Source organism: Pseudomonas sp. GW821-FHT11D10 (assembly GCF_058808435.1).
In genome coordinates this window covers 230,687-342,016 of record NZ_JBXARR010000002.1, presented here as the reverse complement: position 1 = coordinate 342,016, position 111,330 = coordinate 230,687, and the positions used below count along the sequence as shown (strand labels likewise).

Below are 111,330 nucleotides of genomic sequence, written 5' to 3'. Positions count from 1 at the left end.
CGGAGATCGGCGAGCGTGGCGGCTGAGGGCGGCCGTTCACGTTTTCCTGGTCGATCAGGTAGAACTCGAGTTCGAACGCGGCGCAGATGGTCAGGCCGAGCTCGTCAAACTTTGCAACAACTTGACGGAGCACTTCGCGCGGGTCGGCGAAGAAAGGGTCACCTTCGAGTTCGTGCATGGTCATCAACAGTTGCGCGGTCGGGCGCTTCTGCCATGGCTCGTTGCACAGGGTATCGGGGATTGGATAGCAGATACGGTCGGCGTCGCCGATGTCCAGGCCCAGGCCGGTGCTTTCCACCGTCGAACCATTGATATCCAGAGCAAATAGAGAGGCCGGCAGGTTGATGCCTTTCTCGTAAACCTTGTGGAGGCTGGTGCGTTCGATGCGCTTGCCGCGCACCACACCATTCATATCCGCAATCAGAAGGTCAACGTACAGAACCTCAGGATGTTCCTTAAGGAACGCGTTCGCTTCGTTAAGCTGAACGGCACGCGGGGGTACCGACATGATGCAACACCTTTGTTGTTAAAAATATCAATCATTGATCTTTTCTGGTTTCAGTCAACCCGAACGGCCTGCCGAAGTCAAGCGAGGCCTTTTCTGCCCTGAAAAAGCGCCACGAGGGCATTTATGGGGCACTTTGGGGCATTTTTTTATCCGTGAAGGACGCGCCACCCGCAGGCTTGAGCAGGCCGTGTTGTATTTTTTACGGGGGTGTTGTGTAAAAAAATGAACAAGGCTAAGCTCGGATCAAACCCATAACAGCAATAATACCGGGGTGCTTCATGTCTCGCCTGCCGTTAATCGGCGTCACCGACTGCTCTTTGCAGTCCGGTCTGCATGCTTATCACATCAGTGGCGACACGTCCGTCCGCAGCGCGGCCAGCAAGGCCTGCAACGTGCCAGCGATCTCCCTGCCCATGGCAGATCGAGCGGCAGCGTCCGATATTCTGGACGTGTGCGAGGGCATCCTCTTTAACGGTTCTCCTTTCAATATAGATCTCTTTCCCGCTCCCGGCCTGCACCGCGTTCGTCGCCGTGCCCGTGATTCTGCACGCCCGGGATGTGCACAGGAAATGCAACGCCAGCGTAAAGGGCAGGTAAGCTCCTCCTTCATTGTCTATGCGCGGTGCCGGGCGTAAGCCGGCACTGCGCGCAAGCAAGGCCCTTTAACGCGACGCCCCGTGCGTCAAACTTGCCTGACATGTGTCAGGAGACTCAGCCCAGAGGCATTTATGAGTAACAACCTCGACCAGCTCACCGATTGGTTGAAAGACCACAAGATCACAGAAGTCGAATGCATGATCGGCGACTTGACCGGCATCACCCGGGGCAAGATCTCGCCGACCAACAAGTTCATCGCCGAAAAAGGCATGCGCCTGCCAGAGAGCGTTCTGTTGCAGACCGTGACCGGCGACTACGTCGAAGACGACATCTATTACGAACTGCTCGACCCGGCCGACATCGACATGATCTGCCGCCCCGACCAGAACGCCGTGTACCTGGTGCCATGGGCCATCGAGCCGACCGCCCAGGTGATCCACGACACCTACGACAAGCAAGGCAACCCGATCGAGCTGTCGCCGCGCAACGTCCTCAAGAAAGTCCTGAAACTCTATGCCGACAAGGGCTGGCAGCCGATCGTGGCGCCGGAAATGGAGTTCTACCTGACCAAGCGCAGCGACGACCCCGACTATCCGTTGCAGCCGCCAGTCGGCCGTTCCGGGCGTCCGGAAATCGGTCGCCAGTCGTTCTCCATCGAGGCGGCGAACGAATTCGATCCGCTGTTCGAAGACGTCTACGACTGGTGCGAATTGCAGGAGCTGGACCTCGACACGCTGATCCACGAGGACGGCACGGCGCAGATGGAAATCAACTTCCGTCACGGCGATGCCCTGTCGCTGGCCGACCAGATTCTGGTGTTCAAGCGCACCATGCGCGAAGCCGCCCTCAAGCACAACGTGGCCGCGACCTTCATGGCCAAGCCGATGACCGGCGAGCCGGGCAGTGCAATGCACCTGCACCAGAGCATCATCGACATCGAGACCGGCAAGAACGTGTTCTCGAATGAAGACGGGACCATGAGCCAGCTGTTCCTGCACCACATCGGTGGCCTGCAGAAACTGATCCCGGAATTGCTGCCGCTGTTCGCACCGAACGTCAACTCGTTCCGCCGCTTCCTGCCGGACACCTCGGCGCCGGTGAACGTGGAGTGGGGCGAAGAAAACCGCACCGTGGGCCTGCGCGTTCCGGATGCCGGCCCGCAGAACCGTCGGGTGGAAAACCGCCTGCCGGGCGCCGACGCCAACCCGTACCTGGCGATTGCCGCGAGCCTGCTCTGCGGCTACATCGGCATGGTCGAAGGCATCAACCCGAGCGCGCCGGTCGTGGGCCGTGGTTACGAGCGCCGCAACCTGCGCCTGCCGCTGACCATCGAGGACGCCCTGGAGCGCATGGAAAACAGCGCGACCATCGAAAAATACCTGGGCAAGACCTTCATCACCGGCTACGTCGCGGTCAAGCGGGCCGAGCATGAAAACTTCAAGCGCGTGATCAGTTCCTGGGAGCGTGAGTACCTGCTCTTCGCCGTCTGATACGCCGGGCGCGGTGGTCAGCCGCCGCGCCTTCACCGATAACAAGGAGAATTGGCATGACCAGCAACAACCCGCAAACCCGTGAGTGGCAAGCCCTCAGCAGCGATCACCACCTGGCCCCGTTCAGTGACTTCAAGCAGCTGAAAGAAAAGGGTCCACGGATCATCACCAACGCCAAGGGCGTGTACCTGTGGGACAGCGAGGGCAACAAGATCCTCGATGGCATGGCGGGTCTGTGGTGTGTGGCGATCGGTTATGGGCGCGATGAGCTGGCCGATGCGGCCGCCAAACAAATGCGCGAACTGCCTTACTACAACCTGTTCTTCCAGACCGCACACCCGCCGGCGCTGGAACTGGCCAAGGCGATCGCCGACGTGGCGCCGCAAGGCATGAACCACGTGTTCTTCACCGGCTCCGGCTCCGAAGGCAACGACACCATGCTGCGCATGGTTCGCCACTACTGGGCGATCAAGGGCCAGCCGAACAAGAAAGTCATCATCAGCCGCAAGAACGGCTACCACGGTTCCACCGTGGCCGGCGCAAGCCTGGGCGGCATGACCTACATGCACGAACAGGGCGACCTGCCGATTCCGGGCATCGTCCACATCGCCCAACCGTACTGGTTCGCCGAAGGCGGCGACATGACCCCGGAAGAGTTCGGGATCTGGGCGGCCAATCAGCTGGAAGAAAAGATTCTGGAAGTCGGCGTGGACAACGTCGGTGCCTTTATTGCCGAGCCGATCCAGGGCGCCGGCGGCGTGATCATTCCGCCAGACACCTACTGGCCGCGCATCAAGGAAATCCTTGCCAAGTACGACATCCTGTTCGTGGCCGATGAAGTGATCTGCGGTTTCGGCCGTACCGGCCAATGGTTCGGCAGCGATTTCTACGACCTCAAGCCACACATGATGACCATCGCCAAAGGCCTGACGTCCGGCTACATCCCGATGGGTGGCCTGATCGTGCGTGACGAAGTGGTGGCGGTGCTCAACGAGGGCGGCGATTTCAACCACGGCTTCACCTACTCCGGTCACCCGGTGGCGGCGGCGGTGGGTCTGGAAAACATCCGGATTCTGCGCGAAGAGAAAATCATCGAACGCGCCCATGAAGAAACGGCACCGTATTTGCAGAAACGTCTGCGCGAACTGAACGATCACCCGTTGGTGGGTGAAGTGCGCGGAGTCGGTCTGCTGGGGGCCATCGAGCTGGTGCAGGACAAGGCCACTCGCAAGCGTTACGAAGGCAAGGGTGTGGGCATGATCTGCCGCCAGTTCTGCTTCGACAACGGGCTGATCATGCGTGCCGTGGGCGACACCATGATCATCGCGCCGCCGCTGGTGATCAGCAAGGCGGAGATCGACGAGCTGGTGACAAAGGCACGCAAGTGCCTGGACCTGACCCTGAGTGCGTTGCAGGGCTAAGTGCTAGGCTCTGAGCGATGGAGCTGTTGCGCTGTCGCTCGGAGCTGTCAGAAAGGCTGGTCTTTTCTTGAAAGACCGCCTCGGATCTTGCCAGACTAGCCGCGGTTCCAGTTGTCCGGGTTCGGCCGCTGAACAAAGTGGTTCAAAAAAGAAAAATTTGGAGCATTAACGCATGAAGGCATTAGGCAAAAAGCTCGCTGGCAAGACTCTGCTCGCCATGTCCCTGATGGGCGTGATGGCGGGTGCGGTTCAGGCGGACGACAAGGTGTTGCACGTTTACAACTGGTCCGACTACATCGCGCCGGACACGGTTGCCAATTTCGAAAAAGAGACGGGCATCAAGGTCGTCTATGACGTTTTCGACAGCAACGAAACCCTGGAAGCGAAGCTGCTGGCCGGCAAATCCGGTTACGACATCGTGGTGCCTTCCAACAACTTCCTGGCCAAGCAGATCAAGGCCGGCGTTTATCAGGAACTGGACAAGTCCAAGCTGACAAACTGGAAGAACCTCGACGAAGACCTGCTCAAGGCCGTTGGCGACGCCAGCGATGCGGGCAACAAGCACGCGTTCCCGTACATGTGGGGCTCGATCGGCATCGGCTACAACCCGGAGAAGGTCAAGGCTGCGCTGGGCGTCGACAAGATCGATTCCTGGGACATCGTGTTCAAGCCTGAAAACATCGAGAAGCTGAAAAGCTGCGGCGTGAGCTTCCTCGACGCGCCGACCGAAATGATTCCGGCGGCTTTGCACTATCTGGGCAAACCGACCAACAGCAAAGACAAGGCTGACCTGAAAGCCGCCGAGGACCTGTTCCTCAAAGTGCGTCCTTCGGTTGCCTACTTCCACTCCTCGAAGTACATCTCGGACCTGGCCAACGGCAACATCTGCGTGGCGGTCGGTTACTCGGGTGACCTGGAACAATCCAAGACCCGCGCCAAGGAAGCCGGTGACAAGGTCAAGCTGGCCTACACCATTCCGAAAGAAGGTGCCGGTACTTTCTACGACATGGTCGCCATTCCCAAGGATGCCGAAAACGTCGAAGCCGCCTATAAGTTCATGAACTACCTGCTCGAGCCGAAAGTGATGGCCGAAATCACCAACGCCGTGCGTTTCCCGAACGGCAACAAGGCGGCCACGCCGCTGGTGGACAAGGAAATCACCAGCGATCCGAGCATCTACCCTTCGGCTGAAGTGAAGAAGCAGCTCTATGCGATCAGCGATCTGGACGCGGCCACCCTGCGCCTGATCACTCGCAGCTGGACCAAGATCAAATCCGGTAAATAAGCCGGTTTGAAGCAGCCACCGCTGGCCGTCGCCTTCACCCGGGCGGTCAGCGGTGCAATTAAATGACAGAAAGTTTTGCTGGAACGGTTTTTCGAAGGTAAGTTGCGCGCCGGTTTTGTTGCCGGGCAACCGTGGCTGTCATGCAGCACGGGGCAACTTGGGCCCAACTAAATTAGAGGACCTCCACTTGCCTATTTTTTCTTCTTTGCGCAATGCCCTGCTGGCCGCTGCCGGCCTGACGTTCGCTGTCGGTGCCCAAGCCGCCGGTACTGTGCATATTTATAACTGGTCGGATTACATCGGCGAGACCACCCTGGCCGATTTCCAGAAAGACACCGGGATCAAACCGGTCTACGACGTGTTCGACTCCAACGAAACCCTGGAAGGCAAGCTGCTCGCCGGGCGTACCGGTTACGACGTGGTCGTGCCGTCGAACCACTTCCTCGGCAAGCAGATCAAGGCGGGCGCGTTCCAGAAGCTCGACAAGGCGCAGCTGCCGAACTATTCCAATCTCGATCCGGTGCTGCTCAAGCGCCTGGAACAGAACGATCCGGGCAACCTGTACGCCGTGCCCTATCTGTGGGGCACCAACGGCATCGGCTACAACGTCGATAAAGTGAAGGCCGTGCTCGGCGTCGACAAGATCGACTCCTGGAGCGTGCTGTTCGAGCCTGAGAACATCAAGAAGCTGCACAGCTGCGGCGTGGCGTTCCTCGATTCGGCCGATGAAATGATGCCGACCGTGCTCAACTACATGGGCCTGAACGCCAACAGCACCGATCCCAAGGATTACGAGAAGGCCACGGCCAAGTTGCTGGCGGTGCGTCCGTACGTGACCTACTTCCACTCCTCGAAATACATCGGTGACCTGGCCAACGGCGACATCTGCGTGGCCATCGGTTTCTCCGGCGACATCTTCCAGGCGAAGAACCGTGCCGAAGAAGCCAAGAAGGGCGTGAACATCGCCTACTCGATCCCGAAAGAGGGTGGCGCGCTGTGGTTCGACATGCTGGCGATTCCGAAGGACTCGGCCAACGTCAAAGAGGCCCACGCCTTCATCAACTATTTGCTGAAACCTGAGGTGATCGCCCAGGTCAGTGATTACGTCGGTTACGCCAACCCCAACCCGGGTTCGGACAAGCTGATGGAGCAGTCCATCCGCACCGACGAGTCGGTTTATCCACCGCAGGCCGTGCTCGACAAGACCTACGTGTCGATCGAGTTGCCGCCGAACATTCAGCGTTTGATGACCCGCAGCTGGACCAAGGTCAAGTCGGGTAAATAGCTTCAACGTACAAACTATCCTGGGTTCGTCTTGCGTGGGCGAACTGCACTCTTTTTTTCTGGGAGTTTTGTAAATGGCAGTTGCCTCCGGCGCCTATAAGAAAGCCCTCGAGGGCGACCAGACACCGAAACAGGTGCTGGTCAAAATCGACCGGGTCACGAAGAAGTTCGACGAGACGGTTGCCGTGGACGATGTGTCCCTGGAAATCAAGAAGGGCGAGATCTTCGCCCTGCTCGGCGGTTCGGGATCGGGCAAATCCACTCTGCTGCGGATGCTGGCAGGGTTCGAACGGCCCACGGAGGGGCGCATTTTCCTCGACGGCGTCGACATCACCGACATGCCGCCGTACGAGCGACCGATCAACATGATGTTCCAGTCCTACGCCCTGTTCCCGCACATGACCGTGGCGCAGAACATCGCGTTCGGTCTGCAACAGGACAAGATTCCCAAGGCCGAGATCGACGCCCGTGTGGCCGAGATGCTCAAGCTGGTGCAGATGAGCCAGTACGCCAAGCGCAAGCCGCACCAGTTGTCCGGCGGCCAGCGTCAGCGTGTGGCACTGGCGCGTTCGCTGGCCAAGCGGCCGAAACTGCTGCTGCTCGACGAGCCGATGGGCGCACTGGACAAAAAACTGCGTTCGCAAATGCAGCTTGAGCTGGTTGAGATCATCGAGCGCGTGGGCGTGACCTGCGTGATGGTGACCCACGACCAGGAAGAGGCCATGACCATGGCCGAGCGCATCGCGATCATGCACCTGGGCTGGATCGCCCAGATCGGCAGCCCGATCGACATCTACGAAACCCCGACCAGCCGTCTGGTCTGCGAATTCATCGGTAACGTGAACATCTTCGAAGGCGAAGTGATCGACGACGCCGAAGGCCACGCGACCATCACCTGCAAGGACCTCGACCGGCAGATCTACGTCGGCCACGGCATCAGCACCTCGGTGCAGGACAAGTCCGTGACCTACGCGATCCGTCCGGAAAAACTGCTGGTCACCGCCGATCAGCCGACCTGCGAATACAACTGGTCGAGCGGCAAGGTGCATGACATCGCCTACCTCGGCGGCCACTCGGTGTTCTACGTCGAATTGCCGAGCGGCAAGCTGGTGCAGTCGTTCGTGGCCAACGCCGAACGCCGTGGCGCACGTCCGACCTGGGGCGATCAGGTTTACGTGTGGTGGGAAGACGACAGCGGCGTGGTACTTCGCTCATGAACATGCGCAAATTCAAACGCCGGCTCAATCGAATAATTCCCGGTGGCCGACAGCTGGTCATCGGGGTTCCGTTCATCTGGCTGTTCCTGTTCTTCATGCTGCCGTTCTTCATCGTTTTGAAGATCAGCTTCGCCGAAGCGGACGTGGCCATCCCGCCGTACACCGAGATCTACACCTACGCCGAGCAGAAGCTGCAACTGCTGCTGAACCTGGGCAACTACGCGATGCTCGGCGACGACGAGCTGTACATCGCCGCCTACCTCGGCTCGCTGAAGATGGCGTTTTTCAGCACGCTGCTGTGCCTGTTGATCGGTTACCCGATGGCCTACGCCATCGCCAGCGCCCGCAAAGAGATGCAGACGGTGCTGGTGCTGCTGATCATGATGCCGACCTGGACCGCGATCCTGATCCGCGTCTATGCGTGGATGGGCATCCTCAGCAACAACGGCCTGCTCAACGGTTTCCTGATGAGCATGGGCTTGATCGACGAGCCGCTGCAGATCCTCAACACCAACCTCGCGGTGTACATCGGCGTCGTCTACTCGTACCTGCCGTTCATGATCCTGCCGCTGTACGCCAACCTGGTTAAGCACGACACCAGCCTGCTGGAGGCCGCGTCCGACCTGGGTTCGAGCACCTTCAACAGCTTCTGGAAAATCACCGTGCCGCTGTCCAAGAACGGCATCATCGCCGGTTGCATGCTGGTGTTCATCCCGGTGGTGGGCGAGTTCGTGATCCCGGAACTGCTTGGCGGTCCGGAAACCCTGATGATCGGTAAAGTGCTCTGGCAAGAGTTCTTCAACAACCGTGACTGGCCGGTGGCGTCTGCCCTGGCGGTGGTGATGCTGGCGATCCTGATCGTGCCGATCATCCTGTTCAACCGCAGTCAGGCCAAGGAAATGGAGGGTAAAGAATGAAGCGCTTCCGTTTCTCCAGCCTGATGCTGGTGCTCGGCCTGTTGTTCATCTACCTGCCGATGCTGATCCTGGTGATCTACTCGTTCAACGCATCCAAACTGGTAACGGTGTGGGGCGGCTGGTCGGTGAAGTGGTACGTCGGCCTGCTCGACAACTCGCAACTGATGGGCTCGGTGGTGCGCTCGCTGGAAATCGCCTGCTACACCGCGATTGCCGCTGTAGCGCTGGGTACGCTGGCAGCCTTCGTGCTGACCCGCATCACCCGCTTCAAGGGCCGCACGCTGTTTGGTGGCCTGGTCACCGCGCCGCTGGTCATGCCTGAGGTGATTACGGGTCTGTCGCTGTTGCTGCTGTTCGTGGCCATGGCGCAGATGATCGGCTGGCCACAGGAGCGGGGCATCGTCACCATCTGGATCGCGCACACCACGTTCTGTGCGGCGTATGTGGCGGTGGTGGTGTCGGCGCGTCTGCGTGAGCTGGACCTGTCGATCGAAGAGGCGGCGATGGACCTCGGTGCGCGTCCGTGGAAGGTGTTCTTCCTGATCACCATCCCGATGATCGCGCCGTCGCTGGCGGCGGGCGGCATGATGTCGTTCGCGCTGTCGCTGGATGACCTGGTATTGGCGAGCTTCGTGTCCGGACCGGGTTCGACGACCCTGCCGATGGAAGTGTTCTCGGCGGTGCGTCTGGGCGTGAAGCCTGAGATCAACGCCGTGGCCAGCCTGATTCTGCTGGCGGTGTCGCTGGTGACCTTCCTGGTCTGGTTCTTCAGCCGCCGTGCCGAAGAAGCCCGCAAGAAAGCGATTCAGCAGGCCATCGAAGAAGGCGCTGCGGATTCGTGGAAGCAACCGGATGTACGCCGGGCACCGACGCCGGAAGCGGCTTAAGTCTGCGGACACAAAAAACCTCGCGACCGGTAACGGCCGCGAGGTTTTTTTATGCCGGTCAGGAAACCCAGGGCGACTGGCGAATCACCTCGACGAAGTTCATCGGCTTGAACCCCGGCGCCTGATCCTTCAGCACATCGGTCTTCACATTGCCGAATGTGGTCTGCGGACGATGACGCAAGCCATCGGCGAACGCGCAGATGATGCACTCCTTGAAACCTTCGCCCCGTGGATGCGCATGCACCACCGCCTCGCGCTGCACCGTGGTGAACGCCGCGTAGTCCATGCCCAGCACGTCCATCTCGACGCCTGCGGTCACCAGCGCCACGGTCGGGCGCAGATGTTTCGGCACTCCCGGCGTGGTGTGCAGGGCGATCGACAGCCAGACCTGCTCGATGTCGTCATCGCTCAACCCGTATGGTTTGAGAAACGCGGCGGCTGCGTTGGCACCATCGACTTCGAAGCGCTCGTCATCGCTGCGGTGACCTTCGACCAGACCCAGGTCGTGGAACATCGCGCCGACGTACAGCAGCTCCGGATCGTAGGCCAGTTGCTGACGTTCGCCGCTCAAGGCGCCGAACAGAAATACCCGGCGCGAGTGGTGGTAAAGCAGGTCGGATTCGCTGTCGCGGATGTACTCGGTGGTGGCCCGGGCGAGGGCGCTGTCGGGGATCTGGATACCGGCGATGATCGTGGTCATGTTGAGCTTCCTCGTCGAAAACGCCGTCGCGGCGCTGATGGGGAAAGTCTGTTCCCGGGGGCAAAACCGGACAATCGATCCATGGCTGCGATCCTTGCCATTCCACCTGCAAATCGTGCCAGCTCGCTTCTGCCGCGAGGATTGGCTAGGGTTGGCGCTGATCCGCCATTCCCCGGGAGCCCATATCGCCATGAACAAAACCGTCGCCATCGTGGTGTTCCCTGGCGTGCAGGCGCTGGACGTCAGCGGGCCGATGGATGTGTTCGCCGAGGCCAACCGCTTCCTGGCGCCGGAGGATCATTACCGGCTTGAGGTGATCGGCGTCGAGCGCGGGCCAATGGCGTGCTCCAACGGGCTGACCCTGAGTGCGCATCGGCATTTCAGCGAAGCGTCGCAGGTTTACGATTTGCTGCTGGTGGCGGGTGGGCCGCAGTTGCCGTTTCTGGATTTCGGCAGCCCGTTCGATGCCTGGCTGCGCGAGGCCTGTGGGCGGGCGCGGCGATTCGGTTCGATCTGCAACGGCGCATTCATGCTCGCCCGTGCAGGATTGCTGGACGGGCGCACGGTCACCACCCACTGGAACGACGCTGAGGCGCTGGCGCAGTTGTGCCCGTCGAGCCGGGTCGAGGCCGATCGGTTGTACGTCGAGGATGGCCAGCTCTACACCTCGGCAGGGGTGACGGCGGGGATCGATCTGTCGCTGTACCTGTTGGCGCGTGATCACGGGGCCGAGGTGGCGCTGAGCGTGGCCAAGCGGCTGGTGGTGTTCACCCAGCGTTCGGGCGGGCAGTCGCAGTTCAGCCCGTTCCTCACGCCCCACGCCGAACCGAGGTCGGCGGTGGCGATGGTGCAGCTGTATGTGCTGGCCAACCTCACGGGCGACCTGACCATCGCCGACCTGGCGAATGCCGCGAACATGAGTGCGCGGAATTTCTCTCGGGTGTTTGCTCGCGAAGCGAAAGTCACCCCGGCGGAATTCGTCGAACGGGCGCGGGTGGATGCGGCGCGGGTGATGCTCGAAAGCACCACGGCGCCGCTGAAGACGGTGGCGTATCAATGCGGGTTTCGTGATGCGCAACATATGCGCAGTGTGTTCAACCGACGGCTGGGGGTGACGCCGCAGCAGTTCCGGCTGAATTTTGCAGCGATGGTTTGAGCGGCGCCTATTGAGCCGCTCGCGCCGGCAACAGCTTCAGCGTACTCCGCGTATTCGCCGTCACCTCTTCCTCACTGAAATGCGCCTGCACATACATCCCGTCCACATACGCTTCCGCCTGATCGTCATAGTGGCTGTCGAACGGCACGCCGCTCTGGCCGACCGGGTTGATCGTCAGGCTGTGAGCCGGGTCAGCGAAGTCCACCAGCCGCCGCGTCGACGGGCCGTAGGTCACCGGCCACGGTGCCGGTCCGATCTTCGCCGAGAGGTTATTCGGCACTTCATGGGAGCCCGGTGCTGCGAAGGGGCCGACGTTGAAAATGCGATCCAGCGGTTTCTGCTGACCCAGCGGATGACCATGGGTCAGGGTGTGGGCCTTGCCCCATTGCCAGCCGGAAGCGTCGTCGCCGAGGGTCGACTTCAGGTGCGCCATGCTGGCTTGCCACGCAGCGCGCACGGTGTCGACGCGGGTCTCCTTGTTCGGCGTGCTGCGGTTGTCCCACCACGGTGAATCGGCATTCGCCGCGAGCCGGGGCAGGGCCGAATCGATCACCCGGGTCGACAGCAGGGTTTCGAAGAAATCATTGCCCAGCTCATCGCGCATCGCCGCGTCGGCGAGGTTGAACAGGAACTGGTTGAACACCGTTGCACTGACCGAATCCAGCGGATAGTCGCCTTGCCATTGGGCCAATTGTTCGATCAGCTTCTGCTCGGCAGGATTTCCCGCCACCTCGCGCAGCACCGGTAGCAACGGCGCCAACAGACGCGGGCCATAACCGGTGGCGGTGCCCAGTTGCAGCTTCTGGTTGGCCTCGTTGTCCCACTTCACGTTCTTGTCGGCGAGCTGGCGGTTGAGCTGCTGGCCACGGTCGGCGAGGTTGTAGTAACCGGGGATCTCCATGCCGGTCGGTGACACGGGCTGGAAGTTGGCCGAGACGATATAGCCCCGCGCCGGGTTCTCTTCCTGCGGGTTGGCGCTGAACGGGAAGTAGCCGTCCTTGTCCGCCTGATTGCTGCTGCCGTCGAGAATGAAACCGGGCTTCACCCCGGCCGGACGCTTGGGCAACAGCGCCGAGGCCCACCAGGCGATATCGCCCTTGGCGTTGGCGTAGACGATGTTCAGCCCCGGTGCCTGCACCTTGGCCGCAGCGGCGCGAGCCTTGGCCAGGGTGTCGGCGCGGTTGAGCTGGTAGAAACCTTCGAGGATCGGGTTCGGCGTTTCGAGAAATGCCCACCACATCGCGATCGGGGTTTTCCCGGCGGCGCTGCCAAGGGCGTCGTTGACGATCGGGCCGTGGGGCGACTGACGCAGGGTGATGGTTACCGATGTCTGGCCTTTCACGGCGATCTGCTGCTCGGTCTTGACCATGTCGGTCCACTGGCCGCGATACCAGACCTGATCCGGGTTATCCGGATTGACCTTTTCGGCGATCAGATCCAGGTCATCGTTCTGGAACATGGTCAGGCTCCAGCCGAAATCCAGGTTGTGGCCGAGAAACGCGAACGGCACCAGCGCCTGATGATGGCCGTAGAGTTCAAAACCCGGCGCCGACAGCTGCGCCTCGTACCACACCGACGGCACCGAAAAACGAATGTGCGGATCGCCCGCCAGCAAGGGCTTGGCGCTCTTGCTGTGGCTGCCGGCAATCACCCAGGCGTTGCTGCCTTCGAACTGTGGCAGGCCGTTGTCGATCAGCGCCTGTTCGCTGAGGCGGGCGAGGGCGTTCAGGTCTTTCCAGTCTTCGGCGGCGAGTGCCGGTGCGGTGCCGGCGTGACCTTTGGCGAGCACGCCCTTGGGCTGCCAGTCGAGGTCGAAGACATTGAGGTAGTCGGCGCCCAGTTGATCGCGCACGTAGGTCAGCAGCGGTTCGGTGCGAAACGCGGCGGCAAAGCTGTAGGCCATGTAGCCGGCGACGCTGATGCTGTCCTCGGCGGTGAACGGCCGCTTGGGGATGCCCAGCACGTCGAACTCGACAGGGGCGGCGTGCGAGTCCTGATATTGATTGATGCCGTCCAGATAGGCTTGCAGGGCCTTCCACGCCGGTGACTGCTTGTCGAGGCCGGCCACGTAACTGGCGGCACGCTCGCGAATGCGCAGGCTGCGGAACAACTTGTCGGTGTCGAGCAGTTTCGGCCCGAGCACTTCGGCCAGTTCGCCCCGGGCGAGACGGCGCATGGCTTCCATCTGAAACAGGCGATCCTGGGCGTGCACATAGCCGAGGGCGCGGTAGAGGTCGGTCTCGTTTTCAGCGCGGATGTGCGGCACGCCGCGCTCGTCGTAACGCACGGTCACCGAACCTTGCAGGTTGCGCAGCTCCACCTGGCCCTGACGCGTCGGTTGCTTGCTGTAGACATACCACCCGCCGGCGGCGAGCAGGACAACGATGAGCAAGGCAAGAACGGTGAAGACGCGTTTCATGGTGACTCCTTGTGCATTCGGGGTTGCCGCCCGTGCGGGCTGCAAACAATTAGCACACGCCTCGTGTGCTGCGCATCGCCGTCCTTGAAATGTCCGGAATGCCTTACTTCGTCTCCGCCGGCCACGGGCAGTAGCAACCCACCGCCAACGTATGAGTCGCATTGACCGGACGATCATCACTCAACGCTTGCAGGATCGGTTCGATAAAACTGTTGCTGGAGTTGCACGTCAGGCCTTCGCTGTACGGGCCGAAGTACGCCAGTCTGCCGCTGCGGTCCCAGATCGCCACGGCCGGGCTGGCGGGAATCTGTTCGGAGCCGGGCAGCACCGCGATGGTTTTGAGATTGCTGAGGGTGGCGGGCAACTGGCCGTGGCTGCCGGCCTTCTGCACCGCGAAGAACTCCACGCCCTTGGGGCCGAACTGTTCGACCATCTCGGTCAGGTGCTGTTGATTGCCGACGTTGCATGGGCAGGCCGGGTCCCAGAAGTGCACCAGACGGATGTTGCCGGGGCCGGCGAGGTCGTCGGGCAGGCGCAACGGGTCGCCGGAAAATACCGCGGTGTGTTCGCTGAAAGCCCGCAGGTAGCGGCCCTGAAACCAGTCGTACGCGGCCCACAGCACGCCGGCACACACGATGGCGAGCAGGCTGGCAAACAGTGCGGTGCGGTAGGGCGAACGCATGGTTTTGATTCCTCGAAGGCCGGCTAGCTTGCCATGCTTGCCGCGACAGATGAATATCGCAGGCCGATAAAGTCCGTTTACCGTTCTGGAATTGCCCATGTCTGTTGCCTTCGATCCCGATCATCTGCGTGCTAGCCTCAAGCCTCTGGCCGAGTGGCAGCCGTTGTCCGAGGAGGCGAAGGCGTATCAGCGGTTCTACAAGACCGACTTTCCGGAGCGTGATGTCTGGCGTGGCATGGGCCGGTTCGACATCAATGGCTATCAACTGGTCAGCCATTGCTGGTGGCCGGCGGAAACGGCCAAGGCCACGCTGTTTCTGGTGCACGGTTTTTATGACCACACCGGGCTTTACCGGCATGTGATCGAGTGGGCGCTGGATCAGGGTTTTGCGGTGATCGCCTGCGATCTGCCGGGGCATGGTCTGTCCAGCGGCGAGCGCGCCAGCATCCGCGACTTCTCCGAGTATCAGGATGCGCTGCAAGGCCTGTTCGCCGAGGCGCGCTCGATTGCCCTGCCGCAGCCGTGGCACCTGTGTGGGCAAAGTACCGGCGGCGCGATCATTGTCGATCATGTGCTCAATCATGGTGAAAACAGCCCGGCGCAGGGGCAGTTGATTCTGCTGGCGCCGCTGGTGCGTCCGCGTGCCTGGGGCTGGTCGCAGTTGAGTTATTACCTGCTGCGGCCTTTTGTCAGGGGGATCGCCCGGCGTTTCAGCGAGAACTCCAACGACCCGGATTTCCTGCCGTTCCTGCAGGCCGATCCGTTGCAGCCAAAACGCTTGCCGACCGCGTGGGTCGGGGCATTGTCACGCTGGATCAACCGGGTTGAATACGCGAAGAAAAGTCCGCGCCGGCCACTGATCGTTCAGGGCCAGGCGGACATGACCGTGGACTGGCAGCACAATCTGCAAGTGATGAAGTGGAAGTTCGACCGGCCGCAGATTCTGTTGCTGGCCGAGGCGCGGCATCACCTGGCCAACGAGACGGCAGAAATGCGCGAGGAGTATTTCGAGTTCTTGAGCAAGCGGATCAAGGGCCGCAACCCCTAGATCACTGACTGAGGTTCGAGGTGCTCTGGCCGACGGCCAGCCCGGCGCGAATCGCCGCCAGCGCGGCCTGATAGTAGGCCTTGCCTTCGGTGGATTCGGCAAAGGTCGCGAACTCTTCCAGTTCTTCATCCGACAGGTCGCGATAGACGTACAGCAGCGTGTTGTTCAGGTCGGCGCCGATCTGATCCATCAGGCGCTGGCGCTGACCGTTCAACATGCCCTGGGCCTGACCGCCGCCGAGCAGGCCGGGGATCATCGAACTCAGGCTGTCCGCCGCCACGCCGGCAATCGCCAGGCTGACTTCGGCACCGGCTTCACGGGCGGGCAGGGCCTGGGCGAGGTGGCCGATGATCAGCAAACGACTGTCGCTGGCCGGCATCTTCGGCAGGCCCTTGGCGTTTTTTGCCAATTGATCGCGGCGGGTCGCCAGCAGTTCGGCGGCGACGATCTTCTTGCCCAGCGGTGACTGAAAGAACGACAGGGCCGGTTTCGGATCGGCGAGGTTCTTGCGCAGTTGCGCTTCGGCGCGTTGATCCACGGCCTGGGGGGCGAAGCGCTGATTGCTGTTGCTCACCAGCGCCTGAAACACCGCAGGCGGCAGGCTGTTCTGGTAACGCTGCTGCGCGGCACTCAGGGCGTCGTTGAAATGCGCGCGTTGTTCTGGCCAGCCGGCGACCTTGTACAACTGGTCGTGGCCGTCCGCCCAGGCGGGCAAAACGCAGAACATCAACAGTGAAAAAAGCAAACGGCGCATAAGGACTCCTGTCGGCAGCCGACTATTCTCCGTGCGGTGCCAGTACTTGTCGAGAATTCGTATCAAGCCGCCGCGTGGCTCTGTCGGATTTCTTGCCGCAGGCATACTATGCGCGCCATGCAAATATCCTCTGATCACCCGCTGCTGTTACGTATCGTCGACGACCTGGCCGAGCGCGGCTGGTCGCAGCAGAACATTTTCCTGCCTGCGGATTTGACCCGCGCACTGGCGGCCGAGTGCCGCAAACGTGACGCCGAAGGTGAACTGGCGCCGGCGGGGGTCGGACGTGGCCCGTTTTCGGAGATCCGCGAGGGGATTCGTGGCGACCATATCCAATGGATCGACCCCGGTCAGGCCGAGGCCAGCGACCGCTACCTGAACCTGATGGACAGCCTGCGCGAGGCGCTCAATCGCGGGTTGTTTCTGGGGCTGGAAGACTTCGAGTGCCACTTCGCCCTGTACCCGCCGGGTGCTTTCTATCGCAAGCATGTCGACCGTTTCCGCGACGATGACCGGCGCATGGTTTCGGCGGTGATCTACCTCAATGACGGCTGGCTGCCGGAGGATGGCGGGCAACTGCGCATGTACCTGGAGAATGACCGCGTACATGACGTGCAGCCTGCGGGCGGTTGTCTGGTGGTGTTTCTCTCCGGCGAAGTCCCTCATGAAGTGTTGCCAGCCAGCCGCGAGCGGCTGTCGCTGACAGGCTGGTTCCGCCGCCGTGGCAACGAGCCGTTCTGAGATGCACAGGATTCTGGTCAGTCGCTGCCTGTTGGGCCACCGCGTGCGTTATGACGGTGGGGCCAGCGGGCCGTTCGATCTGCTGGAGCAGTGGATTGCCGAAGGTCGGGTAGTGCCGCTGTGCCCGGAAGTCGCCGGTGGTTTGCCGACGCCACGGGCAGCGGCAGAGATTCCGGGCGGGCAGGGCAGCGAAGTGCTGGAGGGACTCGCCTCGGTGATCACCACAGAGGGCGAAGACGTCAGTGCGCAGTTTCTGGATGGCGCGCGGCAGGCGCTGGCGCTGGTGCAGAAACACAGGATTCGGGTGGCGGTGCTCAAGGCCAACAGTCCTTCGTGCGGGAATCTGTTGACCTATGACGGCACGTTCAGTGGGGTGAAGGTGAGTGGCGAGGGCGTTACCGCCGCGTTGCTGAAGCGCCATGGGGTGCAGGTCTTCAGCGAACTCGAACTGCCGCAAGCCGCACAGGCCCTCAGCTTGCTCGACTAGTCACGCTCACTTCAGTTTTCCGTAGCCGGCACACTCAACCACTTCTTCGACAACGCCTCCAGCCGCCCATCCGCCCTGATCCGCTGCAAGGCATTCTCCAGACTCGCGTGAAACGCCGGGTTTCCCTTCTGAAACGGAATCGCCAGATCCACTGGCGGCCCGACCTTCGGTTTCTCTTCCGTCAGTGCCTGCACCAGCACCAACGGCCGGGGTTGCTCGTCCTTTTTCGCCAGCAATTGTGCATTGACCTGCGTGTAAGGTTCGCTGACGTCGAAACGATCCTTGAGCTCGGGTGTCAGTGCTATGTGGTTGAGCGCGACGTCGTACTTGCCGCTTTCAACGCCCTGGAGCAGATCGGCTTCGTCGGTGACGATGAAGTCCGCGCGCACATCCAGTTCGTTGGCCAGCAGTTGCCCAAGCTCGACCTCGAACCCCGTGAGCGTGTCGCCGTCCTTGAAATTGAAGGGCGGTGTATTAGCCTCAAGGGCTATGCGCAACTCGCCACGGTCGTTGACGTCATCAATCAGTTCGGCGTGAGCCAGAGGGCTCAGAAGGGGTAGCAGGCAGATCAGGCCAGGCAGAAAACGCATGGTCACTCCTTTGAAATCGATATCGGCCTGTTTTCCAGGCTCGCTTTGCTATGGTTGTCGAGTGCCTTCGACAACGAATGGTCATGAAGTTGTCATGACCGTGCGGATTTTACGGAAAAACTGGAGAAGAAAATGAAAAGCTTTATGTCACGTGCAGCGTTGGCCGGTGTGCTGATGGGTGTTTCGGTACTGGCCAGTGCGGCCACGCCGGCACCGAAGGGCGCCGAAGTGTTCATCGTTTCTCCCGAGGACGGAGCAACGGTTCCGCAGACCTTCACGGTCAAGTTCGGTGTAAAGGACATCGCGCTGGCACCAGCCGGTGACGTCACCAAGAACACCGGTCACCACCATTTGCTGATCGATGCCAAGGAAATCGTTCCGGCCGGCTCCGTGGTGCCGACCGACGCCAACCACATGCATTTCGGCAAGGCGCAGACCCAGGCTGACATCAAGCTCGCGCCGGGCAAGCACACCCTGCAACTGGAGCTGGGTGACAGCGGCCACATGGCGTTCGATCCACCGATCGTGTCGAAGAAGATCACCGTCAACGTCGAATGACGTTTTCGCGTGCATGAAAAAGGGAGCCCGAAGGCTCCCTTTTTTTGTCGCTCAGCGTCGGATCAGAACAACACGCGGCTACGGATGGTGCCGTTGACGTGTTGCAGCTTCTCTTGCGCCAGCTCCGAGTACTCGGCGTCGACGTCGATCACCACGTAGCCGACCTTCTCGTTGGTCTGCAGGAACTGACCGGAGATGTTGATGCCGTTTTCGGCGAAGACCTTGTTGATCTCGCTCATCACACCCGGGATGTTCTCGTGGATGTGCAGCAGACGGTGCTTGCCAGGGTGAGCCGGCAGGGCCACTTCCGGGAAGTTCACGGACGATACCGACGTACCGTTGTCGCTGTACTTGACCAGTTTTTCTGCCACTTCCAGACCGATGTTGGCTTGCGCTTCAGCGGTGGAACCGCCGATGTGCGGGGTCAGGATCACGTTGTCGAGGCCACGCAGCGGGCTTTCGAACTCTTCGTCGTTGGAGCGCGGCTCGACCGGGAACACGTCGATGGCGGCGCCGATCAGGTGCTTGTCCTTGATCGCAGCGGCCAGGTGATCCAGCTCGACCACGGTACCGCGTGCAGCGTTGATCAGGATGCCGCCCTTCTTGATGGCGCGGATTTCCTTCTCGCCGATCATCCACTGGGTCGCAGCGGTTTCCGGAACGTGCAGGGTGACGATGTCGGACATGCCCAGCAGCTCGTGCAGGTTGCCGACCTGGGTCGCGTTGCCCAGTGGCAGCTTGGTCACGGTGTCGTAGAAGAACACCTGCATGCCCAGGCCTTCAGCCAGAACCGACAGCTGAGTACCGATCGAGCCGTAGCCGACGATGCCCAGTTTCTTGCCACGGATCTCGAAGGAGTTGGCTGCGGACTTGATCCAGCCGCCACGGTGGCAGGAAGCGTTTTTCTCAGGGATGCCGCGCAACAGCAGGATCGCTTCGGCCAGCACCAGCTCGGCAACGGAGCGGGTGTTGGAGTACGGTGCGTTGAACACGGCGATGCCGCGCTCGCGGGCCGCTTCCAGGTCAACCTGGTTGGTACCGATGCAGAAACAGCCGACCGCGACCAGCTTCTTCGCGTGATCGAAGATCTCTTCGGTCAGCTGGGTGCGCGAACGAATGCCGATGAAGTGAGCGTCAGCAATCTTTTCCTTGAGCTGGGCTTCCGGCAGGGAGCCTGTCAGGTATTCGATGCTGGTGTAGCCCGCCGCCTTGAGGACGTCGACAGCCGATTGGTGGACGCCTTCGAGAAGAAGGAACTTGATCTTGCTCTTATCGAGAGAAGTCTTGCTCATCTGCGTAAACCTGTATCCCGGAGAAAAATGGCAGGGAGGGGAGCAGCCTGGAGCTGACCCGCACGGCAAGAAAGCCGTCACCGCAGAACCGGCCTTGGGCACTGGCCTGCGGGGTCGGTATGCTAGCATAGCCACCCCGCTAAACACTCATTCCTGCGACGTGAAGCGTTCTCAGGATGACCATGAATTGTTCGAGAGTTCCGTCGATGACCAATCCTGCCCTGATTGATGAACTGAAGACCCTGGTCGAACCTGGCAAAGTCCTGACCGATGCCGACTCCCTGAACGCTTACGGCAAGGACTGGACCAAGCACTTCGCCCCGGCGCCCAGCGCCATCGTGTTCCCCAAGACCATCGAGCAGGTGCAGGCCGTTGTCCGCTGGGCCAACGAACACAAAGTGGCGCTGGTGCCGTCGGGCGGGCGCACCGGTCTTTCCGCCGCGGCCGTGGCCGCTAATGGCGAAGTGGTCGTGTCGTTCGACTACATGAATCAGATTCTGGATATCAACCTGACCGACCGCACCGCCGTCTGTCAGCCGGGCGTGGTCACCGAGCAATTGCAGAACGCCGCCGAAGAACATGACCTGTACTACCCGGTGGACTTCGCGTCGGCCGGTTCCAGTCAGATTGGCGGCAACATCGGCACCAATGCCGGCGGAATCAAGGTCATTCGCTACGGCATGACCCGCAACTGGGTGGCGGGCATGAAAGTGGTGACCGGCAAGGGCGATGTATTGGAACTGAACAAGGACCTGATCAAGAACGCCACCGGTTATGACCTGCGCCAGCTGTTCATCGGCGCTGAAGGCACTCTGGGTTTTGTGGTCGAGGCCACCATGCGCCTGGATCGTTCGCCGAAAAATCTGACCGCGATGGTCCTCGGCACCGCCGATTTCGATTCCATCATGCCGGTGCTGCACGCCTTTCAGGGTCGACTCGACCTGACCGCGTTCGAATTTTTCTCCGACAAGGCCCTGGCCAAGGTCATGGGTCGTGGTGATGTTCCGGCGCCGTTCGAAACCGATTGCCCGTTCTACGCCTTGCTGGAATTCGAGGCGACCACCGAAGAAGTGGCCAACACCGCCCTTGAAACCTTCGAGCATTGCGTGGAGCAGGGCTGGGTGCTGGACGGTGTCATGAGCCAGAGCGAAACCCAGTTGCAGAACCTGTGGAAGCTGCGCGAGTACATCTCCGAAACCATCTCCCACTGGACGCCGTACAAGAACGACATCTCGGTCACCGTCTCGAAAGTCCCGGCTTTCCTGCAGGAAATCGACGCGATCGTCGGCGAACACTATCCGGATTTCGAAATCGTCTGGTTCGGCCACATCGGCGACGGCAACCTGCACCTGAACATCCTCAAGCCGGACAACCTGAGCAAGGACGAGTTTTTCGCCAAGTGCGCCACCGTCAACAAGTGGGTGTTCGAAACCGTCGAGAAGTACAACGGTTCGATTTCCGCCGAACACGGCGTGGGTATGACCAAGCGCGACTACTTGACCTACAGCCGCTCGCCGGTGGAAATCGAATACATGAAAGCGGTCAAGGCGGTGTTCGACCCGAACGGCATCATGAACCCGGGCAAGATCTTCGCGGTTTGATTGGCAATCCCTGATGAATCAATGAAGGCAGGAGTCGGTAATGAGCTATCAGCACCAGTATGTCGACGGTACGCGGATTCATTTTCCGCTGGGGAAAGTGGTGTGCATCGGCCGTAACTACGCCGAACACGCCAAGGAACTGGACAACCCGGTACCTACCGAGCCGTTGCTGTTCATCAAGCCCGGCAGTTGCGTGGTGCCGCTGGAAGGCGGTTTCAGCATTCCGACCGAGCGTGGCTCGGTGCATTACGAGGCGGAAATCGCCGTGTTGATCGGCAAGCCGCTGTCGACCAAACCGAGCCGCGAAGAAGTGCTGGACGCGATCTCCGGTTTCGCCCCGGCGCTGGACCTGACCCTGCGCGACAAGCAGGCCGAGCTCAAGTCCAAGGGGCTGCCGTGGGAAATCGCCAAGTCGTTCGACGGCGCAGCGGTGATTGCGCCGTTCGTGGTGGGCAGCACCTTTGCCGACCTGACCGACATCGGCATTCGCCTGACCATCAATGGCGAAGTGCGCCAGGACGGCAACAGCAGCGCGATGCTCAACCCGATCGTGCCGATGATCCAGCACATGGCCGGCTGCTTCTCGCTGCAGGCCGGTGACGTGATCCTGACCGGCACGCCGGTGGGCGTCGGCCCGCTGAACGTTGGCGATGAGATCGTGCTGGAACTGCCGGGCGCCAGTCGCTTCACCAGCAGCGTTCGCTGATCCGTACATCGCGTTTCCGAGCGGGAGATTGCAGGTTTGAGCTCAGCCCTCAAGCCTGCAATCTCCCGCTTTCGTTTTGTGATGCGGCCTGCAAAGACGCAGGGCATTCCGGCCATTTGCCGTTTTTTTCACATTTTGTCCGGATAATTCCGGTCATTCTGGCGTCTGAGCCGGCCTCTTTGTGCTATTACCCGTAGCCTGAATTTTCGGAACGCGTCCTTCGATGTCATCTCAAACTCAGCTCAAACCCGCCCGCCGTTCACGTTTCGCCCTGCGTTGGTATTCCTGGCTTTTGTTGGCAGCCGCCGCTGCGTACGGGCTGGCGTTTGCCATGCATTGGGATGACCGTGGCCTGTTGTGGGTGCTGGAGCGTTTCGAAAGCCCGGCCGAGAAACAGGAAAGCGTCTGGCTCCCGGACTACCGGGTGGTGATCGACGCCAAGCTGCTGCCGGGCATGGAAAAGGACGAAGCTTCGGATTTGTCCTATAACCCGCAGACCAAAACCCTGTTTTCGGTGATGGGCAAGAATCCTTTCCTGGTCGAACTGACCCTGCAGGGCGACGTGCTGCGCAAGATGCCGCTGGTGGGCTGGAGCAATCCCGAAGGCCTGACGGTGATGGAAAACGGCTTGATGGCGATTGTCGACGAGCGCGAGCACATGCTCTCGATCGTCAAGGTCGATGCCGAGACCCGCGAACTGAAGCGCGACGATTTCCCTAAATACGACCTTGGCCCGTCGAAAGACCAGAACAAGGCTTTCGAAGCCATCACCTGGGACGCCCGCAACCAGCAACTGTTGCTGGGCGAAGAGCGTCCGCCCGCACTGTTCACCTGGAAAAGCGACGGCAGCCAGACGCTCAAGGGCGACAAGCAGAAACTCGACAGCGACGAACTGGACCTGCGCAACCTCTCGGCCCTGGCGATTGACCCGCGCACCGGTCACACCCTGGTGTTGTCCGCCGATTCGCATTTGCTGCTGGAGCTGGACGAGAAGGGCGAACAGGTCAGCTTCATGACCCTGCTCGGCGGTTTCAACGGCTTGAAGAAAACCATTCCCCGCGCCGAAGGCGTGACCATGGACGAGGCGGGCACGCTGTACATGGTCAGCGAGCCGAACCTGTTCTACCGCTTCGAAAAGCAGAAGTAATCTCTCCTACAGAGATTGCAGATCTGTGGAGTTGTGGCCTGAGGCAAGTGGCCATTAAGCTTCAGTTCAGACAGGCGTGATATTTCATCCGCCTGTTTTGACTCCGAGCCTGCCCGAATGCGTCGACTTGCCCGTCCCAAGCCTCTATTTATCATCCTGTCGGTGATTGCCCTGATCGCGCTGATTGCGATCGGCCAATACATGCGTCTGTTCGAGCGTGCCTGGTTCAACCTGCATACGCTCTGGCAGCCGATGAGCAGCGAGGCCATCGGGCTGGACCAATATCGGGTAGATATCGAGGCGAAGGTCATCGACGGGCTGAACGACGATGTCTCCGCGCTGACCTACGATCCGGTGCGCAAGAGCCTGTTCACCGTAACCAACAAGAATGCCGAACTGATCGAGTTGTCGCTGGACGGCACGATCCTGCGCCGTGTCGCCTTGATCGGCTTTGGCGATCCGGAAGCGGTGGAGTTCATCAGCGCCGACACCTACGTGATCACCGATGAACGCCAGCAGCGGCTGATCAAGATCCATCTGGAGCACGACACCACGTTCCTCGATGCAGCGGACGCCGAGCAGATGACCCTCGGTGTACACATGAGCGGCAACAAGGGCTTTGAAGGCCTGGCTTACGACTCGGTGGGCAAGCGCCTGTTTGTGGCCAAGGAACGGGATCCGATGCTGATCTATGAAGTGCACGGTTTCCCGCACTTCAACACGGAAAAATCCTACGCAGTACACGTGATCAACAATCCCAAGCGCGATGCCGGGATGTTCGTGCGCGATCTGTCGAGCCTGCAATACGACGAGCGCAGCGGCCATTTACTGGCGCTGTCCGACGAGTCGCGGCTGATTCTGGAACTGGATGTGGACGGGCGCCCGCTGAGCACCATGTCGTTGAGCGGTGGCCGGCAGGGCCTGAAGAAAACCGTGCCGCAGGCGGAAGGTATCGCGATGGACGACGACGGGACGTTGTATCTGGTGAGCGAACCGAATCTATTTTATGTCTTCAGGAAGCCTGCGCAGAACTAACCAACACCTTCAAACAATGTGGGAGCTAGCAAACTGGCTCCCACAGTCTTTTTCATCTGCCCACCAAACTGTGGGCAGTTTCGGCTTACTCGGCCTTCAGTGTTTTCACACCTTCGGAAGTACCCAGCAACAGCAGATCCGCCGGACGCGCCGCGAACAGACCGTTGGTGACCACGCCGACGATCGCGTTGATCTGCGCTTCCAGTTCCACCGGGTTGGTGATCTGCAAGTTGTGCACGTCGAGGATGATGTTGCCGTTGTCGGTCAGCACGCCTTCGCGGTAGACCGGGTCGCCGCTCAGTTTCACCAGTTGGCGGGCCACGTGGCTGCGGGCCATCGGGATCACTTCCACCGGCAGCGGGAACGCGCCCAGCACTGGCACCAGTTTGCTGGCGTCGGCGATGCAGATGAAGGTCTGGGCCACGGCCGCGACGATCTTCTCGCGGGTCAGGGCTGCGCCGCCGCCCTTGATCAGGTTCAGGTGTTCGTCGCTTTCATCGGCGCCGTCGACATAGAACTCCAGATTGCTCACGGTGTTCAGCTCGTACACCGGAATCCCGTGGCCCTTGAGGCGCGCGGCGGTGGCTTCGGAGCTCGCGACCGCGCCGTCGAACGCGCCCTTGTGCTGGGCCAGGGCGTCGATGAAGCAGTTGGCGGTGGAGCCGGTGCCGACGCCGACGATGCTCTTGTCGTCAAGTTTCGGAAGGATGAAGTCGACGGCGGCCTGGGCCACGGCCTGTTTGAGTTGATCCTGGGTCATGCGGGCTCCGGAAGCGGGCAAGGTAAGAACGGAAAGGCCGGCATTATAGCCTCAAGCCGGGCTAAAACCTCGGGATTCGTGTGGTCGTGCGCCCAAAAGGCGGGTTAGACTCGTTGGCCCTGCCCAACCCGCTCAGTGATGCTTTCCGATGCTCGAACAGTACGTCAAGAAGATCCTCACCTCGCGCGTTTATGACGTTGCCGTAGAAACCCCGCTGCAGAACGCCCGCCAGCTCTCCGAGCGGCTGGGCAACGACATCTGGCTCAAGCGCGAAGACTTGCAGCCGGTGTTCTCGTTCAAGATTCGCGGCGCCTACAACAAGCTGACCCAGTTGAGCGACGAAGAGCGCGCACGCGGCGTGGTCACCGCGTCGGCGGGCAACCATGCGCAGGGCCTGGCCCTGGCGGCGAAAGTGCTGGGCGTGAAAGCGACCATCGTGATGCCCAAGACCACCCCGGAGATCAAGGTCGAAGGCGTGCGCTCCCGTGGCGGCAAGGTGGTGCTGCACGGCGACTCCTTCCCGGAAGCCCTGGCCTACTCGCTGAAACTGGTCGATGAAAAAGGCTACGTCTACATCCACCCGTACGATGATCCGCACACCATTGCCGGGCAGGGCACCGTGGCGATGGAAATCCTGCGCCAACACCCGCAGCCGCTGGATGCGATCTTCGTTCCGGTAGGCGGCGGCGGTCTGATCGCCGGCATCGCGGCGTACGTGAAATACCTGCGCCCGGACATCAAGGTCATCGGCGTCGAGCCCGATGACTCCAACTGCTTGCAAGCGGCAATGGCCGCAGGCGAGCGCGTGGTACTGCCGGCCGTGGGCATCTTCGCCGACGGCGTGGCGGTGGCGCAGATCGGCCAGCACACCTTCGACATCTGCAAGGATTACGTCGACGAAGTGATCACCGTCAGCACCGACGAGATCTGCGCGGCGATCAAGGACATCTACGACGATACCCGTTCGATCACCGAACCGGCTGGCGCCCTGGGCGTGGCCGGGATCAAGAAGTACGTCGAGCAGCGCGGTGTCAGCGGCAAGACCTTCGTGGCCATCGACTCCGGGGCCAACGTCAACTTCGACCGCTTGCGCCACGTCGCCGAGCGCGCCGAACTGGGTGAAGGCCGCGAAGCGATCATCGCCGTGACCATCCCGGAGAAGGCCGGCAGCTTCAAGGCGTTCTGCGAGGCCATCGGCAAGCGTCAGATCACCGAATTCAACTACCGCTACAACAATGGCAGCGAAGCGCACATCTTCGTCGGCGTGCAGACCCATCCGGACAACGACCCGCGCAGTGCGCTGCTGGCGAGCCTGACCGAGCAGGGTTTCCCGGTGCTCGACCTGACCGACAACGAACTGGCCAAGCTGCACATCCGCCACATGGTCGGCGGTCGTGCGGCGCACGTGGTTGATGAAGTGGTGCTGCGCTTCGAGTTCCCGGAACGTCCGGGCGCGCTGTTCAACTTCCTCAACAAACTCGGCGGCCGCTGGAACATCTCGATGTTCCACTACCGCAACCACGGTGCAGCGGACGGCCGCGTGGTGGCGGGCCTGCAAGTGCCCCACGACGAACGTCATCTGGTGCCCGCAGCCCTTGAGGAAATCGGCTACCCGTACTGGGACGAAAGCGACAACCCGGCCTATCAGCTGTTTCTTGGCTGAACGGCTACGCTGATGGGCAGGCCATAAGGAAATCGGATCATGGAAACGTTAACCGCCCTGAAAGCGGCGCACATGCTGGCGACTGCGGTGCTGCTACTCGGTGCGCTGGGCCTGGGAATCTGGGTCTGGCGCGCACGACGCAATGGTGACGCGACGGCGGGCAGTCGTACGTTGCAGCGGCCATGGCTGTTTGTCTGGCTGTTGATCGTGCTGGCGCTGGTAAGCATGCCGTTCACCGGCTGGTGGATGGTGCATCTGGTGGGCTGGCCGCTGGGTCAGACGTGGATTCTGGCCTCGAGCGTGCTCTACACCGTCGCAGCGCTGGCGTGGTTCTGGCTGCTGGTGCGCTTGAACCGGTTGCGCAAGGCGCCGGGCGGCGTGGGCCGGTTCAGTCTGGGGCTGGCGTTGTTCGGGCTGGTCTGCTTTATCGCGATTGCCGGGTTGATGGGCGCCAAGCCGGTTTAAGGCCTGGCGCCTGCTGCGGTCTCAGTCGCGCAGCGAAATCACCGGCCAGCCGCGCTTCTCGGCTTCGGCCCGCAGGTTCGGATCCGGGTCGACCGCCACCGGATTCGCCACCTGCTCCAGCAGCGGCAGGTCATTCATCGAGTCGCTGTAGAAATAGCTGCCTTCCAGCGAATGCCCGGTCTCTTCCAGCCAGCGGTTCAGGCGTGTCACCTTGCCTTCGCGGAAGCACGGCACGTCGGTGCTGCGCCCGGTGTAGCGGCCGTCCTGCATCTCGCACTCGGTGGCGATCAGGGTTTCGACGCCCAGGCGCACGGCAATCGGCGCGGTGACGAAGCGGTTGGTGGCGGTGATGATCACCAGTTTGTCGCCTGCATCGCGGTGCTTTTTCAGCAACTCGAGCGCCTTCGGCAGCACGATCGGCTCGATGCAGTCGCGCATGTAATCGCTGTGCCATTGCTCAAGCACGGCCATCTCGGTGCGGCCGAGGATCTCCAGGCAGAAGTTCAGGTAGGCCGCGTTATCCAGTTTGCCGGCCAGGTAATCCTGATAGAACTCGTCGTTGCGCGTCTTGTAGGCGATCGGGTCGAGGAAGCCGCGTTCGCACAGATAATCGCCCCAGGCGTGATCGCTGTCGCCGCCCAGAAGGGTATTGTCCAAATCGAATAAAGCCAGGCGCATTGCAGTTACCCGCTGAAAAGTCAGTAAAAAGGCCACAAGAATACGGTCTTTTCACAAGAGTGCACATAAGCTCGGAACCTTCGTTGCCGCCTTCACAACCTTTGTGGAACAATGCGGCGACATGCGTTTGCGAGGTTGTTGCCGTGATCGACCCCGATGGTTTCCGCCCTAATGTCGGGATCATTCTGACGAATGACGCCGGCCAGGTGCTATGGGCTCGCCGTATCAATCAAGATGCCTGGCAGTTTCCGCAAGGGGGAATCAATCCCGAGGAGACGCCGGAAGACGCCTTGTACCGCGAGCTGAACGAAGAAGTTGGCCTGGAACGCGAAGATGTTGAAATACTCGCCTGCACCCGGGGCTGGTTGCGCTATCGTTTGCCGCAACGTCTGGTGCGAACCCACAGCCAACCGCTGTGCATCGGCCAGAAACAGAAATGGTTTCTCCTGCGCCTGATCTCCAACGAGCAGCGGGTGCGGATGGATTTGACCGGTAAACCGGAGTTCGATGGCTGGCGCTGGGTCAGTTATTGGTATCCGTTGGGCCAGGTGGTGACATTCAAGCGCGAAGTGTATCGCCGCGCTCTCAAAGAGCTTGCCCCGCGCCTTTTAGCGCGCGACTGACGACGGAGTTCGACCCCGAGCCATGCTCAATACGCTGCGCAAGATCGTCCAGGAAGTTAACTCCGCCAAGGATCTCAAGGCGGCGTTGGGGATTATTGTGTTGCGCGTCAAAGAGGCCATGGGCAGCCAGGTCTGCTCGGTCTACCTGCTTGATCCAGAGACCAACCGCTTCGTGCTGATGGCCACCGAGGGCTTGAACAAGCGCTCGATCGGCAAGGTCAGCATGGCACCCAACGAAGGTCTGGTCGGCCTGGTCGGCACGCGTGAAGAACCCCTGAACCTCGAAAACGCCGCGGATCACCCGCGCTACCGCTACTTCGCCGAGACCGGCGAGGAGCGCTACGCCTCGTTCCTCGGGGCGCCGATCATTCACCATCGCCGCGTCGTCGGCGTGTTGGTCATCCAGCAAAAAGAACGCCGCCAGTTCGATGAAGGTGAAGAAGCCTTCCTCGTGACCATGAGCGCGCAGCTCGCGGGCGTAATCGCCCACGCAGAGGCCACCGGCTCGATCCGTGGTCTGGGCCGTCAGGGCAAGGGCATCCAGGAAGCCAAGTTCGTCGGCGTGCCGGGTTCGCCGGGCGCAGCGGTCGGTACCGCGGTGGTCATGCTGCCGCCAGCTGATCTGGACGTGGTGCCGGACAAGACCATCACCGACATCGACGCGGAACTGGCGCTGTTCAAGACTGCCATCGAAGGCGTGCGCGCCGACATGCGTGCGTTGTCGGCCAAGCTGGCGACCCAGTTGCGTCCGGAAGAGCGCGCCCTGTTCGACGTCTACCTGATGATGCTCGACGATGCCTCGCTGGGCAGCGAAATCACCAACGTGATCAAGACCGGCCAGTGGGCCCAGGGCGCGTTGCGTCAGGTCGTGACCGATCACGTCAACCGTTTCGATTTGATGGACGACGAATACCTGCGTGAGCGGGCGTCGGACGTCAAGGATCTGGGCCGACGCCTGCTCGCTTACCTGCAGGAAGAGCGTCAGCAGAACCTGGTCTACCCGGAAAAGACCATTCTGGTCAGCGAAGAACTGACGCCGGCGATGCTCGGCGAGGTGCCGGAAGGCACGCTGGTCGGTCTGGTGTCTGTGCTCGGTTCGGGTAACTCCCACGTCGCGATCCTGGCTCGGGCCATGGGTATCCCGACGGTGATGGGTGTAGTCGACTTGCCATACGCCAAGGTCGATGGCATTCCGATGATCGTCGACGGGCTCAAGGGCGAAATCTACACCAACCCGAGCGAAGTGCTGATCAAGCAGTTCGCCGAGGTGGTGGAAGAAGAGAAACAACTGGCGCTGGGTCTCGACTCCCTGCGCGACCTGCCGTGCGTGACCCTCGATGGCCACCGCATGCCGCTGTGGGTCAACACCGGCCTGCTGGCCGATGTGGCGCGGGCGCAGAAGCGCGGCGCCGAAGGCGTTGGTCTGTACCGCACCGAAGTGCCGTTCATGATCAACCAGCGCTTCCCGAGCGAGAAGGAACAACTGGCGATCTACCGCGAGCAGCTTGCCGCGTTCCACCCGCAACCGGTGACCATGCGCAGCCTGGACATCGGCGGTGACAAGTCGCTGTCGTACTTCCCGATCAAGGAAGACAACCCGTTCCTCGGCTGGCGCGGGATCCGCGTCACCCTCGACCACCCGGAAATCTTCCTGGTGCAGACCCGCGCGATGCTCAAGGCCAGTGAAGGCCTGAACAACCTGCGGATCCTGCTGCCGATGATCTCCGGCATCCACGAGCTCGAAGAGGCGCTGCACCTGATTCACCGGGCCTGGGGCGAAGTGCGCGACGAAGGCACCGACGTGCCGATGCCGCCGGTGGGCGTGATGATCGAAATTCCTGCGGCGGTCTACCAGACCAAAGAGCTGGCGCGGATGGTGGACTTCCTGTCGGTCGGCTCCAACGACCTGACCCAGTACCTGCTGGCGGTGGACCGCAACAACCCACGGGTGGCCGATCTCTACGACTACCTGCACCCGGCGGTGCTGCAAGCCCTGCAAACCGTAGTGCGCGACGCCCATGCCGAAGGCAAGCCGGTGAGCATCTGCGGCGAGATGGCCGGTGATCCGGCGGCAGCGGTGCTGTTGATGGCGATGGGTTTCGACAGCCTGTCGATGAACGCCACCAACCTGCCGAAGGTGAAATGGATGCTGCGTCAGATCAACCTGAGCAAGGCCAAGGATCTGCTGGCGGAACTGATGACCATCGACAACCCGCAGGTGATCCACAGCTCGCTGCAACTGGCGCTGAAGAACCTCGGGTTGGCGAAGATGGTCAATCCGGCGGCGGTCAAACCCCTCTAGAAAGACAAGATCGCAGCCTTCGGGCTGCGATCTTTATATATTGATCTCCACTTCCCCCAGATGCCCGCCATACGGCCCGAAACTGCGCTCGACCATCCGCCGCGTCCCGTCCGCCTGCACAATCAACGCCGTACTCGCCCGAGTCCCATAGCTCTGGCTGGCAATAAACACACTCGACAGCAACGACTCGGTCGCCAGCCCCACGCCAGTGTCCGGCAGATCAGCAAACGGCGCCGTTTGCGCATCCCCCAACAACGCCAACAACCGCTCGGGCTGCGGATCATCCAGCACCGCACTCAATGCCGCCTTGGCCTTGAGCAGTTTCGGCCACGGCGTATCCAGCCCGGCGTTGGACAGGCCATAAACGCCAGGCTGCAACATCACCGGTTCCGAAGACCGGGCATTGAAGTGCCACAGCTCGTTGGCATTGCCCAGCAGCAGGTTGAAGCCGGCATAGTCCGGCGAACGGGCGACAACGTCAGACAAATAGTCATCGATCGACAGGTTTCCGGTCAGAAAACCCGCCACCAGTTCACCCCGGGAGCGCCGGGCCGGCGGCTGATGCGGATCGCGAATGTTGGTCAGCGCCGCAAAACGACCGTTGGCACCAAGACCGAGCCAGGTGCCCCCGGCCTCAAGATCCCGCCCGGCGTGAACGTGCGGCGACTCGGGCCACTGCGCCAGCGGCAGGCTGGGCCGGGCGTAGAACTCGTCACGGTTGGCCGCGACGATCAGCGGCTGGGCTTGCCCCGGCTGCCAGGCGAAAACAATCAGGCACATAAGGTGGTCCTTGTGTGTTTTTTGCCCACTCTACGCAGACATCGTCCGTGCATCCATCGCCAGTGGAGCCGAAGGGTATCCATCCGTTACCATGCCGCTCCGGTTTTGGGGACGCGCCTTGGGAGGCAGTCATGGAATTTCTGCTCTATCTGGCGCTGGGCGCCTGTGCGGGCGTACTGGCCGGGCTGTTCGGGGTGGGCGGCGGGATCATCATCGTCCCGGTGCTGGTGTTCAGTTTCACCTTGCAGGGCTTCGATCCGTCGATCCTGACCCATCTGGCGGTCGGCACGTCCCTGGCGACGATCATCTTCACGTCGGTCAATGCCGTGCGCGAGCATCATCGACGCGGCGCCGTGCGCTGGCCGATCTTCAAGTGGATGACCGTCGGCATCCTGCTCGGCGCCGGTTTCGGGGCGCTGACCGCCGAAGCGATCTCCGGGCCCAACCTGCAAAAAATCATCGGTGTGTTCGCCCTGGTGATCGCCGCGCAGCTGGCGCTGGACGTCAAACCCAAGGCCAGCCGAACGGTGCCCGGCAAACTCGGTCTGACCGTGGCCGGCAGTGTGATCGGCTGGGCCTCGGCGATTTTCGGGATTGGCGGCGGCTCGCTGACCGTGCCGTTCCTGACCTGGCGCAGCGTGCCGATGCAGCAGGCGGTGGCGACCTCGTCGGCCTGCGGTCTGCCGATTGCCGTGGCCAGTGCAATAAGTTTCATGATTCTGGGCTGGCATGATCCGTTGCTGCCGGCCCATAGTCTCGGTTTTGTGTATTTGCCGGCACTGCTCGGCATTGCCCTGACCAGCATGGTGTTCGCCCGTCTCGGCGCGCGGCTGGCGCACAGGTTGTCGCCGAAGTTGCTGAAACGGCTGTTCGCGGCTTTGCTGTTTTGCGTGGGCCTGAGCTTTCTGTTCTGAGCCGTCTGTTTTGGCAGGTCGCAATCCTGGCTTAATCCTGAGGTGACAGCGTCGCCCGGGAATTTTTGAAGATTTGAATGCTAACGAGGAGTCGCAATGCTGCCTTACCCGCAGATCGATCCGGTGGCCCTGGCCATCGGTCCGCTGAAAATCCACTGGTACGGCCTGATGTACCTGGTCGGCATCGGCGGCGCGTGGCTGCTGGCATCGCGCCGGCTCAACCGTTTCGACCCGACCTGGACCAAGGAAAAACTCTCCGACCTGGTGTTCTGGCTGTCGATGGGGGTGATTGTCGGCGGGCGTCTGGGCTATGTGCTGTTCTACGACCTGAGCGCCTACATCGCCAACCCGACGCTGATTTTCGAAGTGTGGAAGGGCGGCATGTCGTTCCACGGCGGTTTCATCGGCGTGATGCTGGCCGCGTTGTGGTTCGGCAAGCGTAACGGCAAGTCGTTCTTCCAGCTGATGGATTTCGTGGCGCCGATGGTGCCGATCGGTCTGGGCGCCGGGCGCATCGGCAACTTCATCAATGCCGAGCTGTGGGGCAAGGCCACCGACGTGCCGTGGGCCATGGTGTTCCCGCCGTTCAGCGACCCGGCGCAACTGCCGCGTCACCCGTCGCAGCTGTATCAGTTCGCGCTCGAAGGCGTGGCGCTGTTCCTGATCCTCTGGCTGTTCTCGCGTAAACCGCGACCAACCATGGCGGTCTCGGGCATGTTCGCGCTGTTCTATGGCATCTTCCGTTTCATCGTCGAATTCGTCCGCGTGCCGGACGCGCAACTGGGCTATCTGGCCTGGAACTGGCTGACCATGGGTCAGGTACTCTGCGTACCAATGATCATCGGCGGGCTGTTCCTGATCTGGCTGGCCTACCACCGCGCCCCGGCGGCGCCGGTTGCACCGACAGCTTAAATATTCGAACCCCGGCGATGTCTGCCGGGGCTCAAGGACACAGGTAACTCATGAAGCAATATCTCGATCTGGTGTCGCACGTCATCAACAACGGCACCAAACAGGCCAACCGTACCGGCGTGAACACCATCAGCTTTCCGGGCGCCATGCTGCGCTTCGATCTGCAGGAAGGTTTCCCGGCGATCACCACCCGCAAGATGGCCTTCAAATCGGCCATCGGCGAGATGTGCGGCTTTCTGCGGGGCGTGAACAACGCCGCCGAATTCCGCGCGCTGGGCTGCAAGGTCTGGGATCAGAACGCCAACGAAAACGCCCAGTGGCTGGCCAACCCGTTCCGCCAGGGCGAAGACGACCTCGGCGAAATCTACGGCGTGCAATGGCGCAAATGGCCGGCGTACAAGCAGATCCCGCTGAGCAACACTGCCGCCATCGAACAAACCCTGAGCAACGGCTACAAGCAGATTGCCCAGGGCGAAGAAGACGGCCAGGCCTACGTGGTGCTGTACAAAGCCATCGATCAGGTGCGCCAGTGCGTCGACACGATCATCAAGGACCCGGGCAGCCGCCGCATCCTGTTCCACGGCTGGAACTGCGCCCAGCTCGATGAAATGGCCTTGCCGCCGTGCCATCTGCTGTACCAGTTCCACCCGAATGTCGAGACTAAAGAGATTTCCCTGACCCTCTACATCCGCTCCAACGACCTGGGCCTGGGCACGCCGTTCAACCTCACCGAAGGCGCCGCGCTGCTGAGCCTGATCGGTCGCCTGACCGGCTACACGCCACGCTGGTTCACCTATTTCATCGGTGACGCCCACGTCTACGAAAACCACCTGGACATGCTCAACGAACAGCTCAAGCGCGAGCCGTTCGCCATGCCGAAACTGAAGATTTCGGATCGCGTGCCGGAGTTTGCCAAGACAGGCGTTTATCAGCCGGAGTGGCTGGAACTGGTGGAGCCGGGCGACTTCTCGCTGGAAGGCTACGAGCACCACGCGCCGATGACCGCGCCAATGGCGGTCTGATTCTATTGCAGGCACGACTTTGCGCAATTGCAAAAGAATCTAACAAACTGTCAGCTCTGACAGGTGGCGAATAAATGAAAGGGTGTTTGACTGACCACAAGCCATTCGGCTGTGGTCGGCAACACCCTTTCTTTATTTGTGGAGTTTCGCTATGTCACTCGATACAAGCGGTCCAACCAACGGGTTCTCCGAGCGCGCAGTTGGTCTTACCGCGCAGAGCTCAAGCGTTCAATTGCCCGGAGCACCGTATGTGGGTTGCAGGAATGCTTCGGGGCATATTCTTTCCTTACCTTCCATTAAACCTTGGGATTGCGTGATACCTGGTGAATTGCTTCGTGGCGCCCCGGTTTTCCTTGATTCGCTGCTTTTTATGGTGTCTGTAAACAATCGGGACTTTCAGATCGGTGATCAAGTGCGAGTGCAAGGGCAGGCACTTGGGGGAACCGGAGGAAGCTTCGAGTTGCCTTCCCAGACAGTCACAGAATTCGCCGATTTGTACTTTCTTTTTTCCGACGCTGAAGCACTCAAGTTCGAAGGAGACAGGGTCGAAGTCATCTCTGTAACCACAAGAAACGGAATTGGTTTGCCGTCGGGGTCTCTGTTCGTCAACTTCGTTTTGCCACTGTTTCAAACCGGACAGATTTCCATCGAGGGAGTGTCGAATGACGAGCTGGAGATTGATAAGCATCCAGAAGTCCTCGTCCTCACTGTTCCGAAGATCTTGAACTTGCAAAACAATAACGCCATTGAATTCTATTGGCTGAGTCGCTTCCAGGGCGAACCCGGTGCACGCAACTGGAGAGACTATCAGCGCAAATTGACAGTCACCCCCGAATTACCTGTCCAGTTCCGAATTGCGCCGAGTGTCTATCAACCGTTTCGTGGAGAGTCAGTTTTTCTATACTGCAGCGTCTACCTGGGTGCTGGAATGCTCCCGGCGCTCAGTTACGGCATGGGCCCCCAAGGCACTCTGGAGTTCAAACTGATCTGATCAGTGTGGTGCTAGGTGACTTAATGGCCGTGGCTGCGGCCCACATGCGAATGCTCAACCTCCGCCGCTACAACCCCGCCACTGACTTCCAGCCGCTGCAGGATCCCGCACTGATCCGCTTCCGGCCCTTCACCACAGCGCTGGCGCAGGTCGAGCAGTTGTGTCTGCAACGCCAACAGCCCATCGATCCGCGCCTTGACGTGCTGGATATGCTCGTCGATCAGCGCATTCACGCTTTCGCATTGATCCTGCGGGCTGTCGCGCAAGGCGAGCAGGCTGCGGATTTCCTCGAGGGTCATGTCGAGGGTGCGGCAGTTGCGGATAAAGGTCAGGCGTTCGGCGTGGGCCTGGGTGTAGACGCGGTAGTTGCCGTCGCTGCGGGCCGGCTCCGGCAGCAGGTTTTCGCGCTCGTAGTAGCGGATGGTTTCCACGGCGCAATCGGTCTGTTTCGCCAGTTCTCCGATCTTCATGACCGCAATCTCCAAAAGGGTGCTTGACCCTATAGTGGCTACAGGGTCTTTACTTGGCAACAGGCACCTTCATGGACGCGACCAATGAGCGATTCCCTGCACACCCACAAGCCCGGTGACGGGCACGATCACAGTCACAAACTGCAGCCTGTGCATAAACATGCCCACGCCGGCGATTCCTGCTGCGGGTCGAAAACCGTTACGCCTGCGCCGGCTCATTCGAGTGACGACGCCTGCTGCTCGTCGAAAGCCGCCGCGCCTTCACTGGTGCAACTGAGCGAGGCAAAAAGCGCTGACGCCCGGCTGAGCAGCTTCCGCATCGAGGCGATGGACTGCCCGACCGAGCAGACGCTGATCCAGAACAAGCTCGGCAAACTGGCCGGGATCCAGCAGCTGGAATTCAACCTGATCAACCGCGTGCTCGGCGTGACTCACAACTTGCCGGACACCGCGCCGATCATCGACGCGATCAAATCCCTCGGCATGCAGGCCGAGCCGCTTGAGGCGGGCGTCGAAGCGCCAACGCCGGCGCCGGTGAAAAAACACTGGTGGCCGCTGGCGCTGTCCGGCGTCGGTGCGCTGGCTGCTGAAGTTATCCACTTCACCAGCGCCGCCCCGACCTGGGTGGTGGCGATCATCGCGCTGATCTCGATCCTCAGCGGCGGCCTCACCACCTACAAGAAGGGCTGGATCGCCCTGAAGAACCGCAATCTCAACATCAACGCCCTGATGAGCATCGCCGTGACCGGTGCGGTGTTGATCGGCCAATGGCCGGAAGCGGCGATGGTGATGTTCCTGTTCACCGTGGCCGAGCTGATCGAAGCGCGCTCGCTGGACCGCGCACGAAACGCCATCAGCGGCCTGATGCAGATGACGCCGGAGCAGGCGACGGTGTTGCAGGCTGACGGCAGTTGGGTCGAACTGGATGTGAAAAGCATCGATCTTGGCACACGAGTGCGAGTGAAGCCCGGTGAGCGCATCGCGCTGGACGGTGAAGTCGTCAGCGGCAGTTCGACCATCGATCAGGCGCCGATCACCGGTGAAAGCCTGCCGGTGGAGAAAACCGTCGGCGACAAGGTTTTTGCGGGCACCATCAACCAGGCCGGTTCGCTGGAATACAAAGTGACCGCCGCGGCGAACAATTCGACTCTGGCGCGGATCATCCACGCCGTAGAGCAGGCGCAAGGCGCGCGGGCGCCGACCCAGCGTTTCGTCGATCAGTTCTCCAAAATCTACACCCCGGTGATCTTCGTCCTGGCGCTGGCCGTGGCGATCATCCCGCCGCTGTTCATGGGCGCCGCGTGGTTCGACTGGATCTACCGCGCGCTGGTGCTGCTGGTGGTCGCGTGCCCGTGCGCACTGGTGATTTCCACCCCGGTGACCATCGTCAGCGGCCTCGCGGCTGCGGCGCGCAAAGGCATTCTGGTCAAGGGCGGCGTGTACCTGGAGGGCGGTTTCAAGCTCGACTATCTGGCCCTCGACAAGACCGGCACCATCACCCACGGCAAACCGGTGCAGACCGATTACCTGTCCCTCGACCCGACCGCCGACGCCACGGCCCCGGCGATTGCCGCCGCGCTGGCCGGGCGTTCCGATCACCCGGTGTCGCTGGCCATCGCCAACGCGGCTGTGGATAAGGAGTTCGCGGCGCTGGTTGTGGATAACTTCGAAGCGCTGGCCGGCCGTGGGGTAAAAGGCGAGGTCAACGGTCAGGTCTACCATTTGGGCAACCACCGTCTGGTTGAAGAACTCGGCCTATGCTCGCCGCAACTGGAAGAAAAACTGTTCGCGCTGGAGAAACAGGGCAAATCCGTGGTGCTGCTGCTCGACCGTTCCGGCCCGCTGGCGCTGTTCGCCGTGGCCGACACGGTCAAGGAAACCAGCCTCGAGGCGATCCGCCAGTTGCACGAACTGGGCGTGAAAACCCTGATGCTCACCGGCGACAACGTCCACACCGCGCAGGCGATCGCGGCGCAGGTCGGGATCGATCAGGCCAAGGGCGACTTGCTGCCCACCGACAAACTGCAAGCCATCGAAGACCTGTATGCGCAGGGCCGTCGGGTGGGCATGGTCGGCGATGGCATCAACGACGCGCCGGCACTGGCTCGCGCCGAGATCGGTTTTGCGATGGCGGCGGCCGGTACCGATACGGCGATTGAAACCGCCGATGTCGCCCTGATGGACGACGATCTGCGCAAGATTCCGGCCTTCATCAGCCTGTCGCGCCATACCGCCGCTATCCTGAAACAGAACATCGCGCTGGCGCTGGTGATCAAAGCGATCTTTCTTGGGGTAACCTTCGCCGGGCTCGCCACCATGTGGATGGCGGTGTTTGCCGACATGGGCGTGAGCCTGCTGGTGGTGTTCAATGGTTTGCGCCTGTTGCGCAAATAGAGGAAGAGGGACGGTTGTGCTGAGTGCCGAGCTGAAAGCGTTTTACATGGTGGCCCGCCTGGGCAGCATCACGCTGGCGGCGAAAAAGCTCGGCCTCAGCCAACCGACCGTGACCACCCAGATCCGCAATCTGGAAAGCCAGTATTCGGTGGAGCTGTTCTACCGTGGCGGCCGACGCCTGAGTGTCAGCGACGAAGGCGCGCGGCTGTTGCCGATGGTCAAAGCCTTGTTGCAGCAGGAAGCCGATATCGAGTTCTTCCTGCGCAACAGCGGCCAGGTGCAGGGCACGCTGCGCATCGCCGCCACCGCGCCGTATTACATCCTCGATCTGGTGAAGACCTTCCGCGAGCGCCTGCCGCAGGTGGAAGTCTCGGTGGAAATCGGCAACTCGCAGCAAGTGCTCGAAGCGCTGGAGGATTACCGGGTGGATGTCGCGGCGTCGTCGCAATTGCTCGACGATGCACGGCTGATCCGCCGGGTGCTCGGCAGCGATCCGCTGGTGCTGGCAGTGCATCGCAATCATCCGCTGGCGGCGCACGACCATGTGACGCTGAGTGCGCTGGCCGGGCATACCTTGCTGATGCGTGAATCCGGCTCGACCACCCGTCGCCTCACCGAAGAATTGCTGGCCAGCGCCGGCGTCAGTTTCGGCCCGTTGCTGGAGATCGGCAGCCGTGAGTCGATCCGCGAGGCGGTGCTGCGCAACATCGGCATCAGCATCATCGCCCGCCAGGAAGTGCCGCACGATCCGCAGTTGCGGGTGCTGACCCTGGAGAATGCGCCGCAGATTCCCGAATACCTCTACTGCCTCAAGGAACGCAAGAATGCCCGCTTGCCGGCAGCGTTTCTCGGACTGGCGCAGGAAATGTCCCCCGCTTAATGATCGTTCCCACGCTCCGCGTGGGAATGCAGCCCGGGACGCTCCGCGTCCTTTCCAGATCCGAACGCGGAGCGTCCGTTGAGGCATTCCCACGCAGAGCGTGGGAACGATCCGCGATCCGCGGGGAACCAAAATCCCTGAATACCACTATCGGTCGATTTTGCCTTGTTGCCATATGACCGACGCATTACAACTCTAGGATTCGTCTCATCTGCTTGATGAGGCCTGTCCATGAACCCTGCAATCGCAACTGCCCTGACCAACCCCGGCGCACCGATGAAAGTGCGCGGCGTGCAGAAGCGCTTCGGCGCTTTCACGGCGCTGGATAACGTCTCCCTCGATGTCGCGGCTGGTGAGCTGGTGTGCCTGCTCGGCCCGTCGGGTTGTGGCAAGACCACGCTGCTGCGTTGCATCGCCGGTCTGGAAAAGCAGGACAGCGGCGAGTTGTACCTCGGCGAGCGCGACGTTTCCCACCTCGCGCCCCAGGCTCGGGACTACGGCATTCTGTTCCAGTCCTACGCGCTGTTTCCCAATCTGACCGTCGAAGCGAACATTGCCTACGGCCTCGCCGGTAGCGGTCGCGATGAAGTGCGCCGTCGCGTCGGTCAGATGCTGGAACTGGTCGGCCTCACCGGCAGTGAGAAAAAGTACCCGGGCCAGTTGTCCGGCGGCCAACAGCAACGGGTGGCACTGGCCCGCGCTCTGGCACCGGCACCGTCGCTGCTGTTGCTCGACGAACCGATGTCGGCCCTCGACGCCCGGGTCCGCGAGCATCTGTGCACCGAGCTGCGCCAGCTGCAACGCAACCTCGGCATCACCACCCTGATGGTCACCCACAATCAGGACGAAGCCATGCTGATGGCCGACCGCATCGCCGTGATGAACAACGGCAAGGTCGAGCAGTACGCCACCCCGCAGGAAATCTACAACCGCCCGGCCACGCCGTTCGTGGCCGAGTTTGTCGGCCAGGGCAACTGGCTGCCGTTCCAGCGCAGCAGCGACAGCCACGCCAAGGTCGGCGGGATGAACCTGCGACTGGCTGACGGCAGCGTCCACAGCCCGTCGGGCCGGCTGTTCTGCCGCCCGGAAGCGATCAACGTCAATCCGTTGGTACACGAGGAAAACCTGTTCCCGGCCAAGGTTCGCGAGATCACTTTCCTCGGCAACCGCTGCCGCATGAGCTTCGAGCTCGATCAATTGCCCGGTCACGCCTTGCTCGCTGAACTGGCACCGGAAGCCATGCCGCGCCTCGGCGCCCAGCAGATCATGGTCGCCTTGCCGCCACGCAGCCTGCAGGTGTTTGCCTGATGAACAGCAACCTCGCACTGCCGCTACCGCAAAAGCAGGCGCGGCAGGTGTCCGGGGCCGAGGTCGGCGACCGGATCTTCGTCCTCGGCGGCAAACTCCTGCTGCTGGTGCTGCTAGGTGTGGCGGTGCTGTTGCCATTGCTGGCGATCTTCTGGCGCGGCTTTAGCAGCGAAGCCGGGCAGGGCGGTGGCTGGCTCGCCGCCAAGGAGCTGGTGAGCAGCGACAATTTCCACTGGCTGCTCGGTAACAGCCTGAAAGTTTCCCTCAGCGTCGCGGCGATCGTCGTACCGCTGGCCTACCTATTTGCCTACGCGTTGCAGCGCACCTTGATTCCCGCAAAAGGCATCTGGCGCGGGATTTCGCTGCTGCCGCTGATGGCGCCGTCGATGTTGCCGGGGATCGCGCTGGTCTATCTGTTCGGCAATCAGGGGATGTTGCGCGGGCTGCTGTCGGACAACATCTACGGTTTCTGGGGGATTGTTCTGGGTGAGGTGATCTACACCTTCCCACACGCCTTAATGATTTTGCTGTCAGCCCTGTCGCTGGCGGATGCGCGATTGTTCGACGCCGCGTCGAGCATGGGGGCGAGCCCTGCGAAAGCCTTCCGGAGCATCACCTGGCCGGCGACTCGCCAGGCCGTGTTCGCCGCGTTCTGTCTGGTGTTCACCCTGACCATCACCGATTTCGGTGTGCCGGTGGTGGTCGGTGGCGACTATCAAGTGCTGGCGCTGGAAGCCTACAAAGCGGTGGTTGGCCAGCAGCAATTCGGTCGCGGCGCGTTGATCGGCATGGTTCTGTTGCTGCCGGCGCTGTTCAGCTTCGGGGTCGATGCCTGGCTGCGTCGTCGTCACGGCGACTCCATGAGTGGCCGCGCCCAGGTGTTCAAACCGGCGCCGTCGAAGAAGCGCGATGCTTTTTATCTCAGCGTGGTCCTGCTGATCAGCGCCGCGTTGCTGCTGGTGTTCGGCATGGCGGTGTTCTCGTCGCTGGTGAAGTTCTGGCCGTACAACCTGTCGCTGTCGCTCAACCACTACCAGTTCAACGAGACCGCTGGCGGTGGCTGGCTGGCCTACGGCAACAGTTTGAAGATGGCGCTGGGCACGGCGTTGATCGGCAGCGTGCTGATCTTCACCGGCGCCTACCTGATGGAAAAGACCCGCAGCCAGCGCGGGCTGAATCTGACACTGCGCATGCTCAGTTTCGTACCGATGGCGGTGCCGGGGCTGGTGCTGGGTCTGGGTTACGTCTTCTTTTTCAACCTGACCGGTAACCCGCTGCACGTGCTGTACGGGACCATGACCCTGCTGATCGTCTGCACCATTGCTCACTATTTGACCACCGCGCAGATGACCGCCACCACCGCGCTGCGTCAGCTCGACGCCGAGTTCGAAGCCGCCGCGCTGTCGCTCAAGGCGCCGCTGTACCGGCATTACCTGAAGGTCACCGTGCCGATCTGCCTGCCGGCGCTGCTGGACATCGTGCGCTACCTGTTCGTCTCGGCCATGACCACCGTGTCCGCCGCGATCTTCCTCTACAGCCCCGACACCATCCTCGCAGCGGTGGCGGTGCTGAACATGGATGACGCCGGCAACGTCGGCGGCGCGGCGGCGATGTCGACCCTGATTCTGTTCACCTCGGCGGGCGTGTCCTTGCTGCTGGCGTGGGCTTCGCGCGGCTTGCTGCGCCGTTCCCAGGCCTGGCGGCAAACGGCGCCCGGCCACTGATCCACGACTTGTCCCTATCGCCTCAACTCACCTACAGGAAAACGATCATGTTCAAGCCTATGGCCCTGGCCGCTGCTGTGCTCGCTACTTTCAGCCTGAATGCCTTCGCGGCAAAAACCGAGTTGACGGTGTACACCGCCCTCGAAGCCGAGCAGTTGAAGTCCTACAAAGAGGCCTTCGAAAAGGCCAACCCGGACGTCGAGATCAAGTGGGTGCGCGACTCCACCGGGATCATCACCGCCAAACTGCTGGCCGAGAAGGACCGCCCGCAGGCTGATGCGGTCTGGGGCCTGGCGGCGTCGAGCCTGGCGATCCTCGATCAGCAAGGCATGCTGCAAAGCTATGCGCCGAAGGATCTGGGCAAGATCGGCGCGAACTACCGCGACGCCGCCAACCCGCCAGCCTGGGTCGGCATGGACGTCTGGGCCGCGACGATTTGCTTCAACACCGTCGAGGCCGAGAAGCAGGGCCTGACCAAACCGGTGAGCTGGCAGGACCTGACCAAGCCTGAGTACAAAGGCAAGATCGTGATGCCGAACCCGGCCTCGTCCGGCACCGGTTTCCTCGACGTCAGCGCCTGGCTGCAAACCTTCGGAGAGAAACAGGGCTGGGCCTACATGGACGGCTTGCACCAGAACATCGGCCAGTACGTTCACTCCGGTTCCAAGCCTTGCAAACTGGCTGCTGCCGGTGAGTTCCCGATCGGGATTTCCTTCGAATACCCGGCCGTCCAGCTGAAGCGCCAAGGCGCACCGCTGGACATCATCCTGCCGAAGGAAGGCCTGGGCTGGGAGATCGAAGCGACTGCCGTGATCAAAGGCACGCCACACGAAGAAGCTGCGAAGAAACTGGCCGACTTCTCCGCCAGCGCCCCGGCGATGGACCTGTACAAGGAAAACTTCGCTGTTCTTGCACAGCCGGGCATCGCCAAGCCGCAGACCGAACTGCCGGCCGACTACGAGCAGCGCCTGATCAAGAACGACTTTGCCTGGGCCTCGAAGAACCGCGACGAAATCCTGACCGAATGGCGCAAGCGCTATGACGGCAAGTCCGAGAAAGTCGCTGCCAAGTAAATCTTCTTACCCGATCGTTCCCACGCTCCGCGTGGGAATGCAGCCAAGGACGCTCCGCGTCCTCTGTGACGCAGAGCGTCACGGTATTCATTCCCACGCAGAGCGTGGGAACGATCATTGAGGTAGCTTCATGACACAACACAAAGACTTGCTGATCGTCGGCGCCGGCATCCTGGGCCTGTCCCACGCCTGGGCCGCTGCACGGCGCGGTCTCAAGGTCGCGGTTTTCGAACGCACCGCCACGCCACTCGGCGCCTCGGTACGCAACTTCGGCCAGGCACTGGTCACCGGCCAGCCACCGGGCCCGATGCTGGAACTGGCCAAGGCCAGCCGCGACATCTGGGGCCAGTGGGCGCAGCTCGCCGGCCTGCAACTCAAGCGCAACGGCTCGTACCTGTTCGCCCGCACCGAAGCCGAAGAGCACTTGCTCGAAGCCTTCTGCGCCGGGCGCGCCGTCGAGCATGAGTACCGCGTCGAACTGCTGCGCGGTGCCGCGCTGCGTGATCTGTATGGTGGCCAGTTCAGCCATCACCGCGCCGCGCTGCACGGGATGGACGATCAACAGCTGTATTCCCGGGAAGCGATTCCGGCGCTGATCAATTACCTGTGCCGTGAACTCGACGTCGAGTTTCACTTCTCGACGCTGGTGCGCGACGTCGAGTCAGGGAGGCTGCAAAGCACTGCCGGCACTTTCACCGCCGAGCAGATCATCGTCTGTTCCGGCCACGATTATCAGACCTTGTTGGCCGAGCCGATTGCCGCCCTCGACCCGCAAATCTGCCGCCTGCAAATGCTCCGCGCCCGGCCGCAGATCGACCTGAACTTGCAGCACGCCTTGCTCACCGGCCTCAGCTGCGTGCATTACGGCGCCTTCGCTGACTTGCCGGAAGCGGCGGCTGTGCAGGCACAGATCCTGCGCGAACAACCGCACCTGGAGGAAAACGGCATTCACCTGCTGATCAGCCCGACGCCGTATGGCGAACTGATCATCGGTGATTCGCACCATTACGGCAGCGATCCGTCGCCGTTCAACGCCGAGCAGGTCGACAACTGGATGCTCGAACTGGCCGAACAGACTCTCGGCTGCAAGGTGCAGGTGGTCGAGCGCTGGCAGGGTGTCTATGGTTCCCGGGGGCCGGGGCCGTTTTCGTTCCTGCGTCCGGCGCCCGGGCTGAGTGTGGCGCTGATGCACAGCGGCGTCGGCATGAGCGTCGGCCCGGCCATGGCCGAGCGCAATGTTGCACAGCTTTTTGGAGAGAACTGATGTTGAGTCACGAGCAAGTCATCGATCGGGTGTTCGGCCTCTATGAGCGCTTCGGCGCCAGCGACTATATCGGCGAACCGGTGTCGCAGATCGAACACATGTCCCAGGCGGCGCAACTGGCCATCGCCGAAGGCTTCGACGACGAAGTGGTGCTCGCCGCGTTCTTCCACGACATCGGCCACTTGTGTGCCGAAGGCGCGGAGAACATGGGCGGTTACGGCGTGGTCAGCCACGAACGCCTGGGCGCAGACTATTTGCGTGAGGCCGGCTTCAGCGAACGCCTGGCGCGGCTGGTGGAGTATCACGTCCAGGCCAAGCGCTATCTGACGCTCCGGGAGTCGGGCTATTACGACCGCTTGAGCGAAGCCAGCCGCCGCACCCTGGAGTATCAGGGCGGGGTGATGACCGAGGCTGAAGCGGATGCGTTCGAGCAGGATCCGTTGTGCGCCGTCAGCCTGCGAATGCGCCAGTGGGATGAGCTGGCGAAGGAAATGGCGGTGCCGGTAATGGATCTTGCGCTGTTGAAGCAAAAGGCTTTTACCGTGCTGTCCCGCGAGGCGCGCTGAACCTTCTTACGCCAAGCCGGGAAACGGTGCATGGCGCGTGTTGCCCCTTCGGCCCAGACTGGTTTTTTGCCGAAGGAGCGCACGGATGCGTTTTTTGAAAGTGATTGCCCGGGATCGATCCGGCAGCGGCGCAGGGGACAGTGTCCAGCTGCGCTTTCATGACAGCGAACAGGATTGGCGCGAAGCCTCGGCCCGTGAAGTGGCGCAACTGCGCAGCTTCTCCAGCACCTATCTGAAATGTGCCTGGTTAAATGTGGCCGATGAGGACGCGCGGCATCTGCGGATTTTCGCTCTGAACCCCGGCAGCGATGGAACGCCGGAGTCAGTGAGGCTGCACTTTCACCAGGGCGAATCCATCGCTTACAAGGCCGCCGTCCACGACCTGGATAACGATGGCCGCTTCGAGGTTGTCCTGAGTTCGGACGTCGACAACGACGGGCGCGCCAATCGCACCGATCGCAGCCGGGTGACGGCGCTGGTCAGACAGTTCCTCAAGCTCGGCTGGTTCTAGAGTTCGAGGACCTTGCCGACCAGTTCATCGATCTGTTCCTGACGCTGGGCCTGATTCAGTTTCGGATGCGGGTTGAGCGACGACCATTGCGGGTGGGCCCGGGCGATATTCAGCGCCTCCGGCAGCTTGCCTTCGCGCCAGGTCTTGTCCTGCGGCGTCGCCACCTGAATGCTGTCCAGCGCCGCATGGCCTCGGGCATTCAGCGCTTGCAGCAGTTGCCGTTGACGCAATGCCAGCAGGCGCAACACGTTGTCGTCGACGGTCAGTTCCCGCTGCCCTTTGATCTTGCCGAGCAGGCGGTTGCCATAGCTGCGGGCGGTTTGCAGGGCGCCGCCGGCAATGGCACCGGCCAGGGCGGCGGCGCCGAGGGTGATGCCTCCGACCAGCAGATCCACACCCGCACCGGCGGCTGCACCGGCCGCAATCCCGCCACCGACCCGCACGCCGAGCTGCTTGAGGGTTTCCGGGTTGAACAGGTCATCGCCCCAGCGCCCGTCGAGCAGCGGCAGATCACTGGCGGCGGCGTCCTGCGGGCGAAAGGCGTAGAGCTTGAGCAGCGCTTCGACGCAGCGTTGTTCGCGTTGGCGCACGGCTTTGCGCAGTTCGCTGATGGCCTGTTGTTCCTGTTCGGCGTTGCTCGCCACACTGCGCCGGCACGCGGCGCAGTCGATCAGCAACTCGGCGATCAGGCGCGCGGCGCTTTGCTCGCGGGCGAGGCGCTGGGCCTGTTGATCGGCGATCAATCGTTCAAGTTGTGGGCGGGCGTTTTCCAGCAACAGTGCGAGGCTTTCGTACAGCCGCCGCTCGCCGTCCTCGGGCGGAGCGACGCTGTCGAAGCGTACCAGCGCATGCAGGCCCAGACGCGCCAGTGCTTCGCGCCAGTCCGGCTCGCGGTGGTTGGCACTGCTGACGAAATTCAGCACCGGCAGCAACGGTTTGCCGCAGCTGGCCAGCACTTCCAGTTCATCGCGGTACTTGGCCAGCACCGGTTCGCGCGCATCGATCACATACAGGCCCGCATCGGAATCGAGCAGTTGCCGCAGCACCTTGGCTTCCTGCTCAAAACGCTGGCGCGCTTCGCTGCCGTCGAGAAACCGTGCCAGCCGTGCGGGGCCGTCGAGGCGTTCGCCGGGGCGTTCCAGACGCTCGAGAAAATCCAGCAGAGCGATGGCGTCTTCCAGACCAGGCGTGTCGTAGAGGTCGAGCAACGGTTCGCCATCCACCGACAACCGCGCGCCTTCGACATGCCGCGTGGTACTCGGGCGATGGGAGACTTCGCCGAAGCCGACGTCGCGGGTCAGGGTGCGCAACAGCGAAGTCTTGCCGACGTTGGTGTGGCCGACCACTGCCAGTTTCAACGGCGCTTTCCAGGCATCAGTCATGTCCGTGCTCCAGCCAGTTCAACGGGGCGCAATCGGCGAACGGCAGTTCGAGTTGTTGCAGCGCCACGTGCCAGTCGCCGAGACGTTCGGCGTCCAGCGCTTGTCCTTGCGGCGCTTGCAGCAGCCAGACGCGAGTCGCGGCGGCATTGCGCGCCAGCTCGGCGATCAGTGCCAGGCTGCCGCGATCTGGCGAGCGCCGTGGGTCGCAGGCAATCGCGAGGCGTGCCGGCGGGAAGCGGCTGAGTTGTTCGAGCAGTTTGTTGCGCGATTCACGACTGTCGAGGATGCCGGCGTTGCTGACGTTTTTCGGCAGCGTCGGTGGCCATGAGTGTTGATCATCGAGTTCGATTGCCACCAGCAACGCCCCGTCGCTGGCGTGTTCGCCGACGCTGCTTTCAACGCGGTGCAATTGCGCAGGCTCAGGGTCGGTGATGCCGAGGCGTTCGCTGGTCGGCATCAGGCGTTCGCGCAATTGGGCGTAACCGGGCAGGTTCAGGTCCAGACGCAATGCCGCTTTGCCGCTGTTCCAGCGCCAGAAGCAAAACAGCGCCAACAGCAGGCGCGGCAGCACGCCGTACACCACCAGCACGCCGACCAGCCAGGTCGCCCAGGCCTGACGGGCACTTTCGATGTTCAGCGCGGTGTCGCCGCTGGCGCGGATCATTTCGACAGTGGGCACGTTAAAGCCCAGCAGCGCCGGCAATGCGCCGAGGGTCTGGGTCATGTTGATGAACGTGTCGGCACTGAGAATCGTGGTTTCCCAGACGAAACCGTAGCGCCGGGTAGCCATCAGCGTCAGCAGCAGAACCAGCGCGCTGAACATCGCCAGCAGCCACAGGTCATTGACCAGCGTACCGAGCGCCCAGCGATTGAGCTTTTTGCGTTGCAGCATCAACAGCAGGGCCGGCGCCAGTTGCGCCGCCTTGGCATCGCGGGCGAGTTTTTCACTGAGCCACAGCCACAAGCGGCCGAGAGTGGCGCCGTGTTCGCCAGCGAAGATCAGCCCCAGCACCCAGCTCAACAGCAGAATCAGGTTCAGCCCGAGCAGACTGCCCAAGGCCCAGAACACATTGACCGGTGTCTGGCCCAGTGCGGCGAAGGCCAGCCCTGCACCGCTCAGTACCGCGAAGATCGCCAGCAGCACCAGCGCCAGACGCGCACCTTGCAGCCAGTGCTTGAGCGCAGAGGTCAGACCATCGCGCTCGGCCAGCCACAGGGCACGGCGTTGAATGCGGCTCGGCAGGTCGCCGCCGGCCGCGCGGGCCAGGCGATTGGCTTCCAGATCGTCCAGCGGGCCTGCGTGTTCTTCGCGCAGGCGCACGGTTTCGGTGAGCCAGAGGTTTTGCAGTGAAGTCAGTTCAGTCACGCGGCATCCCGTTGCTTGATTGAGCCGTGAGCATAACCGCTGTGGCGCTTATCGGGGTAAGGGCGGCTCTGGTATCCTCGCCGGCATGACTAAATCACTCCCCCTCAGCCTGATCGCAGCCCTCGGTGAAAACCGCGTGATCGGCGTCGACAACAGCATGCCCTGGCACCTGCCGGGGGACTTCAAATACTTCAAGGCCACGACGCTCGGCAAGCCGATCATCATGGGCCGCAAGACCTGGGATTCGCTGGGTCGTCCGTTACCGGGCCGTCTGAATATCGTGGTCAGCCGCCAGACCGGTCTGGTGCTGGAAGGCGCGGAAGTCTATCCGTCGCTGGAAGCCGCCGTGGTTCGCGCCGAAGCGTGGGCGAAAGAGCAGGGCGTCGATGAATTGATGCTGATTGGCGGGGCGCAATTGTATGCGCAGGGGCTGGCGCAGGCGGATCGTCTGTATCTGACCCGTGTGGCGTTGAGCCCGGAAGGCGATGCGTGGTTTCCGGAGTTCGATCTGAACCAGTGGAAACTGGTGTCGAACGTGCCGAATCCGGCTGAAGGCGACAAACCGGCTTACAACTTCGAGGTGTGGGAGCGGGTTTAGCTCAATTGATCGTTCCCACGCTCCTGCGTGGGAATGCCTCTAGGGACGCTCCGCGTCCAGTGACGCAGAGCGTCACGGGCTGCATTCCCACGCAGGAGCGTGGGAACGATCAGTATCAAGACTTACGCCTGAGCAAGCTCCGCATGCTCATCGGCATCCAGAAGTGCTTTGTCGGTCTGCTGCATCGCCTGGCTGGTAATCGCGCCAGCGGTGATCGAACCGCTCACGTTCAGGGCCGTACGACCCATGTCGATCAGCGGCTCGACCGAAATCAGCAACGCCACCAGCGAAACCGGCAAGCCCATGGCCGGCAGCACGATCAGCGCGGCGAAGGTCGCACCGCCACCCACGCCCGCCACACCGGCCGAACTCAGGGTCACGATCGCCACCAGCGTCGCGATCCACAGCGGATCCAGCGGGTTGATGCCGACGGTTGGCGCAACCATCACCGCCAGCATTGCCGGGTACAGACCGGCGCAGCCGTTCTGGCCGATGGTCGCACCGAACGATGCGGCGAAGCTTGCCACCGATTGCGGAATGCCCAGACGACGGGTCTGTGCTTCGATGCTCAGCGGAATGCTCGCCGCGCTGGAGCGGCTGGTGAACGCGAAGGTCAGCACCGGCCAGATCTTGCGGAAGAAGCGCAGCGGGTTGATCCCGGCCGCCGATACCAGCAAACCATGCACCACGAACATCAGGCCCAGACCGAGGTACGACACCACCACGAAACTGCCGAGCTTGATGATGTCCTGCAGGTTGGAACCGGCGACCACTTTGGTCATCAGCGCCAGCACGCCGTACGGGGTCAGCTTCATCACCAGACGCACCAGACGCATCACCCAGGCTTGCAGGGTGTCGATGGCGTTGATCACTTTCTGACCTTTCTCGACGTCATCCTTGAGCAGTTGCAGCGCGGCAACCCCCAGGAACGCGGCGAAGATCACCACGCTGATGATCGAGGTCGGCTTGGCCCGCGCCAGGTCGGCGAACGGGTTCTGCGGGATGAACGACAGCAGCAGTTGCGGCACATTCAGGTCGGCGACCTTGCCGGCGTAGTCGGTCTGAATGGTTTGCAGACGGGCCATTTCCTGAGTGCCGGCGACCAGACCTTCGGCGGTCAGACCGAACAGGTTGGTCAGGCCGATGCCGATCAGCGCGGCAATGGCTGTGGTGAACAGCAGCGTGCCGATGGTCAGGAAGCTGATCTTGCCCAGCGACGATGCGTTGTGCAGACGGGCCACGGCGCTGAGGATCGAGGCGAACACCAGCGGGATCACGATCATTTGCAGCAGTTGCACGTAACCGTTGCCGACCAGGTCGAACCAGCCGATCGAGGCTTTCAGCACCGGGTTGCCGGCACCGTAAATCGTGTGCAGCGCGACGCCGAATGCCACGCCCAGCACCAGCGCGAGCAGGACTTTTTTCGCCAGGCTCCAGGTGGTGTGACGGGTTTGCGCCAGGCCGAAGAGCAGGGCGAGGAACACCAGCAAGTTGAGAATCAGGGGCAGATTCATGAGGACTCCAGAAAAGACTGTGCCAACAACCTTCCGGGGCTGTTGCGAACCGGCAAGCCTAACAGTTTGATTTCCAATGATTTAATACCGAAATCAAAGGTCGTCCGTCGTTTTTGGAATAAGCGGGTGTCGCTCTCGGGGATGCAGCTGGCGCGAAACGGACGTGGACGGTCGCTGACAGACGGGGACTGTCACATTTATTTGTTAGCGTCGATTTCTTTGACCCAGGGAGAAGCGCCAATGAAGTTTGCACCGAAATTTCTGGCTGTCGCACTGACTGTGGGGATGGGCCTGGCCACTCAGGCATTCGCCACCGACCTGAAACACTGGCCGGCGGATCAGGCCAAGGCGCTGGATGCGATGATCGCCGCCAACGCCAACAAGGGTAACTACGCGGTGTTCGACATGGACAACACCAGTTACCGCTACGACCTCGAAGAGTCGTTGCTGCCCTTCATGGAAAACAAGGGCCTGATCACTCGCGACAAGCTCGACCCCTCCCTGAAACTGATGCCGTTCAAGGACACCGCCGACCACAAGGAAAGCCTGTTCAGCTACTACTACCGCCTCTGCGAAGTCGACGACATGGTCTGCTATCCATGGGTCGCGCAGGTGTTTTCCGGCTTCACCCTCAAGGAACTCAAGGGCTACGTCGATGAGCTGATGGCCTCGGGCAAACCGGTGCCGGCGACCTATTACGAAGGTGACGTGGTCAAGAACCTGGATGTGAACCCGCCGAAGATCTTCACCGGCCAGAAAGAGCTGTACAACAAACTGATGGAGAACGGCATCGAGGTCTACGTGATGACCGCCGCCTCCGAAGAACTGGTGCGCATGGTCGCGGCCGATCCGAAGTACGGCTACAACGTCAAACCGCAGAACGTGATCGGCGTGACCACGTTGCTGAAGAACCGCGAGACCGGCGAACTGACCACCGCGCGCAAACAGATCACCGCCGGCAAATATGACGAGAAGGCCAACCTCGGCCTCGAACTGACCCCGTACCTGTGGACCCCGGCGACCTGGATGGCCGGCAAGCACGCGGCGATCCTGACCTACATCGACGAGTGGAAAAAACCGGTACTGGTGGGTGGCGACACGCCGACCAGCGACGGCTACATGCTGTTCCACGATGTGGACGTGGCCAAGGGCGGCATTCACCTGTGGGTCAACCGCAAGGACAAATACATGACCCAGATCCAGGGCATGATGGCCAAGCACGCGGCGGCGCAGGCGAAAGAAGGTTTGCCGGTGACGGCGGACAAGAACTGGGTGATCGTCAAACCTGAAGAAATCCAGTAAACCTGCATAGATCCAATGTGGGAGCGGGCTTGCTCCGGGCGGCGATCCGACGAATGCGTCGTGTCAGTCACCATTTGTATATCTGACACACCGCTTTCGTCGGATCGCCGCCCGGAGCAAGCCCGCTCCCACAGTTTTGATCTGCAGTGACATTGGGATTTCGGTCAGGCAAAAAAATGCCCCGCACTTGGCGGGGCATTTTTATGCGCGACGGCTAAGCATCACAGCCCGTCGAGCATCGCCTTGTTGCGCACCGCACCCTTGTCGGCACTGGTCGCCAGCAGGGCGTAGGCCTTGAGGGCGGTGGTCACTTTGCGTGGACGCTGTTCGACCGGTTTCCAGCCTTTCTTGTCCTGCTCGACCCGGCGTGCCGCCAGTTCTTCGTCGCTGATCAACAGGTTGATCGAGCGGTTCGGAATGTCGATCAGCACCTTGTCGCCGTCCTGCACCAGACCGATCGCGCCGCCGGCCGCAGCCTCTGGCGAAGCATGGCCGATGGACAGACCGGAAGTGCCGCCGGAGAAACGGCCGTCGGTCAGCAGGGCGCAGGCTTTGCCCAGACCTTTGGATTTCAGGTACGAGGTCGGGTAGAGCATTTCCTGCATGCCCGGGCCGCCTTTCGGGCCTTCGTAGCGAATGATGACGATGTCGCCTTCCTTCACTTCGTCGGCGAGGATGCCGCGTACGGCGCTGTCCTGGCTTTCGAAGATCTTCGCGTTGCCTTCGAACACGTGGATCGACTCGTCGACGCCGGCGGTTTTCACCACGCAGCCGTCCAGGGCGATGTTGCCGTACAGCACGGCCAGGCCGCCTTCTTTCGAATAGGCGTGCTCGAAGCTGCGGATGCAGCCGTTTTCACGGTCGTCGTCCAGGGTTTCCCAGCGGGTCGACTGGCTGAACGCGGTTTGCGTCGGAATGCCGGCCGGGCCTGCCTTGAAGAAATGATGCACGGCTTCATCGTCGGTCTGGGTGATGTCCCACTTGGCGATGGCTTCTTCCATGCTTCGGCTGTGCACGGTCGGCAGGTCGGTGTGCAGCAGGCCGCCACGGGCCAGCGAACCGAGGATGCTGAAGATGCCGCCGGCGCGGTGCACGTCTTCCATGTGGTACTTCTGGATGTTCGGCGCGACCTTGCACAGTTGCGGCACTTTGCGCGACAGACGATCGATGTCGCGCAGGTCGAAGTCGATCTCGGCTTCCTGGGCTGCGGCCAGCAAGTGCAGGATGGTGTTGGTCGAACCGCCCATGGCGATGTCGAGCATCATCGCGTTCTCGAACGCCTTGAAGTTGGCGATGTTGCGCGGCAGTACCGACTCGTCGTTCTCGCCGTAGTAGCGTTTGCACAGCTCGACGATGGTGCGGCCGGCCTGCAGGAACAGCTGTTCGCGGTCGCTGTGTGTGGCGAGGGTCGAACCGTTGCCCGGCAGTGCGAGGCCCAGGGCTTCGGTCAAACAGTTCATCGAGTTGGCGGTGAACATGCCGGAGCACGAACCGCAGGTCGGGCAGGCACTGCGCTCGTACTCGGCAACCTTCTCGTCAGAAGCGCTGGAGTCGGCGGCGATCACCATGGCGTCGACGAGGTCGAGACCGTGGCTGGCCAGTTTGGTCTTGCCGGCTTCCATCGGGCCACCGGAGACGAAGATCACCGGGATGTTCAGGCGCAGGGCGGCCATCAGCATGCCGGGGGTGATCTTGTCGCAGTTCGAGATGCAGACGATGGCGTCGGCGCAGTGGGCGTTGACCATGTATTCGACGGAGTCGGCGATGATCTCGCGGCTCGGCAGCGAATAGAGCATGCCGTCGTGGCCCATGGCGATGCCGTCATCCACGGCGATGGTGTTGAATTCTTTTGCAACGCCGCCAGCGCGTTCGATCTCACGGGCAACCAGTTGACCCAGGTCCTTCAGGTGAACGTGACCCGGTACGAACTGGGTGAAGGAGTTGGCAATGGCGATGATCGGCTTCTTGAAGTCGTCATCTTTCATCCCGGTGGCGCGCCACAGTGCGCGGGCGCCGGCCATGTTGCGGCCGTGGGTGGATGTTTTCGAGCGGTAATCTGGCATGGAGCACTCCGGGCGGCTAATCAGGTATCAAAAGGGAGTGAGCTTCTATTGACGTCTGGAACACTCAGAAATGGCCGTGTGTCCTGATGTTGCCGATGACGTTGCGGGATCGCCGCTGGTCTCAGCCTGAGCTCATAAACCCGCCGGGGATGAATGGCGATGAATCTCGCGATTCTACACCGCTGGCGTCAGGAGGGAATGGCGCAAAGCGTTGTTCCAGTGCTGACGAAGCGTGCGGGATGACGACCGGCAGGATTAATCGCTGTCCGGTTGCCCCACCAGATCGTTGCGACGGCTGATCCGGGCGTTCAATGCCAGTGCCACCCCGCTGAGTATCACGAAGCTGTAGCCCAGCGTGGATTGCAGGTTGGTCGGGCTCAGGCTGATCAGGGCACTGATCAAGCCGCCGCAGATGAAAATGATCGTACTGCCGGCCGAGGCCGAGGTGCCGGCGTTTTCCGGAAACAGACTCATGGCCCGGGACGTGGCGGCCGGCCGGGCAATGGTGGTGCCGGCGGTGCAGATCAGCATCGGGATCAGCACGGTCGCTGGAGCCAGTGCAAAGCTTGATGACAGGTACAGCATGGCCACGCCGGCAAACAGGATCAGGCTCAGGCCGACGACCATCTGCTGGCCGCTGTTGATGCGCCTGCTCAACACGCTGGCGAGGATGCCCCCGGTGACGTAAGCCGCACCGTAGATCAGCAGGATCAACGAAAACTCGTAAGCGGACAGTTGCAGCCGATCCATGAAGATCAGCGGCGATATCACGATGAATGAAAAGTGGCAGGCGAATGCAAACGCTGAAATCAGCCAGTAGCCGACGAAGTCGAAATCTCTCAGAACCCGTCGATAGGCCGTGAGGAAGTTCGTACGCGTGCCACTGGCGGTCGGTCGGGTGTTCTCCAGAAACAGCCAGGCCTTGAGCAGCACGGCGGCTGACAATGCGATGAACACCCAGAAGCTGCCACGCCAGCCCAATGTCGCCTGAAGAAAGGTGCCAGCCAGCGGCGAAACCGAGATGAAAATCCCGCCGGCGGTCACCATCAGGATCCGCAGGCGATCACGTTGTTCGCCTTCAAACAGGTCCTGCACCAGCGCCTGTGACAGCACGAAGCAACCGCACCCCAGCGCCTGCACCACCCGGAACATCAGAAACAGCGAATAGTCCGAGGTCATCACGCACCCGAGGGTGCCGAGTATGGAAACGCTCATGCCGGCGAGCAGCAGGCCCTTGCGTCCGATCACATCCGACAGCGGCCCGATCAGCAATTGGGCGAAGGCAATCCCGACGGCGAACAGGCTGATCGACAGGGCGATGTCCGCCGGGGTGCGGCGAAAGTGTTCGGCCAGTGCCGGGAACGAAGGCAGCAGGACATCCAGTGGAAAAACGCCGAGCAACACCATTGCCAGCAAAAGACTGACAGCCCCGCGCCGCTGTCGTCGGGTCACCACAGATTGTCCGTCATCCATCGATCAGTCCTGCCCTGGCAAAAAGTGTCTGGTTTTGAGGTTCGGCGAAAAATCCGGCTTTTTTCAATGCGTTCAATGTAGCGAGGCTGCCGGCGCGTGCCCGCCGTCGACTGACCTGGGTCGTTGTCATCGTGCCGAGAATGTCCATGACCGTGGTGTGTGCAATGCCCGCGCCACAGAGGCTTTCCTGGAGCCAGTGCTCATCCACTTCGAAGAAGATTTCCAGAATGTCGAGCAAGGTCGTCGCGGTGAACGTTCGCTGTCGTGGGTTCAGGTGCAACCAGAGGTAGTGAAACACTTCGGTGAAATAGCGGCTGTGGCGCGCTTCGTCGGTGAGGTGATCGCGCAACATGTCGTTGACCCCGGACACCAGACTGTCGCGGCAGACATCCAGCAGTTCACGGGCAATGATCGTTTCCGAGACGAAGCCCAGAAGAAAGCACGCCAGCGGCCGTTGCTCCTGCCCGGTGCGAGCAATCAGCAGGTTCATCCGGGTGATCCGTCTGGGCATGACCGGGCGCCCGGTGATGGCATAGAGGCTGGCGATCTGCTCTGCCACCTGACTGGAAAACAGGGCGTGATAGCCCTCGTCAGTGTAGAGCTGGAGTGCGGCGGTTTTCATCGGCGCAGGCACTGCGACCGGTAGTTCGCCGTGGACGATGGTTTCGACGGCGCGATTGACGATCCGGTGTTCAAGCAACGTGGTGTAGTCGAGAAAATGCACCAGATGCCGGGCCGTCAACCGATGCAGCATCGAGCGGCCCGCTGCCTCAATAATCGGGTGGGCCAGATAGGGCAGGAACGCCGGCGGAAACCAGTGCCGGGTCTCCAGTTGTTCCTGCACGTTGTCCGGCAAGCGGTAATCGTGAGGACTGGTGCGGACCGAGGCGCGGCTGTTCCAGTCGCTCAGGGTGAACTGAAAGACCGGTTCCGGGGCGAGGGCGCTCATGATTGTGCCTCACGCAACAGGTCGCGTATTTCCTGACACATCGCCTGACCGTCGCTTTCCCCGCAACCGACGAAGAACAAGGGTTGTTCCGCGCAGTTCTCGAGCTTCAGCAACGTTTCGACCTGATCGTCGGAAAACGCGCCCGTGAGCCAGGTGTTCATGCCGAGCGCTGTAGCCACTAGTTGAAACGTCTGCGAAAGGTGCCCGGCTTCGACGAACGCCATTCGATAGGCACGCGAGTGCGGGTATTTCCACCAGAGCCGGTCGAAGCGGGCGGTGATGAACAGCCCCAATGGCAGGTTATTGATGAAGTGCTGGCCCCCCAGCAGATTGCCGGGCGCGGTGTCAGGCAGGGAGTTGATGAGGCTCAGGGCGTGTTCGGCGGGGTGGTAGGCATACACGCCGGGCGCCAGTCCGTCGACGTTCTGTACAAAAACGAATCCGGCGCAGGCATTGAGGCCTCCGCCGGAAGGGCTGCTGCGCCGCGCGCCAAGTCCGTCGGCGATGCTGTCGTCGCAGTCGGTGTCGCGTTCTCGCAGGTAACCGAGTGCCAGGTAAAGCAAGGTGCCGACATGGTCCAGCGACACGGCGGCGCCGGTGAAGGATCGGCAGGTCTTTCGCCGGATCAGTGAATTCGACAGGCTGTCGTCATTCAGTGCCAGCGGTTCGGGCAGGGTGATGAGTGCGTTCGGACGGGTATCCACAGGGATGTCGGCCGGCGGTGGAGTGGCAAGCACGGTGTTGCAGTGTTCGAGGTATTGCCTGGACCATTCCTGAATGTTTCGGGGAGTGTGTTCGCAAGGAATATCCCGAGTCCCGATATGGTAGATCCTGGACAGTTCATCCCAGCCCCAGACAGGTGCTGAGATTTTTGAAGAAGTCAGTATTCCGGCATTTAATAACTGTGTATCTATTATGTTGCTGCAGTCATATAGGTCAGGGTTGTGGACAAGTTGCGCCAGTCGAGCGGAATATTCAAGATCAAGTTCATGTTGAGTATGGTCTTTGTAGTTCCAGACTATCTGGCCGGGCGTTCGTGGCAGTATGAATAAATAAGGATTTATATGCATGTTGGGGCACGCTGCTCTGGATAGGTGCTTTGTCAGAGGCGCTGGGTAGCCGGCTATACCCAGCGCCGACCTTACTTAACGGGCTTTAGGTGCGACCAGAAAAGCCAGGTTTGCGAGGGTGCGGGATTCCAGAGTGATTGCTTTCATGATTGAACTCCTTGTTCATTGTTGCTTCGTGGTTAGTTGGTGTCACCTCCGTGGTGACGACTTAATAATAGTTTGTAATGGATTAATCGCAAGCAAATATTAAGTAGGAATAATCCAGTAATTTTGTCGGAGTGATCTTTGGCTGGAAGTGAGTGTGTAAGTTAAATTTCAGAAAATAAAGTATTCGCGGAAATATCCTGCACGTCGGCAGGACGATAAATGTAGGAAAGCAAAGTTCAGGACAAAAAGAAGGGGAGCCCGTGGGCTCCCCTTTCGATAGCGTCATTGCCGTGCGTCTGTCAGCTGTTCGGCAGCAGGCGGCAGGTGATGCTCTTGATGTAGCGGGTTTCCGGGATGGCCGGGTGTACCGGGTGATCCGGGCCCTGACCGCCGCGCTCCAGCAGCTGGATGTTGCGGTCCAGGTGACGGGCGCTGGTCAGCAGGATGTTCTGCAGGTCGTCTTCCGGCAGGTGCATCGAGCACGAAGCGCTGAACAGGATGCCGTCCTTGGTGAGCAGGCGCATGGCTTGCTCGTTCAGGCGACGGTAGGCGCCTTCACCGTTCTTCAGGTCTTTCTTGCGCTTGATGAACGCAGGCGGGTCGGCAACGATCACGTCGAAGCGTTCTTCGCTGGCCTTGAGTTCCTTCAGGGCTTCGAAAACGTCGCCTTCGATGCAGGTCATCTTGTCGGCGAAACCGTTCAGTGCGGCGTTGCGCTCAACGCCGTCGAGGGCGAAGCCCGATGCGTCGACGCAGAACACTTCGCTGGCGCCGAATGCGGCCGCTTGCACACCCCAGCCACCGATGTAGCTGTACAGGTCCAGCACGCGTTTGCCCTTGGCGTAAGGGGCCAGGCGGGCGCGGTTCATGCGGTGGTCGTAGAACCAGCCGGTTTTCTGACCTTGCACCACCGGCGCTTCGAATTTCACGCCGTTCTCTTCCAGCGCCACCCACTCCGGCACCACGCCGAACACGGTTTCGGTGTAACGCTCGAGGCCTTCGGCATCGCGCGCGGCGGAGTCGTTCTTGAACAGGATGCCGCTTGGCTTGAGCACTTGGGTCAGCGCCGCGATCACGTCATCTTTGTGGGCTTCCATGGTCGCCGAGGCGAGCTGGACCACGAGGATGTCGCCGAAACGGTCGACTACCAGGCCTGGCAGCAGATCGGAATCGCCGTAGACCAGACGATAGAACGGCTTGTCGAACAGGCGCTCGCGCAGCGACAGGGCTACGTTCAGGCGATGCACCAGCAGCGACTTGTCCAGCGGCAGCTTGATGTCGCGCGACAGCAGGCGCGCGCAGATCAGGTTGTTCGGGCTCATGGCGACGATGCCCAGCGGCTTGCCGCCGGCGGCTTCGAGGATCGCCTGGTCGCCGGCCTTGAAGCCGTGCAACGGGGACACGGCCACGTCGATTTCGTTGCTGTAGATCCACAGGTGACCGGCGCGCAGGCGACGGTCGGCGTTGGCTTTGAGGCGCAAGCTAGGCAGGGACATGACGTCGCTCCGGAAAAAAGAGCGGGAGTATACCGTGTTGCGCTGCACGCGGGTTCGACGCTGGACACGCGGCGCGTCAGCCCGGCCTGCAAATGAATGAAGGCAGAATTTGCCGGATGGTCTTGAATGAAAGTTTCCGCCGATCTGCCCCCGATGTGTCGTCCGTCGGTTTTTAGAGGTTAGAATCGCCGCCTGTCCCAGAGTGTGTACTTATGTCCCAAGAGCTGACCACCGAACAGATTCAACAGTCCCTGCAAGGCATCAGTGTGCCTGCGCAGCCGCAGATCATGGTGGATCTGCAAATGGAGCAATACATGCCCGACCCGGACCTGGAGACGATCGCCAAGCTGATCTCCCAGGATCCCGGCCTGTCCGGCTCGCTGCTGAAAATCGTCAACTCGCCGTATTACGGCCTGAGCAACAAGATCACTTCGATCAAGCGCGCGGTGAACCTGCTGGGCAGCCGTTCGATCGTCAATCTGATCAACGCGATGTCGATCAAGGGCGAGATGAACGACGACACCATCGTCACCCTCAACCGTTTCTGGGACACCGCCCAGGACGTGGCCATGACCTGCCTGACCCTGGCCAAGCGCGTCGGCACCGAGGCCAGCGACGAGGCTTATGCCTTGGGGCTGTTCCATGACTGTGGCGTGCCGCTGATGCTTCAGCGTTTCCCGGATTACATGACGACGCTCGAAAAGGCCTACGCCAACGCGAGTGCCGAGCGCCGGGTCGTGGACACCGAGAACGATGTCTACAACACCAACCACTCGGTGGTCGGTTATTACACCGCCAAGTCCTGGCGCCTGCCGGAACACGTCAGTGCAGCTATCGCCAACCACCATAATGCCCTGGCGATTTTCAGCGACGAGACTTCGCGCAACACTCAGATGAAAAACCTGCTGGCGATCCTGAAAATGGCCGAGCACATCTGCGCGTCGTACCGGGTGCTGGGCAACCAGACCGAAGACTTCGAATGGCAGGCGGTCGGGCCGCTGGTGCTGGAATACATCGGCCTCTCGGATTACGACTTCGAAACGTTGAAGCAGACTATCCGCGAACTTGGCGCACACTGATTCAACAAGCTAATGATTCGAGGAACTCATGCCTGAACTGCCGGAAGTCGAAACCACCCGCCGCGGCATTGCCCCGCACCTGGAAGGCCAGCGCGTCAGCCGGGTGATCGTGCGTGACCGGCGGCTGCGCTGGCCGATTCCCGAAGACCTCGATGTACGCCTGTCCGGGCAGCGCATCGTGCTGGTCGAGCGGCGCGCCAAGTATCTGTTGATCAACGCTGAAGTCGGCACGCTGATCAGTCACTTGGGCATGTCGGGTAACTTGCGGTTGGTTGAGGTCGGGATGCCGGCGGCCAAGCATGAGCATGTCGATATCGAACTGGAGTCGGGCCTGGCCCTGCGCTACACCGATCCGCGGCGTTTCGGGGCGATGCTCTGGAGCACCGACCCGCTCAATCACGAGTTGCTGATACGTCTGGGCCCTGAACCCTTGACCGATCTGTTCGATGGCGAGCGGCTGTATCAGCTGTCACGCGGGCGCTCGATGGCGGTCAAGCCGTTCATCATGGACAACGCGGTGGTGGTGGGGGTCGGCAATATCTACGCGACCGAAGCACTGTTCGCCGCTGGTATCGATCCGCGCCGTGAAGCCAAAGGCATTTCCCGAGCGCGGTACTTGAAGCTGGCGATCGAGATCAAACGCATCCTCGCTGCCGCCATCGAACGCGGCGGCACCACGTTGCGTGATTTCATCGGTGGCGACGGGCAGCCGGGGTATTTCCAGCAGGAACTGTTTGTCTACGGTCGTGGCGGGGAGCACTGCAAGGTCTGCGGCACGGGCCTGCGGGAAATGAAGCTCGGCCAGCGCGCCAGCGTCTGGTGTCCGCGCTGCCAGAGCTGAGCAAAGCCTCCGAAAAAGTCCTACGGTCTATAGTGAGTTGTCTCACTGTTCAGCCCGAAGGATCGTGCCATGAAGCCCTTGCAAACCCTCATCGTCGCCCTGCTGCTGTGCTTCAGCCTGACCGTTCAGGCCACGGAAGGCGGCAGCGGAGACCCTCGCTACGCCATCCAGAATCCACCGGCCTACGCCATGCTCGGCGATCTGCTGATTGCCCGACCATTGCTGGTGGTGGCGACGGTGATCGGTGCCGGGGCGTTCGTCGTGTCATTGCCGTTCACCGCGCTGGGTGGCGGGATTGGCGATGCGGGAGAGGCGTTGGTGGTGGCGCCGGCGAAAGCGGCGTTCGTGCGTTGTCTGGGCTGCACGGGAGAGGGATTCGAGCAGCGCGAATGACGCGATCGCAGCCGGGCGCTGCGATCGGACTCAGTGGCTCAAGCCTTGCCGGTGATCTTGCGGTACTTCTCCATCAACTGTTCTTCAGTCTCCGGATGGGCTTCGTCCAGTGGAATGCAATCCACCGGGCAGACCTGCTGGCACTGCGGCTCGTCGTAGTGGCCGACGCACTGGGTGCACAGGTTCGGGTCGATCACATAGATCTCTTCGCCTTGGGAAATGGCGGCGTTCGGGCACTCGGGTTCGCAGACGTCGCAGTTGATGCAATCGTCGGTGATGATCAGGGACATGCTAACTCCAGCCGGGGCGGGGAGCCCGGGCGCTATGAATCAATGCGCGCAATTGTGCCGCATTGGCGCCCGTAGTGCACGCGGGCGCCGTTTGAACGGTCGTTACTTCTTGAAGCGCAGGGTCAGGGCTTCGGCCACCGCCGGGTGGACGAACTTGCTGATATCGCCGCCCAGGGCCGCGATTTCCCGCACCAGTGTCGAGGAAATGAACGAATAACGCTCGGACGGAGTGAGAAACAGGCTCTCCACATCCGGGGCCAACTGGCGGTTCATGTTGGCCAGCTGGAATTCGTATTCGAAGTCCGACACCGCGCGCAGGCCACGCAGGAACACGTTGGCGTTCTGCTCTTTGGCGAAATGCGCCAGCAGCGTCGAGAAGCCGACCACTTCCACGTTCGGCAGGTGTTTGGTGACCTCGCGGGCCAGCTCGACCCGTTGTTCCAGCGGGAACAGCGGATTCTTCTTGGGGCTGGCGGCGACGGCGATGATCACGTGGTCGAACAGGCGCGAGGCGCGTTCGACCAGATCGCCATGGCCCTTGGTAATAGGGTCGAAGGTACCTGGGTACAACACTCGGTTCATCGCGTCGTCCTGGCGGGAATCCGTTGGGGAGTCGGATGGTATCGCAGCCGTCCCGGTCGGGAAAGTCGCCTGTTGGGTAAGAAAGCACTATAGACGATCGGAATTTTCGTCTTTTTCACGGGTTTCTCAACCGTTCGCCCAGGGATGTCGCCAGTTGCGCCGTCAGACCGTACACCGACAACTGCGGGTTGGCGCCGATGCTGGTAGGGAACAAAGAGCCGTCATGAATCGACAGATTGCTCAATTGATGATGGCGGCCGAGGCTGTCGGTGACGGCGGTTTTCGGGTCCTCGCCCATCGCGCAGCCGCCCATGACGTGGGCGCTGCCCAGGCGTGTGCGATACAACTCCAGACTCAGGCTGTCGATCAATTTGCGGGCCTCGGCCAGGCTGTTCACGTAGCGCGCATCGGCGTGCATCGGCATCACCGCTTTGGCGCCGCCGGCGAACTGGATCTCGGCCATGCTGTGGAATGACCGGCGCAAACCCTCCCAGGTGTAAGGCGACACCTGATAATCGAGCACCGGCGAGCCGTCACCGCGCAACTCGACGCTGCCGCCCTGACTGTCCGGGTGAAAACCGTCACGCAGCAGGGCCAGCATCGCGTGGGTGTGGGGCAGGTCCGCCATGTGTTGCGCGCTTTCCTGACCGAAACCACCGAGCAACGTGGCGGCCAGCGCCGGATGCAGCGGCGGCACTTCGAGTTTGTAGGCCATTGGGCCGGTGGTGCCGTCCTTCCACTGGAAATGATCCGAGTAGATCGACTGCGGCGCACCGTAGAACGGGTTGATGACCTCGTCGAAACGCCCGGCGGACATGTTCACCAGATGCAGAAAGGTGCGCTTGCCCAGCCGTTTGTGCGGATCCGGTGCGTCCGAACGCATCAGCAGCGCCGGGCTGTTGATCCCGCCGCCGGCCAGCACGTAATGCCGTGCCTTGACGGTGATCGTGCGTCCAGTCGGCTCGACGCAGCGTTCGTCCATCGCCACGCATTGCAGGCCGGTGACCTTGTCGCCGCTGATCAACAGCTTTTCGGCCCGGGCCAGATAAAGCAGCTCGCCACCCTTTTCCAGCGTTGCCGGGATGGTCGTGACCATCATCGATTGCTTGGCGTTGGTCGGGCAGCCCATGCCGCAGTAGCCCAGATTCCAGCAGCCGCGCACGTTGCGCGGGATCACGTGCCAGCTGTAGCCGAGCTGTTCGCAGCCTTTGCGGATCACGTCGTTGTTGGCGTTGGGCGGCACCATCCACGGGGCGACGCCGAGACGATGCTCCATTTTTTCGAACCACGGCGCCATGTCGGCGGGGCTGTGGCCTTTGACGTTGTGCTCTTTGGCCCAGTGTTCGAGGGTCGGTTCGGGCGTGCGAAAACTCGATGTCCAGTTGATCAGCGTGGTGCCGCCGACTGCGCGGCCCTGAAGGATGGTGATCGCGCCGTCCTTGCTCATGCGGCCGATGCCTTCCTGATAGAGGCTGCTGTAGGCCTGGTCTTCCAGCAGTTTGAAATCGCTGCTGGTCTTGAGTGGGCCTTCTTCGATCAGCAGCACCTTGTAGCCGGCAGCGCTGAGGATTTCCGCGGTGGTGCCGCCGCCGGCACCGCTGCCGATGATGGCGACATCGGCTTCCAGGGTCAGGTCATCGGTGAGTTGCGCGCCGTTGTAGGTTTTCCAGCCACGGGCAAGGCCTTCGCGAAACGGGTCGGGTACGGGCATCGATCAGGTTCTCTTATTATTGTTTTGCGTGGGTCGCCAGGCTCAAACGGCGGGCGGGCCGGGGTAACCGCAATGGGCCCAGGATTCGGCGCGGGTGTACCAGGCCATCATCACCATTTGCAGCAATGAGCTGTGGCCCATGCGCAGCAAGCTCAGCGAGCTGTTTTCCCAGCGTTCTAGAAAGTGACGGATCGCCTCGGGGCTGGCGTTTTCCCAACTGCCCCAGATTCCGGTCAATGGCCCGCGCGTCACAGCCATGCCCAGCACATCGAACAGTTGCCGGGTGAGCTTGAGCATTTCCGGCGACAGGTGATCGAGGCTGTAATCCAGTGACTTCAGGGTTCCATCGACAGCGGCGGGCATTTTTTCCACCGCGACGGCGCCATCCAGCATCACTGGAATCAGCGCGCACAGAAACAGCAGATCACCGCTGCGCAACGTGGCGAATCCATTGGCCGATACGCTCGACGAACAGCCGCTGAGACTGGCACCAAGGCCGGCGGTAGCGAGGAAAGCCGTGGCGCCCAGGCTGAATTTCAGCAGGCCACGGCGCGACAGGGCAGGTGTTTCGGTCAGGCTTGGGTGCATTGTTGTTATTACCCGGCGGTGACGTTAGCGAATGAACAGTTTCTGGATCAGTTTCTGAATCGATTTGCCGTAGGGCGGGTAGATCAGCTTCGCCGCGTTGAAGCGCTGTTTGACCAGCACGCCCTTGGCCTTGCTGAACGTCAGGAAACCTTCGTGTCCGTGGTAATGGCCCATGCCCGACGGGCCGATGCCGCCGAACGGCATGTCGTCCTGCGCCACGTGCAGCAGCGTGTCGTTGAGGCAGACGCCACCGGAATGGGTTTCGCTGAGTACGCGCTTCTGTTCGCGTTTGTCGTAGCCGAAGTAGTAAAGAGCCAGAGGACGTGGCCGCTGATTGATGTAAGCAAATGCCTGATCCAGATCCTGATACGGCACGATCGGCAGCAGCGGGCCGAAGATCTCGTCCTGCATCACCGTCATCTCGTCGCTGACGTTCAGCAGCAGGCTGTGTGGCATGCGTCGTCCCTGGCCCTGGTCGAACAGTGGAATCAGCAGCGCGCCCTTGCTGGTGGCGTCGCTGAGGTAGCTGTTGAGTCGCGCCAGTTGGCGCTCGTTGATGATGGCGGTGTAGTCCGGGTTGTCGGCGAGTGTCGGATAAAACCCGCGCACCGCCTGGCGATAGGCTTCGACGAAACCGCCGATGCGCGCTTCCGGCACCAGCACGTAGTCCGGGGCCACGCAGGTCTGGCCGGCGTTGAGGGTCTTGCCGAAAGCGATACGTTCGGCGGCGTCCTTGAGCGGCACGTCGTGGGAGACGATGGCCGGGGATTTGCCGCCCAGTTCCAGCGTCACCGGTGTCAGGTTTTCTGCCGCGGCGCGCATCACATGCTTGCCGACGCTGGTGGAGCCGGTGAATAGCAGGTGGTCGAAGCGCATCTTCGAAAACGCCACGCCGACATCGGCCTCGCCGAGCACCACGCACACCAGATCTTCGGGGAAGATCCGTGCCAGCAGTTCCTTGAGCAAGAGGCCAGTGGCCGGGGTCGATTCGCTGAGTTTCAGCATCACCCGGTTGCCGGCCGCGAGCGCGCCGGTCAGCGGGCCGATGGCCAGAAATAGCGGGTAGTTCCACGGCACAATGACGCCGACCACACCGAGGGGCTGATACACGACTTTCGCCGACGCCGGCTGGAAAGCCACACCCACTTTGCGCCGCGAAGGTTTCATCCACTGGCTGATGTGCTGGCTGGCGTAGTGAATGCCGTGCAGGCTCGGCATCAGTTCGGCGAGCAGGGTTTCATCGGCGCTGCGGTGGCTGAAGTCGGAGCTGATGGCGTCGATCAGGGCCTGCCGTTCGCTGCTCAGCAAATCGCGCAGGGCCTTCAGCCATTGCTGGCGCTGGGCCGCAGGCGGCATCGGGTTGGCGGCGTAGGCGGCACGCTGCGCATCGAACAGCCGGTTGAGCTCTTCCAGCGGCTGTTGCAGCGTTTGCAGGTAGGCAATATCGGCAGTCATCGTCAGCTCCGGAGATGTTGTTGTGAGGAACTTTTTAGAGTCTATGCTCTAGAAAGTCAAATGGCTTCCTTGCGCATCCTGGTTTTATCCCGTTCCGGTTAGGTCGTAAGATGCCCCCCAACGCACTCTGAATTAAAGCTCAAGCCATGGCCCCACGGATCAAAACCAGCGAGCGCATCGTGCAGAACAGCCTCGAGCTGTTCAATCAGCAGGGCGAGCGCAGCATCAGCACCAATCACATCGCCGCCCATATGGAGATTTCTCCGGGCAATCTGTACTACCACTTCCCCAACAAGCAGGCGATCATCGCCGTTTTGTTCAGTGAGTACGAAAGTCTGGTGGACAGCTTTCTGCGTCCGCCCCAGGGCCGTGCCGCGACGGTCGAAGACAAGCGTTTCTATCTCAAGGAGCTGCTGTCGGCGATGTGGCGCTACCGTTTCCTGCACCGCGATCTCGAGCATCTGCTCGACAGCGATCCGGATCTGGCCGGGCGTTACCGGCGCTTCTCCCAGCGCTGCGTGATCCAGGGCGCGGCGATCTATGAAGGGTTCGTTGCCGCCGGGATCCTGAAGATGGACCGGGTGCAGATCGAGTCCCTGACCCTCAACGCGTGGATCATCCTCACCTCCTGGGTGCGCTTCCTGTGCACGACCCGGGAGAACTCCAATTACCTCAGCGAACAGGCCATCAAGCGTGGCGTGTATCAGGTGCTGGTGCTGGAAGCGGGGTTCGTCACCGAGCAGGCCCGCGATGAGGTCAACGCCTTGTTCGAAGAGTTCTACGTGCCGCTGGCTCAGGCCCTCGAAGAAAGACCGTAATTCCATTTCCTCACTGGAGTCGTTCGCTATGCCGATTGCGCAACTGATCAGCCCGACCGCACTGGATGCCCGCAAGGCGCAACCGGGGCTGGTGATTCTCGATTGCCGTTTTGCCCTCGAAGACCCGGATTACGGCCAGCGTAGCTACGCCGAGGGGCACATTGCCGGGGCACATTTCGCCGATCTTGAACGCGACCTCAGCGGCCCGGTGACCAAGGGTGTGACCGGTCGTCATCCGCTGCCGGAGCCGGCGGCGTTGATCGAGCGCCTGCAAGCTTTCGGCATCAACAATGACAGCGACGTGGTTCTGTATGACGACGGCCCGGGCGCCTATGCGGCGCGGGCCTGGTGGTTGCTGGCGTGGCTGGGCAAGCGTGACGGCGTGTTCATTCTCGATGGCGGGCTCAAGGCCTGGCATGCGGCGGGGCTGCCGTTGAGTCTCGATCCACCGTCAGCAGCTCGCGGCAATTTCAGCGGCCAGCCGGACATGAGCCTGCTGCTCAGCGCCGAGCAGTTGCAGCAGCGCCTCGGCCAGCCGGCCCTGACCCTGCTCGATGCCCGCGCCCTGCCACGGTTCAAGGGTGAAGTGGAACCGATCGACCCGGTCGCCGGGCACATTCCCGGCGCGCAATGCGCGGCGTTTACCGACAACCTGGGCAGCGACGGGCGTTTCCTGCCGGCCGATCAGCTCAAGCAGCGTTTCGCCGCAAAACTCGGCGAGCGTTCGCCGAGCGATCTGGTGGCTTACTGCGGCTCCGGGGTGACGGCGTGTCACAACCTGTTCGCCCTGTGCCTGGCGGGTTACCCGTTGGGTTCGCTGTATGCCGGATCGTGGAGCGAGTGGATCAACGAGCCGTCGCGCGGTATCGCCACCGGCGAGTAAACGCTCAGCGATCCAGCCGCGCGCTGCGATAGGCCGCCGGCCCCACGCCATAAACCTGTTTGAATTGCCGGCTCAGATGGCTCTGGTCGGCAAATCCCAGCTGCGTGGCGACTTCCACCGGCAGGCAGCCGCTCTGCAACAAGCCCCGCGCGCAGGCGATCCGCTGCTGCATCAGCCAGCTGTGCGGTGGCATGCCGGTGGCGCGGCGGAACACCCGGGCGAAGTGGAAGGGCGAAAGATTCACGGCCGCCGCCAGTTCTTCCAGCGAGGGCGGCGCCGCCAGTTGCGCGTGCAGCAACTCCTTGGCCATCGCCACCGCGCGGTGCTCCTTGCCGGGGTTGCCGTTGATCTGCACCGCCGCGTGACGCTGCAACAGCAGCATCATCATCTCGCGCCATACCGTTTGCTGCTGCAGCGCGGTGGTGGGGCTTTCCAGCAAGCGATGCAACTGACAGAAACCGTTGACCAGGTCCGGATCGCGATACAGCGTCGCACCGAAGGCCGGCATCGGTGCGGTCGGCAGTTCCAGTTCATTCAGCAGCGCGACGATCTGCCCCGTGTCGGGATAAAACGCCCGGTACAGCCAGCCGTCCTCGGTGCCCTTGTGGCCGTTATGCACTTCGTCCGGATTGATCAGCACCAGCGTGCCGCTGCCCGCCAGGTGTTCGGCGCCGCGATAACGGTAGCGCTGGGCGCCGGCCATGATCATGCCGATCACATAACCGTCGTGGACGTGCGGGGCGAAACGATGCTCGATGTAGCGCGCGGTCAACAGCTCGACCCCGGCCAGAGGTGCGGCCTGCCAGAAACGGATCGACTCGCCCTGATCGCTCATGACCTCACCCGCGCCCCGCGTCGGCCAGCCACTGCGGAATCCGTCGTTCCAGGTAATAACCCGGCTGGCGGAGCGTGCCGTCGACGAAGCCGACATGCCCGCCCTTGTTCTGCAATTCGAACTGCGTCGTGGCCGACAACTCACTGGCCTGCGGCAGGCTGTGGGGAAACACGAACGGATCGTCCGCCGCCTGAATGATCAAGGTCGGCGTGCGGATCTCGCCGAGAAAGTAGCGGCTCGACGCGCGGCGATAGTAATCCTCGGCATCGACGAAACCGTGCAGCGGCGCGGTCACCCGGCCATCGAAATCCCAGAAGGTGCGCATGTTTTCCAGCGAGCCGAGGGCGGCCAGTGCGGCGAGACCGTCCTCGCGCCCGTCGTGCTGGAACTGGCGCTGCTTGTTCTTGATGTAGGCGACCATTTCGCGCATGAAGTGCGCCTGATAGACCTTCGAGAAACCCTGGCCAATACGATCGGCACATTGATCGAGGCGAAACGGCACCGACACCGCCACCGCGCCAAGCACGCCGCTGGTACTGCCGGTTTCTCCAAGATGCTTGAGCAGCACATTGCCGCCGAGGGAATAGCCAACCGCATAGAGCGGCGCCAGTGGCCGCTTGGCTTTCAGGTGTCGAATGGTTTCGGCGAGGTCTTCGCTGGCGCCGGAATGGTAGCTGCGCGGCAACAGGTTCGGCTCTCCGGAGCAGCCGCGCCAGTTCAGCGCGACACTGGCCCAGCCCTGCGCGGCGAGCGCTGCCTGGATTCCGGCGACGTAAGGCGAATTGGAAGAACCGGTCAGCCCGTGCAGTACCAACACCAATGGCGCTTCAGCGCTGTGCGGGCCGTGCCAGTCGAGGTCAAGGAAGTCGCCGTCCTCCAGCCACAGTCGTTCGCGCTGGCGATCAAGGTGCACGGTTTTGCGCCACAGCGGCCCCCACAAGGTTTGCAGGTGCGGATTGCCGAGGCCGAAGGCGGGGGTGAAACGAAATCCGGGTTCGGAAGGAGAAAGAAGTGCGCGCACGGTAAATCTCGACGGTGTCATGCATGAAGTGACAGTCATACAAGGGGCTGTCACTTCAAGGGAGGTCTAACTTGCCACAAAGCCTGCATCAGCGCGACACGAATGCCCGGACGGCTCGACGGTCGGGACAATGACCGGTTGCGGGATCGGCAGTTGGGGTACCGTCGGACCTACGGTCACTACCCGCCACTGATCGTCTGGCAAATGTTTGTTCACTGCCATTCTGATCTGCTCCAGCGTCAGGCGTTGCACCTGTTGCGCGAAGAAATCCAGGTCCAGTGGCAAGTGATGAAGGTTGATCTCGGCCAGGCGCGCGAGAATCTGCTCGTTGCTGGCGCTGCTGATGATATTGGCGTTGGCCAGTCGGCGTTTGAAATGATCGAGTTCCTCCTGCGAGGGGCCGTCACGGCGGAAATTGCTGAGCATTGATTTCACCAGTGCCACTGTTTCATTCGCGAATTGGGGGCTGGTCTGTAGAGCGATTGATGTCAGTCCGCTGCCCGCCCAGTCTTTGGTGCGAATGCTGGCGTCGTATACCAGGCCGCGTTTGTGCCGCAGTTCTGTCATCAGACGGGAGTTCGCCCCACTGCCGAAAATCTGCGTCGCGGCATACAGCGCAACGAAGTCTTCGTGTTGGCGCGACAGGCTGGGTTGCCCAAGCAATACGTGAATCTGTTCCTGAGTACGCTCGACATGGCGATGCATTTCAGTGCCGAACGCTTTGGGCGGTTCGACGGCGGGGAGTGCAACGAGGGGCGCGGGTAGCACGTTGGCGATTTGCAGGCTGATGGCTTGTGCCTGTTCGACGGAAAGGTCTCCCACCAACGTAATTTGTGTCTGGCTTGTCGAGTGGGTTTGGCGGTGGAACGTTTGAACGGCCTGGCGGGTGATAGAGGTCAGGCCGGCATCGGATCCGTAGATCGAACGAGCGTATGGCGTGTCCGGGGCCAGCAGCTCCTGAAGGCGCTGCGTAGCAATGTCCGCAGGTTGTTGCTGTTGTGCCAGCTGCAAGCCACGAAGCTCGCTCTTGACCCTGAGCAGAGCTTCTTCGGTAAGAGAGGGCTGCCCCAGCATTTGCGTAAACAATTGCAGGGCCGGGCTGCTTTTGTCTGGATCGCTGAGGCTGCGCAACGTGAAGGTGGCACGCTCCTGATCCAGATCCATCCCGAGCTTCGCCCCCAGCCCGTCAAACACTTCGGCGATCGCTGCATGATCGCTCATGTCGTTCACGCCTTCGTTGAACAGACTGAATGTCACCGCTGCCAGGCCAGGTGTGTCGCCATCGTGTGCACTGCCGCCGGCGAAGCTGACGTGAACGTCGAACATTGGCAGGTCCGTGGTACGGATGAATAACGTTTTGATGTCTGTCGTGGTTTTCCAGCCCTTGATGGTCAAGGGACGAGGAGTCTGTCGGATCGTTTCTGTTTCCGACAACGATTGCAATCGGGAGTCGGGAAAGCCGGCCGGCGCGGTAACGGCAGCAGCCGGGCTGGCTGACAGCCAAGCGATGAGTGCAAAACAGGCGATGGCAGACCGAAAGACGTGGGCAGATTTATTCATGATTTTTTCTCCACAAGCACCTGGGCTGTGCTGAGGCGTTCGCGGATCAGGTATTTTTCAGCGGTCTGACGGATGTCCTCAGGCGTCACGTTCTTTAACTCGGCAATCTCCTGATCGAGCAATTGCCACGACAGGCCAATGCTCTCGAGGGCGGCCAGATGTTGGGCAGTGCTAACGATCGAATCCCGTGCAAAAACCCTTTGGGCGATCAATTGGGTTCGCGCGCGTTCCAGTTCGTCGATGGGGGGAGGCGTGGTACGCAGCTCTTCGAGCAGATCCCAGACTCTTGATTGCGCCTCGTCAGGACTGGCCGAGTGCGAGTTGTCGAGTCGGGTGCGCAATATCAGGAGGGTGTCGCCACGACTGTAAAGGTCATAGCGGGCGTCGACGTGACTGAACACATGTTCATGGTGCAGCAGGCGTTTTTGCAGACGTGCGCTCTGGGAGCCTACCAGCAACATTTTGATCAGACGCAGTGCGTGCGCGGTCCGGTGTGCATCCGCCGTAGCCAGGCTGGGTACGTTGAATGCCATGATCAGTTGTGGGGTAGCTACCGCCTGGTTGAGGATGATGCGGCGTTCGCCTGGCTGCGGCAGCTCTCGCGGTTTCAGGGCCTGGATAAAAGGACGACCGGTGAGACCACCGAAGTAAAGCTGAGCCAAGGGCTGAACATCATCGAGCGTGACATCGCCGACGACAACCAGCGTGGCATTCCCGGGGGCGTAGCGTGACTCATACCAGTCCCGCAACTGAGTGGTGTTCAAGCCGTGCAGGTCATTCATCCAGCCGATGATGGGCGTTCGGTAGCTGCTGGAGGGGTAGGCCAGGGTTTCCAGACGTTCCATTGCGGTGTCCAGAGAACTGTCTTCCACATTCAAGCGGCGCTCCTCTTGAATGACACTGATCTCGGAGGCGAAGTCTTCGGGTTTGAGGTGAGCAGTCGACATCATGTCGGCCATCAATTCGAACGCAACCCCCAGATAAGGCTTGGGCAGAGTCTGGTGGTAGGCCGTGACGTCTTTGCCGGTAAAGGCATTTTCCGATGCCCCCAACGATTCCAGTATCGCGGACGCCTCGCCCGGACAAGTCTTGCTACTACCCTTGTAAAGCATGTGTTCCAGCGCGTGTGACAGTCCGCTCTGGCCCGGCGCTTCGTCGGCCGATCCGACTTTGAACCACAGTTGGGAGGTGACCAGCGGGGCCCGGTGATCTTCTCGGACGATGACCTTCAAGCCGTTGTCCAGCAGAAACTCGTGGGTGGCCGGTGGTGGGTCGGCCAGTGCCAGCAGCGGGGCAAAGGCCAGGCAAGGCAGCATCCTGCTGCACATAGTGTCCATAAATGATTCGTCCTCAATGGATTACTGAAATGGCGTAATCCACTGTGGAGATTTTGCGCGGGCGGCGTGCGGTAGTTATCTACCGCACGCCGAATACTGCGTTCATCAGACGATGTCAGAGAGCGGGCAGGCTGCGTTGCCACAACGCGTAGTACACCCGCCCGGATTTCTGCTCGCGGTGCAGGCGCCAGTTACCCGGCAGGCCGAGGGTCGATGGCGCGGTTTCGCTTTCAGTGTAGATCCACGAATCGTCGGCCAGCCATTGGCGCTCTTCCAGCAGCGTGCACACCGTCGGCAGCAGGTTCTGGTTGAACGGCGGGTCGAGGAACACCAGGTCGAACGCGGTCGCGGTCTGGGTTTCCAGGTAGCGCAGGGCATCGGCGGTCTGCACGTGGCCGTTGGTGCAGCGCAGGGTGCCGAGGTGTTCTTTCAGGCTGGAGACCGCGACGTGGCTGGCGTCCAGCGCCTGACCCATGGCCGCGCCACGGGACAGCGCTTCCAGAAACAGTGCGCCGCTGCCGGCGAACGGATCGAGCACCTTGGCCCCGGCAACGTACGGCGCGAGCCAGTTGAACAGGGTTTCGCGCACCCGGTCCGGCGTCGGACGCAGGCCCGGCGCATCAGGAAAGCTCAGCTTTCGGCTGCGCCATTCGCCACCGATGATGCGCAACTGGTTCACACCGTTGTGCAGTTTTTGTACAGGTTTCTTTGGACTGGCCATTAATGCTCCGGAACCCCGAGCGGCTGCTCGGCAGGTTTATCAGATGGGGCCGGTAACGGCTTTTGCGGCACGGTCGGGCCAGCGCTGACGATGACCAGTTTATCCGTGCTCAAGTGTTTGTTCAGAACGTCGCGAACCTGCTCGACCGTCAGGCTCTGGGACTGACGCATGAAGTCGTCCAGATAGCTCAGCGGCAGGTTGTAGAAGCCCATGGCGCCGAGTTGACCGACGATATCGGCATTGCTCGCGGTGGACAGCGGGAAGCTGCCGGCCAGTTCGCGTTTCGCGTCGTCGAGTTCTTTCTGGGTCGGGCCGGTCTTGAGGTAGTCGGCGAGCACGTCCTGCACCAGTTTCAGGGTGCCTTCGCTCATCTCCGCGCGGGTCTGCAGATTGATCATGAACGGGCCGCGAGCCTGCATCGGGCTGAAGGCCGAATACACGCCGTAGGTCAGGCCGCGCTTCTCGCGTACTTCGCTCATCAGCCGGGTGCCGAAACCGCCACCGCCGAGGATCTGGTTGCCCATCGACAAGGCAGCGTAGTCCGGGTCGTCACGGTCGATGCCCAGTTGCGCGATCATCAGGTTGGTCTGTTTCGACGGAAACTCGATGTGGCCGATGCCGGCTTTCGGCTCGGTCGGTTGCTCGACCTTCGCCAGCGCCGGGCCTTTTGGCAGCGCAGCGGACACCTGATTGGCAATCGCCTCGGCTTCGCTGCGGGACAGATCGCCCACCAGCGCAATCACCACGTTGCCGGCCGCATAGGCCTTGGCGTGGAACTCACGCAGTTGCGCCAGCGTGATCTTCGGCACGCTTTGCGCGTTGCCGTCGCTGGAATGGGCGTACGGGTGATCGCCGTACAGACGCTTCATCAGTTCCAGGCTGGCGAGTTTGCCGGGGTTCTGTTTCTGATACTCGAAACCGGCGAGCATCTGGTTCTTGATGCGCGCGAAGGAGTCGGCCGGGAAGGTCGGTTTGCCCACCACTTCCGAGAACAGCTTCAGCGCCGGCTCGCGTTTGTCGGCGGCGCTCAGGCTGCGCAGCGACGCGATGGCCATGTCCTTGTAGGCGCCGTTGCCGAAATCCGCGCCCAGGCCTTCGAAGCCTTGGGCGATGGCGCCGACATCCTTGCCCGCCACACCTTCGTTGAGCATGGCGTTGGTCAGCAGGGCCAGACCCGGCGCGTTGCCGTCCTGGCTGCTGCCGGCGGAGAAGATCAGGCGCATGTCGAACATTGGCAGCTCGCGAGCCTCGACGAACAGCACCTTGGCGCCTTCGGCGGTGTTCCAGGTCTGCACGTCGAGCTTGCGGCTGGCCGGGGCCTTGCCGTCGAGTTCGGCCAGCGATTGCAGCTTCTGGCTGGACTTGGCGTTATCCAGCGCTTCGCTGGCCTTGGTGTTGTCGCTTGGTACCAGGTAGAACGCGGCCGAGCCGATGATGGCCACGGCGATCAGGCCGAGCAGCAGGCGTGGGGTTTTGCGCTCACTCATGAGTCGTCTCCAGTGGCAGGACGTGGGCGACGCTGAGACGTTCGCGGGTGAAATACAGCTTGGCGGCGTTCTGGATGTCTTGCGGGGTGACGCTTTCCAGATCGGCCAGTTCGGTATCCATCAGTTTCCACGACAGGCCGACGGTCTCCAGTTGGCCGATGGCGGTGGCCTGACTGGTGATCGAATCACGCTCGAAGACCAGGCCGGCGATGACCTGCGCACGTACGCGCTCCAGTTCTTCGGCGGACGGTGCGGTGGTTTTCAGTTGTTCCAGCAGTTTCCACAGGCCGGCTTCAGCCTGGGCCATGGTCTTTTTCTTCTGGGTGTTGGGCGTAGCCGACAGGGTGAACAGGCTGTCGCCGCGGGTGTAGGCGTCGTAGCTCGACGAACCGCCGGACACCAGCTCTTCGCCGCGCTCCAGTTGGGTCGGGATGCGACCGCTGTAGCCGCCGTCCAGCAATGCCGAAATCAGGCGCAAGGCGTTGACCGAGCGTTTGTCTTCGGCGGTGGCGATGCTCGGGACGTTGAAGCCGAGCATCAGGCTCGGCAGTTGAGTCTGCACGTGCAGGGTGATCTGGCGTTCGCCCGGTTCGGCCAGTTCCAGCGGTTTTTTCGCTGGCGGCACGTCGCGTTTCGGGATCGGGCCGAAGTAGCGCTGGGCGAGGGTCTTCACCTCGTCCGGGGTCACGTCGCCGACCACCACCAGCGTGGCGTTGTTCGGCACGTACCAGGACTGGTACCAGTGACGCAGCTCTTCGACTTTCATCCGCTCAAGGTCAGCCATCCAGCCGATGGTCGGCGTGTGATAACCGCTGGCCGGGTAGGCCATGGCCTTGTAACGCTCGTAGGCCTTGGACATTGGTTTGTCGTCGGTGCGCAGGCGGCGCTCTTCCTTGATGACTTCGATTTCCTTGGCGAACTCGTCGGCCGGCAGGCGCAGGTTGGCCATGCGGTCGGCTTCCAGTTCGAAGGCCACGCCCAGACGGTCGCGAGCCAGCACCTGGTAGTAAGCAGTGAAGTCGTCGCTGGTGAAGGCGTTCTCTTCGGCGCCGAGGTCGCGCAGGATCAGCGAGGCTTCGCCGGGGCCGACTTTCTCGCTGCCCTTGAACATCATGTGCTCGAGGGCGTGGGACAGACCGGTCTGGCCCGGGGTTTCGTAGCTGGAACCGACCTTGTACCAGACCTGCGACACCACCACCGGCGCGCGATGGTCTTCGCGCACGACGACCTTCAGGCCGTTGTCGAGGGTGAATTCGTGGGTCGGTTGCGGGTCGGCCGCCAGGGCCGAAAGGGGCAGGCAGACTGTGCTGAGCAGCAGGCCTGCGGCGCGGCGGGCTAGAGCATTCATTCGTTTTTAAACCTGTTGGGCTGCCCGCTTGGTCTTAGCGTCGGCGGGCGAGAGGGTGCTAGGATACTGATCCGTTTTACCGGCGACCACGCCTATCCGGTTTTGAAACCTGATCAGGTTGTATGGGTTTGCGGCAGAAGGCTTTGGTTTATCAGCTAAACTTCGCTTTTTCGCCGATTTTGCCGGCCAGTCCTTCATTAAAACGATTCCTTTGAGGTGCCGTTGGTGCCTCGACAAAATGTTGCGCGTGAACAAGCTGGGTGAAACACAGTCTGTTCTGCATCGAATATTTATTTGCCGGGGCGCCCCTGTGGCGCGTCGCTACCGTGAGATAGCCGTCCTCCATGTTTGGTTCCAACGACGACAAGAAGACCCCAGCTGCGGCTGGCGAGAAGAAAAGCCTGTTCGGATGGCTGCGCAAGAAACCGCAGGAACCCGTCGTCAAACAGCCGACTGCCATTCCTGAGCCGGCCCCTGCGCCCGCTCCCGTAATAGAAGAAGCGCCGGCACCGGTTGTGCTGCCGATTGCCGAGCCGGTGCTGCAACCGGTGGCCGAGGCCGAGCCTGAAGTGCCGACTGCCGCTGAGTTGCCGCTGTCCCCGGCCAGCGAGCCTTGGCTGACCTTGCCAGTGGCGGAAGAGCCGGTGGCGCTGGTTGAAGAGGCTGTGCCGCACGTTACGCCGCCGATTCCTGCGCCCGTTGCGTTCGCCCCCGAGCCTGTTCCGGCGCCAGTGGTGGAAGCGGCTCCTGTCATTCCAGAACCTGTGGTTGCTGCCCCGGTTGCTTCGATTGTCGAAGCGCCTGAGCCTGCACCTGCACCTGCACCTGCACCTGCACCTGCACCTGCACCTGCACCGGTCGCTGTAGCGCCAGTCGCGCCCGTCGCTCCTGTGGACATCCAGGTTGAAACCCCGGTCGAGGCCCCGCGCACCGAAGAAACCAAGGCCGGCTTCTTCGCCCGTCTCAAGCAGGGCCTGTCCAAGACCAGTGCCAGCATCGGCGAGGGCATGGCCAGCCTGTTCCTCGGCAAGAAAGCCATCGATGACGATCTGCTCGACGATCTCGAAACCCGCCTGCTGACTGCCGACGTCGGCGTCGAGGCGACTTCGGTAATCATCCAGCGCCTGACCCAGAAGGTCGCGCGTAAAGAGCTGGCCGATTCCGACGCCCTGTACAAATCCCTGCAGGCCGAGCTGGCCGCGATGCTCAAACCGGTCGAGCAGCCGCTGAAGATCGTTTCCCAGAACAAGCCGTTCGTGATTCTGGTGGTTGGCGTCAACGGCGCCGGCAAGACCACCACCATTGGCAAGCTGGCGAAGAAACTGCAACTGGAAGGCAAGAAGGTCATGCTGGCCGCCGGTGACACCTTCCGTGCCGCGGCTGTCGAGCAATTGCAGGTCTGGGGCGAGCGCAACAAGATTCCGGTGATCGCCCAGCACACGGGCGCGGACTCGGCTTCGGTGATCTTCGACGCCGTGCAGGCCGCCAAGGCTCGTGGCATCGACGTGCTGATCGCCGACACCGCCGGTCGTCTGCACACCAAAGACAACCTGATGGAAGAACTGAAGAAGGTTCGCCGGGTGATCGGCAAGCTCGACGCCGATGCGCCGCACGAAGTGTTGCTGGTGCTCGACGCCGGCACCGGCCAGAACGCCATCAACCAGGCCAAGCAATTCAACCAGACCGTCGAACTGACCGGCCTGGCGCTGACCAAGCTCGACGGCACCGCGAAGGGCGGGGTGATTTTCGCCCTGGCCAAGCAATTCGGCCTGCCGATCCGCTATATCGGCGTCGGTGAAGGCATCGACGATCTGCGTACCTTTGAAGCCGAACCCTTTGTCCAGGCACTGTTTGCCGAGCGGGAGCGTTCATGATTCGTTTCGAACAGGTCGGTAAGCGCTACCCGAACGGTCACGTCGGCTTGCATGAGCTGAGCTTTCGAGTCCGTCGCGGCGAGTTCCTGTTTGTCACCGGCCACTCCGGTGCCGGTAAATCCACTCTGTTGCGCCTGCTGCTGGCGATGGAGCGTCCGACCAGCGGCAAACTGCTGCTCGCCGGGCAAGACCTGAGCACCATCAGCAATGCGCAGATTCCGTTCCTGCGTCGGCAGATCGGCGTGGTGTTCCAGAACCATCAACTGCTGTTCGATCGCACGGTGTTCAACAACGTCGCGCTGCCGTTGCAGATTCTCGGACTGTCCAAGGTCGAGATCGCCAAGCGCGTCGATTCGGCGCTGGAGCGCGTGGCGCTGTCGGACAAGGCCGAGTTGTATCCGGGCGACCTGTCTACCGGTCAGCAACAGCGCGTCGGCATTGCCCGCGCCATCGTTCACCGTCCGGCCCTGCTGCTGGCGGACGAACCGACCGGTAACCTCGATCCGCGTCTGGCGGCCGAGATCATGGGTGTGTTCGAAGACATCAACCGCCTGGGCACCAGCGTGCTGATCGCCAGTCACGACCTGGCGCTGATCGCGCGCATGCGCCATCGCATGCTGACCCTGCAACGCGGCCGATTGATCGGTGACGGGGAGGCCGGCGTATGAGTGCAACACGTAGTCCGAAGGTTTCCGAGCGCGTGGCCCCGAAGGCCGCCGATCCGCAACCGCCAAAGAAGAAAAAGCACGACGATGACGACGGCCCGGACTTCGCCACGTTGTTCCGTGCCTGGATCGAAAGCCATCGCGCGAGCTGGATCGACAGCCTGCGCCGCCTCGGCAAGCAGCCGATCGGCAGCTTCTTCACCTGCATGGTGATGGCGGTTGCGCTGAGCCTGCCGATGGGCCTTTCGCTGTTGCTGAGCAACGTCGAGCGTCTGGGCGGCTCGTGGCAGCGCGCGGCGCAGATTTCGCTGTACCTGGAGCTCGAGGCCAGTCCGGCTCAGGGCGAAGTGTTGCGTGATCAGATCAAAGGCATGCCGGGCGTAGCTGATGCTGAATATGTCGGCCGCGATCAGGCGCTGGAAGAGTTCCAGCAGCAGTCCGGATTGGGCGAAGCCCTGCGCGAACTGCCGGAAAACCCGCTGCCGGGCGTAGTGCTGGTGACGCCGAACGAGGTCGACAAGTCGACCCTGGAAGCATTAAGACAAAAACTTTCCGAGCTGCCCAAGGTACAACAGGCGCAACTTGATCTAGTCTGGGTCGAGCGTCTGGCCGCCATCCTCAAGCTCGGTGACCGTTTCGTGTTCGGTCTGACGGTGTTGCTGGTTTCTGCATTACTTTTGGTGATAGGCAATACCATTCGTCTTCATATTGAAAACCGCCGCACCGAGATAGAAGTGATTAAACTCGTCGGCGGCACCGACAGCTATGTGCGTCGTCCTTTCCTTTATATGGGCGCGCTGTATGGCTTCGGTGCGGGGCTGCTGTCCTGGGGTGTTTTGGCGTTCGGCCTGAACTGGCTGAACGACGCGGTGGTCGGGCTGGCCGGTTTGTACGGCAGTGATTTCGCACTGGCCGGCGTGCCAGTTGCCGACGGTCTGTCGCTCTTGCTTGGCGCGGTGCTGTTGGGTTATATCGGTGCATGGATTGCAGTCGCACGTCATCTCAGGGAGCTGGCGCCGAAGTAGAATCTTTTTTTGCGCGTGATTGACCTTTCAGTGGTTAAGGAAACTTTCATTTGAGTTTCCGGTCAATTTTTCGCAATGCTGAAAAGCATGAGTATGTAAGTCGGAGGTTTTTCCGTATGTCCAATTCTTTGCAACCTGCGTATGCATTGGTTCCAGGCGCAAACCTGGAAGCCTACGTGCACACCGTCAACAGCATTCCATTGCTGACGCCGGAGCAGGAGCGTGAACTGGCCGAGAGTCTCTACTATGAGCAGGATTTGGGGGCGGCTCGGCAGATGGTGCTCGCCCACCTGCGGTTTGTCGTACACATCGCCCGTAGCTATTCCGGCTACGGTCTGGCTCAGGCTGACCTGATCCAGGAAGGTAACGTCGGCCTGATGAAGGCCGTGAAGCGTTTCAACCCGGAAATGGGCGTGCGTCTGGTGTCCTTCGCGGTGCACTGGATCAAGGCCGAGATTCACGAGTTCATCCTGCGCAACTGGCGGATCGTGAAAGTCGCGACCACCAAGGCCCAGCGCAAGCTGTTCTTCAACCTGCGCAGCCAGAAGAAACGTCTGGCCTGGCTGAACAACGAGGAAGTCCACCGTGTGGCGGAAAGCCTCGGCGTCGAGCCGCGTGAAGTGCGTGAGATGGAAAGTCGCCTGACCGGCCATGACATGGCCTTCGACCCGGCTGCGGAAGCGGACGACGACAGCGCTTTCCAGTCGCCGGCCAACTACCTGGAAGACCACCGGTACGACCCGGCGCGTCAACTGGAAGACGCCGACTGGAGCGACAACTCCAATCACAACCTGCACGAAGCGCTGGAAGTGCTGGACGAACGCAGTCGCGACATCCTCTACCAGCGCTGGCTGGCAGAAGAGAAGGCCACGCTGCACGACCTGGCGCAGAAGTACAACGTGTCGGCCGAGCGGATCCGTCAGCTCGAGAAGAGCGCGATGAACAAGCTCAAGTTGTCGATTGCCGCATAACCGGCAGTCCGACAATAAAAAACGCCCCGATCAGTGATGATCGGGGCGTTTTTTTTGCCTGTCAGAACGTCATTGGGCCCAGGGCGCGCGGCGCGAATCGTTGAGTGTCAGCAAATAGCTGTCGCCACCCAGCTGGCTCATCTGCTGGCGAATCCAGCCGGCTCGGCGCGACACATAAGCGGTCGGATGACTGGCGCTCCAGACCCGGGGATTCGGCAGCACAGCCGCCAGATAACTCGCCTGCTGCCGGGACAACGACCTGGCGCCTACGCCAAAGTGATGCCTTGCCGCCGCTTCGGCGCCAAACACACCGTCATCCCACTCGACGCTGTTCAGGTACACCTCGAGAATCCGCTGCTTGGGCCAGAACACTTCGATCAGTGCGGTAAACCACGCCTCCAGGCCCTTTCGCAGATAGCTGCGACCGGACCACAAGAACAGGTTCTTCGACACTTGCTGGCTCAGGGTGCTGGCGCCGCGAATCGAACCGCCCAGTTCGTTGTGGGCCAGTGCGGCCTTGATCGCGCTCAGGTCAAAACCCCAGTGCTCGGGGAATTTCTGGTCTTCACCGGCAATCACCGCGACCTTCAGGTCATCGGAGATCTCGTCCCACGGCTTCCACGTGCGTTGCAAATCGATCGGCTCGCCGTCGACCCAGGATTCGATCTTGCGCTCGACCATCAGCGCCGTGCCCGGTGGCGGCACGAAGCGAAACACCAACACCAGCAATACGCTGCCGCCCGCGAACCAGAGCAGGGCCTTCGTGAAACGACGGAGAAATAAACGCAGCATAGAGATGGCTTGGCCGAACCGGTTGAGCGGGCCATTATACAGACCCTGCCGATCGAGTCTGACTGGAGTTCTACATGCTGCGTAGCTTTCTGATGCTGGCTGCCTTCTTTGGTTTCACCGGTGTCGGCCTCGGCGCATTCGCCGCCCATGGCCTGAAAAACCGCCTGACCCCCGAGTACCTGGCGATCTTCCATACCGGCGTCACCTACCAATTGGTGCACGCGCTGGCGCTGTTCGGCGTGGCGCTGCTGGCCACCCAGCTTCAGGGGCGTCTGGTCGCCTGGGCCGGCCTCTCGTTCACCGTCGGTATCCTGCTGTTCTCCGGCAGCCTGTACCTGCTGACCACCATCGGCATCGGCAAGCTCGGCATCATCACCCCGTTCGGCGGCCTGGCGTTCCTGATCGGCTGGCTGTGTCTCGGACTCGCCGCCTGGCGCCTGCACCCAACCGCTTGACGCTTGGTGCTGACCTTTAGGTCATGATCGGGCTAGAATGCCACCCCCTAAAAAGTGATGGCGGCGTTGCGCATGCGCATTCAGTTGAACGGTGAATCCTTTGAACTGCCCGACGGTGAAACCGTTGCGGCCCTGCTGACCCGTCTGGATCTGACCGGACGCCGCGTCGCGGTCGAACTCAATCTGGATATCGTCCCGCGCAGCCAGCATGCCGACACCACTTTGAACGACGGCGACAACGTCGAAGTCGTGCACGCCATCGGCGGCGGCTGACCGCCAGGCCTGCATGGGCCGAGAATTCTGCAAGACCCTCACCCCAACAGAGGATTCCCCATGAGCATCGTTCGTAGCGACAAGCCTTTCGTTCTGGCCGGTCGTACTTACCAGTCGCGTTTGCTGGTCGGTACCGGCAAGTACCGTGACATGGAAGAAACCCGCCTGGCCATCGAAGCCTCGGGTGCCGAGATCGTCACCTTCGCCGTGCGCCGCACCAACCTGGGCCAGATCGAAGGCGAGCCGAACCTGCTCGAAGTGCTGTCGCCGGATCGCTATACCTTCCTGCCGAACACCGCCGGCTGCTACGACGCGGTCGAAGCCGTGCGCACCTGCCGCCTGGCCCGTGAGCTGCTCGACGGCCACAACCTGGTGAAGCTGGAAGTGCTGGCCGACCAGAAAACCCTGTTCCCCAACGTGATCGAAACCCTCAAGGCCGCCGAAGTGCTGGTCAAGGAAGGCTTCGACGTGATGGTCTACACCAGTGATGACCCGATCATCGCCCGTCAACTGGCGGAAATCGGCTGCATCGCGGTCATGCCGCTGGCCGGTCTGATCGGTTCGGGCCTGGGGATCTGCAACCCGTACAACCTGCAGATCATCCTCGAAGAAGCCAAGATCCCGGTGTTGGTGGATGCCGGTGTCGGCACCGCTTCCGACGCCACCATCTCGATGGAACTGGGCTGTGACGCGGTGCTGATGAACTCGGCCATCGCCCACGCCCAGCAGCCGATCATGATGGCCGAAGCCATGAAACACGCGATCGTCGCGGGCCGCCTGGCCTACCTCGCCGGCCGCATGCCGAAAAAACTCTATGCCAGCGCCTCTTCGCCGCTGGATGGTCTGATCAAGTAAGAGCTATTGATGACTGAATCGAACGACACGCCAATCCAGACGGAAGAAGGCGACGAGCGCCAACACCGCCGCATCAAGAGTTTCGTGATGCGCGCCGGGCGCATGACCGAAGGCCAGCAGCGCGGCCTGGATCAGGGCGCGCCGAAGTTCGTCCTGCCGCTGGCCGATGCGCCAGTGGATTACGACCAGGTGTTCGGCCGTTCCGCGCCGCGTTCGCTGGAAATCGGTTTCGGCATGGGCCACTCGCTGTTGGAAATGGCCGCCGCTGCGCCGGAACAGGATTTCATCGGTGTCGAGGTTCACCGTCCGGGTGTCGGCGCGCTGCTCAACGGCGTGCTGACTCAGGGCCTGACCAACCTGCGGGTCTACGATTGCGACGCGATCGAAGTGCTCAACCGCTGCATCGCCGACAACAGCCTTGATCGCCTGATGCTGTTCTTCCCGGATCCGTGGCACAAGAGCCGCCACCACAAGCGCCGCATCGTTCAGGCGTCCTTCGCTGAGCTGGTGCGCAGCAAGCTGAAGGTTGGCGGCATTCTGCACATGGCCACCGACTGGGAACCGTACGCCGAATACATGCTGGAAGTGATGAACGTCGCCCCGGGCTATCGCAACCTCGCCGAAGACGGCAAGTGCGTACCTCGCCCGGCCGAGCGGCCGATCACCAAGTTCGAACGCCGCGGCGAACGTCTTGGGCATGGCGTGTGGGATCTGAAGTTCGAGAAGCTCGCTTAAGCACTGCGCAGTGATCGTTCCCACGCTCTGCGTGGGAATGCCTCAATGGACGCTCCGCGTCCGCTTCAGGGACGCAGAGCGTCCCGGGCTGCATTCCCACGCAGAGCGTGGGAACGAGCATGTGGAGATCAGCGGCGATCCGCGACCACGCCAATCAACACCAGCACCACCAACAACACCGGCGCCAGGCTGTAGTTGTTGAACTGGCTCAGCCCCTTCACCACCCAAGGCGTCGCGTAGATCAGCGCTGCGCCGCTGCCGATCAGGCAGAGCAGGGCCATCAACGGGACGCGCAGGGCGCCGGCGATGCTGCCCAGGCGTTGCTCGACCCAGGCCTTGAAGTCAGCGCCGAACAGCACCAGCAGACAGCCCACCAGGGCCAGAGCGATTTCCGAGAGGTTGCTGCGGCTCCAGCGGGACACGGTGGCGAGCAGGTCGAGAATCAAATCCATGTTTTTTCCTTAGGGCTGCCGTTGGGCGTTGGGCGTTGGGCTCAGCTCAGAAATTTCTGCAGCAAGTCGTTGAGGAACAGTTGTCCGCGTTCGGTGGCCGCCAGACGTGACGGTTCGACCTGCAACAGACCGCTTTGTTCGGCCTCGCGCCGGTGTTCGTCGAGGCTCTCCAGCGGCAGGCCGGTGCGCTCCGGGTACAGGCGCGATTCGACGCCGGCGGTCAGGCGCAGGGCGTTCATCAGGAACTCGAACGGCATCTCGTCGTTGGTCAGGGCTTTCTCGCCGGCCTGGAAGCTTTTGGCCGGGTTGAGGTAGTCCTTCGGCAAGCGCGTCTTCCAGGTGCGCACGATGCGCCCGTCCGGGTGACTGAGCTTGCCGTGGGCGCCGGCGCCGATGCCGATGAAGTCGCCGAAGCTCCAGTAATTCAGGTTGTGCCGCGCCGGGCGACCCGGTTGCGCGTAGGCCGAAACTTCGTACTGCGCGTAACCGTGCTCGGCCAGCAGCGCCTGTCCGGCCTCTTGAATGTCCCACAGCGTGTCGTCTTCCGGCAGCACTGGCGGCTGGTTCCAGAACACGGTGTTCGGCTCCAGCGTCAGCTGATACCAGGAAATGTGCGTTGGCTTCAGTTCGATCGCCTGGCGCAGATCGCTCAGAGCATCGTCCAGTGACTGGTCCGGCAAGCCGTGCATCAAGTCGAGGTTGAAGTTATCGAACCCGGCCTGGCGCGCCATGCCGGCGGCGCGTACCGCTTCGTCGCCGTTGTGGATACGGCCGAGGGCCTTGAGCTTTTCCTGCTGGAAGCTCTGGATGCCGATCGACAGGCGATTGATCCCCAGTTTGCGGTAGGCGACGAACTTCTCTTGCTCGAAAGTCCCGGGGTTGGCTTCCAGGGTGATTTCGATGTCATCGGCAAACGGGATGCGTTGTTTCACGCCTTCCAGCAAGCGACCAAGGGCTTCGGCGCTGAACAGGCTCGGCGTGCCGCCGCCAAAGAAGATCGAACTCAACTCACGGCCGTACACCGCGTGCAGATCCTGATCGAGGTCGGCCAGCATCGCGTCGACGTACTCCTGCTCCGGCAGCACGGGGCTGGCGGTGTGGGAGTTGAAGTCGCAATAGGGGCATTTGCGCACACACCACGGGATGTGGATGTACAGCGCCAGGGGCGGTAGCGTCGGCAACGGCGCCCGAGGCGAGGAGGCGGCGCCGCCGATAATCAGCGACGACGCGGAGAAACTATCGGTCATTTCAAGCCCAGACGCTGGCGCAGCAGATCCATTGCGCGGGCGCGGTGGCTGATCTGGTTCTTGTCGCTCGGGCTCAGCTCGGCGCTGGACACGTCACGCTCCGGCACCCAGAACAACGGGTCGTAGCCGAAACCGTGCTCACCGCTGGCGGCGGTCAGAATGCGCCCGTGCCACAGGCCTTCGCAGAGGATTGGCAGCGGATCGTCGGCGTGACGCACCAGCGCCAGCACGCAGACGAACTGCGCGCCGCGCTCGGCTTCAGGCACGTCTTTCAAGGCATCGAGCAGTTTGGCGTTGTTCGCCGCGTCGCCCTTGCCGTCGGCGTAGCGCGCCGAGTAGATGCCCGGCGCACCGCCGAGGAAATCCACCGCCAGCCCCGAATCGTCGGCCAGCGCCGGCAGCCCGGAGATGCGAGCGGCATTGCGCGCCTTGAGAATCGCGTTCTCGACGAACGACAGGCCGGTTTCTTCCGGCTCCACGCTGCTGAATTCGCCGATCGAGCGCAGTTGCACCGAATCGCCGAGCATGGCCTGGAGTTCCTTGAGTTTGCCGGCGTTATGGCTGGCCAGTACGAGTTGCTTGAGATTGATCATTGGCCAGGGAAAAGCTCTTGGTTGAAATTGATGGTGTTGATCTTGTCGCCGGTCTTCACCTTGATTTCAAAGGTGCGGGTTTCCTGCTGTTCCACCGGGTACTGGGCGATGTAGTAGATCGCGCCCTGTTCGGTGATCTGGCGGAAGGTCAGCGGCACGCTCTGGCTGGTCAGGTCTTTGACGGTGCCGGTGACCTGGGCGATCAGCGGTTTGCCTTCCTTGATCACCGAGACATTGATCACGCCCTGGTTCTTGCTGCGAATCAACTCGGCAGCCTTGGCGATGTCCGGCGTCAGGAAGGTGGAGTTGAAGGTGTTGTAATGCACGGTGACATCACCGAACACTTCCTTGCGTTCGCCCTTGATGGCATCGGCGGCCACGGCCGACAGGCTCAGGCAGGCGGCCAATAGCGCGGTAATCAAGCGTCCCATGTTCGTTCTCCTCGCAATGTCGTGGTTCAGACCGCGATTCTGTGATCCGCAAGCCCCGGGCTGCTGACGCGGTAGATACCGATCTCACCTAACAGATTAGGCCATAGCTTACTGGCCCACCCGTGGCGGTGCTGTTGATCCACGGCAAGCCGATCAATGACCTTCGCCTCACGTTCGCGACAAAGTTCTTCAAAGTCTTCGAAGGTGCAGAAGTGGATGTTCGGCGTGTTGTACCAGGTGTACGGCAGGAATTCCGACACCGGCATCCGGCCTTTGCTCGCCAGGTACCAGCGGCAGCGCCAGTGACCGAAGTTGGGGAACGTGATGATGCACTGGCGACCGACCCGCAGCATTTCGTCGAGGATCTTGTCCGGGTAATGCACGGCTTGCAGGGCCTGGGTCATCACCACGATGTCGAAGCTGTTGCTGGCGAAGTTGCCCAGGCCCTTGTCCAGGTCCTGCTCGATGACGTTGACGCCCTTGGCCACGCACTGCGCGATGTTGTCGGCGTCGTTTTCCAGGCCGTAGCCGGTGACCTGCTTGTGGTCGCGCAGCCAGGTCAGCAACTCGCCGTCACCGCAACCGAGGTCGAGCACGCGGCTGCCGGCGGGGATCCATTCCTGGATGATTTCCAGATCAGCTCTCATGGCTTTCTCACAACGTAATGCGGTTCATGTAATTGCCGAACGCCTGCAAATAACGCGGGATCGGAATCAGGAAGGCGTCGTGGCCTTGCGGCGCGTCGATTTCCAGGTAGCTGACGTCTTTGCGCGCCGCCATCAGCGCGTCGACCAGTTCCCGCGAGCGGGCCGGGGAGAAGCGCCAGTCGGTGGTGAACGACATCACGCAGAACCTGGCTTTCGCACCTTCGAAGGTTTTCGCCAGGTTATCGTTGAAGTTCGCCGCCGGATCGAAGTAGTCCAGCGCCTTGGTCATCAACAGATAGGTGTTGGCATCGAAGCGCCCGGAGAACTCTTCGCCCTGATAGCGCAGGTAGCTTTCGACCTGGAACTCGACGCTGTGGAAGTCGTAGTTGAGCTTTTCGCTCTTCAGGCCACGGCCGAATTTCTCGCCCATGGAGTCGTCGGACAGGTAAGTGATGTGCCCGACCATCCGCGCCAGCATCAGGCCGCGCTTGGGGATCACGCCCTGTTCCTGGAACGAGCCGCCGTGGAATTCCGGGTCGGTGAGGATCGCCTGGCGCGCCACTTCGTTGAAGGCGATGTTCTGCGCCGACAGCTTGGGGGCCGAGGCGATGGCCAGGCAGTGCCGAACGCGATCCGGGTAAGTGATGGTCCATTGCAGCGCCTGCATGCCGCCGAGGCTGCCGCCGATCACCGCGGCCCACTGGCCGATGCCGAGCAGGTCGGCCAGGCGCGCCTGGCTGTGCACCCAGTCTTCCACGGTCAGCACCGGGAAGTCGGCGCCGAATGGCTTGCCGGTTTCCGGGTTGAGGCTGCTCGGGCCGGTAGAGCCGTTGCAACCGCCGAGGTTGTTCAGGCTGACCACGAAGAACTTGTTGGTGTCGATCGGTTTGCCGGGGCCGATGCAGCTGTCCCACCAACCGGGCTTGCGGTCGTCGACGCTGTGGTAACCCGCAGCGTGGTGGTGGCCGGACAGGGCGTGGCAGATCAGCACGGCGTTGCTCGCTTGCGCGTTCAGCGTGCCGTAGGTTTCGTAGATCAGGTCATAATCGGCCAGCGAACGGCCGCAGGCCAGGGCCAGCGGTTCGCTGAAGTGCGCCGTTTGCGGCGTCACCAGACCAACAGAATCGGGGGGAAAGGCAGCTGGCATCGACCCTGCTCTCGTTGAAATGAGGCGTAAGTCTAAAGACCGGTGGGGTTAGCGGCAAGCAACGATCAGGGGCGGCAGAGCCCCGGCAGATCCGGCAGCTTTTTCGGTGCGCTGACGCGCACTCGCTTCTGCCGGTTCAGCTCGCCGCTGAGCAAACTGACCTGGCTCTTGGAAACCCCAAAAGCCTTGGCCAGAAACCCCATCAGATAGGCATTGGCCTTGCCCTCGACCGGCGGCGCGGTCAGGCGGATCTTCAGGCGATCACCGTGCAGCCCGCAGAAATCATCGCTGCGGGCGGCCGGTTGCAGGTGACATTCCAGAATCAGGTCGTCACCGTCCCAGCGAAACCAGCTCACATCAGCAGGCGCAGGATTTCCGGCATCATTGTCATCGCCGCGAGGTTGTTGATCACCAGCATGTCGATCAGCTTCAGCACGAGGAAGGCGAAGATCGGCGACAGGTCCAGACCACCGAGGTTCGGCACGATGCGGCGGAACGGCGCCAAGGCCGGTTCGCAGATCTGGTTCACCAGTTCGGCGCCCGGATTGTGGCTGCCCGGTGCGACCCAGGACAGGATGATGCTGATGATCATGGCCCAGAAGAAAATCTTCAGGAACAGCGCCGTCACGCCGATCAGCGACCAGATCAGCAGTTGCAGCGGGTTGCCGGTGGTGCCGTAGGTCAGCAGCAGGGTCAGCGCCATCAGCGCCAGTTGCACGAGAATCGCCAGCACCAGCGACGACATGTCGAGGCCGAACATGCTCGGGATGATCCGGCGCAGTGGCTTCAGCAGCGGCTGGGTGGCCTTGACCACGAACTGGCACAGCGGGTTGTAGAAGTTCGCCCGCACCAGTTGCAGGACGAAGCGCAGCAGCACGATCAGCAGATACAGGCTGCCGAGGGTTTGCAGCACGTAGACCGCTGCGGTGTTCAATCCAATCATGTAAGGCTCCTTATTTGCCCAGTTGTTCGGCCATTTCGGCCGAGCGGTGCGCGGCGGCGCCGAGTGCTTTTTCCACCAGGGCTTCGAAGCCGCCGGCCTGGAACGATTTGATCGCAGCTTCCGTGGTGCCCGCTGGCGAGGTCACGCGGCGGCGCAGTTCGGCGGCGTCGACGTCGCTGGACACGGCCATGTGCGCAGCGCCCAGAGCGGTCTGCAAGGTCAGTTGCTCGGCGGTTTCCTTCGGCAGGCCAAGTTTGACGCCGGCGGCGGTCATGGCTTCGATCAGCAGGAAGAAATACGCCGGGCCGGAGCCGGAGACGGCGGTGACCGCGTCCAGTTGCTGCTCTTCGTTCAGCCACAGGGCGATGCCGACGGCGGACAGCAGCTCTTCAGCCTGCTGGCGTTGTTCGGCACTCACTGCGCCGGTGGCGTACAAACCGCTCACGCCCTGACGCAGCAGCGCCGGGGTGTTCGGCATGCAGCGCACGATCGGCTGCTCGCCGAGCCATGCGGTCATGCTGGCGCAGGTGATGCCGGCGGCGATGGAGACCACCAGTTGATTCGGTTTCAGGCTCGGGCGAATCGCTTCGCACACGGCTTTCATGGCTTGTGGCTTGACCGCCAGTACCACCACGTCAGCGCCGTCGATGGCCTGGGCGTTGTCGGCGAAGGTTTCGATGCCGTGTTCGGCGCTGACTTTGGCGCGGGTTTCTTCGCCCGGATCGCTGGCGCGAATCCGTGCAGCTTCCAGACCCTTGGCCCGCAGGCCGCCGATCAGGCTGGCGGCCATGTTGCCGGCACCGATAAAGGCAATACGTGTGTTGCTCATGTCAGGTCCTTATCTGGAAATGTTCAAGATTGGGAATAGTCGCGGGCGCCGAACAGGGCCGTACCGATACGGACCCAGGTGGCGCCCTGGGCAATGGCCGACTCGAGGTCGTGGCTCATGCCCATGGAAAGTGTGTCGAGCGGCATATCGAGGCTTGCCTGCAACTTCTGAACGGCGGCGAATGCAGCATCCTGCTCGGCGCGATCTTCAGTCGGCTCGGGAATTGCCATCAGCCCGCACAGCTTCAGGCGCGGCAGGGCGCTGATGGCCTGGGCCAGCGCCGGGAGATCTTGCGGCGTGCAGCCGGACTTGCTGGCTTCACCGCTGACGTTGACCTGAATGCAGATGTTCAGTGGCGGCAGATCCGCCGGGCGTTGCTCGGACAGGCGTTGGGCGATTTTCAGACGATCCACGGAGTGCACCCAGGCGAAATGCTCGGCAATCGAGCGGGTCTTGTTCGACTGAATGGGGCCGATGAAGTGCCAGATCAAGGGCAGGTCGGCCAGTTCGAGCTGTTTGCCGAGGGCCTCTTGCAGGTAGTTCTCGCCGAAGTCGCGCAGGCCGGCGGCGTACGCTTCGCGCAGGGCTTCGGCCGGTTTGGTCTTGCTCACGGCCAGCAGCTGGACGCTGTTTTCATCGCGTCCGGCGGCTTTGACGGCTGCCTGGATTCGCGAACTAACCAGTTGAATGTTGTCTGCTATCGTGGACATCAAGAGGCGCCAGCGGTCTGAAGGTTCGCGGCATTCTACTGGAATTGAGGGACGCTATGGATATCACTGAACTGCTGGCCTTCAGCGCCAAACAGGGCGCTTCCGACCTGCACCTGTCGGCCGGTCTGCCGCCGATGATCCGCGTGGATGGCGATGTGCGGCGGATCAATCTGCCGGCGCTGGATCACAAGCAAGTGCACGAGCTGATCTACGACATCATGAACGACACTCAGCGGGTGGACTTCGAGAAACATCTGGAAACCGACTTTTCCTTCGAAGTCCCCGGCGTGGCGCGCTTTCGGGTCAATGCCTTCAACCAGAACCGTGGCGCCGGCGCGGTGTTCCGGACCATCCCGTCGAAAGTGCTGAGCATGGAAGACCTCGCCATGGGCGACGTCTTCCGCAAGATCACCGATGCGCCGCGCGGGCTGGTACTGGTGACCGGGCCGACCGGCTCCGGCAAGTCCACGACCCTGGCGGCGATGATCGATTACCTCAACACCCATCGTCATCACCACATCCTGACCATCGAGGATCCGATCGAATTCGTTCACGAATCGCGCAAATGCCTGATCAATCAGCGCGAAGTCCATCGCGATACCCGCAGTTTCGCCACCGCGTTGCGTTCGGCACTGCGCGAAGACCCGGACGTGATCCTGGTGGGTGAGATGCGCGATCTGGAAACCATCCGCCTGGCACTCACCGCCGCCGAAACCGGACACCTGGTGTTCGGCACCTTGCACACCACGTCGGCGGCCAAGACCATCGACCGCGTGGTGGACGTGTTCCCCGGGGACGAAAAATCCATGGTGCGCTCGATGCTCTCGGAGTCGCTGCTGGCGGTGGTGTCGCAGACGCTGATCAAGAAGATCGGCGGCGGCCGGGTGGCGGCGCACGAGATCATGCTGGGGACGTCGGCGATCCGTAACCTGATCCGCGAGGACAAGGTGGCGCAGATGTACTCGGCGATACAGACCGGTGGCTCGCTGGGGATGCAGACACTCGACATGTGCCTGAAGGATCTGGTGACCAAGGGCTTGATCAGCCGTGAACATGCGCGGGAGAAGGCGCGCACGCCGGATAACTTCTAGGCAAAAAAAATCGCAGCCCGAGGGCTGCGATTTTTTGTGTCTGAGCAATCAGCGCTGAACGACGCGCATCTGCCCCTGTTCTTTCGGCAATACGCGTTTGGCCACCACGTAATGCTTTTCCCAGTACGGCTTGTTCAGTGTGTCGATGCTCACCGACTTGCCGCGCCGTGGCGCATGGATGAAACGGTCGTTGCCCAGGTAGATGGCAACGTGATTGACCCGACGGCTCTTGATGTTGAAGAAAATCAGGTCGCCCGGCTTCAGGTCCTTGCGTTCGACTTTCTCGCCGTGACCGCTGGCCATGGCGTTCGAGGTGCGTGGCAGGTCGAACGTGGCGTCGTTGAACGCGTATTTCACCAGACCGCTGCAGTCGAAGCCTTTACTCGGGCTGCTGCCGCCCCAACGGTAGGGTGTACCGAGGACGTTTACCGCGCGACTGAGGACGTTGCTGCTTTCCTTGGTCGCCATCGGTGGCACCAGCTTGCTGCGGCCGTTGCTGCTCAGCGTGGTGTGTTTGACCTGTTTGCCTTTGTTCGAAGGAGCAGAGGCATGGGATTTAGGGGTGAAACCGTTAACGTTTGGAAGACGTTGCTCACGATTGGTGGCGTGGGCGGCCAGTGGCATTAATAGGCAAATAGTTAGCCATGTCTTGAAAAATGGACGCATTAGGCAGGGCTCTTCATGTGATAGCGCGCAACTTTATAACAGCTTTTTTGTCCCTTCCGAGGCCGTTGGTCGATTCAATCGGGTGCCAACGGAACCAAATAAGCGGCAAAAAGACGCAATTGTCGGACAGGAGTCCGGTGCTATAAGGCTTTGACGGGAGACACGGTAGCATTTGCCATACGTCGGCTACCTGTAAAAAAGTCACAAAGAATTAAAGAATATTTATCTATCGCGTGTATCGAGGTCTTAATGAACGGCTATCAGCTGCCCCGTGTGAAGGAAAAAGACACCCATAGCAAGGTGATCGGTTACCTGTTGTGGATTTTCGGTTTCACAGGCTCACACCGCTTCTATTACGGCAAACCGGTGACCGGCACGATCTGGTTTTTCACCTTCGGGTTGCTGGGGATCGGCTGGCTGATCGACGTGTTTCTGATCCCGGCGATGGATCGCGAAGCCGACCTGCGTTTCACGGCGGGGCCGATCGAGTACAACGTGGCGTGGATTCTCCTGACCTTTCTCGGCGCGCTCGGCGTGCACCGGATGTATCAGGGCAAGTGGATCAGCGGATTGGTGTACCTGCTGACCGGCGGGTTGTTCTTTCTGGGGGTGCTGTATGACTTCTGGACGCTGAACGATCAGGTGTCCGTGCGTAATGCCGAAGGGCGGGGCGCCTTTCAGTAAGTGATGGCGAGGGAGCTGGCTCCCTCGCTATTTTTTTACGCCTGGTGGCTGATCCGGCCATCCACCAAGGTGTAACGCACCACACCCGGCAGGCTATGGCCTAGGAACGGGCAGTTCTCGCCTTTCGACAGCCAGGTTTCACCGGCAACGGTCGAAGCCTTCGGATCGAACAGCACGATATCCGCCGCGCCGCCGACCGCCAGTTTGCCCGCCGGCAGGCGCAGGGCCTCGGCCGGGCCGGCGCTCAGGCGGGCCAGCAGGGTCGGCAGGTCCAGCAGGCCATCCTCGACCAGGGTCATCGCCAGCGGCAGCAACAGCTCGACGCTGCTGATGCCCGGCTCGGTCGCGCCGAACGGTGCCAGTTTGGCATCGCGCTCTTGGGGCTGGTGATGGCTGGAGATGGCCGAGACCACGCCGGACTTCACCGCTTCACGCAGACCGTCGCGGTCGGCGCGGGTGCGCAGCGGCGGTTGCACGTGGTACAGGCTGCTGAAGTCGATCAGCGCTTCGTCCGTCAGGATCAGTTGATACAGGGCGACATCCGCCGTGACTTTCAAACCACGGGCCTGGGCTTGAGCGATCAGGGCCACGCCGCGAGCACTGGTCAGCTGGCTGAAGTGCGCACGCACGCCGGTCTGCTCGACCAGCAGCAGATCCCGGGCCAGGGCCACGGTTTCAGCGGTTTCTGGGATGCCCGGCAGGCCGAGGAAACTGGCGGTGGCGCCTTCGTGGGCCAGGCCGCCGTCGGCGAGGTCGTGATCCTGGGAGTTGAAAATCACCGTCAGGTCGAAGGTCGCCGCGTAATCCAGCGCCCGGCAGAGGGTGCGGGTGTTGCGGAAGCTTTCGAGGCCGTTGCCGAAGGCCACGCAACCGGCGTCGCGCAGGGCGACCAGCTCGGCCAGTTGTTCACCATCCAGACCTTTGCTCAGCGCGCCGATCGGGAACACCTTGGTGTTGCCGGCCTCGCGGGCGCGGTCGAGGATCAGTTCGGCCACGGCGGAGGTGTCAAGCACGGGTTTGGTTTTCGGCGGGCAGCACAGGCTGGTCACGCCACCTGCCGCAGCCGCGCGGGTTTCGCTGGCGATGGTGCCTTTGCGGCTGTAGCCCGGCTCGCGCAGGGCGACGTTCAGGTCTACGAGACCTGGAGCGGCAACAAGGCCTTGGGCGTCGATGGTTTCGACGGCGGTGAAACCGACCGGTGCAGCGCCGAGGGCGACGATCTTGCAGGCTTCAACGTGAATATCGGTGATTTGATCCAGGCCGCTGCTTGGGTCGATGACGCGGGCGCCGAGAATGCTGAGCTTCACTGGGCGTTCTCCTGCTCGAATTGACGCTGCGCTGTTTGTCCGCTCATGGCCATCGACAACACGGCCATACGGATCGCGATGCCGTAGGTGACTTGATTGAGGATCACCGAGTGCGGGCCGTCGGCCACTGCCGATTCGATCTCCACGCCGCGGTTGATCGGACCCGGGTGCATGACGATGCAATCGGGCTTGGCGCCGGCCAGGCGCGCGGTGGTCAGGCCGAACAGGCGGTAGAACTCGCCTTCGCTCGGCAGCAGGCCGCCGGTCATGCGCTCACGCTGCAGGCGCAGCATGATCACCACGTCGACGTCTTTCAGGCCTTCGGTCATGTCGGTGTAGACCTTCACGCCGTACTGCTCGATGCCGATCGGCAGCAGGGTCTTCGGCGCGATCACGCGGATGTCCGGGCAGCCGAGGGTCTTCAGGGCGAGCATGTTCGAGCGCGCCACCCGCGAGTGCAGGATGTCGCCGACGATGGCCACCGAGAGGTTCTCGAAACCGCCCTTGTGGCGGCGGATGGTCAGCATGTCGAGCATGCCCTGGGTCGGGTGCGCGTGCCGGCCGTCGCCGCCGTTGATGATCGCCACTTGCGGGCAGACATGCTCGGCGATGAAGTGCGCAGCGCCGGAGTCACCGTGGCGCACGACGAACATGTCGGCGGCCATGGCTTCCAGATTGCGCAGGGTGTCGAGCAGGGTTTCGCCCTTGCTGGCCGACGAGGTCGACACGTTCAGGGTGATCACGTCCGCCGACAGCCGCTGGGCCGCCAGTTCGAAAGTGGTGCGGGTGCGGGTCGAGTTTTCGAAGAACACGTTGCACACGGTCTTGCCGCGCAGCAACGGGACCTTCTTCACGGCCCGGGCGCCGACTTCGAGGAACGAGTCGGCGGTGTCGAGGATTTCCGTCAGCAACTCGCGGCGCAGGCCGTCGAGCGAGAGGAAGTGGCGCAGCTGGCCCTGATCATTGAGCTGCAGCGGGCGCTTGGTATCTAGAGGCGTCATCGCGAGGGGGACTCTCAATAGGGCGGATTAAAGGGCAAGGTCTTGCAGTTCGAGGGCCAGCTCCGGCCCGGACAGCTTGACCCGCTCGTGGGCGGCCAGCGACAGGGTCGCGCCGACCACGTTCGGACGGATCGGCAGTTCGCCGGCATCCAGGTCCAGCAGGCAGACCAGCGTCACGCTGGCCGGGCGGCCGTAGTCGAACAGTTCGTTCATGGCGGCGCGGATGGTCCGGCCGCTCATCAGTACGTCGTCGATCAGCACCAGATGCTGGCCTTCGATTTCGAAGGGCAGGGCGGACGGGCGCACTTGCGGGTGCAGGCCGTTCTGGCTGAAGTCGTCGCGGTAGAAGGAAACATCCAGCGTGCCCAATGGCGCGTCGCTGCCCAGTTCTGCGAGCAGGGCCTGGGCGACCCAGACGCCGCCGGTGCGGATGCCGATGTAACGCGGTTCGCTGATATCACGCTGGGCAAGGTGCGCCTTGAGGCGGGTCGCCATCTGGCTGATCAGATCGGCGGGATTGGGCAGGCTCATGGTTGCTCCTTCTTGGGGTCGAGCCGGTTCTCGCGAACCGGGGCTCGGGTTGTAACCAAAAGAAAAGCGCCGTAGCGCTTGTCAGGATTCAAATAGTGCGGTGTTTTCGTCGAGCCAGCCTTGCAGCAGCAGGGCGGCGGCGATGGCGTCCACCGGGTTGTCGCGGTAGCTGCCTTTCTGTCCGCCGCGCACCAGCCGCTCGCCCTTGGCTTCGAAGGTCGTCAGGCGTTCGTCGTGGGTATAGAAAGGCAAGTTGAAGCGGCCGTTGAGGCGGCGGGCGAATTTTTCGGCGCGGGCGCACATCTCGCTGGGCGTACCGTCCATGTTCAGCGGCAGGCCGACCACCACGGCGTCGGGTTTCCATTCCTTTATCAGGGCTTCGACCTGATTCCAGTCCGGCACACCGTTTTGCGCCTTCAAGGTGCACAGTTCGCGGGCCTGGCCGGTAATCACCTGGCCGACCGCCACGCCGATCTGTTTGGTGCCGTAGTCGAAGCCGAGGATCAGGCGCAGGGCCATCAGGCGTGTCCTGCCTGGCTGGTCAGCAGGCTGAGGTTGATCCCCAGATGCTTGGCCGCCGCTTCCAGGCGCAGTTCACTGCTGGTGTTGAACAGGATGTCGGCGTCGTACGGGCAGGTCAGCCAGGCATTGTCGGCCAGTTCGGCCTCCAGCTGACCGGCTTCCCAACCGGCATAACCGAGGGTGATGACGCTTTTGGCCGGGCCTACGCCGTCGGCGATGGCGAACAGCACGTCCTGCGAGGTGGACAGGGCCAGATCGCCCTCCAGCTCAACGGTAGCCTGGAACGTCTTGCCCGCCGGGTGCAGGACAAAACCGCGATCAGTCTGCACCGGGCCGCCGATGAAGATCGGCACATGCTGGCACAGCGCCGGCGGATCGATGTCCGGGCGCAGTTGTTCGAGGATGTCGGCCAGATTCAGCTCTTGCGGTCGGTTGACCACCAGCCCCATGGCGCCATTGGCCGTGTGCTCGACGATGTAGGTCAAGGTGTGGGCAAAGTTCGGGTCGGCCATGTGTGGCATGGCGATCAGGAAGTGATGCTTGAGGTAGCTGGGGCTGACGTTTTTCATGTGCGCTAGTGTGGCGTTCGGGGGGCGAACTGACAAGCTGGAGCGGGCAAAAGATCGACTCAGTTACTGGACAGCCGGTCGCCCCGGGCGAATTTCCAGGTGCGGATGATTTCCAGCCGGTCGATGTCCGACAGGTCCCCGGTAAATGGTGCGAACGGTGCCGCCAGTCGCACGATGCGCTGCGCCGCCTGATCCAGCAGCGGCTGGCCGGAAGACTCCAGCACCAGCACTTCGTACAGCGAGCCGTCGCGGTTGATCGACACCATCAGGCGCAGATTGCCGTAGATCTGCTTGCGCCGGGCTTCGTCGGGGTAATTGAGGTTGCCGATGCGCTCGACCTTCTTGCGCCATTCGTCCTTGTACCAGGCGCCCTTGTCGCGCATGGTCGAGGCGGCGCTCAGGCGGTGGATGCGCGGGCGCTTGGCGTACAGCTGTTGTTCGTTGGCCAGTTCGGCTTCGAGGCTGGCGATATCACTGGAGAGCTGCGAGCTGTCGAAAGTCGGGGCGTCGACCGTCGGTTTGGTCTCGGTCTTGGCTTCTTCTTTCTTGGTCGGCGCCTTTTTCGGTTTCGGCGCGACGGTGGTCACGGCCGCCTTGGGCGCGGCTTCCTGCACTTCCGGCTTGGCGGCCGGCGGCGGGGTGACTTTCTTGACCTGATTGTCCTGGAACGGCGCGACCTCGGTGGTTTTGGGGATCGCCTTCTTGTCGAGGGTGCCGCTGCCTTCCTGGTTTTCCTGGGCGAGGAAGTCAGCCTTCGCCGGCTTCTTTTCGCTCTTGAAGGTGGCGAGGGTGATTTCCAGGGTTTTGCTGATCTGCTTGGGCTCGACCATGGTGAAGCCCACGCCGAGCAGCAGCGCCAGATGGATGAGCGCCGCGAGAAACAGGGTAAATCCGAGGCGATCGACCGGGCGCACGCCTTTATGGGCGAGTTCAGCGGGCAGATCGGACGGAAGTGTCATGACAAGAAAACCAACATCGCGTTTTTCACAGGCCGCGCATGATAACGCAATGTTGGTTTCACGCCTTGGGCTTCAAGCATCAAGCGACAGGCTGCATGTGATGCACATCAAGCTTGCAGCTTTTTCTCGATGGCATCCATCAGCAGGCCGCCGATGTCGGTGCCGAAGGCATTGTCGATTTCGCGGATGCAGGTCGGGCTGGTGACGTTGATTTCGGTCAGGTGCTCGCCGATCACGTCCAGGCCGACGAACAGCAGGCCTTTTTCGCGCAAGGTCGGGCCGACCTGGGCGGCGATCCAACGATCCTTGTCGGTCAACGGACGAGCTTCGCCACGACCACCGGCCGCGAGGTTGCCACGGGTTTCGCCCTGGGCCGGAATCCGCGCCAGGCAGTAATCCACCGGCTCGCCGTCGATCATCAGGATGCGCTTGTCGCCGTCCTTGATCGCCGGCAGGTAGGCCTGGCCCATGATCTGCTGGGCACCGAGGGCGGTCAGGGTTTCCAGAATCACCGACAGGTTCGGATCGCCGGCGCGGTGACGGAAGATCGAGGTGCCGCCCATGCCGTCCAGCGGCTTGAGGATCACGTCGCCATGTTTGGCGGCGAATTCACGCAGCACGTCGGCGCGGCGACTGACCACGGTCGGCGGCGTGCACTGCGGGAACAGCGTGGCGAACAGCTTTTCGTTGCAGTCGCGCAGGCTCTGCGGCTTGTTGACCACCAGCACCCCGGCGGACTCGGCCTGTTCGAGCAGGTAGGTGGAGTAGACGAACTCCATGTCGAACGGCGGATCCTTGCGCATCAGGATCACGTTCAGGTCGCTGAGCGGCGAATCCTGCTCGGTGCCCAGTTCGAACCATTTTTCCGGGTTGGCGAAGACTTTCAGCGGCTTCATCCGCGCCCGTGCCTGGCCTTCACCCTGATAAAGGTCTTTCTGTTCCATATAGAACAGTTCCCAGCCGCGCTTCTGCGCCGCCAGCAGCATGGCCAGCGAGCTATCCTTTTTATAGGAAATGCTGGCGATAGGGTCCATGACAATCCCGACGCGAACGCTCATTGGGTTTTCCTCGAAAATTGGCTACCGGATCGGTATGAAAAAAGTGCCGCCAGAGTGGCGCCGGGCGGGTTTTCGGTCAAGGAAAAACCCGTCGATAGATTGGATCAGGAGACTGTGCTAAAAAGGCTGCCATGTCGTGCTGGCCCTTGAACATCAAGGGTTTCCAGCCATTACGCATCGCAAAACGGACAAATTGATTCGCAAAGGCGACGGTAGAGCCCCCTTATGGAACAGCAGTCCAGCGCCTTGAAGGTCATGGTGATCGACGACTCGAAAACGATTCGTCGCACCGCCGAGACCCTGTTGAAAAATGCAGGGTGCGAAGTCATCACCGCGATCGACGGTTTTGACGCCCTGGCGAAGATCGCCGACCACCATCCCGGGATCATCTTTGTCGACATCATGATGCCGCGTCTGGATGGTTATCAGACCTGCGCTTTAATCAAGAACAACAATGCGTTCAAGGGCACGCCGGTGATCATGCTGTCGTCCCGGGACGGGCTGTTCGACAAGGCCAAGGGGCGGATTGTCGGTTCCGATCAATTTTTGACCAAGCCTTTCAGCAAGGAAGAACTGCTCGACGCGATTTCGGCCCATGTTCCGGGCTTCGCTGCCGCTTTGCCGCAGTAAGACACGCACAGAGACGCTCGGCCAGCGGGCCCGGTGTCGACAAGAAAAAATGGGGAAGACCATGGCACGTATCCTGATCGTCGATGATTCGCCGACCGAAATGTACAAACTCACCGGCATGCTGGAAAAGCACGGGCACGAAGTGCTGAAAGCCGAAAACGGCGCCGACGGCGTGGCCCTGGCCCGCCAGGAAAAACCCGACGCGGTGCTGATGGACATCGTCATGCCCGGCCTCAACGGCTTTCAGGCTACCCGTCAGTTGACCAAGGATGCGGAAACCAGCCACATCCCGGTGATCATCATCACCACCAAGGATCAGGAGACCGACAAGGTCTGGGGCACCCGCCAGGGCGCCAAGGACTACCTGACCAAACCGGTCGACGAAGACACGCTGATCAAGACCCTGAACAACGTGCTGGCCGGTTGATCGCGCCGCCATGAGCGAATCGCTGACCGCGTTCGAGCTGTTGTGGCAGATCGACCAGCGCTGTCGCCTGCTGGCGGCGGACCTGCCGTCGCAACCGGCGCGCCAGGATCGCTGGAGCGGTATCGGCTTTCGTCTGGGCGAGCACTGGTACGTCACGCCGATGGGCGAAGTCAGCGAAGTGCTGCCTGAACTGCGCGTCACCCAGCTGCCGGGCGTCAAGCCGTGGGTCAAGGGCGTGGCCAACCTGCGCGGGCGGCTGCTGCCGGTCATGGACCTGTGCGGCTTTTTCGGCCATGAGCTGTCACCGATGCGCAAACAGCGGCGGGTATTGGTGGTAGAGCATCAGGACGTGTTTGCCGGGTTGCTGGTCGATGAAGTCTTCGGCCTGCAGCACTTCGAGCAGGACAGTTTCGAATCCGTCTCGATCAGCAAACGGCAAGGCTCCAAGGGCGAGTTCATCAAGGGCTATTTCCGGCGCGAGCAGAACTGGCGGGTGTTCAGCCTGTTTGCACTGGCGCAGTCACCGAGTTTCATGCACGTCGCGGTTTAACAGGCGAGGACCGATGATCAAAGCAAAAACAGGCAAGCCCGCAGAAGGCTCGCGCAGCCGCTCGCAGATCATCGTGCTGTTCATCGCACTGATCGTGTTCATCATGCTGCTGTTCGCCAACTTCGCTTACCTCAACACCCAGGCCAACTACGACAAGCAGTACATCGGCCACGCCGGCGAGCTGCGGGTGCTGTCGCAGCGGATTGCCAAGAACGCCACCGAAGCCGCCGCCGGCAAGGCTGCCGCGTTCAAACTGTTGAGCGACGCGCGCAACGATTTTGCCCAGCGCTGGGGCTACCTGAAAAAAGGCGACCCGGCCACCGGCCTGCCGCCGGCGCCGTCCACCGTGCGCCCGGAAATGCGCGCCGTGCAGCTGGACTGGGAACGCCTGCTGAAAAACACCGACGCGATTCTCTCCAGCGAGCAGACCGTGCTGTCCCTGCATCAGGTGGCCGCGACCCTGGCCGAAACCGTGCCGCAATTGCAGATCGAATACGAAAAGGTCGTGGAAATCCTCCTGCAACGCGGTGCGCCGGCGGCGCAGGTGGCGATGGCCCAGCGTCAGTCGCTGCTGGCCGAACGGATTCTCGGCGCGGTGAACACCGTGCTTTCCGGCGATGAAAACTCCCAGCAGGCCGCCGACGCGTTCGGTCGCGATGCCGCACGCTTCGGTCAGGTGCTTAATGGCATGCTGCAAGGTAACTCGACGCTGAAGATCAGCCAGGTTGAAGACCGCGACGCGCGCGCGCGTTTGAGCGAGATTTCCGAACTGTTCCAGTTCGTCTCGGGTTCGGTGGATGAAATCCTCGAAACCTCGCCGGAGCTGTTCAAGGTCCGTGAGTCGGCCACCAATATCTTCAGCCTGTCGCAGACCCTGCTCGACGAAGCCTCGCACCTGGCCAGCCGTTTCGAAAACCTCGCCGGCGGGCGCAACACCGACACCATCGGCGGCTATGTGCTGGGTCTGCTGGCGCTGGCCTCGATCATCCTGATCGGCATGGTCATGGTCCGGGAAACCAACCGTCAGTTGCGCGAGACCGCCGAGAAGAACGAACGCAACCAGAACGCGATCATGCGCCTGCTCGACGAGATCGAAGACCTCGCCGACGGCGACCTGACGGTAACCGCCTCGGTGACCGAAGACTTCACCGGCACCATCGCCGACTCGATCAACTATTCGGTCGACCAGTTGCGTGATCTGGTCGCCACCATCAACCTCACCGCCGGCCAGGTCGCCGCTGCGGTGCAGGAAACCCAGGCCACCGCCATGCACCTGGCCCAGGCCTCGGAGCATCAGGCCCAGCAGATTTCCGAAGCCTCGACCGCGATCAGCGACATGGCCCAGTCCATCGATCAGGTGTCGGCCAACGCCGCCGAGTCCTCGGCAGTGGCCGAGCGTTCGGTGGAGATCGCCAACAAAGGCAACGAGGTGGTGCACAACACCATCCACGGCATGGACAACATCCGTGAACAGATTCAGGACACTGCCAAACGCATCAAGCGTCTGGGCGAGTCGTCCCAGGAAATCGGCGACATCGTCAGCCTGATCGATGACATTGCCGATCAGACCAACATACTCGCCCTCAACGCGGCGATTCAGGCCTCGATGGCCGGTGACGCCGGGCGCGGTTTTGCCGTGGTGGCCGACGAAGTGCAGCGGCTGGCCGAGCGTTCCTCCGCCGCGACCCGGCAGATCGAGACGCTGGTGCGGGCGATCCAGACCGACACCAACGAAGCCGTGATTTCCATGGAACAGACCACCACCGAAGTGGTGCGCGGCGCGCGGCTGGCGCAGGATGCCGGTGTGGCCCTGGAAGAAATCGAAGGCGTGTCCAAGACCCTCGCGGCGCTGATCCAGAGCATTTCCAACGCGGCGCAGCAGCAGACGTCTTCGGCCGGGCAGATTTCCCTGACGATGAACGTGATCCAGCAGATCACCTCGCAGACCTCGTCCGGCTCCACGGCCACCGCCGAGAGCATCGGCAACCTGGCGAAAATGGCCAGCCAGCTGCGTCGCTCGGTGTCCGGGTTCACCTTGCCGGCGGCGCCTGCGCCCGTCGCGGACAAGGCGTGAGGCCTGCGGGCGAGTCCATGTCGAGCGGAGTGGTTATGGGTGACCGGCACGACTACGTGGCCCTCGAATGGGTCAAGGGTGAAATAGCCGAGACGCTGAGACAGGCGCATCAGGCCATCGAAGCCGTGCTCGACGATCCGCAGTCGGTGCCGGGGCTGGACGAATGTCTGACCTGCATCCATCAGGTGCACGGCAGTCTGCAAATGGTCGAGTTCTACGGCGCGGCATTGCTCGCCGAAGAAATGGAACACCTGGTCGAAGCGTTGCAGAACGACCGCGTCAGCCACCGTGACGAAGCGCTGCACTTGCTGTTGCAGGCGCTGGGGCAGTTGCCGATCTACCTCGACCGCGTGCAGGGCGCCCGCCGTGACCTGCCGCTGGTGGTGCTGCCGCTGATCAACGATTTGCGCAGCGCCCGGGGCGAAAGCCTGTTGTCGGAAACCAGCCTGTTCAGCCCGCAGTTGCCCGAGCTGTCACCTTTGGGCGAGGAAACCCTGGCGCTGCTGGAGCCGGCGGAGCTGCCGAATGTGCTGCGCAAATTACGCCAGATGCTGCAAATGGCGCTGGTCGGATTGCTCCGCGAGCAGGATGACCAGACGCATCTCGCTTATCTGGCCAAGGTCTTTACCCGGCTTGAAGCACTCAGCGGTAACTCGCCGCTGAGCCCGTTGTGGCAGGTCGCCTCGGCGCTGGTCGAAGGCATGCGTGAAGGGCGAATCGCCAACAGCCCGGCCCTGCGCAGCCTGTTCAAGGACGCCGACAAGGAACTCAAGCGCCTGCTCGAACAGGGCATGCCCGGCCTCAACCAGCCGCCACCGCCTGAACTGCTGAAAAGTCTGCTGTTTTATATCGCCAAAGCCGAACATCCCACCGGGCAGATGCTGACCATGAAAGATCGCTACTCCCTGGACGACGCGCTGCCCGACAGCGCGATGGTCGACGAAGAACGCGCGCGCCTGGCCGGCCCTGACCGCGATGCCATGCGCTCGGTACTCGCGGCGCTGTGCGAAGAACTGGTGCGGGTCAAGGAACGCCTCGACCTGTTCGTGCGCAGCGACCGCCAGCACGCCTCGGATCTGGACAGCCTGCTGGCGCCGCTGCGGCAGATTGCCGACACCCTCGCGGTGCTCGGTTTCGGTCAGCCGCGCAAGGTGATCATCGATCAACTGGCGGTGGTGCTCAGCCTTGCGCAGGGCCAGCGCGAGCCGAACGACGCCACGCTGATGGACGTCGCCGGCGCCTTGCTCTACGTCGAAGCAACGCTGGCCGGGATGGTCGGTACGGTGGAGCCGGAGAGCCCCGAGGACTCGCGCCTGCCGACCACCGACCTGACGCAGATTCATCAGATCGTGATCAAGGAAGCGCGCATCTGCCTGCAACAGGCCAAGGACATGATCGTCGACTACATCGACGCCGACTGGGATCGCCAGCAACTGCAAAACCTGCCGGCGCTGCTGACCCAGGTGCGCGGCGCGCTGGCGATGATTCCGTTGGCGCGCGCGGCAAGCCTGCTCGAAGCTTGCAACGGGTTTATCCGCGAGCATCTGTTGCTCGACCCTCACGAGCCGGGCTGGCAGCAACTCGACAGCCTCGCCGACGCCATCACCAGCCTCGAGTATTACCTCGAACGCCTGACCGACGATCCGCAGGCACCCAGCGAGCACTTGCTGGATATCGCGCAGAAAAGCCTCGCCAGTCTGGGTTTCTTTCCTGACGAACAGCCCGGCGAGCCGCATGTGCCGGTACTCGACGATGTGCTCAGCCCCAGCGAAGCGCTGGTGATGCAGGATTTGCAGGAGCTGGATGATCCGGAGATCGTGCAATCCTTGGCCGAAGTGCTGGCCAGCCCGGTCTCGGCGGTCAACCCGCCGGCGCTGACCACGCCGGGCAGCCTGCTGCCGCCACCGGCCGATGAAGAACCGGTGGACGACGAGCTGCGCGAAGTGTTCCTCGAAGAGACCGGGGAAGTGCTCGAGGTGCTGAGCGAATACCTGCCGCGCTGGTCTGCCGAGCCCGATGACCGCGCCGCCTTGAGTGAACTGCGCCGCGCTTTCCACACCCTCAAGGGCAGTGGCCGGATGGTGCGCGCGCTGGTCCTCGGCGAGCTGGCCTGGGCGGTGGAAAACCTGCTCAACCGCGTGCTGGAACACAGCGTTGAACCCGGTCCGGCAGTGCGCCAGTTGCTGGCCGACACACTGCTGCTGTTGCCGGACCTGATCGGCGAATTCGCCACCAACGGCCAGCGTCAGCGCCACGATGTCGATCAACTCGCGGCCCGCGCCCACGCGCTGGCCAAGGGCGACATACCGCTGCCGGCCGAAGACGTGGAAGACGTCGCGGCCCTCGATCCGCTGTTGCTGGAGATCTTTCGCAACGAAGCCGAAACCCACCTCGCCAGCCTCAACCGTTTTCTCGATCAGGCCGCCGAGCATGTGCCGTTGCAGGCCAGCGACGAGTTGCAGCGCGCGCTGCACACCCTCAAGGGCAGCGCATCGATGGCGGGGGTTTCGCCGATTGCCGAACTGGCGGCACCGCTCGACAAGCTCGCCCGGGAATTCAAGGCCCATCAACTGGCGCTGGACCTTGACGAAGTGGAACTGCTGCTGGAGGCCGAGGGCCTGTTCCGCGTCGGTCTGCGTCAGCTCAAACACGATCCGCTGGCGCCGATTGTCGGCGCGCAGTCGCTGATCAAACGTACCGAAACCCTGCTCGGCGAACGCCTGGAATCGATCCTCAACGCCCCCAGCAGCGCGTTGCGGGTCAAGCGCGATCCGCAACTGATCAACAACTTCCTGGCTCAGGGCATGGACATCCTGCTCGACGCCGAAAACCTCTTGCAGCGCTGGCAGCAGCACCCCGGCGAACGTCAGGAACTCAGCGCGCTGCTGGATGAACTGACGACGCTGGGCGAGGGCGCGCACCTCGCAGATCTGCTGCCGGTGGATGTGTTGTGTGAAGCCTTGCTCGATCTGTACGGCGCCGTCGAAGAAAGCAGCCTGGCGGTCAGCGAGCGGTTTTTCCATGAAGCGCAGCAGGCCCACGAAGCGCTGATCAACATGCTCGACGAACTGGCCGCCGGCCAGGAAATCACCCCGCAACCGCAACGCATCCGCGCCTTGCACGAACTGCTCGACGAGAGCCTCGATCCGTCGGCCATGGGCCTGATCCGCAGCGACGGCAGCCGCACCCTGAGCATCCGCGAACTGGGCAGCGCCACGGCCGAACTGCAACAACACAGCGTCGACAGCGGGCCGGACGACGAGATCGTCGAGATCTTCCTCGAAGAGGCGGTGGACATTCTCGACAGCGCCGGGCAAGCCTTGCAGCGCTGGCTGAAGGACCCGGAAAACGGCGCGCCGCTGTCGTCGCTGCAACGGGATTTGCACACGCTCAAGGGCGGCGCGCGGATGGCCGAGGTGGCGGCGGTCGGCGATCTGGCCCATGAACTGGAAGGCCTTTACGAAGGGCTGGTGGATCGTCGTTACAGCCACAGCGAAGCCCTCGACCGATTGCTGCGCCAGAGCCACGAGCGCCTGGCGCAGTTCCTCGAACAGTTGCACCGGCACCAGCCGCTGGATCCGGCGCAGGACCTGATCGAGGCGATCCGACGCTTCCGTCAGGGCCCGGGCGCCACTCCCGAAACACCGTCAGCCAACGTCACGCAGGACGGCCCCGGACACGATCCGGAGCTGTTGGAAATCTTCCTCGAAGAAGGTTTCGACATCATCGAAAACTCCGGCGCCGCGCTGCTGCGCTGGCAGGCCGAACCCGGCAATCGCCAGGAAGTGGAAACCCTGCTGCGTGACCTGCACACCCTCAAGGGCGGTGCGCGGATGGTGGAAATCGGCCCGATCGGCGATCTCGCCCACGAGCTGGAATACCTTTACGAAAGCCTGTCCGCCGGCACCCTGCAAGGCAGTGCCGAACTGTTCGCGCTGTTGCAGCGCGGCCAGGACCGGTTGGCGCAGATGCTCGACGCGGTGCGCGCTGGCCAGCCGTGCCCACCGGCAGACCGTTTGATCAGCGCGATCCAGAACTTCAGCCATCCGCTGGTCGTACAAACTCCGACGCCCGTGCCGCCGGTGGCGGTCAAGGTCGAGCCTGCTGCCCCGGCGCCCGAGGCCGGGGCGGACATGGTCAAGGTTTCTGCCGAGCTGCTGGATGAACTGGTCAACCTCGCCGGCGAAACCTCGATTTTCCGTGGGCGGATCGAACAGCAAGTCAGCGATGCGCAGACCGCCCTGCACGAGATGGAAACCACCATCGAGCGTATGCGCGACCAGTTGCGCCGGCTCGACACCGAAACCCAGGGGCGGATCCTCAGCCGCCAGCAGGTGGACGCCGAACGCCTCGGCTACGAAGATTTCGACCCGCTGGAAATGGATCGCCATTCGCAATTGCAACAGCTGTCGCGGGCGCTGTTCGAGTCCGCTTCCGACTTGCTGGATCTGAAGGAAACCCTCGACCGCCGTACCCACGACGCCGAGAACCTGTTGCAGCAACAGGGGCGGATCAACACCGAATTGCAGGAAGGCCTGATGCGCACGCGCATGGTGCCGTTCGAACGCATGTTGCCGCGTCTGAAACGCATCGTCCGTCAGGTCGCCGAAGAGTTGGGCAAGGACGTCGCGTTCAGCGTCGGCAACGCCGAAGGCGAGATGGACCGCAACGTCCTCGAACGCATGGCCGCACCGCTGGAGCACATGCTGCGCAACGCCGTCGATCATGGTCTGGAGTCCGCTGAAGTCCGGCTGGCGGCGGGCAAACCGGCGCAAGGACAGATCAGCCTCGACCTGTCCCGCGAGGGCGGCGACATCGTGTTCGACATCCGCGATGATGGCGCCGGCGTGCCGCTGGATGCCGTGCGACGCAAGGCGATCAAGCGCGGTCTGCTGGCGCCGGACGCCGACATCAGCGACCGCGAAGTGTTGCAGTTCATCCTCCAGCCAGGCTTTTCCACGGCCGAGAAAATCACCCAGATTTCCGGGCGCGGCGTGGGCATGGACGTGGTGCACGAAGAAGTCCGGCAACTGGGCGGCACCATGAGCATCGATTCGGTGCCGGGGCAGGGCGTGCATTTCCGCATTCGCCTGCCGTTCACCGTGTCGGTCAACCGTGCGCTGATGGTGCAGTGCGGTGAGGATCAGTATGCGATTCCGCTGAACACCATCGACGGCATCGTCCGTGTGCTGCCGAATGAACTGGACGGACATTTCCGTCTCGATCCGCCGAGTTATCAGTACGGCGGCCAGCGTTATGAGCTGTGCTACCTGGGCGAGTTGTTGAAAACCGCGCCACGGCCGAAGCTGTCCGGCCAGAGCCTGCCGGTGCCGGTCTTGCTGGTGCAGTGCAACGACCGTCACATCGCGGTGCAGGTCGACACGATGGCCGGCACCCGCGAGATCGTGGTCAAGAGCCTCGGCCCGCAGTTCGCGTCGGTGCAGGGCGTGTCCGGAGCGACGATCCTCGGCGATGGCCGGGTGGTGCTGATTCTCGACCTGCTGGCGCCGATCCGCGCGATGCAGGCGCGGTTGCCGCAGCGTTCGGCCAGTCACGAAATCGAGAGCGAACCACAGAAGCCGTTGCTGGTGATGGTGGTCGACGATTCGGTGACGGTGCGAAAGGTCACCAGCCGCCTGCTCGAACGCCACGGCATGAACGTGCTGACCGCCAAGGACGGGGTCGATGCGATGTTGCTGCTGGAAGAACACATGCCGGACCTGATGCTGCTCGACATCGAGATGCCGCGCATGGACGGCTTCGAAGTGGCGACCCAGGTACGCCACGACGAACGCCTGCAACACCTGCCGATCATCATGATCACCTCGCGCACCGGCCAGAAACACCGCGACCGCGCGATGGCCATCGGCGTCAACGACTACCTCGGCAAGCCGTACCAGGAATCGGTGCTGCTCGAAAGCATCGCCCTGTGGAGCAAAAAACATGCATGAACGCCGGCACAACCAGCGCACCAGCCAACTCACCGGGCTGTTGCTGCCGCTGGCGGATCGCAACCTGATCCTGCCCAACGTCGCCGTCGCCGAGCTGATCGACTACCAGTCCAGCGCCTTCGATCTCGACACGCCACCGTGGTATCTCGGTCGGGTGACCTGGCGCGAGCGGCAGATTCCGCTGCTGAGTTTCGAGTCGGCGTGCGGCAACAAGATCGTCATCGGCGAACGGGCACGGATCGTCATCCTCAACGCCCTCGGCGGGCGGCCGGAATTGAAGTTCATCGCGCTGCTGGTGCAGGGGATCCCGCGCTCGTACAAGCTCGACAGTCAGTTGAGTTATGTCGACGTGCCGTTGTGTGCGCTGGAGCAGGCGGCGGTGCAGGTGGGGGAGCAGCTGGCGAAGGTGCCGGATTTGTTGGCGCTGGAGACATTGTTGGTGGATGCGGGGCTTGTCCACTGATCGTTACGCTCACCGTAACGGTTCGCCACTGCGCTTGATTGATGCCCCTCGATCACACTCCTAAGGTAGCTCCACGACAGCGAACCCCGTGGAGTGAGCATGACAACAACCAATTCCCCCGACTCGCGCTGGACGCGGCGGCGTGACGAGAAGCAGCGGCGCCTCGACAAGGTGCGCGGGCTGGCCGACGGTGCGGTGTTGCCCACCGACAAAATCGTCGCGGCACTCGAAGCGCTGATCCATCCGGGCGACCGTGTGGTGCTGGAGGGCAACAACCAGAAGCAGGCGGATTTCCTTTCCCGTGCGCTGGCCAAGGCCGATCCCGAGAAGCTCCACGACCTGCACATGATCATGCCCAGCGTCGGTCGCTCCGAGCATTTGGACCTGTTCGAACGCGGCATCGCCCGCAAGCTCGATTTCTCCTTCGCCGGCACCCAGAGCCTGCGCATCAGCCAGTTGCTCGAAGACGGCTTGCTGGAAATCGGCGCGATCCACACCTACATCGAACTCTACGCCCGGCTGGTGGTGGACCTGATTCCCAACGTCGTGCTCTCGGCCGGGTTCATGGCCGACCGTGCCGGCAACATCTACACCGGCCCGAGCACCGAAGACACCCCGGCGCTGATCGAACCGGCCGCGTTCAGCGATGGCATCGTCATCGTCCAGGTCAATCAACTGGTGGACGACGTCAGCGAACTGCCTCGCGTGGACATCCCCGCATCGTGGGTCGATTTCGTGGTGGTGGCCGACAAGCCGTTCTACATCGAGCCGCTGTTCACCCGCGACCCCCGGCACATCAAGCCTGTGCACGTGCTGATGGCGATGATGGCGATCCGCGGGATCTACGAAAAACACAACGTGCAGTCGCTGAACCACGGCATCGGCTTCAACACCGCGGCCATCGAACTGATCCTGCCGACTTACGGTGAATCCCTCGGCCTCAAGGGCAAGATCTGCCGCAATTGGACGCTCAATCCGCACCCGACCCTGATCCCGGCGATTGAAAGCGGCTGGGTCGAAAGCGTGCATTGCTTCGGCACCGAACTGGGCATGGAAAACTACATCGCTGCCCGGCCCGATGTGTTTTTCACCGGGCGCGACGGCTCGCTGCGTTCCAACCGGATGTTCTGCCAACTGGCCGGGCAATACGCGGTGGACCTGTTCATCGGCGCAACCCTGCAAGTCGATGGCGATGGCCATTCCTCCACCGTGACTCGTGGCCGCCTCGCCGGTTTCGGCGGCGCACCAAATATGGGCCACGACCCGCGCGGCCGTCGTCACGGCACTCCGGCCTGGCTCGATATGCGCCACGATGATTCGCAGCAACCGATGCTCGAGCGCGGCAAGAAACTCGTGGTGCAGATGGTCGAGACGTTCCAGGAGGGCGGCAAACCGACCTTCGTCGAAACCCTCGACGCAGTGGAGGTGGCGAAGAAAAGCGGCATGCCGCTGGCGCCGATCATGATCTACGGCGACGACGTCACTCACCTGCTCACCGAAGAAGGCATCGCCTACCTGTACAAGGCGCGCTCGCTGGAAGAGCGTCAGGCGATGATCGCTGCGGTCGCCGGCGTCACTGCCATCGGCCTGCGCCACAACCCGAAAGACACCGAACGCATGCGCCGCGAAGGCCTGATCGCCTTGCCGGAAGACCTCGGCATCCGTCGCACCGACGCCACCCGCGAACTGCTGGCGGCGAAGAGCGTGGCCGATCTGGTCGAGTGGTCCGGCGGCCTTTACAACCCGCCCGCCAAGTTCAGGAGCTGGTAATGCACGCACTCAACCTGCAACCGAAAACCATCACCCTCGCGGAACGGCTGGCGGACCTGGCAGTGGACGCGCTGATTGACGAAGCCGACCTGTCGCCGAAACCGGCGCTGGTTGATCGTCGCGGAAACGGTGCACACACCGATCTGCACCTCGGATTGATGCACGCCTCGGCACTGGCGCTGTGGCCGGCGTTCAAGGAAATGGCCGAAGCCGCGCTTGAGTTCGGCGAAATCGGCTTGCCGCTGCGCGAAGCGATCGGCCGTATCGGACGGGAAGGCGAGCAAGCGATGCTCGCTACTACC

At 62.0% G+C, this 111,330-nt stretch carries 109 protein-coding genes (2 of these 109 only partly in view); 58 read left to right on the top strand and 51 right to left on the bottom strand.

Translation table 11 applies throughout. The annotated features are described in order from the left end of the window. Positions 1-508: the start of a glutamine synthetase family protein gene (locus AC1RT4_RS07950; protein ID WP_011336449.1), read on the bottom strand. 869 nt of this gene lie to the left of the window's left edge; the window shows 508 of its 1,377 coding nt (coding positions 1-508); the start codon lies at positions 506-508; its stop codon lies off the left edge, out of view. A 278-nt stretch (positions 509-786) separates the two neighbouring features. On the opposite strand from AC1RT4_RS07950, the gene AC1RT4_RS07945 reads away from it, so the two are divergent. The 8 genes from AC1RT4_RS07945 (at position 787) to AC1RT4_RS07910 (ending at position 9,606) form a co-directional block, all read left to right on the top strand. Then, positions 787-1,143 carry a gamma-glutamyl-gamma-aminobutyrate hydrolase family protein gene (locus AC1RT4_RS07945; protein WP_493084834.1) on the top strand — a complete coding sequence of 119 codons (357 nt, stop codon included), beginning with the start codon at positions 787-789 and terminating at the stop codon, positions 1,141-1,143. A 93-nt stretch (positions 1,144-1,236) separates the two neighbouring features. After that, a complete protein-coding gene (locus AC1RT4_RS07940) occupies positions 1,237-2,595 on the top strand; it encodes a glutamine synthetase family protein (RefSeq protein ID WP_007953514.1) in 1,359 nt (452 codons plus the stop codon). A gap of 56 nt (positions 2,596-2,651) precedes the next feature. Next, positions 2,652-4,016 carry an aspartate aminotransferase family protein gene (locus tag AC1RT4_RS07935; protein ID WP_493084832.1) on the top strand — a complete coding sequence of 455 codons (1,365 nt, stop codon included), beginning with the start codon at positions 2,652-2,654 and terminating at the stop codon, positions 4,014-4,016. Between the two features lie 172 nt (positions 4,017-4,188). Next, positions 4,189-5,301 carry a polyamine ABC transporter substrate-binding protein gene (locus AC1RT4_RS07930; protein ID WP_262158915.1) on the top strand — a complete coding sequence of 371 codons (1,113 nt, stop codon included), beginning with the start codon at positions 4,189-4,191 and terminating at the stop codon, positions 5,299-5,301. A gap of 187 nt (positions 5,302-5,488) precedes the next feature. After that, a complete protein-coding gene (locus AC1RT4_RS07925) occupies positions 5,489-6,586 on the top strand; it encodes a polyamine ABC transporter substrate-binding protein (RefSeq protein WP_007953509.1) in 1,098 nt (365 codons plus the stop codon). 73 nt (positions 6,587-6,659) lie between these two features. Next, complete coding sequence (locus AC1RT4_RS07920; protein WP_007953506.1) at positions 6,660-7,802, top strand: ABC transporter ATP-binding protein; 1,143 nt, start codon at positions 6,660-6,662, stop codon at positions 7,800-7,802. A 35-nt stretch (positions 7,803-7,837) separates the two neighbouring features. Further along, on the top strand, positions 7,838-8,719 hold the full coding sequence (locus tag AC1RT4_RS07915; RefSeq protein WP_238553816.1) for an ABC transporter permease subunit: 882 nt from the start codon (positions 7,838-7,840) through the stop codon (positions 8,717-8,719). Further along, positions 8,716-9,606, top strand: coding sequence for an ABC transporter permease subunit (locus AC1RT4_RS07910; RefSeq protein ID WP_007953503.1), 891 nt, complete (start codon positions 8,716-8,718; stop codon positions 9,604-9,606). The genes AC1RT4_RS07915 and AC1RT4_RS07910 overlap by 4 nt, the downstream gene beginning before the upstream one ends. Positions 9,607-9,664: 58 nt before the next feature. Here AC1RT4_RS07910 and AC1RT4_RS07905 read toward each other — a convergent pair whose 3' ends face one another. Continuing rightward, a complete protein-coding gene (locus AC1RT4_RS07905) occupies positions 9,665-10,306 on the bottom strand; it encodes an HD domain-containing protein (protein WP_493084828.1) in 642 nt (213 codons plus the stop codon). Positions 10,307-10,496: 190 nt separating this feature from the next. Here AC1RT4_RS07905 and AC1RT4_RS07900 point away from each other — a divergent pair, with 190 nt between their 5' ends. Beyond that, positions 10,497-11,462 (top strand): GlxA family transcriptional regulator, encoded by a 966-nt coding sequence (locus AC1RT4_RS07900; RefSeq protein ID WP_493084826.1) that lies wholly within the window; start codon positions 10,497-10,499, stop codon positions 11,460-11,462. 7 nt (positions 11,463-11,469) lie between these two features. Here AC1RT4_RS07900 and AC1RT4_RS07895 read toward each other — a convergent pair whose 3' ends face one another. Further along, positions 11,470-13,881 carry a penicillin acylase family protein gene (locus tag AC1RT4_RS07895; RefSeq protein WP_493084824.1) on the bottom strand — a complete coding sequence of 804 codons (2,412 nt, stop codon included), beginning with the start codon at positions 13,879-13,881 and terminating at the stop codon, positions 11,470-11,472. Between the two features lie 103 nt (positions 13,882-13,984). Beyond that, a complete protein-coding gene (locus tag AC1RT4_RS07890; RefSeq protein ID WP_262158920.1) occupies positions 13,985-14,563 on the bottom strand; it encodes a DUF6436 domain-containing protein in 579 nt (192 codons plus the stop codon). Positions 14,564-14,660: 97 nt separating this feature from the next. Here AC1RT4_RS07890 and bipL point away from each other — a divergent pair, with 97 nt between their 5' ends. Beyond that, positions 14,661-15,611 carry a phospholipase BipL gene (bipL, locus tag AC1RT4_RS07885; RefSeq protein WP_493084822.1) on the top strand — a complete coding sequence of 317 codons (951 nt, stop codon included), beginning with the start codon at positions 14,661-14,663 and terminating at the stop codon, positions 15,609-15,611. A gap of 1 nt (position 15,612) precedes the next feature. Here bipL and AC1RT4_RS07880 read toward each other — a convergent pair whose 3' ends face one another. Beyond that, complete coding sequence (locus tag AC1RT4_RS07880) at positions 15,613-16,365, bottom strand: DUF2059 domain-containing protein (protein ID WP_493084820.1); 753 nt, start codon at positions 16,363-16,365, stop codon at positions 15,613-15,615. 108 nt (positions 16,366-16,473) lie between these two features. Between AC1RT4_RS07880 and AC1RT4_RS07875 the strand changes: the two genes are divergently transcribed. Both AC1RT4_RS07875 and AC1RT4_RS07870 read left to right on the top strand, forming a co-directional pair. Then, positions 16,474-17,106: a 2OG-Fe(II) oxygenase gene (locus tag AC1RT4_RS07875; protein ID WP_493084818.1), complete on the top strand. Its 633-nt coding sequence runs from the start codon at positions 16,474-16,476 to the stop codon at positions 17,104-17,106. 1 nt (position 17,107) lies between these two features. Next, complete coding sequence (locus AC1RT4_RS07870; protein ID WP_493084816.1) at positions 17,108-17,593, top strand: 2-thiouracil desulfurase family protein; 486 nt, start codon at positions 17,108-17,110, stop codon at positions 17,591-17,593. An 11-nt stretch (positions 17,594-17,604) separates the two neighbouring features. Here the strand turns inward: AC1RT4_RS07870 and AC1RT4_RS07865 are convergent, their stop codons facing one another. Continuing rightward, positions 17,605-18,183 (bottom strand): transporter substrate-binding domain-containing protein, encoded by a 579-nt coding sequence (locus tag AC1RT4_RS07865; RefSeq protein ID WP_493084814.1) that lies wholly within the window; start codon positions 18,181-18,183, stop codon positions 17,605-17,607. Positions 18,184-18,315: 132 nt separating this feature from the next. Between AC1RT4_RS07865 and AC1RT4_RS07860 the strand changes: the two genes are divergently transcribed. Further along, a complete protein-coding gene (locus tag AC1RT4_RS07860; protein WP_007953489.1) occupies positions 18,316-18,741 on the top strand; it encodes a DUF4399 domain-containing protein in 426 nt (141 codons plus the stop codon). Positions 18,742-18,803: 62 nt separating this feature from the next. Here the strand turns inward: AC1RT4_RS07860 and serA are convergent, their stop codons facing one another. Further along, complete coding sequence (gene serA / locus AC1RT4_RS07855) at positions 18,804-20,033, bottom strand: phosphoglycerate dehydrogenase (protein ID WP_007953487.1); 1,230 nt, start codon at positions 20,031-20,033, stop codon at positions 18,804-18,806. Between the two features lie 206 nt (positions 20,034-20,239). Here serA and AC1RT4_RS07850 point away from each other — a divergent pair, with 206 nt between their 5' ends. The 4 genes from AC1RT4_RS07850 to AC1RT4_RS07835 all read left to right on the top strand — a co-directional run bounded on the left by AC1RT4_RS07850 (position 20,240) and on the right by AC1RT4_RS07835 (position 24,522). Continuing rightward, positions 20,240-21,634, top strand: coding sequence for an FAD-binding oxidoreductase (locus AC1RT4_RS07850; RefSeq protein ID WP_085702378.1), 1,395 nt, complete (start codon positions 20,240-20,242; stop codon positions 21,632-21,634). 40 nt (positions 21,635-21,674) lie between these two features. Then, complete coding sequence (locus AC1RT4_RS07845) at positions 21,675-22,340, top strand: fumarylacetoacetate hydrolase family protein (RefSeq protein ID WP_007953483.1); 666 nt, start codon at positions 21,675-21,677, stop codon at positions 22,338-22,340. A 223-nt stretch (positions 22,341-22,563) separates the two neighbouring features. Continuing rightward, positions 22,564-23,487, top strand: a complete 924-nt coding sequence (locus AC1RT4_RS07840; protein WP_493084811.1) for an SdiA-regulated domain-containing protein — start codon at positions 22,564-22,566, stop codon at positions 23,485-23,487. A 117-nt stretch (positions 23,488-23,604) separates the two neighbouring features. Beyond that, complete coding sequence (locus AC1RT4_RS07835; protein WP_493084809.1) at positions 23,605-24,522, top strand: SdiA-regulated domain-containing protein; 918 nt, start codon at positions 23,605-23,607, stop codon at positions 24,520-24,522. Between the two features lie 85 nt (positions 24,523-24,607). Here the strand turns inward: AC1RT4_RS07835 and rpiA are convergent, their stop codons facing one another. Then, positions 24,608-25,282, bottom strand: a complete 675-nt coding sequence (gene rpiA / locus AC1RT4_RS07830) for a ribose-5-phosphate isomerase RpiA (protein ID WP_493084807.1) — start codon at positions 25,280-25,282, stop codon at positions 24,608-24,610. A gap of 148 nt (positions 25,283-25,430) precedes the next feature. Between rpiA and ilvA the strand changes: the two genes are divergently transcribed. Both ilvA and AC1RT4_RS07820 read left to right on the top strand, forming a co-directional pair. Further along, positions 25,431-26,945, top strand: a complete 1,515-nt coding sequence (gene ilvA / locus AC1RT4_RS07825) for a threonine ammonia-lyase, biosynthetic (protein ID WP_007953475.1) — start codon at positions 25,431-25,433, stop codon at positions 26,943-26,945. A 39-nt stretch (positions 26,946-26,984) separates the two neighbouring features. Next, positions 26,985-27,410 (top strand): DUF2269 family protein, encoded by a 426-nt coding sequence (locus tag AC1RT4_RS07820; protein WP_007953473.1) that lies wholly within the window; start codon positions 26,985-26,987, stop codon positions 27,408-27,410. A gap of 21 nt (positions 27,411-27,431) precedes the next feature. Here AC1RT4_RS07820 and AC1RT4_RS07815 read toward each other — a convergent pair whose 3' ends face one another. Next, positions 27,432-28,088, bottom strand: a complete 657-nt coding sequence (locus AC1RT4_RS07815) for a histidinol-phosphatase (RefSeq protein WP_493084804.1) — start codon at positions 28,086-28,088, stop codon at positions 27,432-27,434. 143 nt (positions 28,089-28,231) lie between these two features. On the opposite strand from AC1RT4_RS07815, the gene AC1RT4_RS07810 reads away from it, so the two are divergent. Together AC1RT4_RS07810 and ptsP are read left to right on the top strand one after the other, a co-directional pair. Continuing rightward, positions 28,232-28,711, top strand: coding sequence for an RNA pyrophosphohydrolase (locus AC1RT4_RS07810; protein ID WP_003229203.1), 480 nt, complete (start codon positions 28,232-28,234; stop codon positions 28,709-28,711). 22 nt (positions 28,712-28,733) lie between these two features. Further along, the gene (ptsP, locus tag AC1RT4_RS07805) at positions 28,734-31,013 is read left to right on the top strand and encodes a phosphoenolpyruvate--protein phosphotransferase (RefSeq protein ID WP_007953470.1); all 2,280 of its coding nucleotides are present in this window, start codon (positions 28,734-28,736) and stop codon (positions 31,011-31,013) included. Positions 31,014-31,046: 33 nt separating this feature from the next. Here ptsP and AC1RT4_RS07800 read toward each other — a convergent pair whose 3' ends face one another. Beyond that, positions 31,047-31,793, bottom strand: coding sequence for an NRDE family protein (locus AC1RT4_RS07800; protein WP_493084801.1), 747 nt, complete (start codon positions 31,791-31,793; stop codon positions 31,047-31,049). A 131-nt stretch (positions 31,794-31,924) separates the two neighbouring features. Between AC1RT4_RS07800 and AC1RT4_RS07795 the strand changes: the two genes are divergently transcribed. The 4 genes from AC1RT4_RS07795 to AC1RT4_RS07780 all read left to right on the top strand — a co-directional run bounded on the left by AC1RT4_RS07795 (position 31,925) and on the right by AC1RT4_RS07780 (position 35,632). Beyond that, entirely contained in the window at positions 31,925-32,707 is a 783-nt protein-coding gene (locus AC1RT4_RS07795) for a sulfite exporter TauE/SafE family protein (RefSeq protein WP_064380026.1), read from the top strand. Between the two features lie 96 nt (positions 32,708-32,803). Next, on the top strand, positions 32,804-33,619 hold the full coding sequence (lgt, locus tag AC1RT4_RS07790; RefSeq protein ID WP_007953463.1) for a prolipoprotein diacylglyceryl transferase: 816 nt from the start codon (positions 32,804-32,806) through the stop codon (positions 33,617-33,619). 50 nt (positions 33,620-33,669) lie between these two features. After that, positions 33,670-34,641 carry a thymidylate synthase gene (locus AC1RT4_RS07785; protein WP_114886153.1) on the top strand — a complete coding sequence of 324 codons (972 nt, stop codon included), beginning with the start codon at positions 33,670-33,672 and terminating at the stop codon, positions 34,639-34,641. Positions 34,642-34,792: 151 nt separating this feature from the next. Beyond that, complete coding sequence (locus tag AC1RT4_RS07780; protein ID WP_493084798.1) at positions 34,793-35,632, top strand: hypothetical protein; 840 nt, start codon at positions 34,793-34,795, stop codon at positions 35,630-35,632. 20 nt (positions 35,633-35,652) lie between these two features. On the opposite strand, the gene cadR is transcribed toward AC1RT4_RS07780, so the two are convergent. Further along, on the bottom strand, positions 35,653-36,102 hold the full coding sequence (cadR, locus tag AC1RT4_RS07775) for a Cd(II)/Pb(II)-responsive transcriptional regulator (protein WP_007953454.1): 450 nt from the start codon (positions 36,100-36,102) through the stop codon (positions 35,653-35,655). A gap of 84 nt (positions 36,103-36,186) precedes the next feature. Here cadR and AC1RT4_RS07770 point away from each other — a divergent pair, with 84 nt between their 5' ends. From AC1RT4_RS07770 to AC1RT4_RS07735, 8 genes are all read left to right on the top strand, one after another. Further along, positions 36,187-38,496, top strand: a complete 2,310-nt coding sequence (locus tag AC1RT4_RS07770; RefSeq protein WP_493084796.1) for a heavy metal translocating P-type ATPase — start codon at positions 36,187-36,189, stop codon at positions 38,494-38,496. 16 nt (positions 38,497-38,512) lie between these two features. Then, entirely contained in the window at positions 38,513-39,376 is an 864-nt protein-coding gene (locus AC1RT4_RS07765) for a LysR family transcriptional regulator (RefSeq protein ID WP_007953452.1), read from the top strand. Between the two features lie 231 nt (positions 39,377-39,607). Beyond that, positions 39,608-40,684 (top strand): putative 2-aminoethylphosphonate ABC transporter ATP-binding protein, encoded by a 1,077-nt coding sequence (locus AC1RT4_RS07760; RefSeq protein WP_007953451.1) that lies wholly within the window; start codon positions 39,608-39,610, stop codon positions 40,682-40,684. After that, entirely contained in the window at positions 40,684-42,408 is a 1,725-nt protein-coding gene (locus AC1RT4_RS07755) for a putative 2-aminoethylphosphonate ABC transporter permease subunit (RefSeq protein ID WP_493084793.1), read from the top strand. The genes AC1RT4_RS07760 and AC1RT4_RS07755 overlap by 1 nt, the downstream gene beginning before the upstream one ends. 47 nt (positions 42,409-42,455) lie before the next feature. Further along, positions 42,456-43,481: a putative 2-aminoethylphosphonate ABC transporter substrate-binding protein gene (locus tag AC1RT4_RS07750; RefSeq protein ID WP_064600170.1), complete on the top strand. Its 1,026-nt coding sequence runs from the start codon at positions 42,456-42,458 to the stop codon at positions 43,479-43,481. A gap of 130 nt (positions 43,482-43,611) precedes the next feature. After that, positions 43,612-44,745 (top strand): TIGR03364 family FAD-dependent oxidoreductase, encoded by a 1,134-nt coding sequence (locus AC1RT4_RS07745; protein ID WP_493084791.1) that lies wholly within the window; start codon positions 43,612-43,614, stop codon positions 44,743-44,745. Continuing rightward, positions 44,745-45,311: a phosphonate degradation HD-domain oxygenase gene (locus AC1RT4_RS07740; RefSeq protein ID WP_493084789.1), complete on the top strand. Its 567-nt coding sequence runs from the start codon at positions 44,745-44,747 to the stop codon at positions 45,309-45,311. Before AC1RT4_RS07745 ends, AC1RT4_RS07740 begins: the two co-directional genes overlap by 1 nt. Positions 45,312-45,396: 85 nt before the next feature. After that, complete coding sequence (locus AC1RT4_RS07735; protein ID WP_493084787.1) at positions 45,397-45,822, top strand: hypothetical protein; 426 nt, start codon at positions 45,397-45,399, stop codon at positions 45,820-45,822. On the opposite strand, the gene AC1RT4_RS07730 is transcribed toward AC1RT4_RS07735, so the two are convergent. Together AC1RT4_RS07730 and AC1RT4_RS07725 are read right to left on the bottom strand one after the other, a co-directional pair. Continuing rightward, a complete protein-coding gene (locus AC1RT4_RS07730) occupies positions 45,819-47,204 on the bottom strand; it encodes a GTPase/DUF3482 domain-containing protein (RefSeq protein WP_011336410.1) in 1,386 nt (461 codons plus the stop codon). The two genes, AC1RT4_RS07735 and AC1RT4_RS07730, sit on opposite strands and share 4 nt — an antisense overlap. Then, on the bottom strand, positions 47,197-48,570 hold the full coding sequence (locus AC1RT4_RS07725) for a DUF2868 domain-containing protein (protein WP_493084785.1): 1,374 nt from the start codon (positions 48,568-48,570) through the stop codon (positions 47,197-47,199). Before AC1RT4_RS07725 ends, AC1RT4_RS07730 begins: the two co-directional genes overlap by 8 nt. Before the next feature lie 85 nt (positions 48,571-48,655). Between AC1RT4_RS07725 and AC1RT4_RS07720 the strand changes: the two genes are divergently transcribed. Continuing rightward, complete coding sequence (locus AC1RT4_RS07720; RefSeq protein WP_493084783.1) at positions 48,656-49,168, top strand: dihydrofolate reductase; 513 nt, start codon at positions 48,656-48,658, stop codon at positions 49,166-49,168. Positions 49,169-49,290: 122 nt separating this feature from the next. On the opposite strand, the gene AC1RT4_RS07715 is transcribed toward AC1RT4_RS07720, so the two are convergent. Beyond that, positions 49,291-50,682, bottom strand: a complete 1,392-nt coding sequence (locus AC1RT4_RS07715; RefSeq protein ID WP_493084781.1) for an L-cystine transporter — start codon at positions 50,680-50,682, stop codon at positions 49,291-49,293. Between the two features lie 240 nt (positions 50,683-50,922). Between AC1RT4_RS07715 and AC1RT4_RS07710 the strand changes: the two genes are divergently transcribed. After that, positions 50,923-51,984 (top strand): HAD family hydrolase, encoded by a 1,062-nt coding sequence (locus tag AC1RT4_RS07710; RefSeq protein ID WP_085605918.1) that lies wholly within the window; start codon positions 50,923-50,925, stop codon positions 51,982-51,984. A 221-nt stretch (positions 51,985-52,205) separates the two neighbouring features. On the opposite strand, the gene ilvD is transcribed toward AC1RT4_RS07710, so the two are convergent. The 5 genes from ilvD to AC1RT4_RS07685 form a co-directional block, all read right to left on the bottom strand. Beyond that, on the bottom strand, positions 52,206-54,047 hold the full coding sequence (ilvD, locus tag AC1RT4_RS07705; RefSeq protein ID WP_011336405.1) for a dihydroxy-acid dehydratase: 1,842 nt from the start codon (positions 54,045-54,047) through the stop codon (positions 52,206-52,208). Between the two features lie 255 nt (positions 54,048-54,302). Beyond that, complete coding sequence (locus AC1RT4_RS07700) at positions 54,303-55,520, bottom strand: multidrug effflux MFS transporter (protein WP_493084778.1); 1,218 nt, start codon at positions 55,518-55,520, stop codon at positions 54,303-54,305. Continuing rightward, complete coding sequence (locus tag AC1RT4_RS07695) at positions 55,513-56,469, bottom strand: diiron oxygenase (protein ID WP_493084776.1); 957 nt, start codon at positions 56,467-56,469, stop codon at positions 55,513-55,515. Before AC1RT4_RS07695 ends, AC1RT4_RS07700 begins: the two co-directional genes overlap by 8 nt. Next, positions 56,466-57,539 carry a SagB family peptide dehydrogenase gene (locus AC1RT4_RS07690; RefSeq protein WP_493084774.1) on the bottom strand — a complete coding sequence of 358 codons (1,074 nt, stop codon included), beginning with the start codon at positions 57,537-57,539 and terminating at the stop codon, positions 56,466-56,468. The genes AC1RT4_RS07695 and AC1RT4_RS07690 overlap by 4 nt, the downstream gene beginning before the upstream one ends. A 446-nt stretch (positions 57,540-57,985) precedes the next feature. Further along, the gene (locus tag AC1RT4_RS07685) at positions 57,986-59,182 is read right to left on the bottom strand and encodes a class I SAM-dependent rRNA methyltransferase (RefSeq protein ID WP_493084772.1); all 1,197 of its coding nucleotides are present in this window, start codon (positions 59,180-59,182) and stop codon (positions 57,986-57,988) included. 266 nt (positions 59,183-59,448) lie between these two features. On the opposite strand from AC1RT4_RS07685, the gene AC1RT4_RS07680 reads away from it, so the two are divergent. The 3 genes from AC1RT4_RS07680 (at position 59,449) to AC1RT4_RS07670 (ending at position 61,495) form a co-directional block, all read left to right on the top strand. After that, positions 59,449-60,261, top strand: a complete 813-nt coding sequence (locus tag AC1RT4_RS07680; protein ID WP_164872189.1) for an HDOD domain-containing protein — start codon at positions 59,449-59,451, stop codon at positions 60,259-60,261. Positions 60,262-60,289: 28 nt separating this feature from the next. Continuing rightward, positions 60,290-61,102 carry a bifunctional DNA-formamidopyrimidine glycosylase/DNA-(apurinic or apyrimidinic site) lyase gene (gene mutM, locus AC1RT4_RS07675; protein WP_007953423.1) on the top strand — a complete coding sequence of 271 codons (813 nt, stop codon included), beginning with the start codon at positions 60,290-60,292 and terminating at the stop codon, positions 61,100-61,102. 69 nt (positions 61,103-61,171) lie between these two features. Next, on the top strand, positions 61,172-61,495 hold the full coding sequence (locus AC1RT4_RS07670) for a multidrug transporter (RefSeq protein ID WP_493084770.1): 324 nt from the start codon (positions 61,172-61,174) through the stop codon (positions 61,493-61,495). Positions 61,496-61,533: 38 nt separating this feature from the next. Here the strand turns inward: AC1RT4_RS07670 and AC1RT4_RS07665 are convergent, their stop codons facing one another. From AC1RT4_RS07665 to AC1RT4_RS07645, 5 genes are all read right to left on the bottom strand, one after another. Then, positions 61,534-61,785: a YfhL family 4Fe-4S dicluster ferredoxin gene (locus AC1RT4_RS07665; RefSeq protein WP_003195146.1), complete on the bottom strand. Its 252-nt coding sequence runs from the start codon at positions 61,783-61,785 to the stop codon at positions 61,534-61,536. 102 nt (positions 61,786-61,887) lie between these two features. After that, on the bottom strand, positions 61,888-62,367 hold the full coding sequence (gene coaD, locus AC1RT4_RS07660; RefSeq protein WP_007953414.1) for a pantetheine-phosphate adenylyltransferase: 480 nt from the start codon (positions 62,365-62,367) through the stop codon (positions 61,888-61,890). A 115-nt stretch (positions 62,368-62,482) separates the two neighbouring features. Continuing rightward, entirely contained in the window at positions 62,483-64,078 is a 1,596-nt protein-coding gene (locus AC1RT4_RS07655) for a GMC family oxidoreductase (protein ID WP_493084767.1), read from the bottom strand. Between the two features lie 42 nt (positions 64,079-64,120). Then, a complete protein-coding gene (locus AC1RT4_RS07650) occupies positions 64,121-64,666 on the bottom strand; it encodes a twin-arginine translocation pathway signal protein (protein ID WP_493084765.1) in 546 nt (181 codons plus the stop codon). 24 nt (positions 64,667-64,690) lie between these two features. Beyond that, positions 64,691-66,121, bottom strand: coding sequence for a coniferyl aldehyde dehydrogenase (locus tag AC1RT4_RS07645; RefSeq protein WP_085605905.1), 1,431 nt, complete (start codon positions 66,119-66,121; stop codon positions 64,691-64,693). A gap of 146 nt (positions 66,122-66,267) precedes the next feature. Here AC1RT4_RS07645 and AC1RT4_RS07640 point away from each other — a divergent pair, with 146 nt between their 5' ends. Then, a complete protein-coding gene (locus AC1RT4_RS07640; protein WP_192562736.1) occupies positions 66,268-66,939 on the top strand; it encodes a TetR/AcrR family transcriptional regulator in 672 nt (223 codons plus the stop codon). A gap of 28 nt (positions 66,940-66,967) precedes the next feature. Next, entirely contained in the window at positions 66,968-67,822 is an 855-nt protein-coding gene (locus AC1RT4_RS07635) for a sulfurtransferase (RefSeq protein ID WP_493084762.1), read from the top strand. A 4-nt stretch (positions 67,823-67,826) separates the two neighbouring features. Here the strand turns inward: AC1RT4_RS07635 and AC1RT4_RS07630 are convergent, their stop codons facing one another. The 8 genes from AC1RT4_RS07630 to AC1RT4_RS07595 all read right to left on the bottom strand — a co-directional run bounded on the left by AC1RT4_RS07630 (position 67,827) and on the right by AC1RT4_RS07595 (position 76,477). Beyond that, entirely contained in the window at positions 67,827-68,657 is an 831-nt protein-coding gene (locus AC1RT4_RS07630; RefSeq protein ID WP_493084760.1) for a helix-turn-helix domain-containing protein, read from the bottom strand. Between the two features lie 4 nt (positions 68,658-68,661). Then, the gene (locus tag AC1RT4_RS07625; RefSeq protein ID WP_493084758.1) at positions 68,662-69,678 is read right to left on the bottom strand and encodes a hydrolase; all 1,017 of its coding nucleotides are present in this window, start codon (positions 69,676-69,678) and stop codon (positions 68,662-68,664) included. Positions 69,679-69,744: 66 nt separating this feature from the next. Then, entirely contained in the window at positions 69,745-71,238 is a 1,494-nt protein-coding gene (locus tag AC1RT4_RS07620; RefSeq protein ID WP_493084756.1) for a M16 family metallopeptidase, read from the bottom strand. Beyond that, entirely contained in the window at positions 71,235-72,575 is a 1,341-nt protein-coding gene (locus tag AC1RT4_RS07615; RefSeq protein WP_493084754.1) for a M16 family metallopeptidase, read from the bottom strand. The genes AC1RT4_RS07620 and AC1RT4_RS07615 overlap by 4 nt, the downstream gene beginning before the upstream one ends. Before the next feature lie 115 nt (positions 72,576-72,690). Then, on the bottom strand, positions 72,691-73,296 hold the full coding sequence (gene rsmD, locus AC1RT4_RS07610) for a 16S rRNA (guanine(966)-N(2))-methyltransferase RsmD (protein ID WP_493084752.1): 606 nt from the start codon (positions 73,294-73,296) through the stop codon (positions 72,691-72,693). Then, a complete protein-coding gene (locus tag AC1RT4_RS07605; RefSeq protein ID WP_493084750.1) occupies positions 73,296-74,783 on the bottom strand; it encodes a M16 family metallopeptidase in 1,488 nt (495 codons plus the stop codon). Before AC1RT4_RS07605 ends, rsmD begins: the two co-directional genes overlap by 1 nt. Next, positions 74,776-76,131, bottom strand: a complete 1,356-nt coding sequence (locus AC1RT4_RS07600; RefSeq protein WP_127800427.1) for a M16 family metallopeptidase — start codon at positions 76,129-76,131, stop codon at positions 74,776-74,778. Before AC1RT4_RS07600 ends, AC1RT4_RS07605 begins: the two co-directional genes overlap by 8 nt. A gap of 151 nt (positions 76,132-76,282) precedes the next feature. After that, on the bottom strand, positions 76,283-76,477 hold the full coding sequence (locus tag AC1RT4_RS07595) for a hypothetical protein (RefSeq protein ID WP_080511029.1): 195 nt from the start codon (positions 76,475-76,477) through the stop codon (positions 76,283-76,285). On the opposite strand from AC1RT4_RS07595, the gene ftsY reads away from it, so the two are divergent. From ftsY to rpoH, 4 genes are all read left to right on the top strand, one after another. Then, positions 76,476-78,005: a signal recognition particle-docking protein FtsY gene (ftsY, locus tag AC1RT4_RS07590; RefSeq protein ID WP_493084747.1), complete on the top strand. Its 1,530-nt coding sequence runs from the start codon at positions 76,476-76,478 to the stop codon at positions 78,003-78,005. The two genes, AC1RT4_RS07595 and ftsY, sit on opposite strands and share 2 nt — an antisense overlap. Then, on the top strand, positions 78,002-78,673 hold the full coding sequence (ftsE, locus tag AC1RT4_RS07585) for a cell division ATP-binding protein FtsE (RefSeq protein ID WP_007953396.1): 672 nt from the start codon (positions 78,002-78,004) through the stop codon (positions 78,671-78,673). Before ftsY ends, ftsE begins: the two co-directional genes overlap by 4 nt. Beyond that, positions 78,670-79,695, top strand: coding sequence for a permease-like cell division protein FtsX (gene ftsX, locus AC1RT4_RS07580; protein ID WP_493084745.1), 1,026 nt, complete (start codon positions 78,670-78,672; stop codon positions 79,693-79,695). Before ftsE ends, ftsX begins: the two co-directional genes overlap by 4 nt. A gap of 116 nt (positions 79,696-79,811) precedes the next feature. Then, positions 79,812-80,666 (top strand): RNA polymerase sigma factor RpoH, encoded by an 855-nt coding sequence (gene rpoH / locus AC1RT4_RS07575; RefSeq protein ID WP_007953393.1) that lies wholly within the window; start codon positions 79,812-79,814, stop codon positions 80,664-80,666. Between the two features lie 69 nt (positions 80,667-80,735). Here the strand turns inward: rpoH and mtgA are convergent, their stop codons facing one another. Then, a complete protein-coding gene (gene mtgA / locus AC1RT4_RS07570) occupies positions 80,736-81,458 on the bottom strand; it encodes a monofunctional biosynthetic peptidoglycan transglycosylase (protein ID WP_007953390.1) in 723 nt (240 codons plus the stop codon). A 74-nt stretch (positions 81,459-81,532) separates the two neighbouring features. Between mtgA and AC1RT4_RS07565 the strand changes: the two genes are divergently transcribed. The 4 genes from AC1RT4_RS07565 (at position 81,533) to trmB (ending at position 83,776) form a co-directional block, all read left to right on the top strand. Continuing rightward, positions 81,533-81,913: a DUF423 domain-containing protein gene (locus AC1RT4_RS07565; protein WP_493084743.1), complete on the top strand. Its 381-nt coding sequence runs from the start codon at positions 81,533-81,535 to the stop codon at positions 81,911-81,913. A 72-nt stretch (positions 81,914-81,985) separates the two neighbouring features. Further along, on the top strand, positions 81,986-82,186 hold the full coding sequence (thiS, locus tag AC1RT4_RS07560; RefSeq protein WP_007953386.1) for a sulfur carrier protein ThiS: 201 nt from the start codon (positions 81,986-81,988) through the stop codon (positions 82,184-82,186). 60 nt (positions 82,187-82,246) lie between these two features. After that, positions 82,247-83,041, top strand: coding sequence for a thiazole synthase (locus AC1RT4_RS07555; protein WP_007953385.1), 795 nt, complete (start codon positions 82,247-82,249; stop codon positions 83,039-83,041). Between the two features lie 9 nt (positions 83,042-83,050). Further along, positions 83,051-83,776 carry a tRNA (guanosine(46)-N7)-methyltransferase TrmB gene (gene trmB, locus AC1RT4_RS07550; protein ID WP_085646976.1) on the top strand — a complete coding sequence of 242 codons (726 nt, stop codon included), beginning with the start codon at positions 83,051-83,053 and terminating at the stop codon, positions 83,774-83,776. Positions 83,777-83,904: 128 nt separating this feature from the next. Here trmB and AC1RT4_RS07545 read toward each other — a convergent pair whose 3' ends face one another. The 10 genes from AC1RT4_RS07545 to AC1RT4_RS07500 form a co-directional block, all read right to left on the bottom strand. Beyond that, entirely contained in the window at positions 83,905-84,228 is a 324-nt protein-coding gene (locus AC1RT4_RS07545) for a DUF3392 domain-containing protein (RefSeq protein ID WP_007953368.1), read from the bottom strand. Positions 84,229-84,269: 41 nt separating this feature from the next. Then, positions 84,270-85,475: a radical SAM family heme chaperone HemW gene (hemW, locus tag AC1RT4_RS07540; protein ID WP_493084740.1), complete on the bottom strand. Its 1,206-nt coding sequence runs from the start codon at positions 85,473-85,475 to the stop codon at positions 84,270-84,272. Beyond that, positions 85,472-86,068: an RdgB/HAM1 family non-canonical purine NTP pyrophosphatase gene (gene rdgB, locus AC1RT4_RS07535; protein ID WP_273903757.1), complete on the bottom strand. Its 597-nt coding sequence runs from the start codon at positions 86,066-86,068 to the stop codon at positions 85,472-85,474. The genes hemW and rdgB overlap by 4 nt, the downstream gene beginning before the upstream one ends. Then, positions 86,065-86,499, bottom strand: a complete 435-nt coding sequence (locus AC1RT4_RS07530) for a DUF4426 domain-containing protein (protein ID WP_493084737.1) — start codon at positions 86,497-86,499, stop codon at positions 86,065-86,067. Before AC1RT4_RS07530 ends, rdgB begins: the two co-directional genes overlap by 4 nt. A 26-nt stretch (positions 86,500-86,525) precedes the next feature. After that, positions 86,526-87,146, bottom strand: coding sequence for a methionine biosynthesis protein MetW (gene metW, locus AC1RT4_RS07525; protein WP_007953362.1), 621 nt, complete (start codon positions 87,144-87,146; stop codon positions 86,526-86,528). 7 nt (positions 87,147-87,153) lie between these two features. Then, complete coding sequence (metX, locus tag AC1RT4_RS07520) at positions 87,154-88,293, bottom strand: homoserine O-succinyltransferase MetX (protein ID WP_007953360.1); 1,140 nt, start codon at positions 88,291-88,293, stop codon at positions 87,154-87,156. 65 nt (positions 88,294-88,358) lie between these two features. Next, a complete protein-coding gene (locus AC1RT4_RS07515) occupies positions 88,359-88,649 on the bottom strand; it encodes a DUF167 domain-containing protein (protein ID WP_085646973.1) in 291 nt (96 codons plus the stop codon). Further along, positions 88,646-89,236 (bottom strand): YggT family protein, encoded by a 591-nt coding sequence (locus AC1RT4_RS07510; protein WP_459795200.1) that lies wholly within the window; start codon positions 89,234-89,236, stop codon positions 88,646-88,648. Before AC1RT4_RS07510 ends, AC1RT4_RS07515 begins: the two co-directional genes overlap by 4 nt. A gap of 10 nt (positions 89,237-89,246) precedes the next feature. Further along, on the bottom strand, positions 89,247-90,065 hold the full coding sequence (proC, locus tag AC1RT4_RS07505) for a pyrroline-5-carboxylate reductase (protein WP_207984224.1): 819 nt from the start codon (positions 90,063-90,065) through the stop codon (positions 89,247-89,249). Positions 90,066-90,088: 23 nt separating this feature from the next. Next, on the bottom strand, positions 90,089-90,775 hold the full coding sequence (locus AC1RT4_RS07500; protein ID WP_493084732.1) for a YggS family pyridoxal phosphate-dependent enzyme: 687 nt from the start codon (positions 90,773-90,775) through the stop codon (positions 90,089-90,091). 56 nt (positions 90,776-90,831) lie between these two features. Here AC1RT4_RS07500 and AC1RT4_RS07495 point away from each other — a divergent pair, with 56 nt between their 5' ends. Next, positions 90,832-91,866: a type IV pilus twitching motility protein PilT gene (locus tag AC1RT4_RS07495; RefSeq protein ID WP_007953348.1), complete on the top strand. Its 1,035-nt coding sequence runs from the start codon at positions 90,832-90,834 to the stop codon at positions 91,864-91,866. Positions 91,867-91,914: 48 nt separating this feature from the next. Here AC1RT4_RS07495 and AC1RT4_RS07490 read toward each other — a convergent pair whose 3' ends face one another. Beyond that, positions 91,915-92,532: a C40 family peptidase gene (locus AC1RT4_RS07490; protein WP_007953345.1), complete on the bottom strand. Its 618-nt coding sequence runs from the start codon at positions 92,530-92,532 to the stop codon at positions 91,915-91,917. A 249-nt stretch (positions 92,533-92,781) separates the two neighbouring features. On the opposite strand from AC1RT4_RS07490, the gene AC1RT4_RS07485 reads away from it, so the two are divergent. Next, complete coding sequence (locus AC1RT4_RS07485; RefSeq protein ID WP_493084729.1) at positions 92,782-93,216, top strand: NINE protein; 435 nt, start codon at positions 92,782-92,784, stop codon at positions 93,214-93,216. Positions 93,217-93,251: 35 nt separating this feature from the next. Here the strand turns inward: AC1RT4_RS07485 and AC1RT4_RS07480 are convergent, their stop codons facing one another. From AC1RT4_RS07480 to gshB, 7 genes are all read right to left on the bottom strand, one after another. Further along, positions 93,252-94,523 carry a dihydroorotase gene (locus AC1RT4_RS07480; protein ID WP_493084727.1) on the bottom strand — a complete coding sequence of 424 codons (1,272 nt, stop codon included), beginning with the start codon at positions 94,521-94,523 and terminating at the stop codon, positions 93,252-93,254. Continuing rightward, a complete protein-coding gene (locus AC1RT4_RS07475; RefSeq protein ID WP_007913665.1) occupies positions 94,520-95,524 on the bottom strand; it encodes an aspartate carbamoyltransferase catalytic subunit in 1,005 nt (334 codons plus the stop codon). The genes AC1RT4_RS07480 and AC1RT4_RS07475 overlap by 4 nt, the downstream gene beginning before the upstream one ends. Before the next feature lie 27 nt (positions 95,525-95,551). Next, positions 95,552-96,055: a bifunctional pyr operon transcriptional regulator/uracil phosphoribosyltransferase PyrR gene (pyrR, locus tag AC1RT4_RS07470; protein ID WP_007953335.1), complete on the bottom strand. Its 504-nt coding sequence runs from the start codon at positions 96,053-96,055 to the stop codon at positions 95,552-95,554. Between the two features lie 81 nt (positions 96,056-96,136). Continuing rightward, positions 96,137-96,574, bottom strand: coding sequence for a Holliday junction resolvase RuvX (ruvX, locus tag AC1RT4_RS07465; RefSeq protein ID WP_007953334.1), 438 nt, complete (start codon positions 96,572-96,574; stop codon positions 96,137-96,139). Continuing rightward, on the bottom strand, positions 96,574-97,146 hold the full coding sequence (locus AC1RT4_RS07460; protein ID WP_039767938.1) for a YqgE/AlgH family protein: 573 nt from the start codon (positions 97,144-97,146) through the stop codon (positions 96,574-96,576). Before AC1RT4_RS07460 ends, ruvX begins: the two co-directional genes overlap by 1 nt. A 59-nt stretch (positions 97,147-97,205) precedes the next feature. Then, complete coding sequence (locus AC1RT4_RS07455) at positions 97,206-98,105, bottom strand: energy transducer TonB (RefSeq protein WP_007953332.1); 900 nt, start codon at positions 98,103-98,105, stop codon at positions 97,206-97,208. Positions 98,106-98,212: 107 nt separating this feature from the next. Continuing rightward, entirely contained in the window at positions 98,213-99,163 is a 951-nt protein-coding gene (gene gshB, locus AC1RT4_RS07450) for a glutathione synthase (RefSeq protein ID WP_221535388.1), read from the bottom strand. A 225-nt stretch (positions 99,164-99,388) separates the two neighbouring features. Here gshB and pilG point away from each other — a divergent pair, with 225 nt between their 5' ends. From pilG to AC1RT4_RS07410, 8 genes are all read left to right on the top strand, one after another. After that, entirely contained in the window at positions 99,389-99,793 is a 405-nt protein-coding gene (gene pilG / locus AC1RT4_RS07445; RefSeq protein ID WP_007953330.1) for a twitching motility response regulator PilG, read from the top strand. A 61-nt stretch (positions 99,794-99,854) separates the two neighbouring features. Beyond that, entirely contained in the window at positions 99,855-100,220 is a 366-nt protein-coding gene (gene pilH, locus AC1RT4_RS07440) for a twitching motility response regulator PilH (RefSeq protein ID WP_007953328.1), read from the top strand. Positions 100,221-100,230: 10 nt separating this feature from the next. Continuing rightward, the gene (locus AC1RT4_RS07435; RefSeq protein ID WP_007953327.1) at positions 100,231-100,770 is read left to right on the top strand and encodes a chemotaxis protein CheW; all 540 of its coding nucleotides are present in this window, start codon (positions 100,231-100,233) and stop codon (positions 100,768-100,770) included. Between the two features lie 13 nt (positions 100,771-100,783). Further along, positions 100,784-102,844 carry a methyl-accepting chemotaxis protein gene (locus tag AC1RT4_RS07430; RefSeq protein WP_493084722.1) on the top strand — a complete coding sequence of 687 codons (2,061 nt, stop codon included), beginning with the start codon at positions 100,784-100,786 and terminating at the stop codon, positions 102,842-102,844. 35 nt (positions 102,845-102,879) lie between these two features. After that, entirely contained in the window at positions 102,880-108,795 is a 5,916-nt protein-coding gene (locus tag AC1RT4_RS07425; protein WP_493084720.1) for an Hpt domain-containing protein, read from the top strand. Then, on the top strand, positions 108,788-109,258 hold the full coding sequence (locus tag AC1RT4_RS07420) for a chemotaxis protein CheW (RefSeq protein WP_493084718.1): 471 nt from the start codon (positions 108,788-108,790) through the stop codon (positions 109,256-109,258). The genes AC1RT4_RS07425 and AC1RT4_RS07420 overlap by 8 nt, the downstream gene beginning before the upstream one ends. 99 nt (positions 109,259-109,357) lie before the next feature. Next, complete coding sequence (gene mdcA, locus AC1RT4_RS07415) at positions 109,358-111,028, top strand: malonate decarboxylase subunit alpha (RefSeq protein WP_102716722.1); 1,671 nt, start codon at positions 109,358-109,360, stop codon at positions 111,026-111,028. Beyond that, a protein-coding gene (locus tag AC1RT4_RS07410; RefSeq protein ID WP_493084716.1) for a triphosphoribosyl-dephospho-CoA synthase crosses the window boundary here: on the top strand, positions 111,028-111,330 show its start. It continues 570 nt past the right edge of the window; 303 of the gene's 873 nt are visible here — the first part of the coding sequence; the start codon lies at positions 111,028-111,030; its stop codon lies beyond the right edge, outside the window. The genes mdcA and AC1RT4_RS07410 overlap by 1 nt, the downstream gene beginning before the upstream one ends.

Excerpts from the sequence above, each read along its gene's own strand:
- AC1RT4_RS07785 (WP_114886153.1), top strand. The coding sequence starts at position 33,670 with ATGAAGCAATATCTCGATCTGGTGTCGCACGTCATCAACAACGGCACC.
- lgt (WP_007953463.1), top strand. The coding sequence starts at position 32,804 with ATGCTGCCTTACCCGCAGATCGATCCGGTGGCCCTGGCCATCGGTCCG.
- AC1RT4_RS07780 (WP_493084798.1), top strand. The coding sequence starts at position 34,793 with ATGTCACTCGATACAAGCGGTCCAACCAACGGGTTCTCCGAGCGCGCA.
- AC1RT4_RS07900 (WP_493084826.1), top strand. The coding sequence starts at position 10,497 with ATGAACAAAACCGTCGCCATCGTGGTGTTCCCTGGCGTGCAGGCGCTG.
- AC1RT4_RS07690 (WP_493084774.1), bottom strand. The coding sequence starts at position 57,539 with ATGCATATAAATCCTTATTTATTCATACTGCCACGAACGCCCGGCCAG.
- AC1RT4_RS07730 (WP_011336410.1), bottom strand. The coding sequence starts at position 47,204 with ATGACTGATGCCTGGAAAGCGCCGTTGAAACTGGCAGTGGTCGGCCAC.
- AC1RT4_RS07630 (WP_493084760.1), bottom strand. The coding sequence starts at position 68,657 with ATGAGCGATCAGGGCGAGTCGATCCGTTTCTGGCAGGCCGCACCTCTG.
- AC1RT4_RS07420 (WP_493084718.1), top strand. The coding sequence starts at position 108,788 with ATGCATGAACGCCGGCACAACCAGCGCACCAGCCAACTCACCGGGCTG.
- AC1RT4_RS07850 (WP_085702378.1), top strand. The coding sequence starts at position 20,240 with ATGACCAATCCTGCCCTGATTGATGAACTGAAGACCCTGGTCGAACCT.
- metW (WP_007953362.1), bottom strand. The coding sequence starts at position 87,146 with ATGAGAGCTGATCTGGAAATCATCCAGGAATGGATCCCCGCCGGCAGC.
- AC1RT4_RS07870 (WP_493084816.1), top strand. The coding sequence starts at position 17,108 with ATGCACAGGATTCTGGTCAGTCGCTGCCTGTTGGGCCACCGCGTGCGT.
- AC1RT4_RS07745 (WP_493084791.1), top strand. The coding sequence starts at position 43,612 with ATGACACAACACAAAGACTTGCTGATCGTCGGCGCCGGCATCCTGGGC.
- AC1RT4_RS07435 (WP_007953327.1), top strand. The coding sequence starts at position 100,231 with ATGAGCGAATCGCTGACCGCGTTCGAGCTGTTGTGGCAGATCGACCAG.
- AC1RT4_RS07635 (WP_493084762.1), top strand. The coding sequence starts at position 66,968 with ATGCCGATTGCGCAACTGATCAGCCCGACCGCACTGGATGCCCGCAAG.
- bipL (WP_493084822.1), top strand. The coding sequence starts at position 14,661 with ATGTCTGTTGCCTTCGATCCCGATCATCTGCGTGCTAGCCTCAAGCCT.
- pyrR (WP_007953335.1), bottom strand. The coding sequence starts at position 96,055 with ATGAGCCTGCCCAATCCCGCCGATCTGATCAGCCAGATGGCGACCCGC.
- AC1RT4_RS07640 (WP_192562736.1), top strand. The coding sequence starts at position 66,268 with ATGGCCCCACGGATCAAAACCAGCGAGCGCATCGTGCAGAACAGCCTC.
- AC1RT4_RS07565 (WP_493084743.1), top strand. The coding sequence starts at position 81,533 with ATGCTGCGTAGCTTTCTGATGCTGGCTGCCTTCTTTGGTTTCACCGGT.
- AC1RT4_RS07750 (WP_064600170.1), top strand. The coding sequence starts at position 42,456 with ATGTTCAAGCCTATGGCCCTGGCCGCTGCTGTGCTCGCTACTTTCAGC.
- mdcA (WP_102716722.1), top strand. The coding sequence starts at position 109,358 with ATGACAACAACCAATTCCCCCGACTCGCGCTGGACGCGGCGGCGTGAC.
- AC1RT4_RS07530 (WP_493084737.1), bottom strand. The coding sequence starts at position 86,499 with ATGGGACGCTTGATTACCGCGCTATTGGCCGCCTGCCTGAGCCTGTCG.
- AC1RT4_RS07895 (WP_493084824.1), bottom strand. The coding sequence starts at position 13,881 with ATGAAACGCGTCTTCACCGTTCTTGCCTTGCTCATCGTTGTCCTGCTC.
- AC1RT4_RS07845 (WP_007953483.1), top strand. The coding sequence starts at position 21,675 with ATGAGCTATCAGCACCAGTATGTCGACGGTACGCGGATTCATTTTCCG.
- pilG (WP_007953330.1), top strand. The coding sequence starts at position 99,389 with ATGGAACAGCAGTCCAGCGCCTTGAAGGTCATGGTGATCGACGACTCG.
- AC1RT4_RS07485 (WP_493084729.1), top strand. The coding sequence starts at position 92,782 with ATGAACGGCTATCAGCTGCCCCGTGTGAAGGAAAAAGACACCCATAGC.
- AC1RT4_RS07760 (WP_007953451.1), top strand. The coding sequence starts at position 39,608 with ATGAACCCTGCAATCGCAACTGCCCTGACCAACCCCGGCGCACCGATG.
- AC1RT4_RS07650 (WP_493084765.1), bottom strand. The coding sequence starts at position 64,666 with ATGCACCCAAGCCTGACCGAAACACCTGCCCTGTCGCGCCGTGGCCTG.
- AC1RT4_RS07920 (WP_007953506.1), top strand. The coding sequence starts at position 6,660 with ATGGCAGTTGCCTCCGGCGCCTATAAGAAAGCCCTCGAGGGCGACCAG.
- proC (WP_207984224.1), bottom strand. The coding sequence starts at position 90,065 with ATGAGCAACACACGTATTGCCTTTATCGGTGCCGGCAACATGGCCGCC.
- ilvD (WP_011336405.1), bottom strand. The coding sequence starts at position 54,047 with ATGCCAGATTACCGCTCGAAAACATCCACCCACGGCCGCAACATGGCC.
- metX (WP_007953360.1), bottom strand. The coding sequence starts at position 88,293 with ATGCCAGCTGCCTTTCCCCCCGATTCTGTTGGTCTGGTGACGCCGCAA.
- coaD (WP_007953414.1), bottom strand. The coding sequence starts at position 62,367 with ATGAACCGAGTGTTGTACCCAGGTACCTTCGACCCTATTACCAAGGGC.
- rpiA (WP_493084807.1), bottom strand. The coding sequence starts at position 25,282 with ATGACCCAGGATCAACTCAAACAGGCCGTGGCCCAGGCCGCCGTCGAC.
- AC1RT4_RS07770 (WP_493084796.1), top strand. The coding sequence starts at position 36,187 with ATGAGCGATTCCCTGCACACCCACAAGCCCGGTGACGGGCACGATCAC.
- AC1RT4_RS07715 (WP_493084781.1), bottom strand. The coding sequence starts at position 50,682 with ATGAATCTGCCCCTGATTCTCAACTTGCTGGTGTTCCTCGCCCTGCTC.
- pilH (WP_007953328.1), top strand. The coding sequence starts at position 99,855 with ATGGCACGTATCCTGATCGTCGATGATTCGCCGACCGAAATGTACAAA.
- AC1RT4_RS07645 (WP_085605905.1), bottom strand. The coding sequence starts at position 66,121 with ATGACTGCCGATATTGCCTACCTGCAAACGCTGCAACAGCCGCTGGAA.
- AC1RT4_RS07840 (WP_493084811.1), top strand. The coding sequence starts at position 22,564 with ATGTCATCTCAAACTCAGCTCAAACCCGCCCGCCGTTCACGTTTCGCC.
- gshB (WP_221535388.1), bottom strand. The coding sequence starts at position 99,163 with ATGAGCGTTCGCGTCGGGATTGTCATGGACCCTATCGCCAGCATTTCC.
- ruvX (WP_007953334.1), bottom strand. The coding sequence starts at position 96,574 with ATGGCCCTGCGCCTGATCCTCGGCTTCGACTACGGCACCAAACAGATC.
- AC1RT4_RS07655 (WP_493084767.1), bottom strand. The coding sequence starts at position 64,078 with ATGCCCGTACCCGACCCGTTTCGCGAAGGCCTTGCCCGTGGCTGGAAA.
- AC1RT4_RS07735 (WP_493084787.1), top strand. The coding sequence starts at position 45,397 with ATGCGTTTTTTGAAAGTGATTGCCCGGGATCGATCCGGCAGCGGCGCA.
- rpoH (WP_007953393.1), top strand. The coding sequence starts at position 79,812 with ATGTCCAATTCTTTGCAACCTGCGTATGCATTGGTTCCAGGCGCAAAC.
- AC1RT4_RS07800 (WP_493084801.1), bottom strand. The coding sequence starts at position 31,793 with ATGTGCCTGATTGTTTTCGCCTGGCAGCCGGGGCAAGCCCAGCCGCTG.
- AC1RT4_RS07720 (WP_493084783.1), top strand. The coding sequence starts at position 48,656 with ATGACTAAATCACTCCCCCTCAGCCTGATCGCAGCCCTCGGTGAAAAC.
- rsmD (WP_493084752.1), bottom strand. The coding sequence starts at position 73,296 with ATGGCCAGTCCAAAGAAACCTGTACAAAAACTGCACAACGGTGTGAAC.
- ftsE (WP_007953396.1), top strand. The coding sequence starts at position 78,002 with ATGATTCGTTTCGAACAGGTCGGTAAGCGCTACCCGAACGGTCACGTC.
- AC1RT4_RS07710 (WP_085605918.1), top strand. The coding sequence starts at position 50,923 with ATGAAGTTTGCACCGAAATTTCTGGCTGTCGCACTGACTGTGGGGATG.
- AC1RT4_RS07795 (WP_064380026.1), top strand. The coding sequence starts at position 31,925 with ATGGAATTTCTGCTCTATCTGGCGCTGGGCGCCTGTGCGGGCGTACTG.
- AC1RT4_RS07755 (WP_493084793.1), top strand. The coding sequence starts at position 40,684 with ATGAACAGCAACCTCGCACTGCCGCTACCGCAAAAGCAGGCGCGGCAG.
- AC1RT4_RS07930 (WP_262158915.1), top strand. The coding sequence starts at position 4,189 with ATGAAGGCATTAGGCAAAAAGCTCGCTGGCAAGACTCTGCTCGCCATG.
- mtgA (WP_007953390.1), bottom strand. The coding sequence starts at position 81,458 with ATGCTGCGTTTATTTCTCCGTCGTTTCACGAAGGCCCTGCTCTGGTTC.
- AC1RT4_RS07495 (WP_007953348.1), top strand. The coding sequence starts at position 90,832 with ATGGATATCACTGAACTGCTGGCCTTCAGCGCCAAACAGGGCGCTTCC.
- ilvA (WP_007953475.1), top strand. The coding sequence starts at position 25,431 with ATGCTCGAACAGTACGTCAAGAAGATCCTCACCTCGCGCGTTTATGAC.
- AC1RT4_RS07615 (WP_493084754.1), bottom strand. The coding sequence starts at position 72,575 with ATGGACACTATGTGCAGCAGGATGCTGCCTTGCCTGGCCTTTGCCCCG.
- AC1RT4_RS07860 (WP_007953489.1), top strand. The coding sequence starts at position 18,316 with ATGAAAAGCTTTATGTCACGTGCAGCGTTGGCCGGTGTGCTGATGGGT.
- AC1RT4_RS07425 (WP_493084720.1), top strand. The coding sequence starts at position 102,880 with ATGGGTGACCGGCACGACTACGTGGCCCTCGAATGGGTCAAGGGTGAA.
- AC1RT4_RS07865 (WP_493084814.1), bottom strand. The coding sequence starts at position 18,183 with ATGCGTTTTCTGCCTGGCCTGATCTGCCTGCTACCCCTTCTGAGCCCT.
- AC1RT4_RS07695 (WP_493084776.1), bottom strand. The coding sequence starts at position 56,469 with ATGAGCGCCCTCGCCCCGGAACCGGTCTTTCAGTTCACCCTGAGCGAC.
- AC1RT4_RS07835 (WP_493084809.1), top strand. The coding sequence starts at position 23,605 with ATGCGTCGACTTGCCCGTCCCAAGCCTCTATTTATCATCCTGTCGGTG.
- rdgB (WP_273903757.1), bottom strand. The coding sequence starts at position 86,068 with ATGATCAATCTCAAGCAACTCGTACTGGCCAGCCATAACGCCGGCAAA.
- AC1RT4_RS07905 (WP_493084828.1), bottom strand. The coding sequence starts at position 10,306 with ATGACCACGATCATCGCCGGTATCCAGATCCCCGACAGCGCCCTCGCC.
- AC1RT4_RS07945 (WP_493084834.1), top strand. The coding sequence starts at position 787 with ATGTCTCGCCTGCCGTTAATCGGCGTCACCGACTGCTCTTTGCAGTCC.
- AC1RT4_RS07510 (WP_459795200.1), bottom strand. The coding sequence starts at position 89,236 with ATGATTGGATTGAACACCGCAGCGGTCTACGTGCTGCAAACCCTCGGC.
- AC1RT4_RS07890 (WP_262158920.1), bottom strand. The coding sequence starts at position 14,563 with ATGCGTTCGCCCTACCGCACCGCACTGTTTGCCAGCCTGCTCGCCATC.
- ftsY (WP_493084747.1), top strand. The coding sequence starts at position 76,476 with ATGTTTGGTTCCAACGACGACAAGAAGACCCCAGCTGCGGCTGGCGAG.
- AC1RT4_RS07555 (WP_007953385.1), top strand. The coding sequence starts at position 82,247 with ATGAGCATCGTTCGTAGCGACAAGCCTTTCGTTCTGGCCGGTCGTACT.
- AC1RT4_RS07490 (WP_007953345.1), bottom strand. The coding sequence starts at position 92,532 with ATGCGTCCATTTTTCAAGACATGGCTAACTATTTGCCTATTAATGCCA.
- AC1RT4_RS07940 (WP_007953514.1), top strand. The coding sequence starts at position 1,237 with ATGAGTAACAACCTCGACCAGCTCACCGATTGGTTGAAAGACCACAAG.
- AC1RT4_RS07605 (WP_493084750.1), bottom strand. The coding sequence starts at position 74,783 with ATGAGTGAGCGCAAAACCCCACGCCTGCTGCTCGGCCTGATCGCCGTG.
- AC1RT4_RS07685 (WP_493084772.1), bottom strand. The coding sequence starts at position 59,182 with ATGTCCCTGCCTAGCTTGCGCCTCAAAGCCAACGCCGACCGTCGCCTG.
- AC1RT4_RS07600 (WP_127800427.1), bottom strand. The coding sequence starts at position 76,131 with ATGAATGCTCTAGCCCGCCGCGCCGCAGGCCTGCTGCTCAGCACAGTC.
- mutM (WP_007953423.1), top strand. The coding sequence starts at position 60,290 with ATGCCTGAACTGCCGGAAGTCGAAACCACCCGCCGCGGCATTGCCCCG.
- AC1RT4_RS07665 (WP_003195146.1), bottom strand. The coding sequence starts at position 61,785 with ATGTCCCTGATCATCACCGACGATTGCATCAACTGCGACGTCTGCGAA.
- cadR (WP_007953454.1), bottom strand. The coding sequence starts at position 36,102 with ATGAAGATCGGAGAACTGGCGAAACAGACCGATTGCGCCGTGGAAACC.
- AC1RT4_RS07700 (WP_493084778.1), bottom strand. The coding sequence starts at position 55,520 with ATGGATGACGGACAATCTGTGGTGACCCGACGACAGCGGCGCGGGGCT.
- AC1RT4_RS07880 (WP_493084820.1), bottom strand. The coding sequence starts at position 16,365 with ATGCGCCGTTTGCTTTTTTCACTGTTGATGTTCTGCGTTTTGCCCGCC.
- AC1RT4_RS07475 (WP_007913665.1), bottom strand. The coding sequence starts at position 95,524 with ATGACGCCTCTAGATACCAAGCGCCCGCTGCAGCTCAATGATCAGGGC.
- AC1RT4_RS07910 (WP_007953503.1), top strand. The coding sequence starts at position 8,716 with ATGAAGCGCTTCCGTTTCTCCAGCCTGATGCTGGTGCTCGGCCTGTTG.
- trmB (WP_085646976.1), top strand. The coding sequence starts at position 83,051 with ATGACTGAATCGAACGACACGCCAATCCAGACGGAAGAAGGCGACGAG.
- serA (WP_007953487.1), bottom strand. The coding sequence starts at position 20,033 with ATGAGCAAGACTTCTCTCGATAAGAGCAAGATCAAGTTCCTTCTTCTC.
- AC1RT4_RS07620 (WP_493084756.1), bottom strand. The coding sequence starts at position 71,238 with ATGAATAAATCTGCCCACGTCTTTCGGTCTGCCATCGCCTGTTTTGCA.
- ftsX (WP_493084745.1), top strand. The coding sequence starts at position 78,670 with ATGAGTGCAACACGTAGTCCGAAGGTTTCCGAGCGCGTGGCCCCGAAG.
- AC1RT4_RS07875 (WP_493084818.1), top strand. The coding sequence starts at position 16,474 with ATGCGCGCCATGCAAATATCCTCTGATCACCCGCTGCTGTTACGTATC.
- AC1RT4_RS07430 (WP_493084722.1), top strand. The coding sequence starts at position 100,784 with ATGATCAAAGCAAAAACAGGCAAGCCCGCAGAAGGCTCGCGCAGCCGC.
- hemW (WP_493084740.1), bottom strand. The coding sequence starts at position 85,475 with ATGACCGATAGTTTCTCCGCGTCGTCGCTGATTATCGGCGGCGCCGCC.
- AC1RT4_RS07740 (WP_493084789.1), top strand. The coding sequence starts at position 44,745 with ATGTTGAGTCACGAGCAAGTCATCGATCGGGTGTTCGGCCTCTATGAG.
- AC1RT4_RS07545 (WP_007953368.1), bottom strand. The coding sequence starts at position 84,228 with ATGGATTTGATTCTCGACCTGCTCGCCACCGTGTCCCGCTGGAGCCGC.
- AC1RT4_RS07820 (WP_007953473.1), top strand. The coding sequence starts at position 26,985 with ATGGAAACGTTAACCGCCCTGAAAGCGGCGCACATGCTGGCGACTGCG.
- AC1RT4_RS07935 (WP_493084832.1), top strand. The coding sequence starts at position 2,652 with ATGACCAGCAACAACCCGCAAACCCGTGAGTGGCAAGCCCTCAGCAGC.
- AC1RT4_RS07815 (WP_493084804.1), bottom strand. The coding sequence starts at position 28,088 with ATGCGCCTGGCTTTATTCGATTTGGACAATACCCTTCTGGGCGGCGAC.
- ptsP (WP_007953470.1), top strand. The coding sequence starts at position 28,734 with ATGCTCAATACGCTGCGCAAGATCGTCCAGGAAGTTAACTCCGCCAAG.
- AC1RT4_RS07455 (WP_007953332.1), bottom strand. The coding sequence starts at position 98,105 with ATGACACTTCCGTCCGATCTGCCCGCTGAACTCGCCCATAAAGGCGTG.
- AC1RT4_RS07460 (WP_039767938.1), bottom strand. The coding sequence starts at position 97,146 with ATGAAAAACGTCAGCCCCAGCTACCTCAAGCATCACTTCCTGATCGCC.
- AC1RT4_RS07595 (WP_080511029.1), bottom strand. The coding sequence starts at position 76,477 with ATGGAGGACGGCTATCTCACGGTAGCGACGCGCCACAGGGGCGCCCCG.
- thiS (WP_007953386.1), top strand. The coding sequence starts at position 81,986 with ATGCGCATTCAGTTGAACGGTGAATCCTTTGAACTGCCCGACGGTGAA.
- AC1RT4_RS07670 (WP_493084770.1), top strand. The coding sequence starts at position 61,172 with ATGAAGCCCTTGCAAACCCTCATCGTCGCCCTGCTGCTGTGCTTCAGC.
- AC1RT4_RS07500 (WP_493084732.1), bottom strand. The coding sequence starts at position 90,775 with ATGTCCACGATAGCAGACAACATTCAACTGGTTAGTTCGCGAATCCAG.